The sequence below is a fragment of the Pseudescherichia sp. genome (assembly GCF_032052675.1).
Lineage (GTDB): Bacteria > Pseudomonadota > Gammaproteobacteria > Enterobacterales > Enterobacteriaceae > Pseudescherichia.
Genome location: NZ_DAMBWA010000013.1, coordinates 1 through 86,158, shown reverse-complemented (window position 1 = coordinate 86,158; position 86,158 = coordinate 1). Strand labels below are relative to the sequence as shown.

Annotated in this window: 78 protein-coding genes, 1 pseudogene and 1 riboswitch; of the genes and pseudogenes, 21 read left to right on the top strand and 58 right to left on the bottom strand. The window is 57.1% G+C overall.

What is annotated here, in order from left to right:
- Window positions 1-294 precede the first annotated feature (294 nt).
- Window positions 295-639, bottom strand: a complete 345-nt coding sequence (locus RTX96_RS16580) for a nitrous oxide-stimulated promoter family protein (RefSeq protein ID WP_312671588.1) — start codon at window positions 637-639, stop codon at window positions 295-297.
- 138 nt (window positions 640-777) lie between these two features.
- Here RTX96_RS16580 and RTX96_RS16575 point away from each other — a divergent pair, with 138 nt between their 5' ends.
- The gene (locus RTX96_RS16575; RefSeq protein ID WP_042387703.1) at window positions 778-1,014 is read left to right on the top strand and encodes a DUF2171 domain-containing protein; all 237 of its coding nucleotides are present in this window, start codon (window positions 778-780) and stop codon (window positions 1,012-1,014) included.
- 235 nt (window positions 1,015-1,249) lie between these two features.
- Window positions 1,250-2,521 carry an HDOD domain-containing protein gene (locus tag RTX96_RS16570; protein ID WP_312671587.1) on the top strand — a complete coding sequence of 424 codons (1,272 nt, stop codon included), beginning with the start codon at window positions 1,250-1,252 and terminating at the stop codon, window positions 2,519-2,521.
- Here the strand turns inward: RTX96_RS16570 and uca are convergent.
- From uca to RTX96_RS16530, 8 genes are all read right to left on the bottom strand, one after another.
- Window positions 2,518-6,129, bottom strand: a complete 3,612-nt coding sequence (gene uca / locus RTX96_RS16565) for an urea carboxylase (RefSeq protein WP_312671586.1) — start codon at window positions 6,127-6,129, stop codon at window positions 2,518-2,520. The genes RTX96_RS16570 and uca overlap by 4 nt on opposite strands.
- A 156-nt stretch (window positions 6,130-6,285) precedes the next feature.
- Window positions 6,286-6,921 (bottom strand): urea amidolyase associated protein UAAP2, encoded by a 636-nt coding sequence (locus RTX96_RS16560; protein WP_103818238.1) that lies wholly within the window; start codon window positions 6,919-6,921, stop codon window positions 6,286-6,288.
- 11 nt (window positions 6,922-6,932) lie between these two features.
- Window positions 6,933-7,661: an urea amidolyase associated protein UAAP1 gene (locus RTX96_RS16555; RefSeq protein ID WP_312671585.1), complete on the bottom strand. Its 729-nt coding sequence runs from the start codon at window positions 7,659-7,661 to the stop codon at window positions 6,933-6,935.
- A gap of 4 nt (window positions 7,662-7,665) precedes the next feature.
- Window positions 7,666-8,442 (bottom strand): ABC transporter ATP-binding protein, encoded by a 777-nt coding sequence (locus tag RTX96_RS16550; protein WP_103818240.1) that lies wholly within the window; start codon window positions 8,440-8,442, stop codon window positions 7,666-7,668.
- A complete protein-coding gene (locus RTX96_RS16545; RefSeq protein WP_312671584.1) occupies window positions 8,439-9,254 on the bottom strand; it encodes an ABC transporter permease subunit in 816 nt (271 codons plus the stop codon). Before RTX96_RS16545 ends, RTX96_RS16550 begins: the two co-directional genes overlap by 4 nt.
- Window positions 9,255-9,272: 18 nt before the next feature.
- On the bottom strand, window positions 9,273-10,331 hold the full coding sequence (locus RTX96_RS16540) for a putative urea ABC transporter substrate-binding protein (protein ID WP_312671583.1): 1,059 nt from the start codon (window positions 10,329-10,331) through the stop codon (window positions 9,273-9,275).
- Window positions 10,332-10,389: 58 nt separating this feature from the next.
- Window positions 10,390-10,488: riboswitch (guanidine-I (ykkC/yxkD leader) on the bottom strand.
- A gap of 148 nt (window positions 10,489-10,636) precedes the next feature.
- A complete protein-coding gene (locus tag RTX96_RS16535; protein WP_154058403.1) occupies window positions 10,637-11,092 on the bottom strand; it encodes a DMT family transporter in 456 nt (151 codons plus the stop codon).
- A 6-nt stretch (window positions 11,093-11,098) separates the two neighbouring features.
- The gene (locus RTX96_RS16530; RefSeq protein ID WP_103818244.1) at window positions 11,099-11,533 is read right to left on the bottom strand and encodes a DMT family transporter; all 435 of its coding nucleotides are present in this window, start codon (window positions 11,531-11,533) and stop codon (window positions 11,099-11,101) included.
- 100 nt (window positions 11,534-11,633) lie between these two features.
- Between RTX96_RS16530 and RTX96_RS16525 the strand changes: the two genes are divergently transcribed.
- Window positions 11,634-12,569, top strand: coding sequence for a LysR family transcriptional regulator (locus tag RTX96_RS16525; RefSeq protein ID WP_103818245.1), 936 nt, complete (start codon window positions 11,634-11,636; stop codon window positions 12,567-12,569).
- Window positions 12,570-12,682: 113 nt separating this feature from the next.
- A complete protein-coding gene (locus RTX96_RS16520; protein ID WP_103818246.1) occupies window positions 12,683-12,910 on the top strand; it encodes a YgdI/YgdR family lipoprotein in 228 nt (75 codons plus the stop codon).
- Between the two features lie 51 nt (window positions 12,911-12,961).
- Here the strand turns inward: RTX96_RS16520 and RTX96_RS16515 are convergent, their stop codons facing one another.
- Window positions 12,962-13,921 (bottom strand): sensor domain-containing diguanylate cyclase, encoded by a 960-nt coding sequence (locus RTX96_RS16515; protein WP_103818247.1) that lies wholly within the window; start codon window positions 13,919-13,921, stop codon window positions 12,962-12,964.
- 134 nt (window positions 13,922-14,055) lie between these two features.
- Here RTX96_RS16515 and RTX96_RS16510 point away from each other — a divergent pair, with 134 nt between their 5' ends.
- On the top strand, window positions 14,056-14,670 hold the full coding sequence (locus RTX96_RS16510) for a Fic family protein (RefSeq protein WP_312671582.1): 615 nt from the start codon (window positions 14,056-14,058) through the stop codon (window positions 14,668-14,670).
- On the opposite strand, the gene RTX96_RS16505 is transcribed toward RTX96_RS16510, so the two are convergent.
- The 5 genes from RTX96_RS16505 to pgaA all read right to left on the bottom strand — a co-directional run bounded on the left by RTX96_RS16505 (window position 14,667) and on the right by pgaA (window position 21,214).
- Window positions 14,667-14,837 carry a hypothetical protein gene (locus tag RTX96_RS16505; RefSeq protein ID WP_312671581.1) on the bottom strand — a complete coding sequence of 57 codons (171 nt, stop codon included), beginning with the start codon at window positions 14,835-14,837 and terminating at the stop codon, window positions 14,667-14,669. The two genes, RTX96_RS16510 and RTX96_RS16505, sit on opposite strands and share 4 nt — an antisense overlap.
- Before the next feature lie 127 nt (window positions 14,838-14,964).
- Window positions 14,965-15,399: a poly-beta-1,6-N-acetyl-D-glucosamine biosynthesis protein PgaD gene (gene pgaD / locus RTX96_RS16500; RefSeq protein ID WP_103818249.1), complete on the bottom strand. Its 435-nt coding sequence runs from the start codon at window positions 15,397-15,399 to the stop codon at window positions 14,965-14,967.
- Window positions 15,396-16,730 carry a poly-beta-1,6-N-acetyl-D-glucosamine synthase gene (gene pgaC / locus RTX96_RS16495; RefSeq protein ID WP_103818250.1) on the bottom strand — a complete coding sequence of 445 codons (1,335 nt, stop codon included), beginning with the start codon at window positions 16,728-16,730 and terminating at the stop codon, window positions 15,396-15,398. Before pgaC ends, pgaD begins: the two co-directional genes overlap by 4 nt.
- Window positions 16,727-18,742 (bottom strand): poly-beta-1,6-N-acetyl-D-glucosamine N-deacetylase PgaB, encoded by a 2,016-nt coding sequence (gene pgaB / locus RTX96_RS16490; protein WP_312269440.1) that lies wholly within the window; start codon window positions 18,740-18,742, stop codon window positions 16,727-16,729. Before pgaB ends, pgaC begins: the two co-directional genes overlap by 4 nt.
- 9 nt (window positions 18,743-18,751) lie before the next feature.
- A complete protein-coding gene (gene pgaA, locus RTX96_RS16485; protein ID WP_312671580.1) occupies window positions 18,752-21,214 on the bottom strand; it encodes a poly-beta-1,6 N-acetyl-D-glucosamine export porin PgaA in 2,463 nt (820 codons plus the stop codon).
- A 397-nt stretch (window positions 21,215-21,611) separates the two neighbouring features.
- Here pgaA and RTX96_RS16480 point away from each other — a divergent pair, with 397 nt between their 5' ends.
- On the top strand, window positions 21,612-22,592 hold the full coding sequence (locus RTX96_RS16480; protein ID WP_103818776.1) for a GlxA family transcriptional regulator: 981 nt from the start codon (window positions 21,612-21,614) through the stop codon (window positions 22,590-22,592).
- A 91-nt stretch (window positions 22,593-22,683) separates the two neighbouring features.
- Window positions 22,684-23,694, top strand: coding sequence for a type I glyceraldehyde-3-phosphate dehydrogenase (gene gap / locus RTX96_RS16475; RefSeq protein WP_103818253.1), 1,011 nt, complete (start codon window positions 22,684-22,686; stop codon window positions 23,692-23,694).
- A 22-nt stretch (window positions 23,695-23,716) separates the two neighbouring features.
- Here the strand turns inward: gap and RTX96_RS16470 are convergent, their stop codons facing one another.
- From RTX96_RS16470 to RTX96_RS16440, 7 genes and pseudogenes are all read right to left on the bottom strand, one after another.
- On the bottom strand, window positions 23,717-24,925 hold the full coding sequence (locus RTX96_RS16470; RefSeq protein ID WP_312671579.1) for an MFS transporter: 1,209 nt from the start codon (window positions 24,923-24,925) through the stop codon (window positions 23,717-23,719).
- The gene (locus RTX96_RS16465) at window positions 24,922-26,184 is read right to left on the bottom strand and encodes an ATP-grasp domain-containing protein (RefSeq protein ID WP_312671578.1); all 1,263 of its coding nucleotides are present in this window, start codon (window positions 26,182-26,184) and stop codon (window positions 24,922-24,924) included. The genes RTX96_RS16470 and RTX96_RS16465 overlap by 4 nt, the downstream gene beginning before the upstream one ends.
- A 1-nt stretch (window position 26,185) precedes the next feature.
- Window positions 26,186-26,725, bottom strand: coding sequence for a C39 family peptidase (locus tag RTX96_RS16460; protein ID WP_312671577.1), 540 nt, complete (start codon window positions 26,723-26,725; stop codon window positions 26,186-26,188).
- Window positions 26,722-27,789 (bottom strand): annotated as a pseudogene (locus RTX96_RS16455) (ATP-grasp domain-containing protein). The gene RTX96_RS16460 and the pseudogene RTX96_RS16455 overlap by 4 nt, the downstream one beginning before the upstream one ends.
- A gap of 34 nt (window positions 27,790-27,823) precedes the next feature.
- The gene (locus RTX96_RS16450; protein WP_312671576.1) at window positions 27,824-28,750 is read right to left on the bottom strand and encodes a cysteine synthase family protein; all 927 of its coding nucleotides are present in this window, start codon (window positions 28,748-28,750) and stop codon (window positions 27,824-27,826) included.
- A gap of 375 nt (window positions 28,751-29,125) precedes the next feature.
- Complete coding sequence (aroD, locus tag RTX96_RS16445; RefSeq protein ID WP_312671575.1) at window positions 29,126-29,947, bottom strand: type I 3-dehydroquinate dehydratase; 822 nt, start codon at window positions 29,945-29,947, stop codon at window positions 29,126-29,128.
- Window positions 29,948-30,045: 98 nt separating this feature from the next.
- Window positions 30,046-30,819, bottom strand: a complete 774-nt coding sequence (locus RTX96_RS16440; protein WP_312671574.1) for an ankyrin repeat domain-containing protein — start codon at window positions 30,817-30,819, stop codon at window positions 30,046-30,048.
- Window positions 30,820-31,028: 209 nt separating this feature from the next.
- Here RTX96_RS16440 and mutS point away from each other — a divergent pair, with 209 nt between their 5' ends.
- Both mutS and RTX96_RS16430 read left to right on the top strand, forming a co-directional pair.
- Window positions 31,029-33,590: a DNA mismatch repair protein MutS gene (mutS, locus tag RTX96_RS16435; RefSeq protein ID WP_312671573.1), complete on the top strand. Its 2,562-nt coding sequence runs from the start codon at window positions 31,029-31,031 to the stop codon at window positions 33,588-33,590.
- A 62-nt stretch (window positions 33,591-33,652) separates the two neighbouring features.
- Window positions 33,653-34,081, top strand: a complete 429-nt coding sequence (locus RTX96_RS16430) for an OsmC family protein (RefSeq protein WP_103818261.1) — start codon at window positions 33,653-33,655, stop codon at window positions 34,079-34,081.
- Between the two features lie 175 nt (window positions 34,082-34,256).
- Here the strand turns inward: RTX96_RS16430 and rpoS are convergent, their stop codons facing one another.
- The 12 genes from rpoS to cysD all read right to left on the bottom strand — a co-directional run bounded on the left by rpoS (window position 34,257) and on the right by cysD (window position 44,047).
- The gene (gene rpoS, locus RTX96_RS16425) at window positions 34,257-35,249 is read right to left on the bottom strand and encodes an RNA polymerase sigma factor RpoS (protein WP_103818262.1); all 993 of its coding nucleotides are present in this window, start codon (window positions 35,247-35,249) and stop codon (window positions 34,257-34,259) included.
- Between the two features lie 114 nt (window positions 35,250-35,363).
- The gene (gene nlpD / locus RTX96_RS16420) at window positions 35,364-36,518 is read right to left on the bottom strand and encodes a murein hydrolase activator NlpD (protein WP_312671572.1); all 1,155 of its coding nucleotides are present in this window, start codon (window positions 36,516-36,518) and stop codon (window positions 35,364-35,366) included.
- A gap of 110 nt (window positions 36,519-36,628) precedes the next feature.
- Window positions 36,629-37,255 carry a protein-L-isoaspartate(D-aspartate) O-methyltransferase gene (locus tag RTX96_RS16415; protein ID WP_103818264.1) on the bottom strand — a complete coding sequence of 209 codons (627 nt, stop codon included), beginning with the start codon at window positions 37,253-37,255 and terminating at the stop codon, window positions 36,629-36,631.
- Complete coding sequence (gene surE / locus RTX96_RS16410) at window positions 37,249-38,010, bottom strand: 5'/3'-nucleotidase SurE (RefSeq protein WP_312671571.1); 762 nt, start codon at window positions 38,008-38,010, stop codon at window positions 37,249-37,251. Before surE ends, RTX96_RS16415 begins: the two co-directional genes overlap by 7 nt.
- Window positions 37,991-39,040 (bottom strand): tRNA pseudouridine(13) synthase TruD, encoded by a 1,050-nt coding sequence (gene truD, locus RTX96_RS16405; RefSeq protein WP_103818266.1) that lies wholly within the window; start codon window positions 39,038-39,040, stop codon window positions 37,991-37,993. The genes surE and truD overlap by 20 nt, the downstream gene beginning before the upstream one ends.
- Entirely contained in the window at window positions 39,037-39,516 is a 480-nt protein-coding gene (gene ispF / locus RTX96_RS16400) for a 2-C-methyl-D-erythritol 2,4-cyclodiphosphate synthase (RefSeq protein WP_042387822.1), read from the bottom strand. The genes truD and ispF overlap by 4 nt, the downstream gene beginning before the upstream one ends.
- Window positions 39,516-40,226, bottom strand: a complete 711-nt coding sequence (gene ispD, locus RTX96_RS16395) for a 2-C-methyl-D-erythritol 4-phosphate cytidylyltransferase (protein ID WP_312671570.1) — start codon at window positions 40,224-40,226, stop codon at window positions 39,516-39,518. The genes ispF and ispD overlap by 1 nt, the downstream gene beginning before the upstream one ends.
- A 19-nt stretch (window positions 40,227-40,245) precedes the next feature.
- The gene (ftsB, locus tag RTX96_RS16390) at window positions 40,246-40,557 is read right to left on the bottom strand and encodes a cell division protein FtsB (protein WP_103818268.1); all 312 of its coding nucleotides are present in this window, start codon (window positions 40,555-40,557) and stop codon (window positions 40,246-40,248) included.
- Window positions 40,558-40,725: 168 nt separating this feature from the next.
- A complete protein-coding gene (locus RTX96_RS16385; protein ID WP_312671569.1) occupies window positions 40,726-41,049 on the bottom strand; it encodes a DUF3561 family protein in 324 nt (107 codons plus the stop codon).
- A 47-nt stretch (window positions 41,050-41,096) separates the two neighbouring features.
- Window positions 41,097-41,702 (bottom strand): adenylyl-sulfate kinase, encoded by a 606-nt coding sequence (gene cysC, locus RTX96_RS16380; protein ID WP_103818270.1) that lies wholly within the window; start codon window positions 41,700-41,702, stop codon window positions 41,097-41,099.
- Window positions 41,702-43,129, bottom strand: coding sequence for a sulfate adenylyltransferase subunit CysN (gene cysN / locus RTX96_RS16375; RefSeq protein WP_312671568.1), 1,428 nt, complete (start codon window positions 43,127-43,129; stop codon window positions 41,702-41,704). The genes cysC and cysN overlap by 1 nt, the downstream gene beginning before the upstream one ends.
- 9 nt (window positions 43,130-43,138) lie before the next feature.
- Complete coding sequence (cysD, locus tag RTX96_RS16370) at window positions 43,139-44,047, bottom strand: sulfate adenylyltransferase subunit CysD (RefSeq protein ID WP_042387833.1); 909 nt, start codon at window positions 44,045-44,047, stop codon at window positions 43,139-43,141.
- Window positions 44,048-44,345: 298 nt separating this feature from the next.
- On the opposite strand from cysD, the gene RTX96_RS16365 reads away from it, so the two are divergent.
- From RTX96_RS16365 to RTX96_RS16355, 3 genes are all read left to right on the top strand, one after another.
- Entirely contained in the window at window positions 44,346-45,392 is a 1,047-nt protein-coding gene (locus RTX96_RS16365; protein ID WP_312671567.1) for an aminopeptidase, read from the top strand.
- 261 nt (window positions 45,393-45,653) lie between these two features.
- A complete protein-coding gene (locus RTX96_RS16360; protein WP_312671566.1) occupies window positions 45,654-46,097 on the top strand; it encodes an antitoxin Xre/MbcA/ParS toxin-binding domain-containing protein in 444 nt (147 codons plus the stop codon).
- Window positions 46,094-46,564 carry an RES family NAD+ phosphorylase gene (locus tag RTX96_RS16355; RefSeq protein WP_312671565.1) on the top strand — a complete coding sequence of 157 codons (471 nt, stop codon included), beginning with the start codon at window positions 46,094-46,096 and terminating at the stop codon, window positions 46,562-46,564. Before RTX96_RS16360 ends, RTX96_RS16355 begins: the two co-directional genes overlap by 4 nt.
- Window positions 46,565-46,654: 90 nt before the next feature.
- On the opposite strand, the gene cysH is transcribed toward RTX96_RS16355, so the two are convergent.
- The 3 genes from cysH to cysJ all read right to left on the bottom strand — a co-directional run bounded on the left by cysH (window position 46,655) and on the right by cysJ (window position 51,003).
- On the bottom strand, window positions 46,655-47,389 hold the full coding sequence (gene cysH, locus RTX96_RS16350) for a phosphoadenosine phosphosulfate reductase (protein WP_103818303.1): 735 nt from the start codon (window positions 47,387-47,389) through the stop codon (window positions 46,655-46,657).
- 90 nt (window positions 47,390-47,479) lie between these two features.
- Complete coding sequence (gene cysI / locus RTX96_RS16345; RefSeq protein ID WP_312671564.1) at window positions 47,480-49,192, bottom strand: assimilatory sulfite reductase (NADPH) hemoprotein subunit; 1,713 nt, start codon at window positions 49,190-49,192, stop codon at window positions 47,480-47,482.
- Window positions 49,192-51,003: an NADPH-dependent assimilatory sulfite reductase flavoprotein subunit gene (cysJ, locus tag RTX96_RS16340; protein WP_312671563.1), complete on the bottom strand. Its 1,812-nt coding sequence runs from the start codon at window positions 51,001-51,003 to the stop codon at window positions 49,192-49,194. Before cysJ ends, cysI begins: the two co-directional genes overlap by 1 nt.
- 305 nt (window positions 51,004-51,308) lie before the next feature.
- Here cysJ and queD point away from each other — a divergent pair, with 305 nt between their 5' ends.
- The gene (gene queD, locus RTX96_RS16335) at window positions 51,309-51,671 is read left to right on the top strand and encodes a 6-carboxytetrahydropterin synthase QueD (protein WP_103818306.1); all 363 of its coding nucleotides are present in this window, start codon (window positions 51,309-51,311) and stop codon (window positions 51,669-51,671) included.
- Window positions 51,672-51,767: 96 nt separating this feature from the next.
- Here the strand turns inward: queD and queE are convergent, their stop codons facing one another.
- The 7 genes from queE to rlmD all read right to left on the bottom strand — a co-directional run bounded on the left by queE (window position 51,768) and on the right by rlmD (window position 61,168).
- Window positions 51,768-52,439, bottom strand: a complete 672-nt coding sequence (gene queE / locus RTX96_RS16330; protein ID WP_042387845.1) for a 7-carboxy-7-deazaguanine synthase QueE — start codon at window positions 52,437-52,439, stop codon at window positions 51,768-51,770.
- 150 nt (window positions 52,440-52,589) lie between these two features.
- Window positions 52,590-53,243, bottom strand: coding sequence for a hypothetical protein (locus tag RTX96_RS16325; protein WP_103818307.1), 654 nt, complete (start codon window positions 53,241-53,243; stop codon window positions 52,590-52,592).
- A 198-nt stretch (window positions 53,244-53,441) separates the two neighbouring features.
- Window positions 53,442-54,740, bottom strand: coding sequence for a phosphopyruvate hydratase (eno, locus tag RTX96_RS16320; RefSeq protein WP_103818308.1), 1,299 nt, complete (start codon window positions 54,738-54,740; stop codon window positions 53,442-53,444).
- Window positions 54,741-54,817: 77 nt separating this feature from the next.
- Entirely contained in the window at window positions 54,818-56,455 is a 1,638-nt protein-coding gene (gene pyrG, locus RTX96_RS16315; RefSeq protein ID WP_103818309.1) for a glutamine hydrolyzing CTP synthase, read from the bottom strand.
- A 226-nt stretch (window positions 56,456-56,681) separates the two neighbouring features.
- On the bottom strand, window positions 56,682-57,473 hold the full coding sequence (mazG, locus tag RTX96_RS16310) for a nucleoside triphosphate pyrophosphohydrolase (protein WP_312671562.1): 792 nt from the start codon (window positions 57,471-57,473) through the stop codon (window positions 56,682-56,684).
- A gap of 106 nt (window positions 57,474-57,579) precedes the next feature.
- Window positions 57,580-59,817: a GTP diphosphokinase gene (gene relA / locus RTX96_RS16305; RefSeq protein ID WP_312671561.1), complete on the bottom strand. Its 2,238-nt coding sequence runs from the start codon at window positions 59,815-59,817 to the stop codon at window positions 57,580-57,582.
- 52 nt (window positions 59,818-59,869) lie between these two features.
- Complete coding sequence (rlmD, locus tag RTX96_RS16300; protein ID WP_312671560.1) at window positions 59,870-61,168, bottom strand: 23S rRNA (uracil(1939)-C(5))-methyltransferase RlmD; 1,299 nt, start codon at window positions 61,166-61,168, stop codon at window positions 59,870-59,872.
- A gap of 57 nt (window positions 61,169-61,225) precedes the next feature.
- On the opposite strand from rlmD, the gene barA reads away from it, so the two are divergent.
- Window positions 61,226-63,988, top strand: coding sequence for a two-component sensor histidine kinase BarA (gene barA, locus RTX96_RS16295; protein WP_103818313.1), 2,763 nt, complete (start codon window positions 61,226-61,228; stop codon window positions 63,986-63,988).
- Window positions 63,989-64,095: 107 nt separating this feature from the next.
- Here barA and RTX96_RS16290 read toward each other — a convergent pair whose 3' ends face one another.
- The 8 genes from RTX96_RS16290 to syd form a co-directional block, all read right to left on the bottom strand.
- On the bottom strand, window positions 64,096-65,238 hold the full coding sequence (locus RTX96_RS16290; protein WP_103818314.1) for a glycerate kinase: 1,143 nt from the start codon (window positions 65,236-65,238) through the stop codon (window positions 64,096-64,098).
- A gap of 88 nt (window positions 65,239-65,326) precedes the next feature.
- Window positions 65,327-66,667, bottom strand: coding sequence for a glucarate dehydratase (gene gudD, locus RTX96_RS16285; protein WP_312671559.1), 1,341 nt, complete (start codon window positions 66,665-66,667; stop codon window positions 65,327-65,329).
- A gap of 24 nt (window positions 66,668-66,691) precedes the next feature.
- A complete protein-coding gene (locus RTX96_RS16280) occupies window positions 66,692-68,032 on the bottom strand; it encodes an enolase C-terminal domain-like protein (RefSeq protein ID WP_312671605.1) in 1,341 nt (446 codons plus the stop codon).
- A 2-nt stretch (window positions 68,033-68,034) separates the two neighbouring features.
- Window positions 68,035-69,387 (bottom strand): galactarate/glucarate/glycerate transporter GudP, encoded by a 1,353-nt coding sequence (gene gudP, locus RTX96_RS16275; RefSeq protein ID WP_103818317.1) that lies wholly within the window; start codon window positions 69,385-69,387, stop codon window positions 68,035-68,037.
- Window positions 69,388-69,720: 333 nt separating this feature from the next.
- On the bottom strand, window positions 69,721-70,170 hold the full coding sequence (locus RTX96_RS16270; protein ID WP_312671558.1) for a flavodoxin: 450 nt from the start codon (window positions 70,168-70,170) through the stop codon (window positions 69,721-69,723).
- Window positions 70,171-70,173: 3 nt separating this feature from the next.
- A complete protein-coding gene (gene truC, locus RTX96_RS16265) occupies window positions 70,174-70,968 on the bottom strand; it encodes a tRNA pseudouridine(65) synthase TruC (RefSeq protein ID WP_312671557.1) in 795 nt (264 codons plus the stop codon).
- Window positions 70,968-71,297 carry a YqcC family protein gene (locus RTX96_RS16260; RefSeq protein ID WP_312671556.1) on the bottom strand — a complete coding sequence of 110 codons (330 nt, stop codon included), beginning with the start codon at window positions 71,295-71,297 and terminating at the stop codon, window positions 70,968-70,970. The genes truC and RTX96_RS16260 overlap by 1 nt, the downstream gene beginning before the upstream one ends.
- Before the next feature lie 632 nt (window positions 71,298-71,929).
- Window positions 71,930-72,475: a SecY-interacting protein gene (gene syd, locus RTX96_RS16255; RefSeq protein WP_103818321.1), complete on the bottom strand. Its 546-nt coding sequence runs from the start codon at window positions 72,473-72,475 to the stop codon at window positions 71,930-71,932.
- 69 nt (window positions 72,476-72,544) lie between these two features.
- Here syd and queF point away from each other — a divergent pair, with 69 nt between their 5' ends.
- The 5 genes from queF to xni all read left to right on the top strand — a co-directional run bounded on the left by queF (window position 72,545) and on the right by xni (window position 78,945).
- Entirely contained in the window at window positions 72,545-73,393 is an 849-nt protein-coding gene (queF, locus tag RTX96_RS16250) for an NADPH-dependent 7-cyano-7-deazaguanine reductase QueF (protein ID WP_103818322.1), read from the top strand.
- A gap of 127 nt (window positions 73,394-73,520) precedes the next feature.
- Entirely contained in the window at window positions 73,521-74,885 is a 1,365-nt protein-coding gene (gene ppnN / locus RTX96_RS16245) for a nucleotide 5'-monophosphate nucleosidase PpnN (protein ID WP_103818323.1), read from the top strand.
- A 495-nt stretch (window positions 74,886-75,380) separates the two neighbouring features.
- Window positions 75,381-76,682: an HAAAP family serine/threonine permease gene (locus tag RTX96_RS16240; RefSeq protein ID WP_103818324.1), complete on the top strand. Its 1,302-nt coding sequence runs from the start codon at window positions 75,381-75,383 to the stop codon at window positions 76,680-76,682.
- A 63-nt stretch (window positions 76,683-76,745) separates the two neighbouring features.
- On the top strand, window positions 76,746-78,113 hold the full coding sequence (locus RTX96_RS16235; RefSeq protein WP_103818325.1) for an L-serine ammonia-lyase: 1,368 nt from the start codon (window positions 76,746-76,748) through the stop codon (window positions 78,111-78,113).
- A gap of 76 nt (window positions 78,114-78,189) precedes the next feature.
- On the top strand, window positions 78,190-78,945 hold the full coding sequence (gene xni / locus RTX96_RS16230) for a flap endonuclease Xni (RefSeq protein WP_103818326.1): 756 nt from the start codon (window positions 78,190-78,192) through the stop codon (window positions 78,943-78,945).
- A gap of 91 nt (window positions 78,946-79,036) precedes the next feature.
- Here the strand turns inward: xni and rlmM are convergent, their stop codons facing one another.
- From rlmM to RTX96_RS16210, 4 genes are all read right to left on the bottom strand, one after another.
- The gene (rlmM, locus tag RTX96_RS16225; RefSeq protein ID WP_103818327.1) at window positions 79,037-80,137 is read right to left on the bottom strand and encodes a 23S rRNA (cytidine(2498)-2'-O)-methyltransferase RlmM; all 1,101 of its coding nucleotides are present in this window, start codon (window positions 80,135-80,137) and stop codon (window positions 79,037-79,039) included.
- On the bottom strand, window positions 80,130-80,525 hold the full coding sequence (locus RTX96_RS16220; RefSeq protein ID WP_103818328.1) for a DUF423 domain-containing protein: 396 nt from the start codon (window positions 80,523-80,525) through the stop codon (window positions 80,130-80,132). Before RTX96_RS16220 ends, rlmM begins: the two co-directional genes overlap by 8 nt.
- A gap of 43 nt (window positions 80,526-80,568) precedes the next feature.
- The gene (gene gcvA, locus RTX96_RS16215; RefSeq protein WP_103818329.1) at window positions 80,569-81,483 is read right to left on the bottom strand and encodes a glycine cleavage system transcriptional regulator GcvA; all 915 of its coding nucleotides are present in this window, start codon (window positions 81,481-81,483) and stop codon (window positions 80,569-80,571) included.
- A 363-nt stretch (window positions 81,484-81,846) separates the two neighbouring features.
- A complete protein-coding gene (locus tag RTX96_RS16210; protein ID WP_042387893.1) occupies window positions 81,847-82,074 on the bottom strand; it encodes a YgdI/YgdR family lipoprotein in 228 nt (75 codons plus the stop codon).
- Between the two features lie 192 nt (window positions 82,075-82,266).
- Between RTX96_RS16210 and csdA the strand changes: the two genes are divergently transcribed.
- Together csdA and csdE are read left to right on the top strand one after the other, a co-directional pair.
- Entirely contained in the window at window positions 82,267-83,472 is a 1,206-nt protein-coding gene (gene csdA, locus RTX96_RS16205; RefSeq protein ID WP_312671555.1) for a cysteine desulfurase CsdA, read from the top strand.
- Complete coding sequence (csdE, locus tag RTX96_RS16200) at window positions 83,472-83,915, top strand: cysteine desulfurase sulfur acceptor subunit CsdE (protein WP_312671554.1); 444 nt, start codon at window positions 83,472-83,474, stop codon at window positions 83,913-83,915. Before csdA ends, csdE begins: the two co-directional genes overlap by 1 nt.
- Window positions 83,916-83,947: 32 nt before the next feature.
- Here the strand turns inward: csdE and tcdA are convergent, their stop codons facing one another.
- Both tcdA and mltA read right to left on the bottom strand, forming a co-directional pair.
- Window positions 83,948-84,754 carry a tRNA cyclic N6-threonylcarbamoyladenosine(37) synthase TcdA gene (tcdA, locus tag RTX96_RS16195; RefSeq protein WP_312270015.1) on the bottom strand — a complete coding sequence of 269 codons (807 nt, stop codon included), beginning with the start codon at window positions 84,752-84,754 and terminating at the stop codon, window positions 83,948-83,950.
- Between the two features lie 41 nt (window positions 84,755-84,795).
- Window positions 84,796-85,899 (bottom strand): murein transglycosylase A, encoded by a 1,104-nt coding sequence (gene mltA / locus RTX96_RS16190; protein ID WP_312671553.1) that lies wholly within the window; start codon window positions 85,897-85,899, stop codon window positions 84,796-84,798.
- Window positions 85,900-86,158: the final 259 nt, after the last annotated feature.

The window sequence follows — 86,158 nt, the reverse complement described above, 5'->3', positions numbered from 1 at the left end:
AGAGTATGATCGTGTAGGCCGGGTAAGGCGAAGCCGCCACCCGGCGTAACGATGCTGACATAACGCCCGGCGGCGCTGCGCTTGCCGGGCCTACAAATTACACCGTGCTTACTGTAGGTCGGGTAAGGCGAAGCCGCCACCCGACATGACGATGCCAACATAACGCCCTGGGAATTGATAAGAGTATGATCGTGTAGGCCGGGTAAGGCGAAGCCGCCACCCGGCGTAACGATGCCAACATAACGCCCGGCGGCGCTGCGCTTGCCGGGCCTACAAACGCGTGCACCGGCAATATTATTTTTTACGCTGATACTTCTCCGGCAGCGGCGGCACCGGGCGCTTATCGTCAATCAGATGGCGCACGGTGAGGATCGGGTAGTGCCACAACATACGCGGCCCGGCCCAGCGCATAATCTGCTTCATCTCTTCCCGCTTCGCCGGCTGGTAGCAGTGCACCGGGCACTGCTTACAGGCCGGTTTCTCTTCGCCAAATACGCATTTATCCAGCCGTTTTTCCGCATAGGCAAAGAGTGCCTCGTAGTGCCCCTCTTCCGCAGAGGCCGCGGGCGCACCGCGCTGATAGAGGGCGATCATCCTGCGGATAGTGAGTTTTTCACGGGCGATGCGAGGGCCAGCCATAGAAGACGCTCCGGGAGGAGAAAAGAGGTATCCATATTACATCTTCTTTATTAGGGGCTCAAAGAGTTCAGATTGTTCTGTCCTGCAGAGTTAAAAACGTCAACTATACTCAAACTTCATCACAACAAAGGAGGATGTATGGTTAATAAAAGTGAAATCCGTGAACACGCTCAGGTTATTGCTAGCTGTGGTACCCACGTTGGCACCGTTGACCATCTCGAAGGCGAAGACAAAATTAAACTGGCTAAAAGTGATTCGGCTTCCGGCGGTGTGCACCACTATATCCCTCTGAGCTGGGTAGAAAAAGTTGACGGTAACAACGTGGTTCTTAATAAGAACTCGGAAGAGGTAAAATCTTCCTGGCAGACCGCGTAATTGCAGTTTCTGCGCCGTTTGGGTCTCCGGCCTGAGCGGCGCGCTCTATTCCTGGCTCCCTTCTCTTTACCCTCGAAACAGTCCCTCCTGTCAACCATCTGTTTTTAAAAGATAAACAGTTCCGCTTTTTTTGTGACGAAACTTTACAAATAAAGGATAATTTGAGAAAAGTATTAGTCAGCCCGCGCATTACGCGGCATAGTGAAGAGCACAAAGCGCTGGGTGAGGATAGAGAATGTTTTCTTTTGTCGCCAGACAGGCGATTTTTGATGAAAATTTGCAGACGTTTGGCTACGAGCTCCTGTTTCGGGACAGTATGGCTAACCGTTTTCCCAACGTTTCACCTGAACATGCAACGGCCCAGCTCATTGAAGAGCAATTTTTTGGCGCGCCTGGCGATAGCCAGAAAGAGTCGGGCACGGTGTTCGTTAACTTTCCCTATGAACTGCTGCTGCAGGGGCTGGCAGAGACGCTCCCGAAAGATCGCGTCGTCATTGAAATCCTTGAAACCGCCGAGCCGACCAGCGCGCTGCTCGCCACCATTAAGCGGCTGCATCAGCAAGGATTTCGCGTGGCGCTGGATGATTTTTCCCTGAGCGCCGACTGGGATAGCTTTATTCCCTTTATCAGCATTATTAAATTCGATATTCGAGAAAATAGCTGGCCGCAAATTCAGGACTACCTGCTGTGCCGCGAGGAGCTGCTGAAAAATACCCTGCTGCTGGCGGAAAAGATCGAAACCTTCGACGAGTACGAGCTATTTAAAAATGCCGGCTTTACCCTTTTTCAGGGTTATTTCTTTAGCAAGCCGGTGGTCTACAAAAGTAATAAGCTCGTGCAGAACTATATCGTCTCTCTGAACCTGATTCAGGAGGTGAATTCCGACGCGCCCAATCTGCAGCGTATTGAAGATCTGCTTAAGCACGACGTCGCCCTCTCCTATAAAGTGATGCGCTATGCGCAGAATATTCTCTATAACACCCGCGGCATTAAGGGGACGCGCAGCCACTCGCTGAAGGATATTGTGGTTTACCTGGGTGCTAAAGAACTACGCCGCTTTGTGCTGGTGACCTGCCTCAGCTCGATGAAAAACGTTAAAACCAATGAAACCTACTATCAAAGCCTGATCCGCGCCAAGTTTTGCGAGCTGGCGGCGGCTCGCCTGCGCGGCAGGGTCTCGGCTAACGATGCCTTCATGGTAGGACTCTTCTCGCTGCTGGATGCCGTGTTTGAGATCCCGCTGGAGGAGCTGATTGGTCAGGTAGTGATCTCTCAGGACGTTCGTATGGCCCTGCAGCAGCACCGAGGCCTGCTGCACCAGTTTGTTGGCCTGGCGCAGCTATACGAACAGCGGAAGTGGGAAGAGGCCAGCCAGCAGGCTTACCGGCTGGGGCTCACCCGCGGGATGGTGGCTGAGATGATGTCCTCAGCCACCCAGTGGGCCGATGAGATGCCGGTCAACGCTCCGCTGAAGGCCAGCCCGCCAAAGCGCGTCCGCGTCCGCTAAGCCACGGCGCGCTCGGCGTTAACCACCGCCACGCACTGCCCGGCCCGCACCGACGATCCCGGCTGTACCCGGACCTGGTCTACGATGCCATCGCAGGTGGCCCGCAACGGGATCTCCATCTTCATCGACTCCAGGATCACCATCACGTCCCCCTCTTTCACCCTGTCGCCCGGCTTGACCAGTACCTGCCAGAGATTACCGGCAATGGGGCTGTCGATGCCACGCTGACCCGCCTGCAGCGGCGCATCGTCGCCAACGTCCGGCATAGCGTCGTTACTGTCAAAGTGCGCCTGACCGGAGGCCACCCAGCGCTCTCTTTCGGCATTAAACGCCGCCTGCTGATGGGTACGGAAAGCCTCAATGCTGGTCGCCTCCTCGGCCAGAAACTGCTGGTACTCCGCCAGCCGCAGCGTGCTCTGCTCAATGCGCAGCGGATAGCGCCCCAGCGGGAAGTCGCGACGAATGGTCAACAGCTCCTCGGCGGAGACCGGGTAGAAACGGATCTGGTCAAAGAAGCGCAGCAGCCACGGCTTGCCGCCGAAATCCTTGACCGCATGATAGCGATTCCACATCTGCAGCGTACGTCCGACGAACTGGTAGCCTCCCGGCCCCTCCATGCCGTAGACGCAGAGGTACGCCCCGCCGATACCCACCGAGTTCTCCGCCGTCCAGGTGCGCGCTGGATTATATTTGGTGGTCACCAGCCGATGGCGCGGATCGAGCGGTGTTGCCACCGGCGCGCCGAGATAGACATCCCCCAGCCCCATGACCAGATAGCTGGCGTCAAATACCGTGCGGTAGACCTCGTCGATATTACCGAGATCGTTAATGCGACGAATAAACTCGAGGTTGCTCGGACACCAGGGGGCATCCCGGCGCACGGTGGTCATGTACTTATCGATGGCTTTCTGGCACGCCGGATCGTCCCACGACAGCGGCAGCCAGACGACGCGCGACGGCACCTGCAGATCCTCCTGCTGGCATACCGACTGCCACACTTCACGCACGATTGCCAGCAGGTGCGACAGCGTCAGCGCCTCTGGCTGATAGTGCACCTGTAACGAGCGGATGCCCGGCGTCAGGTCGATTACTCCGTCGAGCGCCAGCGCCTCCAGGGCCTGCATCAGAGCGTGACCGCGAAAGCGCAGAACCAGATCCAGCTCGGCATCGCCAATCTCCAGCAGCAGATGGGTATCGCCGGAGAGGCGCGCCACCAGCCGCTTGTCCGCCGCGCCGGTCTCCATCACTACCGGAGAGCTGAGCGGCTGCATCTGCCAGTTGATTGCCACCGGCTGCAGGCTCGCCAGCTCCTGGCTGCGCCCCTGCGCCAGCAGGCGGGCGGTGGCGATATCCACCGGCACGAAGCGCACCCGATCCCCGGCGTTAAGCTGGCCAAGCTGCCAGAGATCCGCCTCGATGACCGTCACCGGGCAGACGAAGCCGCCGAGGCTCGGACCGTCCGGGCCCAGGATCACCGGCATGTCGCCGGTAAAGTCCACCGCGCCGATGGCGTAGGGGTTATCATGAATATTCGAAGGATGCAGACCCGCCTCGCCACCGCTGTCGCGCGCCCACTCCGGTTTCGGGCCAATCAGGCGTACGCCGGTGCGGCTGGAGTTGAAGTGCACCTCCCACTCGGTAGCAAAAAAGGTGGGGATCCACTCGGGCGTAAAGTACTCCGGCGCGCCGTGTGGGCCGTAGATCACCCGCAGCTCGCGCACCGCCCCAAGGGTCGTGTGCAGGGACGCAGGCAGAGCCGCACCACAACTGGCGTCGGTTAACGGCGTCAGGTGCAGCACGTCCCCGGTACGCAGAGCGCGCCCGGCGTGGCCGCCAAACTGACCGAGGGTAAAGGTGCTCTTGCTGCCAAGATAGTCCGGCACGTCGAGGCCGCCGCGCAGGCAGAGGTAGCTGCGCACGCCTGCTTCCAGGATATCCCCCAGCTTCATCGTCATACCGGCGCGAATGAGGAAGGTACGGTTCATTGCCTGCGGCTGGCCGTCCAGCTCAACCTGGATTGCTGCGCCGGTGACGACCGCCACCGCATCGGTATTAAACTTCAGGGTCGGGCCGCTGATGGTGATCTCCAGCCCCGCCGCGTCGTCGGCGTTGCCCAGCAGGCGGTTGCCAAGGCGCAGGGCGCGATCGTCCATCGGCCCTGATGGCGGCACGCCTACCGCCCAGTAGCCCTGCCGTCCCGGATAGTCCTGCACCGTAGTTTGCGTCCCGGCGCTTAACACCTCCAGCGTTGCCGCCTGGTAGCTCAGGCTCTCAAGGCAGCGGGTCCACGGCTGGCCGCTGGCAAAGGGCGCGTCGCGCAAAATCTGCCGCAGGTACTGGCGGTTGGTTTCGACGCCGTAGAGGCGCGTCTCATTCAGGGCGCGATCCAGCCGATCGATCGCCTCATCACGGGTATCGGCATAGGTAATGATCTTAGCCAGCAGCGGATCGAAGAACGGCGGCACCTCACAGCCGGACTCTACCCAGCTGTCGATGCGCAGCGTAATGCGATCCTGCTCCGGGAAGCTAACGTTAGTCAGCAGGCCCGGCGAGGGCTGAAACTGGCGGCCCGGATCCTCGGCATAAACGCGAGCCTGAATCGCATGGCCGCGCGGGCTTAACCCCGCAGCGATCTCTGCCAGCGGAGGCAGATCGCCAGCGGCCAGGGCGATCATCATCTGAACCAGATCCACGCCCCACACCTGCTCGGTGACGCCATGCTCCACCTGTAGCCGGGTGTTGACCTCCAGGAAGTAGAACTGCTGCGCGCTGCTGTCGTAGACAAACTCCACCGTCCCGGCGCTGCGGTAGCTCACCGCCTTGCCCAGCTCGATGGCCGCCTGGCAGAGCGCCTCGGCCATTCCCGCAGGCAGCGCGGTGGCAGGGGTCTCCTCCAGCACCTTCTGGTTACGCCGCTGCACCGAACAGTCGCGCACGCCGAGGGCAATCACCTCCCCTGCGCCATCGCCAAAGATCTGCACCTCGAGATGACGGGCGCGCTCAATGTATTTCTCGATAAAGACGCCTGCGTCGCTGAAGTTGTTTTTCCCCAGCCGCTGCACCGCGTCGAAAGCCTCCGCCAGCTCCGCCGGGCTATAGCAGACGCGCATCCCGATGCCGCCGCCGCCCGCCGTGCTCTTGAGCATCACCGGATAGCCGACGCTCTCTGCCGCAGCCAGCGCTTCCGCGACGTCGGCCAGCAGCTCGGTGCCCTCCAGCAGCGGCACGCCGTGGCTTTTCGCCAGCGCGCGAGCGGTATGCTTCAGACCAAAAATGCGCAGCTGCTCAGCAGTGGGGCCAACGAAGGCGATCCCGGCGGCCTCGCACGCCTCGGCGAAAGCGGCGTTTTCCGACAGGAAGCCGTAGCCGGGGTGGATGGCCTGCGCCCCGCTCTCCCGGGCGGCGGCGAGGATCTTATCCACCTGCAGGTAGGTTTGCGCCGCCGGGCCTTCGCCCAGGCTAATCGCCTCGTCGGCCTGGCGAATATGCAGGCTGCTGGCGTCGGACTCCGACCAGACCGCCACCCCTTTCACGTTCATTTCCCGCAGGGTGCGCAGAATACGGCAGGCGATAGCACCCCGGTTAGCGATAAGTAATTTTGTAAACATGATCCAGACCCGAACCGTGGCGGGTCGTCCCGCCGGGAATAATCTCGCCGCCTGGTCGTCCAGGGGGAAAAGGCTGTTACTGCTGTGGCTTATTGTCCAGCGTCAGGCGTCCGGCCCGTACCGCAAACAGGCGGTAGAGGACGAGGCGCAGGCGGCTCAGTTCCATACCAGCACCTCCGCCGGGGTCGGGTTCCAGCCGTTGCACGGGTTGTTGAGCTGCGGGCAGTTGGAGATCAGCACGATGACGTTGCACTCCGCCCGCAGCTCAACGTACTTACCCGCGGCGGAAATGCCATCTTCAAAGGTCAGCCCACCCTCTGGCGTCACCGGCACGTTCATAAAGAAGTTGATGTTGGCCCCAATGTCGCGCTTGTGCAGACGTCCATCGTGCAGGCAGGCGCAGAGAAAGTTATCCCGGCAGCTGTGCATGTAGCGCTTGTCGAGGGCGTAGCGCACGGTGTTGCTCTCCTGGGCGCAGGCTCCGCCGAGGGTGTCATGGCGGCCGCAGGTATCGGCCACGATGGTCAGCAGCGGATTGCCCAGCCCGGACCAGAGCACGCTGCCGGTGGTCAGGTAGGCATTGTTCTGGCGGCGCAGGGTGCGCTGGGGATCGTAGCGCTCGCGCGGGTTATCGGCGTTATAGAACAGGGTATCGATGGCCTGGTTGCCTTCGAGATCGTGCAGGCGCAGGGTCTGCCCCTTTTTCACTTCAAACAGGTAGTGCTCACCCGCTGGAATAGTGTGGCGGAACACCGCCTCTGCCGGATGTTTTTGGCTTTCAACAAGAGACATTTTTCGGCTCCTTACAGGGCAAACAGCTGAGTGTTGGTAAAAGCGCGACCGTTCTCAGGACGGGTCAGCAGCGCGTTAACGGCGGCCTCGTTATCGGTGGCCTCGAACCAGCTCAGCGCCACCGGACGCGGGGCGTACTCGGGCTGCGGATCCATCGGGTGTGGCAGCGCGGTCAGTACAATCAGGGTGTCCATCGGGGCATACAGCTCGACATAGCTGCCCGGTGTTGAGAAGCCGCTGTGGAAGGTAAAAGCCCCCTGCTCGTCAACGCTGACCTTGCTGAAGAAGTTCACTACCATCAGCAGATCCTCAAGATTGAGATCCCATTTGCCCATCTCTACCAGCAGGTTATCCATGCCGTTGCGGTAGAAGCCGTTGCGCAGCTCCTGATAGCGACCCTGACCATACTTCTCGGCGGTCTCATCGGCGTTCAGCACCCCACCAAAGGGATCGTGCCAGCCGCAGGTATCCGCCACGATGCCCGCCAGCACGCGGCCCATGTCGGAGTAGAAGCAGTGCCCGGCGGTGAGCCTGGCGGTGTGCTGGCCCTTGAGGGTATCCGGCAGGTTCAGGCGCTCGCTCTTTTCGTGAGCGTTGAGCATCATCATGCTGACGTTTGCCCCGCCCTCGCTGTCGGTGAGGCGCAGGATCTGCCCACGCTTGAGAATAAAAGAGGCGTGACCGCCGCCGGGGACGGTCTCCTCGCGAATGGCGGTGGAGTTATGCAGAGAGTGCGTCATCGAATTAGCTCCTTAAAGAAATGACGTTGGCGGGCGGCGGGGTCATCACCTCCGCCATGCGCGCCTCGTTTAGCGGGATGTCGTAGGTAATGCGCGCTCCGTAAGCGTTCGGCTCATGGGGGTCGATGCGCACCTTGTCAAACACCAGCAGGCGCGTGCCGAGGTTGAACCCCTCGGAGAGATCGTGGGTGACCATAAAGACGGTCATCCGGGTTTCGCTCCACAGCTGGAGCAGCAGGGCGTGCATGTCCTTGCGGATGCCCGGATCGAGCGCGCCGAACGGCTCATCCAGCAGCAGCACCCGCGGCTGCATAATGAAGGCCTGGGCGATGGCTAACCGCTGCTGCATCCCGCCCGAGAGCTGGGCCGGATACCTGGTCAGGGCATGGCCAAGGCCCACCTTCTCCAGCATCTGGGCCGCCTGCTCGCGGGCGGCTTTCTTACGCCTGCCGAACAGGCGCCCCAGCAGCGGACTGGTGGGGAGCTCGAGGCCGATGGCAACATTATCCAGCACGTTAAGGTGTGGAAAGACCGAGTAGCGCTGAAATACCACGCCGCGGCTGCGATCCGGCTCGGCCGCCAGCGGCTGGCCGTCGAGGGTAATGCTGCCCCGCGTGGGGCGCTCCTGGCCCAGCAGCAGACGCAGGAAGGTCGATTTGCCGCAGCCGGACGCGCCGACCATCGAGCAAAACTCCCCCTGCTGGATTTGCAGGTTAACGCGCTCCAGCACCACGTGGTTGCCATACTCTTGCCAGATGTTGTTGATATCGATAAAGCTCATGCCTTCCCTCCTTCCGCCCAGGGAAAACAGGTTCTATGCAGCGCCCGCAGCGCCAGATCCATCAGCCAGGCCAGCAGGGTGATCCAGACGACGTACGGAATGATGACGTCCATCGCCATGTAGCGGCGGACCAGAAAGATGCGGTAGCCCAGCCCGGCGGTGGAGGAGATCGCCTCGGCGGAGATCAGGAACAGCCACGCGGATCCGAGCAGCAGCCGCAGGGAGGTGAGTAGCCGCGAGAGCAGCTGCGGCAGCACGACGCGCAGGACCAGGGTCCAGCTGCTGGCACCCAGCGTCTGGGCCTTGATCAGGATCTCCGGCGGGATCTCCCGCGCCCGGTGCTCGAGATCGCGGGCCAGCATCGGCGTGATGCCGATAATGATCAGCACGATCTTTGACAGCTCGTCGAGGCCGAAGACGATAAACAGCACCGGCAGGATCGCCAGAGGGGGGATCATCGACAGCACGGTCATCAGCGGCGACAGCGACGCCCGCCACATTGGGAAGACCCCGGCGGTGATGCCGATGCACAGCCCAATCAGCGAGGCGATAACCAGCCCGGTGAGCAGGCGCGCCAGGCTCACCAGGGTATCCAGCCAGAAGAGGTAGTCGCCGCTGCGCCTGTCCGGGGTAAAGGCCATCCGGTCGATGGCGGCCAGCATGCCGTCGAGGCCCGGCAGCAGCTTGTCATGCGGATTGGCCTCAAGGCGCACCGCGGAGCCAAGAAAGTAGGCCGCCAGCAGCAGGACAAACGGCAGCAGCACCAGCATAAGGCGCATACCAGGCTGTGGGTGGCGGTTAATTTGTCGCATGCACAGGCTCCGTTAGTCTTAAAGTTTGCCGTCGGCGGCCAGCTTCACGAAGCTGTCATCAAAGCGCAGCTTGACGTTGCCCGTATCGCCCTGGGTCACGTTGCCCGGGAAGGCCATGCCGATAAAGTCCGCGCTCTGCGCCCCATCACCCAGCAACCCCTTATCAAAGGAGAACTGCGCCACGCGCTGCATGGTTTTTGCCAGATCGCCAGAGGTGATGAAAGCGAGGTTATCCGCCGGGGTATAGAAGAGGTGGGTAGTTTTCAGCTGCGCCTGGTAACCGGCCAGATCGGTGCCGGAGGCTGCCGCCATTGCGTTCAGCGCCTTCGCATCCTGGGCTTTCATCAGGCCCATCATCTCGTACCATGCCCCGGTCAGCGCTTTGCCCAGCGCCGGGTTATCCCTCAGCGTCTCGGTGTTGACTACCATCATGTCGATCAGCTCCCCCGGCACTTCGGTGGAGCTAAAGACCTCGGTAGTTTTCGGCGTCGCCTTGATAGTGGAGAGCTGCGGGTTCCACGCCACTGCCGCCTGGACGTCATCGGTGGCAAAGGCAGAGACGATATCGGCGTCGGAGGTGTTCACCACCGTCACGTCACGCTCCTGCAAGCCCGCTTTTTCGAGGCCGCGCACCAGCAGATAGTGGGAGACAGAGAGCTCCGGCAGGTAGATTTTCATCCCTTTCAGGTCAGCGAGCTTTTTGCCTTCGCCTTTCAGGACCACACCGTCGTTGCCTTCGGAGTAGCTGCCGAGGATCAGCGCCGTGGTATCGACCCCGCCCGCCGCCGGAATGGTCAGCGCATCCATGTTGGTCATGGTGCAGCCATCAAACTGGCCGGCGGTGTACTGGTTAATGGATTCGATATAGTCATTGAGCTGGACGACGTTGATTTTGATGCCGTACTTACTCGCCCATTTGTCGATGATCTTCTCGCTGCTGATGGTGCCCCACGGCATCCAGCCCGCGTAGATGGTCCAGCAGACGTTGAACTCTTTTTTAGCCGCCGCGAATGCGGGAACGCTGGTAAGCAGGGCCAGCGACAGAGCAAGCGTGCGGAGAAAGGAACGTTTTTTCATTATCTGACCTCGGGTTGGCACAAAAACAGGGAGCAGCGCGACACCCTTTGGTGCTGCTGTCTCCCGGGCTTTTGTCCCGCCGTGTAACCTCAGAGAGGTCGCCAGCTCTCGGACCAGCATTCATCAGCGATGAACCGGAACCCTAGCCAGCTATTTTTACAGATAAGTTGTGTTGCGCTGCCTTCTGAAGAGAACAGTGCAAAAGCTATGCCAGGCGCTAACGCCCGCAAACGGTGCCTGCTGCGAGCGCAGCAGGCGAAAAGTGCGCCCCAAAAGTGGGCAGTGCGATGTGATGGTGCAACGTCTTACTCTACTGCGCGGCTTTTGCTGCCGGAGTAGATAAACCAGAGCGCAATGCCGAGGCAGACCACTGCGCCCAGCCGCGTAGCGGAAAAGGGGATCGCCTCGTTATGCAGCCAGCCAAAGTTGTCGATCAGCATGCTCATCGCCAGCTGACCGAAGATCACCGCAACGGTGGCCACCGCCGTGCCGATACGCTGCACCGCCAGTACCATAATCACGATATAGGGCACCCCCAGCAGCGCGCCCAGCAGCTGCCACTTCGGCACCTCCAGCAGGGTGACCGCATGCTTTGTCTCGAAGAAGAAGATCAGCAGGGCGGTAATCAGCGCCCCTACTGAGAAGGTGAGAAACGCGCTGCGAAACACGCCTACCTTGCTGCCCAGCTGGCCGTTGATCGCGGCCTGCACGCTTAACAGCGCGCCGCCCACCACGGAGAGAATAATCATCAGTAGAATCATGGTTCGTTATCCTTTTGCTACCAGCGCCAGCGCGGCGATGATGAAAACCAGTGCCCACAGGCGCTTTGCATCAATTTGTCTGCGCCCGGTCCCAAAGAGTCCAAAGTGATCGATCACCAGACTTTTAAACACCTGCCCGGCGAGAATGCCGATCATGCACATCGCCACCCCAACGATTGGCGCGGCCAGAGTCAGGATCACCACGTAAGCAGGGCCAAGCACGCCGCCGAGCAGCTGCCAGCCGGGCTGGCTGAAAAATGACGGGCTGTTGCGCGGGCTAAAGAAGAGCATGAGCAAAAAGGTGAGCGCGGCCCCGACGCCAAAGATGCTGAAGGTGGCCCACAGGTGCCCTACTTCGCCCCCCAGCGGGCCGAGAATGCCGGCCTCTACCGACAGCCCCATGCCGCCGATGATAACCAGTAAAATCAGTAAGAATTGCATGACTACGTATCCCTTAAGAACAGAAGCGCAGCAGCGTATAGCAACCTGCAATATTAAAAAACGCTATAATGCAGGAAACACCTTTGCAGGTTTTGCATTAATGAACGACACAGGCTCGATTACCCTGCGCGCGCTGCGCTTTTTTATTGCCGTCTATGATAAACAGAGCTTTTCAGCGGTGGCCCGCCGGGAGGGGGTCTCCGCCTCGATGATCTCCCGCACCGTGATCCAGCTGGAGAATACGCTTGGGCAGCAGCTCTTCTATCGCAATACCCGGGCGGTGATCCCCACCGAGGCGGGTCATCTCTTTATGGTGCATGCTCGCGCCATGCTGGAAAACATGCACAGTGCGCAAACGGAGCTGCAGAGCCGTGCCGCCGTGCCCGCGGGACTGGTGCGTATTAATGCCCCGGTGTTTTTTGGTCACCACCATATCGCCCCCTGGCTGAGCGGCCTGGTGGAACGCTACCCGCAGCTACAGATTGAGCTGAACCAGACCGACGACTATATCGATCCTCATCGCGACGCCGCCGATCTGATTTTTCGCATCGGCACCCTAACCGACTCCTCTTTTCACGCGCGTATTTTAGGAACCCAGCGCTACTACCTGGCCGCATCGCCGGATTACGTGGCAAAACACGGCGTGCCACAGACACCAGCGGCGCTGAATCAGCATCGCTGCCTGGTTTACAGCGGCTCCTCCGGTCCTAACCGCTGGCTATTTAACGCCGAGGGCAGCGAGTGGGTGCACTACCCGGTGGCGGCTCACCTCAGCTCAAATAATGCCGAGACATTGCTTACCGCCGCGCTGGGCGGTATGGGGATTGTATTATTTCCAGACTGGATGGTAGGCAACTGCCTGCGCCAGGGAACATTAGTTGAGCTCCTGTCAGACTATCACCCAACAATAAATGCCGGGCCGCAGCATATTGCGGTGATTTATCCCAATACGCGTCATCCCCCTTTAACCGTTCGTGCGGTGATTGATTATTTTGTCGACGTTTACGGCACCCCCCTTTATTGGCAGGTCACCTGAAGTAACTCGAAAGTTGTAGAGTTAAAAAAATGTTCTACACTTATTCCAAGGCTTCGATTTTAATCACGTTTTGATGAGGTCTTTAATATTCAACCGACAATCAGGAGAGTCTAATGAAAAAAGCGATTATTTTACCTGTTGCAATTTTACTTGGTGCAGCGGCCCTGTCTGGTTGTACGCGTACCAGCTATGCTATTCATACTACCGATGGTCGTACTATTATCACCGATGGCAAACCTGAACAGACTGATGCAGGCCTGTTAGGCTACAAAGATGCCAACGGCGTTAAGCAGCAGATAAACCAGTCCGAAGTTCAGAAGGTCTCTGAAGTACCTCATTAATAAAATGGCCCCTGCGGGGGCTTTTTTACTGCCCCCTTAAACCCGTCCCCATTAACGCCCCTTGCGCTTCTCGGAATACATTACCGTATCGCCATCTTTTAGCATATCCACGAGATCGGCATATTTATCCGTGCTATTTTCCAGCATCCCGTATGAGTAATTAAGCGGGTATTTTTTACCTACATTACTATACCAGTCATCTATTTTTGTTTGCAGATTGAATAAAAACGCGTCGGCATCATTCTGGCCATTATGCGCTAGCAGCACGGCAAAAGCGCTGCTGTCTACACGCCCGCAGACGTCACCACTTTTCATGCAGCTATTAAGACATTTGGCAAAAGCACGCAGGGCGTTATCCCCCTCGGCATGGCCCCAAATATCATTAAGAGACTGCAGGTCCTCGACCACGAAATAGAGCAGCGTAAACGGCGTCGCGTCCCGGGTGAGTTCGGCAAAACGTTTATCGCCGATCTGGAAAAAGCCACGCCGGTTGGGCAGTTCGGTGAGCTTATCGGTCATCGCCATGCCAATAATCACCAGCTCATCTTCAACGATGGCACCTAAATCAAGCAGCAGGTTTATCTCCTCGGAGGAGAAGTCTCGGGGCTTATTGTCAATCAGGCAGATCGTTCCTGCGATCGATCCATCCGGCAGACGCACCGGGCAGCCCGCGTAAAAACGCACAAAGGGTTCATCGTGTACTAGCGGGTTATTGTCGAAGCGATCGTCCTTCAGGGTATCTTTGACGATCATAATGCCCTGCAGCAGGATCGCGTGGGCGCAAAAAGAGACGTTGCGTGAGGATTGGCGCATATTCAAGCCATCACAGGAGATCATCCACTGCCGATCCCGGTCCAGCAGCGTAATGAGCGCGATAGGCACATTGAAGGTCGCTTTCGCCAGCCTGGTCAGGCGTAGCAGCCGCTCATCATCTTTTTTATCAAGCAGATCCATCATATAGAGCGATTTTAAGCGCTCTTTTTCATTAACAGGTACACCGGGAAATTTCATAGACACCCTCTCTGGTTTATTAACAATATAACCGAGAAGTGTGGTTTTGGTAGGGTTGACGCCGATCATGCCGCCAGGCAGTAGAGAATGAAATGATGTACGGCACACAGCAAGCGTGACAAATGGAGGTTGCGATGAGCCGATACAGTGTTTCACATAGTGAAGGAAAGTATGCCAGTGGGTCCGACGATCTGGTATTGGAAAATAAGCTAGGTATTACTCGTGCTGAAGAGATGGATGGCGCAGAGTTAGTGCTATTAGAACAGCTCTATCACACTGTTTTTGAAGAAAGATTTCCATCCGGTAAAATATCTTTCTCCAGGATAAAGCACTGGCATCGCATTTGGTTAGGAAATATATATGAGTGGGCTGGGCAGATAAGAACGGTAAACATTAGCAAGCAAGGATTTATGTTTGCCCCCGCAGCTCAGCTACAAAAATTGATAAGCAGCTTCGAAAAAAATTACCTCGCGACATATACACCATGTCAGGGAATGGATATCGATCATCTTGCAAAAGCCATCGCTGTTGTACATGTAGAGTTAATACTTATCCATCCATTTCATGAAGGTAATGGCCGCCTGGCACGACTGCTTGCAGATGTAATGGCCGTTCAGGGTGGGCGTAGGCCTTTGAATTATCAAAGCTGGGAGCATAATAAAGCGCGCTATACTGCCGCTATTCATGCTGGTATGGTAATGAACTATAACCCAATGATGCAATGGGTTATGAAAGCGCTAGAGGATTAAAAGGCTAAACGTAGATGGGCAAACTTCTTACGCTGGATTTTTAAGGAAGCCTCAACAGACTGAGATGATTGCCCTGTTTCGATGGCCGTTGAGGTCACAACGGTTCGGGTGAGCTGTTCACGCGAAGGTTTCTTGTAGATTACATTCCCGTTTTTAACGCTATCCATACGGTATCTCCAGCGCAGCGCAATAAAATACTATTATAAGCAAATACCGCCACGATGTCTGCGAACTTATAGAGAAGTACCTTGCCCAGGTCGCTCTCCCGCGTTCTGGGCAAGGCGCTAAACGGCGTTAGGCAACGCTGGCGATAAGGCCTTTATCCACTTCCGCGCGGCTGATGGCACCGGTATCGTAATGAAACACGGTCAGCACTCGGCCGTTGCTCAGATCCTGCACCAGCGCCGGGGCGATGCGGAAGCTGGCTGCCAGCTCGTCGCGACCCAGTCCCGGACGGCGCTTGCGGCGCTCGACGCGGAAGCGGATCTGGTTGTATTTAGCCCAGCCAATCAGCACCGCAGCGTTGATCAGCGCCACCATCAGGTAGAACGTCACCGTGTTGACGGTGGAGAATAGCGGGCCGAAGCCGATAAATGGCGCGTTGGCCAGCATGTTCATCAGTCCTGCATAGACCAGGTAGGAGAACCCCAGCCAGGCTATCAGGGTCAGGGCCACGTCAAAAATACGCGGCATAATGCGCAGTTCAGTAAAAATCAGCGGTTGTTTCATGAGTCATTTCTTCCTATACCACGGTCAGGACTTACCCAGCGCGCTCTGCTGCGTTTACGCATCAGCATCACTTTGGGGAAGGCGACCAACGTTGTGAACAAACTCAACATCCAATAAACCACCGGGAACCAGATGATCCAGAAGAGCGACGCGCCGATACCTTTTTCATAGCGCCGTTCAATAAGAAGACTGACAAAAAATTGCAGCAAACAAACCACGCCGAGCATGAGCCCGGTAAAAGCCGGTGGGAACAGATGTTGTACATGGAGAGAACTGGGCATGGGGATAACCAGCCCAACGAGGAACAGCAGGATCGTTACCGCATAGGCAAAGGCCCAGGCGGTTGACAGGCAAAACTCGAGGAATAGCGGCCACATGCGGCGATACTCCCAGGCCCAGAGGCGGCGCATATTGACAATAAAGACTTCTGCCCCGCCCTGGGCCCAGCGCAGGCGCTGCTTCCATAGACCTTTCATGGTCTCTGGCATCAGGATCCAGCAGAGCGCACGCGGCTCGTAGAACACTGTCCAGTGGCGCAGCTGCAGCTTCCAGCTGATATCGATATCTTCCGTGATCATATCCGGGCTCCAGTAGCCCACTTCCGACAGCGCGCGGCGGCGGAAGGCGGCAATGACGCCGGAGACGGTAAACACCTGGCCGTAGACGCGCTGGGTACGCTTGATCAGGCCGATGATTGACGAGAACTCGCCAACCTGCACGCGCCCCACCAGCGTAGAGCGGGTGCGGATCCGCGGGTTGCCGGTTACCGCTCCCACGCGGGGATACTGCAGCAGCGGTGCCACCAGGTAGGCTGCCGCGTCGCGATCCAGCAGCGCATCACCATCGATACAGACCAGGAAATCGCTTCGCGCCGAGGCCGCACCGGTCTGCAACGCCACCGCTTTACCCTGATTCTCCGCCAGATGGATCACCCGCAGGCGCGGATACTCAATGGCCAGCTGATCCAGCACCTCGCCGGTGTTGTCTTTTGAGCCGTCGTTGATGGCGATAACTTCAATGTTTTCATAACGCTGGGCCAGCGCCGCCTCGATGGTCTCCCGTGCGTTTAGCCCCTCGTTATAGCAAGGTATCAGGATGGAAATGAGCGGATTCCCCTCCAGCTGCGGCGGCGGCGTGTTTGGCCCCCAGGGCCAGTGACGCTCCCGATGGAACCAGAAGTAGAGCCCGCCGCTGATCCATAACGCGGACATAAACAGCGGCCAGAAGAAGACGAAGTTCAGGATCATGTCGCCGGTGAAAATTGCTGCCACCCCCAGCGGGAAGCTGAACATCAGGCACAGTATGAGAAACGCTACAATGCGATCGGTCATTTTTGCGGATACCAGTATGATGAGAAGGCAGAGCGGATCTCAGACATCTCGGGTTGATCGTTAAGGAAATCGTCAGGGTAGTAGCCGTAGCTGTCCGCACCGCTCAGCTTGAGCTGGCGCATCCACTCGGTCAGCTGTTTCCCGCTGATATCTTTCTCTTTCGCGTCAGCACGCCAGTCCTGCGCCTGCAGTTCAAAGACGGTTTTATCCAGTGCGCCGGGGCGCTGACCCACGATTTTCACCATCCTGTCCAGCCAGGCATTCTCCTCGCCCGCCGGTACGCCCTCCATCCACGGCATCGCCATCGGCGCGGTCCAGTCGTAGGTGGACAGGAAGTCATCAAGGTTCTGCGCAAACCAGGCTTCGCTCTCCGGCTCCATGATTGGCGGAGCGTAGATGTTGCGGGCGGTTTGCACCTGCGGCCCACGAATGGCGCGTACCGACTCGGCCAGATCGCGGGTAAAGTCGATCAGCGTCTTGCTCTTGAAGCGCGTCCAGCGTTTAAAGGTCTCTGGATTGCTACGGATCTCCTCGATGCTGCCCGGGAAACCCGCCGCCTTGTAGGCGCGCAGCGCATCCGGCGAAGCGTCCTCGTAATCGCTCAGGAAGGCGTCATCGTGGAACAGCACGCCATTGAAGGCAGCCCCTTTGGCCAGATCTTCGTAGATCTCAGTGATACGCCTGCGGGCTTCCGGGCTCCACGGTGACAGACGCACATACTGCTTGCGCTCTACCGCGCTGCGCTTGGTATCCGGGTTCCAGGCCGTGACGCGCGGGAGCGGATCGTCCATCTGGAAAGCCAGTACCGGCATCCAGGCATAGACGTTCACCCCACCGCGGCTCTGTAACTGCCAGGCGATAAAGTTGAACAGATCGGCGCGCATCGGCAGCCAGCGGTTCGGGAAGTAGAGCTCATGGATGTTGCCATCGCCCTTGGGATCGGCGTACGCCTGCAGGAAGACGTGAGAGATCTTCATGTCGTACACGCGCTGGATCAGCGCATCGATGTTGCGCCGCTGCTGCGCCGGATCCTTGTCATAGACGTAGTCGAGGTCGATATGCATTACGCGCATGTTCTGCTTCTCACGCACCTGAGCAACCTGGCTGGCAAAGGTTTTCAGCGATGGGTTGTTGGTGATCAGGATGCGCGGAATATCTTCCAGGTTCGCCGCGTTAGCCAGACCCTGGTTGAGGGTAAAGGCCATCCGGTAGCCATGCTGATGGATCAGCTTCAACGACGTCCCGTTGGCAGCCCCGTAGGGCCAGACCCAGGCGCGAGGTGCTTTGCCGGTGACTTCGGCGATTTTATTGGTCACCAGATCCAGGTCCTTGTTGATGCGCGCCTCATACTCCTCGTCGGTTTCATACTTGCCGGTGGCCTTGATATAGGCACGGTTGGCAATGGCGGGCTCCTTGCTGCCCTGCGGGTTCGCCAGGATGCCGTAGTGAGACGCCCAGGTGTGCGCCCCCACCTCAACCAGCGGCGACTCGCCCATCTCCTTCACCATCTGCCAGGTCGCAAACTTATCACGCGCGGTTTTTAAGCCGCCGAAGTCGATCGGTTGGTTAGGCGGCGTATCCACCCAGCTGCCTACCGGGGCCCATACCGCAGGCCAGTTATAGGCTTTGAGGATCGGCCAGACGCGGGTGTAGAAGCTGCTGTAGCCATCATCAAAGGTCAGCATCACCGCCTTTTCCGGCAGCGTGATTTTACCGTCGTGGGCATCCAGCACCTGCTGTACGGAAACCGGTTGATAACCGTTGTCACGCAGCCAGGCGATCTGATCGTTCAGTGCGCTGGTGCGCACTGAGAGGTAGCGCTGGTCCGCAGCACCATCCTCAACGTCGTGGTACCCCAGTACCAGAAAACTGTTTTTTGGCCAGGCGCTGTCTGCGTTCAGCGGCGGTCTGGCAGAAGGTGGAAGATAGCCCGGCTTCTCCGCACTGCTACAGGCGGTGATGAGCATCCATCCGGCGATGAGTGTTGCGGCTCGCAGCCATTTCTTAAACATGACCTGTCCTCAGAACCTGACATTCAAATCAAATGCGAGGGAGATATTCCGCTCACGCTTACCGTCGTAGGGACGTTTATCCCAGGTCAGCATCAATCCGCCGTCCACGACGTTGTTCCACTGAACCCGTTGTCCATACCCAAACTGATTTATTGCCCCGACGCTGTGGCCTTTCTGCCAGTAGGCCCCTGCCCCAGCGGCAATCTCCTGCTTCCATATCGTGTCGTAGTGCTGATACATCACATGCTCAGCGGTCAGCGCCGGCACGACAGAGAGATCGCGTTTCGGGTTGTAGTAGTAGACGTCCTCCTTGGTGTTGGTACTGCCGCTAATGCCCGGCGTGAAGTCGAGGGTGAAGCGCGGGGTTGTCCACAGCCGCTCTTTACCGCTCAGGCCGTACTCGATGCGATCGTTATCATCAGAGAAGTGCGAGGCGGCGAAGGTAAGCTGGTACTCCCGGCGCTCGGTCTGGTGCCAGCGCAGAAAGAGATCGCCGCTGTTGGCATAGACGTTATTGCGCAGGGCGCGCAGCGGCGTGTTGCGTGACAGCCGCTCCACATTGCCGCCCAGCCGCCAGTTGTCGTTGAAGTCATGCCAGGCCGACAGGCGCCCGCCGGTCTTCTGCCCGTCACCGTAGTTACGCGTTGACACTTCCATTTCGGCCCAGTAGTCCCGCGCCGTCCATTCGGTACCGACGCCGAGATCGCGGTTGATCCCCTTGCCCTCTTCAAATTCGCCGCTGGCGAAGTTGTAGGCTGTGAAGAGCCGCCAGTTGTCGCCGATCGGCGGGCTATAGAGCGCCGAGTTGAAAGTAAAGTCGTGCTGACCGCTGACCGGGCTATCAGAGGAGATCCCCTGCGAACCGTTGATCCGCAGCTCGGTCTTATGGTGCACATCACGGGCGCGGGCGAGGCGCAGGGAGGATTCGTCATCCGGGCTGCGCTTTATCACGTCGTCGGTCAGCTCATCCGCCTGCCGCCATTCCTGAAGCTCAAGGGCGTTCCAGGCCTGCTGCTTCTCTAGCTCAAGGTTACTGGGTTCAATCACCTCAGCCAGCTTCAGCTCGCGTTCGGCCTGGCGCGGCAGGCCACGGGCGAGCAGCACCGAAGCGTAGGTGATGCGCAGCGCCTGGTTACCGGAGCCGGTACGCGCCAGCCACTCCGCATGCTTCTGGGCCTCCGGCAGGTCGTTGGTCTCAATCTCATACTGGGTAAGCAGGCTCTGCCCCAGCAGCCAGTTGTCGTTAGGCTGCGGCACGGGGGAACCCAAAACCCGGGTCAGATAGGGGCTCTGTTTAATCAGATCGTCGACCTGGCGCTTCGCCGCCGGGTAGTTGCCGCTATCGATATGGGCATAGAAGAGATCCTGGTGGTCGTCTGCGGTCAGCGGCGTCGCCGGGATCGGACCGTTGGGATAGTAGATCGCCATCAGCATCTTTTCGGCTGTCTGCGGATCTTTCTCCGCCAGGTAGGCAGAGGCCACCCAGCGCTTGGCGTAGTCCGGGATCGGCTGGCCGTCGGCAGAGAGCGACTCATACTCCTTCACCGTCTCTTTGGTGCGCTTGCGGATCACCAGCGCGCCCAGGCGGTCAATACGGGCGCGACGCACGTCGGCCTGCGCCGAAGGATCGTCCTTCCAGGCGGTAAGCAGCGCGTCGTAGCGGGCGATGGCTTTATCTGCAACGAGGAAACGCTCCTCTTCGTTACGGGTAGGGGTAAACGCCGAGCGCACGGTCTGGGCAACCGCGTCCAGCTCCAGCCGGCGCTCAAGGGGGCCTGAAGCAACAGAGGGCGGAGTGAGATCCAGCGCCGGACCGGCGATACGGTTGGCAGAGAGCACCGCCAGCTTGGTGGACTGGACACTTTTGTTCTGCGGATCCAGCGCCTCGGCCCGGCTGGTCGCCAGCAGTGCATCCCAGTTTTTACCCTGCGAGTGGTAGACGTAGGCCACCAGCGCATCACGCTCGGCGCCCGGCTCTTCCGCTGCCCATTTGTTGGCTTCGGTGATCGCCTGCTCGTTACGCCGGGCGTCGGCCAGAGTCATGATCCAGCCGGTGCGCGCATCAGCATTCTTTGGATCGTCTTTAAGAACGTTCTCCCAGACAGCCAGCGAGGCATTCCAGTTTTTCTGGTTACGCAGCGCGCGGGCGACAGCGATCCGCCCACGCGGTGGAACCTGAAGGCGATCCTGATAGCGCTGCCAGATACGGACCGTCTCGGCATTATCATCCGCCCAGGCGGTGACCTGCAGCCAGTCAGCGACCTGATCGGGGGTGAGCGGCGTCTGCTGTTCTTGAGCCTTTAAGTAATTCAGCAGTGGCGCCCGCTCCCCTTCACGCGCCTGTACGATCAGGGCATCGTATTCAGGAGAGGCTCCGTACGCGAACGTTGGCAGCATAATGCTTGCAGTAAATAAGCACGTGCCGGAACGAAAGCGTTTTACTAAATTGTTACGTCGGTGAATGCTGAACATAGCTGTGCTGTCCTTATTTCCTTATGCCGGAATAAATAAGCATTATCATTAATATGCTGCTGCAATATGCGAGGGGCATCCCCGCGCATCACGGTAATTTATTAGCTTTCACGAAAAATTAATTTCAATTACTACTTTCTTCGTATTTCAACGGTTTCCAGAGTGTATTAAGGCACGTTTTAATAATAAGATCTCGATGTGTGCAAACGTTAGCAGCGGAATATTTTTTTTGCCATCACTGTTAAACAAGTCACGTTAAAAAGAAAATTTTAACACCACTTTTTCTAATACTTTTGGCATTTAATATCGCTTTACATGAAAAAACAGCAGCGAAATGGCGCTTTTATCTGTGCAGGTAAAAGTTGACTTATTTTATAAAAAGGGTACTTTTCAGGACATGAAATCGTTTCTTATTATTGTCCCTGATGGCGGTATGTTATTTGAGGCCGCTGGCATTGCCGATATTCTGATGCACGCTAACCGCCTGCATCTGGAAGAGTTTTCCACTGTCCGCTATCGGATAGACATCGCCACGACCCAGCCGCACCATGTCATTCATGGTCAGTCGGGATTAAATCTGCTGGCGGATTTTAGGCTAGTGGATCTCGATTATACCGAGCCGCGGGATACCATTATGGTCACCGGTAAGGGCATGAATGAACAGGAGAACAGCGCGGTTGTGGACTGGCTACGCCTCGCCGCTCCCCATACACGCCGGGTCGTCTCTATCTGCGGCGGCGCGCTCCTGCTGGCCCAGGCGGGCCTGCTTGATGGTCGTCGGGCAACCACCCACTGGCGGCGGCTGGAGGAGATGCAGTCCCGCTATCCACTGGTGAAGGTAGAGGGCGGACCGCTCTATATTCAGGATGGCCATATCTGGACCTCTGCCGGGGTCAGCTCCGGCTTTGACCTTACCCTGGCGCTGGTGGAAGAGGACTATGGCTTTACGCTTGCTCGCGACGTGGCCCAGGATCTGGTGATGTACCTGCGCCGCCCCGGCGGGCAGATGCAGTTCAGCCGTTTTCAACTGCTGGATGCCGATGGCCCGGGCCCGATTGGCGACGTGCAGCGCTGGATCCAGGCCAACCTGACCGCCGATCTGTCAGTCGAGGCGCTAGCGGATCGGGCAGCGATGAGCCCGCGTAATTTTACCCGCGTCTTTACCCGCGAAACGGGAACAACGCCTGCACGCTATGTGGCAGAGGCGCGTCTGGCCGCCGCCAGAAACCGCCTTGAGCAGACAATGGATACGCTGGATCGCGTAGCGGTAGCCACCGGGTTTGGTAGCAGCATCAATCTACGCCGAATTTTCGAGAAGCAACTCAAGCTCACGCCCGGTGAGTATCGTCAACGCTTCCATAGCCGCAAGATGGCGTAAAGTGATCCTTTTTTGTCATTTACGCCATAACGGGTGCGGCCTACTCTGATTCCAGTTTCTGATCCCAGTTACAGCATAACAGGAGTACATCATGGTTAAGGTCGGTATTAATGGCTTCGGCAGGATCGGTCGCAACGTGCTTCGTGCCGCGTTAGGTAATGCAGATATTCAGATTGTGGCAATTAACGATCTGACGGACAGCAAAACCCTGGCGCATCTGTTAAAACATGACTCATTGCTGGGGACCCTCTCTGTGCCGGTAGAGGCGGCAGAAGGTGAACTGAAGGTTGATGGAAAATCCGTGAGGGTCTTTTCCGAGCGCGACCCGGCGGCTATTCCCTGGGCCAGCGTCGGCGTTGAGATTGTGATTGAGGCCACCGGCTTCTTTACCGATCGCGAAAAGGCCGCGGTGCATATCACCAGCGGCGGCGCGAAGCGGGTGATCATCTCTGCGCCAGGCAAAAATGACGATCTCACCATCGTGCTGGGGGTCAACCACGACAGCTACGATCCGCAGACGCATTTTGTGGTGAGCAACGGTAGCTGTACCACTAACGGCCTGGCCCCTGCCGCGCAGGTACTGCATCAGCGCTTCGGCATTGAGCATGGCCTGATGAACACCACCCATGCCTACACCAACAGCCAGGCGCTGCACGATCAGCCGGAGAAAGATCTGCGCGGGGCGCGTGCTGCGGCTCTCTCCATCGTCCCCTACTCCAGCGGCGCGGCGAAGGCGCTGGGGCGCGTGATCCCTGAACTGGAAGGCCGTCTTACCGGCTACTCGCTGCGTGTGCCGGTGCCGGTGGTGTCGATTGTCGACCTGACCGTAACCCTCAAGCGCGACGTGACGGTGGATGAGGTCAACAACGCCTTCCGTCAGGCCGCCGCCGAGGGGCCGCTGAAAGGCATTCTTGGCTACAGCGATGAGCCGCTGGTCTCCAGCGACTATCAGGGCGATCCGCGCTCCTCGATTATCGACGGCCTCTCTACGCTGGTTATTGGCGGGAACCTGGTCAAGATCCTCGCCTGGTATGACAACGAGTGGGGCTTCTCTAACCGTCTGGTCGACCTTGCTAAGCTGATGGCGCAGCGCGGCCTGTAGCGCTCACCCTCCGGCCCTGGTTTTAACCAGGGCCGCTTTGCCTGCGAACCAGCAGCAGCCCAAGCTGAAAGACGACACAGCAGACGAGGCTGGCTGCGATAAGCACGGCAAAAACGTCGCCACGAGGAAGAAGCGTAAGCAGTACGCCGGTGATGACCGGGTTGATGGCTCCGCCAAGGCTGCCCAAATTCTGAAATGAGAAGTAAAAAGCCCTCTCCTGAGCCGGCGCAATACGGTCAATAACCCGGTACTGTAACGGCATAAAGATAATCTCCCCGAACGAGAAGATAAACATGCCCACAATCCAGAGCGGGAGAGATCTCTCCGCCTGGCTAAACAGAAACAGCCCGACGATGAGGCCCAGCGTGCCCAGTAAAAAACCCTGTCTGTCGGTAACCCTCTCCAGCCAGCGTCCGATTGCATACTGAAACAGCACTACCGTTAACGCATTGGTGGTAATAAGCAGCGAAATAATGCGGCTAATTATTCCGGCATCGCTATCCACCATTAAAATCTGCGATATACAGCTGGCGAAACGATCGAATACAAAGGATCCAAGAAAGATGGCGGCGGTGAAAACCAGCAGCAGCATAAAGCGTTTTTTATCGCCGGGATGGCTGTTACCCGCTCTGCTATGCTGGTCCGACGCCGTTGCCCTCACCTTAAGCCGTGCGGTGAGTGCCATAGCCAGCAGCCCCGTCAGGGCGGATAGCGCAAAGGGGATAAAAGTGCCGCTGCGGGACAGGGCTGCGCCTATCGCTGGCCCCGCCATCCAGCCAATATTGATAAAGGTATAGTTCAGCGAAAATAGCTTTGTCTTCTCTCCCTCATGAAAATTGTCGGAAATAAAGCATTTGATAATGGTTGAATAGAGAGCATAAGCGCAGTTTATTAGCGTAAAGCTGATGACAAACACCACCACCGAATAGACGGAGCCAAGAATAATAAAGGCCAGGGCGAACACCAGCAGCGAGAGGGTCAGGAGCTTCTTGTGGCTAAAATGGTTTGCGAGTTTACCCGACGGGATACTCAATAGAATACCGGCCACCATCGACAGCGTTAGAACTGTCCCGGTATCAATAATGCTCATACCCAGCTGGTTATGTAAGAACAGCGGCAAGAAGGGGAGAGTGGCGCCTCTCCCGATGGTAGCAAGAAACGATCCCGCAACCAGCATAACGATATTTGCCCGGCCCAGGTGCGGAGAACGTAGCGCGCTTTCGTTAATCAATGCAGTAACTCCAAACCCAGCTGCTGCTCAACGCCTGAGAAAAAGGCGGCGAGATCGTGCTCTAACGCAGCGTGATCGGGATAAATAACCTGAATTCTGCCGATTGTCTCTCCCGGCTTCACATTAACCCTCCCCTGCTCCCCTGGCAGTTCGGCATACACAGGGGCGAAATAGGAGTGAACCAGCTTTCTGAATGCAGGTGGAGCGTATGCCCCGGCTTTTGCAACGTCGAAACGGATCGCGCTCCCTACCCTATCGGTTTTTAATATCGTGCTCTGGTCCAGAGCCGTGCCTGAGTGAATATCTACGAGCCAGCTAAAAATATTATTGCCCGTGACGTTATTAAACAGCAGGGGCATATAGCTGCCCATAATTCGCGGATTTACCTCAACCAGCACCGGACCGGATGCGGTAAGCATGACCTCAATATGAAAAATACCGTGGCTCAGTCCCAGCGCGGAGAGCACCGAAAGCGTATACTCGCTACAGCGCCGTTGCTCACTCTCTGTTAACCGGGCAGGCATATCAATTCGGTATTCCACCAGCTCATTCTGGCTGGAGCGCCCCCGCCCGGAGATCATAAATACGTTGGCCTGGGTACCGTCATGGAAAACTTCCACCGAAACCATTGTGCCGACCAGGTACTCCTCCACCATAAAACCGCGCAGAAACTGCTGCTGCATTTTTAGCGGCTCTCTGGCAACCGCTGCTATAATTTTTTCCCAGGCGTTATTCAACCCATCGGCATCACGAACAATGGCCGTGCCGAAACTGTTAAGCGAGGTTTTTGGTTTGATGACCAGCGGATAACCGATCTCTTTTGCTGCCCAGAGCAGATCGTTGTGGGATTTTACATAGCGAAATTTTGCATTTTTCATACCGTGCTGATTGAGACACTCCCGCGTGTCATCTTTATTTCTGCTTTTTAATACCGACAGCCAGGAGGGAAAAGGCAGAGCCAGCGCTTCTGCAACGGCGGCGGCAGACTCCATCGAGTTTTCAGCAATGCAGATTATGCCATCAATGGTTTTCCTGGCATTAATCTCTGTCGCCAGCGCCAGCAGTTTTTCAGCGTTATCGGTATCTTCAAAGTAGTAGATATCGGTGAGTGAATTCTTAATAAATTTGTTTTCCGACGTATCGGCATAGCAGATAAATGAAGAGGACTCGATATAGGAGATGTCGTGCCCTAAGGCGAGGATCTCTTTGATTGCTTTTAACCCGGTGAGGTTGGCGTTAATAAACAGGAAGTGGGCCATACTAATTTACCTTGTCAGATATAACGATGCCTTTCATGGAAAAACTGCTGGAGAAGCGCGCAATGGGCACGGCATGATGCTTTTCGCCCCAGCGGGTAGGATCCATAAAGCAGATGAAATGTGTCCCGCACAGGTTTCTGATCCTGTACAGCAGAACCAGATGGCCGCCGCGGCGTCCGTCACAGGGGAACTGATGGGTTACCGAGGCGATAACCAGCTGTCCGGCATCAAGTGTTTTGATAACCTCCTCAACGGTTAATGCCCTGGCGCTGGCGTCTACGCCATAAGCTGAAAGGGTTTGGGCGAGCTGTTGATGTCGCCAGCCCTTTTCCGCGTAACCGCCTATGCTGACGCAGCGATTAAACAGGCTCTGGACAGAGACCAACTGACCTGCCAACAGCATGAGCGCCGAACTGGCGCAGGCCAGGCCACAGGAGCGCACCGACCAAAAACGCACGATCTCTGCAAGGTGTTCAGGCAGCGCGGTATTCTCAGGCAGGTCCGCCATCCAGTACTGGCAGACGTAGGGAGGTCTTTTCACGCTGTTTTATCCGCCTGTGAGGTATGTTTAAGAAAAGCCGTATTCATGATGGCCAGGATCATTTCGTCATAGCTGAAACCAAACGAGGTAAACATCTGTGTAAAATTGCCGCCGTGTGAAATACCCGGCACGGTATTGATCTCCAGCACAAAAATATCCTCTCCCTGAATCATCATATCGACCCGGGAAATGCCTTGGCACCCGGTATGGGCAAAAGCCTGCTATGCTGCCTCTTTCAGTCGCTGCTGCTGCTGCGGAGAAAAATTACCGCCGAGGGAATAGTGGATCGCGTTTTTGCTTTTTCCGAGCTTAAGCTCGGCGTCATAAAACGGCGCCTCCGTCCTGGCAGTTAATACGGGCAGGACATAGTAGCCGGTTGATAGTTGGATAATGCCCACGGTGGCAAAGGTGCCCGCGATATACTTCTCCATAAAATAAGAGGAGGCTCCTTTTGGACACCCCTCTGTCAGCCAGCGGGTTAATTCACTGTCGTTTTTGATTAAGGTAATGCCAAGGCTGCTTCCCCCCTGGCGCTCCTTCATCATTACCGGATATTCCAGCAGACTGGCTTTGGTAAGGAGACTATCCAGCGTTTCGTCTTCACTCATCTCGTAGTAGGCTGCGGTGCTTACGCCAGCGCTTTTCATTACGTGTTTAAAGTAGAGTTTGTCGCAGCAGATTGCGCTGGCAGCAACGCCGGGTCCCGGATAGTCAACGCTTAGATAATCCAGCCACCCCTGAATGCGTCCATCTTCGCCATACTCGCCCTGGGCATAGATAAAAACGTAATCGGCTACCGCCAGATAGTCTTTGATTTTTGCATCCGTGCTGGCGACGCGCTTATAGTTAAAGTTCAGCGCGTTCAGCGCCCGGTCAATGGCCAGAATGCCTCTTATTTCGTCGGCGGCGTTATGGGTATAAATACGGTTCTCTTCCGAGTGATCGCCTTCAATTAAAACAATAAATTGAGTAGCGAGTTTATCTTTTACTTTGGCAAGCACCTGTTTTTCAGCAGCAACGTTAGCGTACAGCTCGCTGTCTGCCTTATAGATAGCAACGGTCATAATATAGAATCTCGTAAATAGACGGCGGCGTTGATTACATGGCGGAGAGCTTGGATATATAGCGCTCTCCGGAGTCAGGAGAGATACAGACGATATTTTTGTAATACCCCATCCGTGCGACTTTCTCTGCGACCGCCATGATTGCGCCGCTGGAAAGGCCAATATCAACGCCGTCGCTAACGTAGAGCTGATGGCAGGCTTCTATCGCTTCACTATCGGTGACCTGATAGATCTCATCGATATAATCTTTATTATAAATATCCGGAATAAAGTCCGATCCAACCCCCTCTATTCGCCACGGCGTCCGCTGATGCGTTTCAGAGTATTTATGCGGATGATAAAGAGAACCTGCGGGATCGATAGCAATAATTTTGACGCCGGGAGCATGTTCACGAAAATAGCGAGCCAGCCCCATTGCGGTGCCGCCAGAGCCTATCCCACAAATGATGGCATCGAGATTTCCCTGCATCTGCTGGTAAATTTCAGGCGCGGTCGAGAAGTAGTGCGCCTCGCTATTGTAGGGGGACGTGAATTGGTTCAGATAGTAGCGGCCTTCCACTGCAGCGTACGCTTTTGCCATTTCAATATAGTGAGTGCAGGAGCCTGCAGGTGCAGAGGAGGTAGTGACAATGACATTTGCATCCAGATGCTTGAGTAGGGCTAATTTTTCTTTACTGATTTTATCGTGCGTCACGATGGTGACTTTATAGCCTTTATGCTTGCCAATCCAGGCAACGCCTACGCCGGTATTTCCTGACGTGGCCTCCACCAGCTCCATTCCGGGTTTAATTTTATTATGTAACTCACACTGATTAATCATGCGTAGCGCAACGCGATCTTTTATTGAACCGCCGGGATTAAAGGATTCCAGTTTAATATAGAGATGCGTGCCAGCGTATTTTTCTTTGAGGATTTCAATAAGCGGCGTATTGCCAATAGAGTCCGTTATATCACATATCATAGGTATCTATTCCATCAAATTAACCCACAAATAATGTAATTCACCAGCGTCCGCTGGCGTGACAAAATTATGCCTTATTGTACTGACAGTCAAACAGAGTAATTAACGCTTTCATTACCCACCTTAAAAAATAACCCAATAAATTTCAATAGGTTATAAAAACCGTTTTTTCAGGCAATCGATAATCCTGGCCCAATGATATAAAATTTTTTGAAAAATAAGCATCAAAAGCTAAAAACTGAACTTAATTTAGCCATTCACGCTGGCAGATAAGCGAGTCTTATAGCTATATTTTTCATTAAAGTAACATTTCATATTTTTATTTAACATTACCAGCTGGGCTACCTGAGAAAAAAGGTAACCCAGCCCACTGATTTAGCTGCCCTTATTTGCCTTATGCAGCGCCGCTATCGTCTGTTGCAGCACCTTGACGTCAATCTGCCCCGGCGCGGAGGCGTTGCCCATGCTGCCAAAGGTCAGGTTGCTGCCATAAATTTCACCGGACAGACGGGTTACCGTTCCCTGTCCGCCCATCGCCATCGTCAACAGCGGTTTATCGCTGCGCTGGCGCATCTGCCAGGTGATGCTGGTCAGCCGATTGACATCCTCTGGGGATGTTGGCATCACCGCCAGCTTGAGCACGTCCGCGCCGTAGTATGCCTGCTGCGCCAGACGTTGCAGCATCGCTTCATTGGTCGGCGTACTGTTGAAGTCGTGGTAGGACACAATAGTGGCTACGTGATGCTGATGCGCTTTGGCAATCAATTCGCGTACTGCCGTTTCACCAATGCGCATCTCGATATCAATCAGATCGGCAAATCCGGCCGCCAGCCACTGCTGATAAAGTTCGCTATAGCGCGCATCACCCGGTGTTTTCTCGCCCCCTTCGGGCTTCGTGCGGAACGTCAGCAGCAGCGGTTTGCCGTTAAGCACCTTACGCACGGCCTGACCCAGGGCGGTGACTTTCGCTGCATCAGTAGCGAACGCCAGTTTATCCACGCGCAGCTCAAGAATGTCAGCCTCAGGCGTCTGCGCAACCTGCTCCGCCTCCTGCAACACTTTTGCTTCGTCCTCACCCGATGTCGAGACGATAATCGCTGGCTGTCCCTCTCCAATAGTCAATTTTCCTACCTGTAAAGCGTGAACGGACTGCTCTGCGTTTACGCTGCCAGCGTAGACAGATGCAGCCATTGCCATGATTAACGCCATCGGTGCTTTCAACATCAAACCCTCGCTACGGTGAAAAGAAGTGAGTTTTAAGATCTAGTTCACATTTTTGTATGAGGCAAAGAGAGTTACTCGGTTGGTCGAACAGGAGGCGAAGGTGGCCACTTTCCACCCTGCTGGATCAGCTTCTCTTTTATGTTGATCAAATTTTGATAGTGTTCATCACCCTCTTTCGCGCCATTTAAAAGGCGCTGGAGTTGATTACCCATCGTCCAGCCGACGTCGCTACGGATCTCAGGATTGGCTCCCCGATCCAGCAGGAGCAGGACATGGTCATGCTTGCCGTAATCCAAGGCATAGATGAGCAGCGTATTTCCTAGCGAATCGGTAACGTTAATATTGGCTCCGCGATCTAGCATCACTTTCAGCGTCTCGGTATTTTTAGCCTTGAGCGTTTCCAGTATGATGGGATCGTGATGCACTTTATCTCTCGCATCAGGCGATAAGCCTCCGTCAAGCAGCGCGCTGATCCACTCTCCACTGTCACCCTGCAGAACAAATTCAGCCGGGCTGCTTCCGCCGGCCGGGCGAGGCTGGAGCGGATCCGCCCCCGCCTTCACCAGGTCGGTAATGATGTCTAACTGGGGTGCTGTTTTTTTATCGTTTATCGCATGGCTAAGCGCCCAGAACAGCAGCGTCATATCCTGCTGTCCGGGTTTGTTAAGATCGGTTTCTGGCGCGAGTTTTTTTACCTGGTCAACTTCGCCGCGCTCGATTGCCTTTGCCATAACAAGCTGCTGGCCGCTGAAGTAATCTTGCGGATCCAAATCCGTACTTTGCTTACATCCCTGAATTATAAGCGTAAACAACAGCGCCAGGCTGAATGAAAAAAACGTCTTCACACACAACTCCTGATTTTCTCTTACTCCGGCTAAATTCCCAGCGCGTATAATGCGCCTCCCCTTTTTCAGAACTGGAAGGGGCCTCGTGAAGTTCTTTATCGTTGCTTTCCAGTGAATGCTCATCTCCGTTATCATATCTCCCTATCAGATATCTAAGACAACAAACCGACCCTCGCCTCATTTAAAATCAGGGAACTGGACATAACTTCATGAGTACACAAGAGAACTTTGACGCCCACACGCCCATGATGCAGCAGTACCTGAAGCTGAAAGCCCAGCATCCGGACATTCTGCTCTTCTACCGGATGGGCGATTTTTATGAGCTGTTTTATGACGATGCGAAACGCGCTTCACAGCTGATGGATATCTCCCTGACCAAACGCGGTGCCTCGGCAGGCGAGCCGATCCCGATGGCGGGCGTGCCGCACCACGCGGTAGAGAACTATCTGGCGAAGCTGGTCAGCCTCGGCGAGTCGGTGGCAATCTGCGAGCAGATTGGCGATCCGGCCACCAGCAAGGGGCCGGTTGAGCGCAAGGTGGTGCGCATCGTAACCCCCGGGACCATTAGCGACGAAGCGCTGCTGCACGAGCGTCAGGACAACCTGCTGGCGGCCATCTGGCAGGACGGCAAAGGCTTTGGCTACGCCACGCTGGACATCAGCTCCGGGCGCTTTCGCCTGAGCGAACCTGCTGATCGCGAGACGATGGCCGCCGAGCTACAGCGTACCAACCCGGCAGAGCTGCTTTATGCCGAAGACTTTGCCGAGACCGCGCTCATTGAGGGGCGTCGCGGGCTGCGTCGTCGTCCGCTGTGGGAGTTTGAGATCGACACCGCCCGCCAACAGCTGAACCTGCAGTTTGGCACCCGCGATCTGGTGGGCTTTGGCGTGGAAAACGCCACGCGCGGCCTCTGCGCCGCAGGCTGCCTGCTACAGTACGTAAAAGATACCCAGCGCACCTCCCTGCCCCACATCCGGGCGATCACTATGGAGCGCCAGCAGGACAGCATCATTATGGATGCCGCCACCCGCCGCAACCTGGAGATCACCCAGAACCTGGCCGGCGGCATTGAGAATACGTTGGCCTCGGTGCTCGACTGCACGGTCACGCCGATGGGCAGCCGGATGCTCAAACGCTGGCTGCATATGCCGGTGCGCGACACCAAAACCCTGACCGAACGCCAGCAGACCATCGCCGCGCTCCAGGACGCCACGACCGAGCTACAGCCGGTGCTGCGTCAGGTGGGCGATCTGGAGCGTATTCTGGCGCGGCTGGCCCTGCGCACCGCGCGCCCGCGCGATCTGGCCCGCATGCGCCACACCTTCCAGCAGCTGCCAGCGCTGCGGGAGATGCTGGCCGAGGTCGACAGCGCGCCGGTACAGCGGCTGCGGGAGACGATGGGCGAGTTTAGCGAACTGCGCGAGCTGCTGGAGCGGGCGATCATCGACGCCCCGCCGGTGCTGGTGCGCGATGGCGGCGTGATTGCCCCCGGCTATAACGCCGAGCTGGACGAGTGGCGCGCCCTGGCGGATGGCGCAACGGACTATCTCGATAAACTGGAGATCCGCGAGCGCGAGAAGCTGGGCCTGGACACGCTGAAGGTCGGCTATAACGCGGTGCACGGCTACTTTATTCAAATCAGCCGCGGTCAGAGCCACCACGCGCCTATTCACTACGTACGCCGCCAGACGCTGAAGAATGCCGAGCGCTACATTATTCCGGAACTGAAAGAGTATGAGGACAAGGTACTGACCTCGAAGGGCAAGGCGCTGGCGCTGGAGAAGCAGCTCTATGACGAACTCTTTGACCTGCTGATGCCGCACCTGGCCGATCTCCAGCAGAGCGCCAGCGCCCTGGCAGAGCTTGACGTGCTGGTTAACCTGGCCGAACGCGCCTATACCCTCAACTACTGCTGCCCAACCTTTAGCGATAAGCCGGGCATCCGCATCAGCGAAGGGCGTCATCCGGTGGTTGAGCAGGTGCTGAACGAGCCGTTTATCGCCAACCCGCTGAATCTCTCCCCGCAGCGGCGGATGCTGATCATCACCGGGCCAAACATGGGCGGTAAGAGTACCTATATGCGCCAGACCGCGCTGATTGCCCTGCTGGCCTATATTGGCAGCTACGTCCCGGCGCAAAAAGTAGATATCGGCCCTATCGACCGCATCTTCACCCGCGTTGGCGCGGCGGACGACCTGGCCAGCGGTCGTTCAACCTTTATGGTAGAGATGACCGAAACCGCTAACATTCTGCACAACGCCACGGAAAACAGCCTGGTGCTGATGGATGAGATTGGGCGCGGCACGTCCACCTATGACGGCCTGTCGCTGGCGTGGGCCTGCGCGGAGAACCTGGCGAACCGCATTAAGGCGCTGACCCTGTTTGCGACCCACTACTTCGAGCTGACGCAGCTGCCGGAGAAGATGGAGGGCGTGGCTAATGTACATCTCGATGCGCTGGAGCACGGGGATACCATCGCCTTTATGCACAGCGTGCAGGATGGCGCAGCAAGTAAAAGCTACGGTCTGGCAGTAGCGGCGCTGGCAGGCGTGCCGAAAGAGGTGATCAAGCGGGCACGGCAGAAGCTGCGCGAGCTGGAGAGCATTACGCCCAACGCGGCGGCAACCCAGGTGGATGGCACCCAGATGTCGCTGCTTGCCGCGCCCGAGGAGACCAGCCCGGCGGTTGAGGCGCTGGAGAATCTCGATCCGGATACGCTGACTCCGCGCCAGGCGCTGGAGTGGATCTATCGCCTTAAGAATATGGTGTAGTTTTCTGCGGGCCTGGCCTGAGCTTCTATACTTATGTTTTCATCCAAAAAAGGAGCGAATACATGACGATCCATAAGAAAGGTCAGGCACACTGGGAAGGCGACATCAAAGGCGGTAAAGGCACCATCTCTACCGAGAGCGGCGCGTTAAAGCAGCAGCCTTACGGTTTTAATACCCGCTTCGAAGGCGCAGCCGGGACTAACCCGGAAGAGCTGATCGGCGCTGCGCACGCGGGCTGCTTCTCTATGGCGCTGTCATTGATGCTGGGTGAAGAGGGCTATACGCCGGAAAGCATCGACACCACGGCAGATGTGTCGTTGGATAAGGTTGATGGCGGCTTCGCGATCACTAAAGTCGCGCTGACCAGCACGGTGAAAGTGCCGAATATCGAAAAAGAGGCTTTCGATAAGATCATTAACAAAGCCAAAGCGGGCTGCCCGGTTTCTCAGCTGCTTAAGGCTGAGATCACCCTGGACTATACCCTGAATTAATAGGGACACGCCGGGCGGCGGCTCTGCCTTGCCCGGCCTACACCGACTATGAGCCGCAGGCCTGATAAGTTGTAGGCCCGTGTAAGCGAAGCGCCACCGGGCGTTAATAGCTGTTTCAAATGCTGCAAAAGAAAAAGGCCAGTCAGTTGACTGGCCTTTTTTGGAATGGTGTCGCTTATTCGCGGAACAGCGCTTCGATATTCAGCCCCTGCGTCTGCAGAATTTCGCGCAGACGACGCAGACCTTCAACCTGAATCTGACGAACGCGTTCACGGGTCAGGCCAATTTCACGGCCTACATCCTCAAGCGTTGCAGCTTCATAGCCCAGCAGACCGAAACGACGTGCCAGCACCTCACGCTGTTTGGCGTTCAGTTCGAACAGCCATTTGACGATGCTCTGCTTCATGTCATCGTCCTGCGTGGTGTCTTCCGGACCGTTATCTTTCTCATCGGCCAGGATGTCCAGCAGCGCTTTTTCGGAGTCGCCACCCAGCGGGGTGTCTACCGAGGTGATGCGCTCGTTGAGACGCAGCATACGGCTTACGTCATCAACCGGTTTATCGAGCTGCTCAGCAATCTCTTCTGCACTTGGCTCGTGGTCCAGCTTATGGGACAGTTCACGTGCGGTACGCAGATAGACGTTCAGCTCTTTAACAATGTGAATTGGCAGACGGATCGTCCGGGTCTGGTTCATGATTGCCCGTTCGATGGTCTGACGAATCCACCAGGTTGCGTAAGTCGAGAAACGGAACCCACGTTCTGGGTCAAATTTCTCAACGGCGCGGATCAGCCCCAGGTTACCTTCTTCAATCAGATCCAGCAGAGCCAGACCACGATTGCTGTAACGACGGGCAATCTTCACAACCAGACGCAGGTTACTTTCAATCATGCGACGGCGTGATGCAACGTCCCCACGCAGTGCGCGACGCGCGAAGTAAACTTCTTCTTCAGCTGTTAACAGGGGAGAATAACCGATCTCACCTAAGTACAGCTGAGTAGCGTCAAGCACACGCTGTGTTGCTCCCTGAGATAACAGCTCCTCTTCAGCTAACTCGTTATCACTGGGTTCCTCTTCATTCAGGACTTTCTCATCGAAAGCCTCAACTCCGTTCTCATCAAATTCCGCGTCTTCATTTAGATCATGAACTTTCAGCGTATTCTGACTCATAAGGTGGCTCCTACCCGTGATCCCTGAACAAAATCTCCATACCCCTTTTCTTATTCGCGGCAGCTACGTACGCTGCCACGTCAAAGCAAAGGTGAGTATAACGACTTTGCCAAATTATCGCTGCGGTAAATAACGCAGCGGGTTGACGGATTTCCCCTTGTAACGAATTTCAAAATGCAAACGTGTAGAACTGGTTCCGGTGCTACCCATAGTAGCTATCTTCTGCCCCGCCTTGATGTCTTGTTGTTCCCGGACCAGCATTGTGTCGTTATGGGCGTAGGCACTCAGGTAATCATCATTGTGTTTGATGATAATAAGATTACCGTAACCGCGCAGAGCGTTACCGGCATATACCACGCGTCCATCTGCGGTCGCGACGATAGGCTGGCCTTTCGTCCCTGCGATATCGATCCCTTTATTGCCACCTTCGGTAGCAGAGAAGTTATCGATAACGTTGCCATCAGTAGGCCAGCGCCAGGATGAAATCGGCGCGCTGGTAGACGTACTGCTGGCCGTCGGTTCGGTGGTACTTACATCAGTTGTGCTAACCGGTGGTGCTGTAACAGGCGCTGTGACTACCGTCGCAGGCTTGTTGTTCGGCAACATTTTGTTAGCACTCTGTTCACCTGAGTCTTCAGAATACGTAATTGTCGGTTGCGGCGCAACTACTACGGTTGATTTTTGTGCAGGCGGAGTCACGATTCCTTGCGCGGAAGCATCGGCCTGAGTGATTGCGTTACCGCCAGTAATTGGCGTACCGGATGAATTTCCAACCTGCAGAACTTGCCCGACATTCAGGCTATACGGGGCGGCAACGCCATTTCGCTGGGCCAAATCGCGAAAATCGTTACCAGTTACCCAGGCAATGTAAAACAGTGTATCACCGCGTTTCACGGTGTAAGTGCTGCCCCCAGTATAGCTACCTTTCGGAATGTTCCCATACTGGCGATTGTAAACAATTCGGCCATTTTGCGTCTGAACGGGCTGCGAAGCCACCGGTTGGCTCGTTGCTGGCTGAACGGATGTTGGCGGGGTGATAACAGGCTGAACCGGCTGAATCTGCGGCGCCTGCTGTGGTGTGCTGCCCATCTTCGGTGGAGGGGTAATTAACATCCCAGAGTCGGTGCTGCTGCCGGAGGCGCTACCACCGTCGACGGAGCTTACCGGTGCGGGCGGATTACCAGAACTTGAGCATCCTGCCAGCCAGAGCGAAACCAGTGACAATGCCGCAATCCGGCTTAAGGTGAATGTTGGGCTTCCCGTGCTCATTTATCCCCCAAAAATGTATTTACTTGTGCGTGTTGAAAACCGTGGCGTCATATATAACGCCGCCCACCTTACGCTTAAACTCGCTGAAAACTTTAGGAAAAATCCGGGTCTCAGGCCAGCTCCCCTTTCACTAGCGGGACAAAACGTACGTCTTCTACGGTTTCGATGATAAATTCGCTTCCCCGTCGATGGATGCACTTCAACTGCTGGTGCTCATCGCCCACGGGTAAAACGAGAATGCCGCCGTTATCCAGCTGCGCCAAAAGCGCGGCGGGGATCTCCGGCGGCGCGGCGGTCACGATGATGGCATCAAACGGGGCGCGTGCCTGCCACCCCTGCCAGCCATCGCCATGACGCGTTGAAACATTATGCAGGTCGAGCTGCTTCAGGCGGCGACGCGCCTGCCACTGCAGACTCTTGATCCGCTCAACGGAGCAGACATGGCGCACCAGATGCGCCAGAATCGCGGTCTGGTAGCCGGAACCGGTGCCGATCTCCAGCACTCTGGAGTCCGGTGTCAGCGCCAGCAGTTCGGTCATCCGCGCCACCATATAGGGCTGCGAAATGGTCTGCCCCTGGCCGATAGGCAGCGCCACGTTCTCCCACGCTTTGTGTTCAAACGCTTCATCAATAAATTTCTCACGGGGAACCCGTGCGATGGCCTCCAGGACATGTTCATCTTTAATGCCCTGGCTGCGTAACTGATCGAGAAGGGCTTGTACGCGTCTGCTTACCATTGCGTGTTCACTCCGGCACGGCTTAACCAGTCCGAAACAACATCGTGCGCACTGTGTGCGGTGAGATCCACATGCAGCGGTGTCACCGAGACGTAGCCTTCATCCACGGCGGCAAAATCGGTATCCGGTCCGGCATCGTGCTTTTCACCCGGCGGACCAATCCAGTAGAGCGTATTGCCGCGCGGATCCTCCTGCGGGATCACCTTATCCGCCGGATGGCGGCTGCCGCAGCGGGTCACGCGGATGCCTTTGATCTCATCAAGGGGCAGATCGGGCACGTTAATATTCAGAATGCGGCCGGTGCGCAGCGGCTCCCGGCTCAGGGCGCGGAGAATCGCACAGGTCACGGCGGCGGCGGTGTCGTAGTGCGTGTAGCCGTTAAGCGAGACCGCCAGCGCCGGAAAACCAAGGTGACGCCCTTCCATTGCCGCGGCTACCGTCCCGGAGTAGATCACATCGTCGCCAAGGTTCGGCCCGGCGTTGATCCCGGCCACCACGACGTCCGGACGCGGGCGCATCAGCGCATTAACGCCCAGAAAGACGCAGTCGGTAGGCGTCCCCATCTGCACGGCGATATCGCCGTTCTCGAAGGTAAAGGTACGAAGTGACGATTCCAGCGTCAGGGAGTTAGAGGCTCCGCTGCGGTTACGATCGGGCGCGACAACCTGCACATAGGCAAATTCCCGTAAAGCATGGGCCAGAGTCTGAATACCCGGCGCATGGATCCCGTCATCGTTACTCAGCAATATTCGCATAATCACCCGATGTATTGATAAGTTCCCTTACAACGCTGGTGGCAAAGCTTCCGGCCGGTAGCCAGAAGCGCAGTTCGACAGTGACATCATCCCACCAGTTCCAGCTCAGCTGCTGCGGATAGAGCAGCGCGGCCCGGCGCGAGGCCTCAACCTTTTCACGCACCAGCAGAGACTGCAACAGCGGTGAATCGCTAATAGCCGCTTCTTCACGCGCCAGCGCCTCGCGCTGGGTTCCCCACTCGCCGGTACCCGGCAGCGCAGCGGTAATCAGCAGCGCTTTGTCATCGACGCGTGCCTGCAGCGCCGCCAGCTCTTCCGGCGTAGCCACGAACCAGCTTCCGCGCCCCGCTAATTGTAGCGCATCGCCGTCAACAACTTGATTAAAGTCCGCTTTTTTCAGGCGCTCGCTGACGATCTGATTAAACAACGCGCTGCGGGCTGCCGACAACCAAAAACTGCGTTTATTGCGATCGCGCACCGGCGCATCGCTCTGCGCCCAGCGCAGCGCGCCGTGCAGGTTGCTGCCGCCGATACCAAAGCGCTGCGCGCCGAAGTAGTTCGGTACGCCCTGCTCTGCGATTGCCGTAAGACGCGCGTCGACGTCGGCACGGTCGCTCACCTCGCGCAGCACCAGCGTAAACTGGTTGCCCTTCAGCGCCCCCAGCCGTAGCTTGCGTTTGTGCCGCGCGTACTCCAGCACCTTGCAGCCTTCCAGCTGAAACGCGCTGAGATCCGGCATCTCTTTGCCCGGCACGCGGGCGCAGAGCCACTGCTCGGTCACTGCATGCCTGTCTTTCTGCCCGGCGAAGCTGACCTCCCGGGCAGAGATCTTGAGGAATTTTGCCAGCGCGTCGGCGACAAAGCGGGTATTGCAGTTGGTCTTCAGCACCCGCACCAGAATATGCTCGCCCTCGCCGTCAGGGGCGAAGCCTAAATCTTCTACCACGACGAAATCTTCCGGGTTGGCCTTCAGCAGGCCGCTGCCCAGCGGTTTGCCGTGCAGGTACGTCAGTGCGTCAAACTCGGTCATTTAGCCGCCTTGACTAACAGCGCCACGGCTTCGCAGGCGATACCTTCCCCGCGCCCGGTAAAGCCCAGCTTCTCGGTCGTGGTGGCCTTAACGTTAACGTCGTCCATGTGGCAGCCGAGATCCTCTGCAATGAAGATACGCATCTGCGGGATATGCGGCAGCATTTTCGGTGCCTGGGCGATAATGGTCACGTCCACGTTGCCAAGGGTGTAGCCTTTCGCCTGAATACGACGCCAGGCCTCGCGCAGCAGCTCGCGGCTGTCAGCGCCTTTAAACGCCGGATCGGTATCCGGAAAGAGCTTGCCGATATCACCCAGCGCCGCCGCGCCCAACAGCGCGTCGGTTAAGGCATGCAGGGCTACGTCGCCATCGGAGTGCGCCAGCAGGCCCTTCTCATAGGGAATACGTACGCCGCCGATGATAATCGGGCCTTCGCCGCCAAAAGCGTGTACGTCAAAGCCGTGTCCAATACGCATTATTTGTTCTCCATAGAGGCGTTACGGGTAAGATAAAACTCTGCCAGCGCCAGGTCTTCAGGCCGCGTCACTTTAATATTATCAGCGCGGCCGGCAACCAGCTCGGGATGGTAGCCGCAGTGCTCCAGCGCCGAGGCTTCGTCGGTGATAGTCGCCCCGTCGTTAAGCGCCCGCGTCAGGCACATCTTAAGCAGCGGCAGTGGGAAAAACTGGGGGGTCAGCGCGTGCCAGAGATCGTTACGATCCACGGTATGGGCAATGGCGCCCTTGCCTGGCTCGGCGCGCTTCATCGTATCGCGCACCGGGGCGGCCAGAATGCCACCCGTACGGCTGGTTTCACAAAGAGAGAGCAGACGGGAGAGATCGTCCTGATGCAGGCAGGGACGAGCCGCATCGTGCACCAGCACCCACTCGGCATCCCCGGCAGCGTGCAGGCCGGCCAGCACCGAATCGGCGCGCTCTGCGCCGCCGTCAACCACGGTAATCTGGGGGTGATACGCCAGCGGCAGTCCGGCGAAGCGCTCATCGCCTGGGCTAACGGCAATAATCACCCGCTCAACACGCGGATTTGCCAGCAGCGCCGCAACCGCATGTTCAAGGATGGTTTTATTGCCAATCGAAAGATACTGTTTAGGGCATTCCGTTTGCATACGGCGGCCAAATCCGGCGGCCGGTACGACGGCGCAGATGGCCGGAACTATTGCTGCCATGTAAGAAAACCTGGGCCTGTTATCGACTGTTTTGTGGTGACCCTGGGCTGCGCTTGGACGCATCCGGAACCAGACGATAAAAGGTTTCGCCCGGCTTGGTCATACTGAGTTCGTTACGTGCACGCTCTTCAATCGCTTCCTGACCGCCATTAAGATCGTCAATCTCGGCAAAAAGCTGATCGTTGCGCGCTTTTAGCTTAGCGTTTGTTGCCTGCTGTACTGTGACATCATCGCTGACGCGGCTGAAGTCGTGGAGGCCATTCTTGCCAAACCACAATGAATACTGTAGCCAGACCAGCAAAGCCAGCAACAGCAGCGTTAATTTACCCATCCTGCCCCCTGTAAAACGGCATCATCATCCCATAACTTACGTCAGGACTCCACTCTAAGCCGATACCGTAACGACGCTGCCAAATGTACCATACCTCATCCGCTCCAGGCACTGTCCAGCCTGGAAACATCGTCTTAAAAAGCGTTACGGTTTGAATTATGGCGTGCTTTAACCCATCAGCCACATAAATAGCATGCTGAACATAGCGACGCTGGCCAGCGCCGTTACCAGGCTGCTATAGACTAGCCTGCCGTTGAGCAAGGAGTGGATGGCCACACCGACCACAACCGCAACGGGCATCAGTGCCAGAAAAAACGGCCATGTATAGAGAAAGAAAAAGAGGGTGTTAGAGCCGTACAGCAGGAACGGTAGGCTTAGCGCCAGCAGCCATGAGGCAAAGCCAACGACGGCGCCTGGCAGTGACCAGGTCGTCTCTTCGTTGGCAACGCCGGTTTCAGATGGGGTGATAGTAATATTCTGGCTATTGCGCATAGTGGATCCTGTGACCTGACTTGCCGGGTGCAAAACCCGGCGTTGTCTCAGGATCTGATAATATCGTCCCGTTTCAGTAGATCTAATAATTGAGCCACTAAATTTGTTACTAATTGTTCGCCGTCCAGACGTACCTCGGGTAACTCAGGCGCCTCATAAACGGAATCGATCCCGGTAAAATGACGCAGCTCACCGGCGCGCGCCTTTTTATAGAGCCCTTTCGGATCTCGCGCTTCGCAGGTAGCCAGGGAGGTATCGACAAAGACCTCGTAAAAACGCCCCTCGCCTACGCGCTCGCGCACCATCTGCCGTTCGGCCCGGTGCGGAGAGATGAAAGCTGTCAGCACAACCAGTCCTGCATCCACCATTAGCCGGGATACTTCACCCACGCGGCGAATGTTCTCCTTGCGATCGTCGTCGCTGAAGCCCAGATCGCTGCACAGGCCGTGGCGTACGTTGTCACCGTCGAGTAGATAGGTGCTGACGCCCAGGCGGTGCAGCGCCTCCTCCAGCGCCCCGGCCACCGTGGATTTACCCGAGCCGGATAGCCCGGTAAACCACAGCACAACCCCACGGTGACCGTGGAGTTGCTCCCGCTGCTGCGCGGTAACGGGATGGGCGTGCCAGACGACGTTCTCGTCATGATCCGCCATTATTTGCCTCCCAGCAGATCGCGTGCGCCCCAGTGTGGGAAGTGCTTACGCACCAGCGCGTTCAGCTCCAGCTCGAAAGCGCTGAACTCAGACGGCGCGGCCACCGCGTCAGTGTTCGGCTGATTGACCATGCCTGCACCAACGGTGACGTTGCTCAGGCGGTCGATAAAGATCATCCCCCCGGTAACCGGGTTATCCTGGTACTTATCCAGCACCAGCGGCTCGTCAAAGGTCAGGTCAACCAGGCCGATACCGTTAAGCGGCAGCGCATCGACGCTGCGCTGGGTCAGGTTGTTGATATCCACCTGGTACTGAATGCCGTCCACGCGCGCCCGGGTCTTCTTGCCCGCGATTTTGATGTCGTAGCTCTGGCCTGGGGTCAGCGGCTGCTCGGCCATCCATACCACATCTACCGCCGCGCTCTGTACGGCTGGCAGGCTCTCCTGCGCATCCAGCAGCAGATCGCCCCGGCTGATATCGATCTCATCCTTCAGCACCAGGGTCACCGCTTCGCCCGCGCCCGCTTCCGGCAGATCGCCATCGAACGTCACAATGCGTGCCACCGTAGACTCTACGCCCGACGGCAGTACTTTAACGCGCTGGCCTACCTTGACGCTGCCAGAAGCAACGGTACCGGAGAAGCCGCGGAAATCGAGGTTCGGACGGTTAACATACTGCACCGGGAAGCGCATCGGCTGGGTATCCACTACGCGGTGGATCTCCACGCTCTCCAGCACTTCCAGCAGCGTCGGGCCGCTGTACCACGGCATGCTTGCGCTCTGGCTGGCAACGTTATCGCCCTCCAGCGCCGACAGCGGCACAAAGCGGATATCGAGGTTGCCCGGCAACTGCTCGGCAAAGGTCAGGTATTGCTGGCGGATCGTTTCAAAGGTCTCTTCGCTGAACTCCACCAGGTCCATTTTGTTCACCGCCACCACCAGGTGCTTAATGCCCAGCAGGGTGGAGATAAAGCTGTGGCGACGGGTCTGATCCAGCACGCCTTTACGCGCGTCGATCAGCAGGATTGCCAGATCGCAGGTCGAGGCGCCGGTGGCCATGTTACGGGTGTACTGCTCATGCCCGGGGGTATCGGCGATAATGAACTTACGCTTTTCGGTAGAGAAGTAGCGGTAGGCCACGTCAATAGTGATGCCCTGCTCACGCTCGGCCTGCAGACCATCCACCAGCAGTGCGAGGTCGAGCTTTTCGCCCTGGGTACCGTGGCGCTTGCTGTCGTTGTGCAGCGTGGAGAGCTGATCTTCATAAATCTGGCGTGTGTCGTGCAGCAGACGGCCAATCAGGGTACTTTTACCGTCATCGACGCTGCCGCAGGTCAGAAAGCGCAGCAGACTCTTGTGCTGCTGGGCGTGCAGGTACGCTTCGACGCCGCCTTCATTAGCAATTTGTTGGGCAATAGTGGTATTCATGGCGGCTCCTTAGAAGTATCCCTGGCGTTTTTTCAGCTCCATCGAGCCGGCCTGGTCCCGGTCGATGACGCGCCCCTGGCGTTCACTGGTGGTGGAGACCAGCATCTCTTCGATGATCTCCGGCAGCGTCTGGGCATCAGACTCTACCGCGCCAGTCAGCGGCCAGCAGCCGAGGGTACGGAAGCGCACCATGCGCTGTTTGATCTCTTCGCCCGGCTGCAGGTCGATGCGATCGTCATCGATCATCATCAGCATGCCGTCACGTTCAAGCACCGGACGTTCAGCCGCCAGGTAGAGCGGAACGATTTCGATATTTTCCAGATAGATGTACTGCCAGATATCCAGTTCGGTCCAGTTGGACAGCGGGAAGACACGGATGCTCTCGCCTTTGTTGATCTGGCCGTTGTAGTTGTGCCACAGCTCCGGGCGCTGGTTTTTCGGATCCCAGCGGTGGAAGCGGTCGCGGAAGGAGTAGATACGCTCTTTCGCGCGGGATTTCTCCTCGTCGCGGCGCGCACCGCCGAAGGCCGCGTCAAAACCGTACTTATTCAGCGCCTGCTTCAGCCCTTCTGTCTTCATGATATCGGTATGCTTGGCGCTGCCGTGCACGAACGGGTTGATCCCCATCGCCACCCCTTCCGGGTTTTTATGCACCAGCAGTTCGCAGCCGTAGGCTTTGGCGGTACGGTCACGGAACTCATACATCTCACGGAATTTCCAGCCAGTGTCGACATGCAGCAGTGGAAAAGGCAGCGTACCTGGATAGAAGGCCTTGCGTGCCAGGTGCAGCATAACGCTGGAGTCTTTACCGATGGAGTACATCATCACCGGATTGGAGAATTCAGCCGCCACCTCGCGAATAATATGGATGCTTTCCGCCTCCAGTTGTCGCAGGTGGGTGAGTCGTTTTTGATCCATAACCGTTCCTTAAGGGGAAATTGACCGCACAAGACGATCTGTCCTGTGCGTCTGTTATCTGTCGCATGTGTCGCTTAAAACAAGGGATAGAGGGACTATAGGGGGCGTCTAAGAACGAATGAAATTACGAATTGGAATGAGTAGTTACTCAATGGAATAACGTTGAGCAAAAGCAAATATCAAAAAGTGCTTAACGCGAGAAAATACGGGCGTTTAAGCGTAATTGAAATTGTGTAACTGCGATCACAGTTTCATACTAAGGACGTCAAAAATTTTGCTTCATTTTTAAGGACTCACTATGTTTTCCGCATTGCGCCACCTCGCTATCGCTCTGGCGCTCGGTGTGTGCTTTACCGTGCCGGCGCAGGCAAAAGCCAGCCAGCCCGGCGAGATGGCCAGCGAGCAGGCCCGCCATATTGCTACCTATTTTCCGGGCCGCATGACCGGCACGCCTGCGGAGATGCTCTCAGCCGACTATCTGCGCCAGCAATTTGAACAGATGGGCTACCAGAGCGACATCCGCAAGTTCAACAGCCGCTACATCTATACCTCACGCAATAAGAACCAGAACTGGCACAACGTGACCGGCAGTACGGTTATCGCCGCCCATGAAGGCAAACTGGCCCAGCAGATCATCGTGATGGCGCACCTTGATACCTACGCGCCGCGCAGCGACGCCGATAGTGATAACAACCTTGGCGGCCTGACATTACAGGGGCTCGACGATAACGCCGCCGGACTGGGGGTGATGCTGGAGCTGGCGGACCAGATGAAGCATACCCAGACCCAGTACGGCATTCGCTTTATCGCCACCAGCGGCGAGGAAGAGGGGCGGCTGGGCGCGGAAAATCTGCTGCAGCGCATGAGCGACGCCGAGAAGAAAAATACTCTGCTGGTGATCAACCTCGATAACCTGATCGTCGGCGATAAGCTCTACTTCAACAGCGGCAAGAGCACGCCTGCCGCGGTGCGCAAGCTAACCCGGGATCGGGCCTTAGCTATCGCCCGCCAGCACGGCATTACCGCCACCACCAATCCGGGCCTGAATCCGGATTATCCGAAAGGCACCGACTGCTGCCACGACAGCGAAGTGTTCGATCGCGCGGGTATCCCGGTACTCTCCGTCGAGGCCACTAACTGGTCACTGGGGAAGAAAGATGGCTACCAGCAGCGGGCAAAAACCAAAGCGTTTCCCGACGGCACAAGCTGGCATAACGTGCGCCTGGATAACCAGCAGTTCATCGACAGCGCCCTGCCCGGCCGCATCGAGCGCCGTAGCCGCGACGTGATGCGTATAATGCTGCCGCTGCTTAAGGAGCTGGCGAAGGCGGAGAAGAGTACATAGCGCATAGGTTGAGTTTAGTAGGCCGGGCAAGCGCAGCGCCGCCCGGCGATGAGTGCTGTAGTTAGTCGGAGTAGATTAAGCTTGCTTTAGCTCTTCAAAAATTTCGGGGTGCTTATCGAGTCTCGCGATTAAAAGTGCCGATTGCCGCCATATACGTTTCGCCAGCGTCATCATCAAAAACGCTTTTTATCATTCCAACGGTTAATATTTGCCCAAAAGATACCATTTGGATATAATTAAATTACCAAATGGAGGTTAATCATGAAAACGTTTAGCGTATCCACGACTCAGACCAAGCCACCCCGTTTATGGCAGGTGGCCGGGTTAAACAATGCTGATGGGGTAGCGTTGCTGGGGCAGATTAACGAAGGCCTTGATGGCAAAGTTGCTAGCCTGATCGTTGACTGGGCAAAGATAACGCAAAACGACCTGCGCAAAATGTCAGGTATCCCATCAACCACATTCAGCCGCAGTCTGAAAGCGCGCTTCAGTGCCGACCAAAGTGAGCGGCTGGTGCGCATCATTCGTGTCCTTGATCGTGCAGTAGAGCTGTTCGAAGGTGATAAGGATGAGGCGCAAAAATGGTTAAATGAGCCTAACCGGGCTCTGGGCTGGAAAGTGCCAGCAGACCTGATGGCATCCGAAACCGGCGCTTATGAAGTGATGAAGCTAATCACTCGCCTGGAGCATGGGGTTTACTCTTGATCCTCTACAGGCTGACAAAGACAAAGTATCTTTCTACAGCCTGGACGGGATATGGAGCAAAAGAGGCCGGGGGCCGCTGGAATAGCGTCGGCACGTCGATGGTCTATGTCTCGGAAACTGCATCGTTAACCATGCTTGAAACGCTGGTGCATCTGCGAGCGGCACAGATTATGGATTATTTCACGCTGTTGAGTATTGATGTGCCTGATGACCAGATTCAAAAGGCCAATATACAAGAAATACCAGGTAACTGGGCTGATGAAGAGGCCCCACCGGAACTGGCCGAGTATGGTGACGCCTGGTGCTTTTCTAAGGCATCAATCGCCCTGCGCGTGCCCAGCGCTTTATCACCGGTGGAGTATAACTATCTGCTGAACCCTGAGCACCCCGGTTTCTTCGAAATCACTCGAAATTCAGAAGCCATTCCGTTTCAATTCGACAGCCGCTTAAGGCCCGATCGCAAGTAATGAAGCGTGCCGATTCTCGGGTAAAACTAACAGAAATAAACCAAAAAAATGCCGACTCAAAAGTCAGCATTTTTCGTCCGGAGCGTTATATCACCCCTCGTGCAGTCCGCATTCACGCTTGAGACCGAAGAAACGGGTCTCTTCTTCCGCCATGCCCGGCTCCCATTTGCGGGTAGTGTGCGTATCGCCCACCGAGAGGTAGCCCTGATCCCACAGCGGATGGTACTTCAGACCGTGCTTCTGCAGATACTGGTAAACGGTACGGTTGTCCCAGTCGATGATCGGCAGCACCTTAAACACGCCGCGCTGAACCGCCAGCACCGGCAGCGTAGCGCGGCTGCCTGACTGCTCACGACGCAGGCCAGCAAACCAGGTCTGCGCCTTCAGCTCTTTCAGGGCGCGGTTCATCGGCTCAACCTTATTGATCTCATTGTACTTCTCAATGCCTTCCACGCCCTGCTCCCACAGCTTGCCGTAGCGCGCTTCCTGCCACGCCGGGCTCTGCTCCGCACGGTAGATCTTCAGGTTCAGCTTGAGCTTATCTGCCAGCTCATCAATGAACTGGTAGGTCTCCGGGAACAGGTAGCCAGTATCGGTTAGGATCACCGGGATATCCGGGCTGATCTGGTTCACCAGATGCAGACTCACCGCCGCCTGGATGCCAAAGCTTGAGGAGAGCACATACTCACCGGGCAGGTTTTCTAACGCCCAGACGACGCGCTCTTCCGCGCTCAGTTTTTCCAGCTGACCGTTGGTCTCCGCTAGCGCCAGTATGCGTTCGACTTTTGGCAGTTCGTTTAAAACATTAAGATCGAGTCTGGACATATACCCCTCGCTTATGCCGGGCGGCACTGCGTTTGCCCGGCCTACGGTTTTGTAGGCCCGGTAAGCAAAGCGCCACCGGGCATGACGACGTTACTCCCAGAAATCCCGCGCCGGATCCAGCACCGGACGGATGATCCCCGTACGAATGGTGAAGTCGCCGAAGCCTTCGCCCGCTTCGCGCTCTTTCGACCAGCGGCCTACCAGAACGTCGATAGAGTCGAGGATCTCTGACTCGGTGATGTTCTCACGGTACATGCGCGGAATGCGTGTGCCCATACGGTTGCCGCCAAGGTGCAGGTTGTAACGCCCCGGCGCTTTACCTACGAGGCCTAGCTCCGCCAGCAGCGCACGGCCACAGCCGTTCGGACAGCCGGTCACGCGCATCACAATATGATCGTCGCCGACGCCGTGTTTCTCCATGATCGCTTCAACTTTATCAACAAAGCTCGGCAGGAAACGCTCCGCTTCCGCCATCGCCAGCGGACAGGTCGGGAAGGCAACGCAGGCCATAGAGTTCTCACGCTGCGGTTTCACCGCATCCATCAGGCCGTGGGAACGAGCCAGCTTCTCAATCTTCGCCTTCTGGCTCTCCGGCACGCCCGCAACGATCAGGTTCTGGTTAGCGGTCAGGCGGAAATCACCCTTGTGGATCTTTGCGATCTCCAGCAGGCCGGTCTTCAGCGGACGATCCGGATAATCAAGGATCCGACCGTTTTCGATAAACAGCGTCAGATGCCACTTGTTATCAATGCCTTTCACCCAGCCGATGCGATCTCCACGGCCAGTGAACTCGTACGGACGAACCGGCTCGAACTTCATGCCTGCCCGGCGTTCAACTTCCGCTTTAAAGGTCTCAACGCCTACGCGCTCCAGGGTGTATTTGGTCTTGGCGTTTTTACGATCGGTACGGTTGCCCCAGTCGCGCTGGGTCGTCACTACCGCTTCTGCTACCGCAAGGGTGTGCTCCAGCGGCAGGAAGCCAAACTCGCTCGCGGTGCGGGCGTAGGTTTTCTTGTTACCGTGCTCGATAGAGAGACCACCGCCCACCAGCAGGTTAAAGCCGATCAGCTTGCCGTTCTCGGCGATGGCGATAAAGTTCATGTCGTTGGCGTGCAGATCGACGTCGTTCTGCGGCGGGATCACTACCGTGGTTTTGAACTTACGCGGCAGATAGGTCTGCCCGAGGATCGGCTCTTCATCGGTAGTTGCCACCTTCTCGGCGTCATGCCAAATCTCAGCATAGGCGCGGGTACGCGGCAGCAGGTGCTCGGAGAGCTTCTTCGCCCACTCGTAGGCCTCCGCGTGCAGCTCCGACTCAATCGGGTTAGAGGTACAGAGCACGTTACGGTTCATGTCGTTGGCGGTCGCCAGCGCGTCCAGACCCACTTCATGCAGCATCTGGTGAGCGGGCTTGACGTTCTTCTTCAGAATACCGTGATACTGGAAGGTCTGACGGTTGGTCAGACGAATGCTGCCGTAAATAGTCTTCTCTTCGGCGAACTTGTCGATGGCCTGCCACTGCGTCGGGGTGATGATCCCACCCGGCAGACGGCAGCGCAGCATCATGGCATGACGCGGCTCCAGCTTCTGCTCGGCACGTTCGGCACGAATATCACGGTCATCCTGCTGATACATACCGTGGAAGCGGATCAGCAGAAAGTTGTCACCTTTAAAACCGCCGGTAAGCCCGTCATTCAGATCTTCAGCAATGGTACCGCGCAGGTAGTTGCTCTCACGTTTCATACGCTCGGCGTCGGTCAGTTTACCTTCGACCACCAGCGGACCTGGGTGTTTATCGCTCATTAGTAGACATCTCGCTGATAACGGCGCTCTACGCGCAGCTCACTTAAATATTCGTCAGCCGTTTCGGTATCCATGCCACCGAACTCGGCAATCACTTCCAGTAACGCCTGCTCAACGTCGCGCGCCATACGCGTCGCGTCGCCGCAGACATAAATGTGCGCGCCTTCGTTGATCCAGCGCCACAGCTCTGCGCCCTGTTCGCGCAGTTTATCTTGTACGTATACTTTCTCTTTCTGGTCACGGGACCAGGCCAGATCGATGCGGTTCAGCACGCCCTCTTTGACGTAGCGCTGCCACTCCACCTGGTACAGGAAATCGTCGGTAAAGTGCGGGTTACCAAAGAACAGCCAGTTTTTACCCGGCGCGTCGTCCGCCGCACGCTGCTGCATAAAGGCGCGGAACGGTGCGATGCCGGTGCCTGGGCCGATCATGATCACCGGCGTCTCCGGGTTAGCAGGCAGACGGAAGTTATCGTTGTGCTCAATAAACACGCGGATCTCACCGTCCTCTTCCACGCGATCGGCGAGGAAGCCAGATGCGCCGCCAGTACGGGCGCGACCTTCAACGTCATAGCGCACCACACCGACGGTGACGTGCACTTCGCTCTCCACTTCCGCCTGGGATGAGGCAATGGAGTAGAGGCGCGGCGTCAGCGGACGCAGCAGGCCAATCAGCGCCTCAGCATCCAGCTGGGCGGCAGAGAAGCGCACCATGTCAACGATCGGCGTCGTCGCAGCGTAGTGCTGGAGTCGGGCCTTATCGCCCACCATCGGCAGCAGGGTTTCACTGCGGCTCAGCCTGGCGTAGTTCTCAACGATGCTGGCAGTGTTGACCGTCAGCTCAAAGTGCCACTCCAGCGCCTCGGAGAGCGGAAGCGTTTTGCCATCCACGGTGACCGGCTCGTCGCCTTTCAGCCACAGCAGCTCAACCAGCTCGCGCACCAGCGCCGGATCGTTCTGGTACCAGACACCCAAGGCGTCACCCGGCTGATAGCGCAGGCCAGAGTCACCCAGATCGATCTCGATATGGCGCACGTCTTTCTCGGAATCGCGGCCAGTGATCTTCTGGTTCACGGCGAGCGTCGCTACCAGCGGCTCCTCTTTAGTATAGGGGCTGGAGAAGACCTCATTGACCGCACCGGTAGCGGTCACGGCCGCCTGAGCCGGGCTTTCGGTCGGCACGCGGGTCTTCAGAATATCAACGATGCGGGCCCGCCATTCGCTGGCCGCCGCCTGGTACTCAACGTCGGCATCCACGCGATCCAGCAGGCGCTCTGCACCCAGCTCCGCCAGCTTGCTGTCAAAGTCTTTACCGCACTGGCAGAAGAATTCGTAGGAAGTATCGCCCAGGCCGAACACGGCAAAGGCTGTACCATTAAGCTTCGGCGCTTTTTTCGAGAACAGGAACTTATGCAGGGCGACCGCCTCTTCCGGTGGCTCTCCTTCACCCTGGGTCGAAGCAACCACAACCAGCAGCTTTTCGTTGGCAATTTGTTTGAATTTATAGTCGCCAGCGTTGACCAGGTTGACGTTAAGCTTCGCCGCCAGCAGGTCGTCACGCAGCGCTTCCGCCACGCGACGGGCGTTACCGGTCTGCGACGCGCTAAGCAGCGTGATCGTCGGCGTCTCTACCGCCGGAGCTGGTGCTGCGGCCAGTGCTGCGGCGCCAGGCTGCTGGTTAAGCACGCCCCAAAAGTAGCCGGAAACCCAGGCAAGCTGGGTGGGTGTTAAATCGGTGGTGGCTGCCTGAAGGCGCGCCAGCTGCTCCGGGTTCAGCGGAAGCAAAGCGGAAGGTGGGGCCTGTGTCGTCATGCGTCGTTATGTTCCAGTAAGCAAAGCTATTAAAAAAGCGTAAAAACAGAACAGAGTGTAAGGTTAACGGCGTGAATAATAACAATTAAAGAAGGGTTGGAAATAACAAATAACTAAAAACGCTAACCGCTTTTAGTCATAGTTATTAACAGTAAAACAGGTTGATTAATTTGTTGATTTAAAAGAATAAGATTTAAAATTCCTTACACCATTTCATGCTTTACCGCTTTTGCCTGTTTTAGTTAATGCCAAAAAAGGTCAATTCCGGTAGTATGCGGCGGTTTTTGCCTGTCTGAGAATTCATCATGTCTACCACGTTATTTAAAGATTTCATCTTCGAAGCCGCTCACCGTCTGCCGCACGTGCCTGAAGGCCATAAATGCGGTCGCCTGCATGGACACTCGTTTATGGTGCGCCTGGAAATTACCGGTGAGGTCGATCCCCATACGGGTTGGATCATGGACTTCTCCGAGCTGAAGGCCGCGTTTAAGCCGACCTATGACCGGCTGGATCACTACTATCTGAACGATATTCCCGGCCTGGAGAACCCGACCAGCGAAGTGCTGGCGAAGTGGATCTGGGATGAGATGAAGCCGCTTGTGCCACTGCTGAGTGCGGTGACAATCAAAGAGACCTGCACGGCGGGCTGTGTGTATCGCGGGGAGTAAGTATATTGTCGGGTGGCGCTTCGCTTACCCGACCTACGAGGCTGCACGGTATGTAGGCCCGGTAAGCGTTAGCGCCACCGGGCGTATCGGTTTATATCAGGCAATATTCAGGTACTTATGCGTCTGCATCGACAGACGCCAGTTGCGAGCGATGCAGGTCTCAATGCACAGACGCGTCGCATCCTCTTTCTGGCTGATCGGCTGAAGGGCAATCACCCGCGGCTTATCGTCATGCAGCGTCGCCAGCAGTTCATCCAGCGCCTCAACGTCACGCATCCGGCCAACCGGGTGTTTGATCTCATCCGCGCGATCCAGCGCCTGCTGAAGAATGTCATACCCGCCGCGCATATTCACCTTCGGTGAAACCGTCACCCAAGTATTGGTCGAGGTGCGCACTTCGTGGGTGCCGCTGGTTTCGATCTGGCAGCTAAAGCCGTTTTTCTCCAGCAGCATCGTCAGCGGGATAAGATCGTGAATGCAGGGTTCGCCACCGGTGATCACCACATGACGAGCGGTATAACCCTGGCGCTCAATAATAGCCAGCAGATCCTCGCTGCTTGCCGGGCCCCACTTGTCGCTCTCTTTGGTTTTCGCCAGCACGCTGTAGAGGGACACTTCTCGATCGGCGAGCTTATCCCAGGTGTGCTTGGTATCACACCAGGCACAGCCTACCGGGCATCCCTGCAGACGAATAAAAATAGCGGGAACGCCGGTAAAGTAACCCTCGCCTTGCAGGGTCTGGAACATCTCATTAATCGGGTACTGCATACTCATCTCTGTTTGGCTATAAAAGGTAAGTATCGCAGATCCCTGCTCTCAGGTCATGTGCAGCAGCTGCGCTATTGCCGCAATAAAAAAACCCGCCGCAGCGGGTTTTTACTACTACATAAAAATCAAACAGTTAAAATTGACCTGCACTTAGTTTACCTTAACAGCTTTGACGTCAAGCATTGGGCTGAGGAGGCAGCTGTATTTTGTCTCTTTTAGATCGGGCCCATTGCTCTGGAAAAATGCACTTCCTTCAGTAGCGATGTCGTATTCCTGACTTTTCTGGCCTGCGATGACTTTCCCTGGATGATAGAGCGGTGAACCACTCACTATTTCAACAACGCGGGAAGTTACTGCATTTTTGAAACCTTGCGAATCTATCTTCGTCATTGCAGCATCAAGACAGGCTTTGCCGGCTAATGTCCTACCCTGTGCTGAACCAATACTTGGACTGAATTTCTGTGGTTTATTTGCAAACTGCCAGAGCTTATTTTCCGGCTCATATGAGAAAGGACCAAATTTTCCAGTCCCACTATTCTGTTGACATACTACCAGCGTCGGCGCTGACCCCTTAATGGCTATAAACGTAGCTTCAGGATTATAGGAACGTGCGCTTTTTACATAATCCGCTTCGATTTCGAAAGGAACAGATTTTCCGCTAATAGTCGTTAGCCTGGATTTGCATAACTTCACGAGAGCAGGATCATTACCTATCTCACTGCTCGGGATCATCTCCGCATGGACCATAGAAGATGCGATCAGAAAAAAAACTGAGCCGATCGAACAGAGTAACGTGCGTATCATTATCACTTCCTTGGAGAAAATAGAGGGTTGTAACCTAATATTTCAAAGATATGCCAGGTTAGTCAAAAACTTTAGCGATTTGCTATGAAAGGATTATTGCGGAAGCGCACTTTTACGACGGATTGTGACGATAAGGCATAATAAAAATAAAAAAACCCGCCGCAGCGGGTTTTCTATTAAGAGTGAAAAGTCAGGGGATTATGCCTGGCCTTTAATCTCTTTACGGCCGTTGAACGGTGCACGTTCACCCAGCGCTTCTTCGATACGGATCAGCTGGTTGTACTTAGCAACACGGTCAGAACGGCTCATAGAACCGGTTTTGATCTGGCCAGCAGCGGTACCCACAGCCAGATCGGCAATGGTAGCATCTTCAGTTTCGCCAGAGCGGTGAGAGATAACCGCAGTGTAGCCAGCGTCTTTCGCCATTTTGATCGCAGCCAGGGTTTCGGTCAGGGAACCGATCTGGTTGAATTTGATCAGGATGGAGTTAGCGATGCCTTTCTCGATACCTTCTTTCAGGATCTTGGTGTTGGTTACGAACAGGTCGTCACCTACCAGCTGGATTTTGTCGCCCAGCACTTTGGTCTGGTAAGCGAAGCCGGTCCAGTCAGATTCGTCCAGGCCATCTTCGATGGAGACGATCGGATACTGTTTGGTCAGATCTTCCAGGAAGTGGGTGAACTCTTCAGAAGTGAATGCTTTGTTGCCTTCGCCAGCCAGAACGTATTTGCCATCTTTGTAGAACTCAGAGGCTGCACAGTCCATCGCCAGAGTGATGTCGGTGCCCAGCTCGTAACCCGCTGCTTTTACTGCTTCAGCGATAACGGCCAGTGCTTCGGCGTTAGAGCCCAGGTTCGGCGCGTAGCCGCCTTCGTCACCGACAGCGGTGTTCAGGCCTTTGCCTTTCAGTACTTTTGCCAGGTGATGGAAAACTTCAGAACCCATGCGGATGGCTTCTTTAACAGTTTTCGCGCCAACCGGCTGGATCATGAATTCCTGGATATCAACGTTGTTATCCGCGTGCTCACCGCCGTTGATGATGTTCATCATCGGAACCGGCATAGAGTATTTGCCCGGGGTGCCGTTCAGTTCAGCGATGTGTTCGTACAGCGGCTGACCTTTAGAAGCAGCGGCAGCTTTAGCGTTCGCCAGGGAAACGGCCAGGATTGCGTTCGCACCGAAGTTAGATTTGTTCTCAGTACCGTCCAGGTCGATCATGATCTGGTCGATGTTAGCCTGATCTTTGGCGTCTTTGCCAAGGATAGCCTGAGCGATCGGGCCGTTAACTGCGCCAACGGCTTTGGTCACGCCTTTACCCAGGAAACGGGATTTGTCGCCATCGCGCAGTTCCAGCGCTTCGCGGGAACCAGTAGAAGCACCTGACGGGGCAGCAGCCATACCGACGAAACCACCTTCCAGGTGTACTTCGGCTTCAACAGTCGGGTTACCACGGGAGTCGATGATTTCACGACCGATGACTTTAACGATTTTGGACATTAGGATTTCCTCAGTACAAGTTAATTAAAACTCCAGACAAACAGTGCATCCCTAAGGATGCACTGTCGCTCTAACTCTTACTTCGCCTGACGTTTCTGGTAGTCGCTGGCAGCTTTCACAAAGCCTGAGAACAGCGGATGCCCATCGCGCGGCGTTGAAGTAAATTCCGGGTGGAACTGACAGGCAACAAACCACGGATGGTTTGGCACCTCGATGATCTCGACCAACTGATCATCGCCGGAACGGCCTGCAACACGCAGACCCGCAGCTTCAATTTGTTTCAACAGCATGTTGTTAACTTCATAGCGGTGACGATGACGTTCAACGATAGTCGACGAACCGTACATCTGACGCACCAGGCTATCGTCATCAAGCTGGCACTGCTGTGCACCAAGGCGCATCGTGCCGCCCAGGTCGCTCTTCTCAGAGCGTACTTCGACGTTGCCCTCTTCGTCACGCCATTCGGTAATGAGAGCCACAACCGGGAACTTACAGTCTGGCACAAATTCCGTTGAGTTAGCGTTGTCCATCCCCGCCACGTTGCGCGCAAACTCGATCAGCGCAACCTGCATACCCAGGCAGATACCCAGATAAGGAATATTGTGTTCACGCGCATAGCGCGCGGTGGCGATTTTGCCTTCTACGCCACGGTAGCCGAAGCCACCAGGGATCAGGATAGCATCCAGATCTTTCAGAATTTCTACACCGCGTGTTTCAACATCTTGCGAATCGATCAATTTGATGTTGACGGTAACACGGTTTTTCAGCCCGCCATGCTTCAGCGCTTCAATCACCGACTTGTAGGCATCCGGCAGCTCAATGTACTTGCCGACCATACCGATGGTGACTTCACCTGACGGATTCGCCTCTTCGTAGATAACCTGTTCCCATTCGCTCAGGTTAGCTTCCGGACAGTTCAAGCTGAATCGTTTACAAATATAATCGTCCAGCCCCTGTGATTTCAACAGGCCCGGAATTTTATAAATCGAATCGACGTCTTTCATTGAAATAACGGCCTTTTCCGGCACGTTACAGAACAAAGCAATTTTCGCACGTTCGTTGGCCGGTACGGCACGATCGGAACGGCAAACCAGGATATCTGGCTGAATACCGATAGAGAGCAGCTCTTTTACAGAGTGCTGGGTAGGTTTGGTTTTCACTTCACCCGCAGCAGCCATGTACGGCACCAGGGTGAGGTGCATAAACAGCGCGTGTTCACGGCCGATATCTACCGCCAGCTGGCGGATCGCTTCGAGGAACGGCAGGGATTCGATATCACCCACGGTACCGCCGATCTCAACCAGCACCACGTCGTGGCCCTCGCCACCGGCAATGATGCGCTCTTTAATGGCGTTGGTAATGTGCGGAATAACCTGAACGGTTGCGCCCAGGTAGTCGCCACGGCGCTCTTTGCGCAGTACGTCAGAGTAGATACGGCCCGTGGTGAAGTTGTTGCGGCGCGTCATCTTAGTGCGAATGAAACGCTCGTAGTGGCCCAGATCCAGGTCGGTTTCGGCGCCGTCTTCCGTAACGAACACTTCCCCGTGTTGAATAGGACTCATGGTACCCGGATCGACGTTGATATACGGATCCAGTTTCATCATGGTCACGTTAAGGCCACGGGCTTCAAGAATGGCTGCGAGGGAGGCGGCTGCAATGCCTTTACCCAGAGAGGATACAACCCCGCCGGTCACAAAAATATAGTTCGTTGTCATGCTGAACCTGAGAAGTTAGGTTTAAAAGACGATGGAATAACCAGGACGGGAAAGTAGTATACCGGAACTACGCAGTCGCCACAAACTTTCATTATCCCTCCTCTTCTCATCTTCAGCTAACCACGGGGAGTGAGAAAATAGCTCGTTTACAGCAAATGTTTTTGACATAAATCAAGCGCTTGTTATTTAAAAAATCACCCAAACCGCGCTTGATTCACAAAATTCGTTAGAGATCAGATTCCTGGCGCTTTACCTCCTGCCAGACCTCTTCCATTGTTTCGAGATCGACACCGGTCATCGTCAGGCCGCGAGAGGCGACAATTCGCTCAACTTCACGGAAGCGGCGTTCAAACTTCAGGTTTGCTTTTTGCAGCGCGGTTTCGGCTTTTACTCCTAAATGACGGGACAGATTGACGGTAGCGAACAGCAGATCGCCCATTTCCTCCTCCAGTTTGGCCTGATCCACAACGGCCTGCTGCGCCTCATGCATCACCTCGTCGATCTCTTCATGCACCTTATCGAGCACCGGGCCGAGAGAGTCCCAGTCAAAACCCACCGCCGAGCAGCGTTTCTGGATCTTATGGGCACGCATCAGCGCGGGAAAAGCGTGAGGGATATCGTCCAGCGCCGAGTGCTGCGCTTTTTCCGCCCGCTCGCTGGTTTTGATCTCCTCCCAGCGCGCCAACACCTCGCTGCTGTTGCTGGCGGTAGCATCGGCAAAAATGTGCGGATGGCGGCGTTCAAGCTTGTCGCTGATGGCCGCGCAGATGTCGTTAAAGTCAAAACGCCCCTGCTCCTGCGCCATCTGGGCGTAGAACACCACCTGGAACAGCAGATCCCCCAGCTCACCGCGCAGATCGTCCAGATCGTTGCGGGCGATGGCGTCGAGCACCTCGTAGGTCTCTTCCAGCGTATAGGGGGCGATGGTCGCGAAGGTCTGCTCTTTATCCCACGGGCAGCCGGTTTCCGGGTCGCGCAGGCGCTGCATGATGCCCAGCAGGCGGGTGATTTGGGTCATAATGATTTCCTGAAAAAACGTCGGGTGGCGCTAGCGCTTACCCGACCTACATGAGAGCGTAGCCCCGGCAGGCAACGCGCCGCCGGGGAAAATAGCAGAGTATGGGTTAACCGCCGTGCAGACGACGGGCGTCAATCACGTCCGGAACCTGGTTGAGCTTGCCCAGCACGCGTCCCAGCACCTGCAGGTTATAGATCTCGATATTCATATCGATAGTGGCCAGCTGCTGGCGGGTATCGCTCCGGCTGGCCACGCCGAGGACGTTAACCTTCTCGTTAGCGAGAATAGTGGTGATATCGCGCAGCAGGCCGCTGCGATCGTTGGCGGTAACGCGCACCACCAGCGCATAACCCGCCGAGTAGCTCTCGCCCCACACCGCATCGACGATGCGCTCCGGCGCGTGGGATTGCAGCTCCGTCAGCTGGTCACAGTCGGCGCGATGAATGGAGATCCCGCGCCCCTGGGTAATAAAGCCAACGATCTCATCTCCTGGGATCGGCTGGCAGCAGCGGGCAATGTGGTGCATCAGGTTGCCGACGCCCTCGACCACTACCCGGCCATCGTCTTTGCTGTTGCGCCCCTGTGGCGCGTAGGTCTTCTGCTGCAGCTGCTTCAGCGCGGCGGCATCCTGCTCCTCGGCGCTGGGCTTGTTAAAGTGCGACTGCAGGAAATTCACCATCTGGTTAAGGCGAATGTCGCCTCCGCCGATGGCCGCCAGCAGCTCCTCCATTTCATTGAAGTTGTAGCGCGGCAGCAGATGCTTCTCCGCCTCTTTCAGGCTGATGCCTAAATGCGCCAGCTCGTCGTCAAGGATCTGGCGGCCAGCAAGAATGTTCTTGTCGCGATCCTGCTTGCGGAACCAGGCGTGGATCTTTGAGCGTCCGCGGCTGGTGGTCACATAGCCAAGGTTCGGGTTCAGCCAGTCACGGCTTGGGTTCGGCTGCTTCTGAGTGATGATCTCAATCTGATCGCCCATCTGCAACTGATAGGTAAAGGGCACGATACGCCCGCTAATCTTGGCTCCGATGCAGCGGTGACCGACGTCGCTGTGGATATGGTAGGCAAAATCGAGCGGCGTGGAGCCAGCGGGCAGATCCACAACGTCGCCTTTCGGGGTAAAGACGTAGACACGATCGTCGAAGACCTGGCTGCGCACCTCGTCGAGCATCTCCCCGGAGTCCGCCATCTCCTCCTGCCAGGCAATCAGCTTCCGCAGCCAGGCGATGCGGTCCTCGTGGCTGTGGTGCGCGCTCGCCGACGTCGTCCCCTCTTTATATTTCCAGTGCGCGGCCACGCCCAGCTCGGCATCCTCATGCATCTGTTTGGTACGGATCTGGATCTCAACGGTTTTGCCCCCCGGTCCCAGCACGACGGTGTGGATCGACTGGTAGCCGTTCGGCTTCGGGTTGGCCACGTAGTCGTCGAACTCATCCGGCAGATGACGATGGTGGGTATGGACAATCCCCAGCGCGGCGTAGCAGTCTTGCAGGCGCTCGGCGACGATACGCACCGCCCGCACGTCAAACAGCTCGTCAAAGGCGAGATGCTTTTTCTGCATTTTGCGCCAGATGCTGTAGATGTGCTTTGGTCGGCCATAGACTTCGGCCTTCACCCCCTCGCGCTTCATTTCAGCACGCAGGTGGCCGACAAATTCATCAATGTAACGTTCACGATCGATCCGCCGCTCGTGCAGCAGCTTGGCGATGCGCTTGTACTCTGCCGGATGCAGATAGCGGAAGCAGTAGTCTTCCAGCTCCCACTTCAGCTGACCGATACCCAGCCGGTTCGCCAGCGGAGCGTAGATATTGGTGCACTCTTTGGCCGCCAGTACGCGTTCGTCTTCCGGGGCGTCTTTCACCTCACGCAGGTGAGCAACGCGCTCGGCGAGCTTGATGACCACGCAGCGGAAATCATCCACCATCGCCAGCAGCATGCGGCGGACGTTATCAACCTGTTCAGAGGAGACGGCGTCGGTATGCGTGGCCTTGAGCTGGCGGATAGCGGCCATATCGCGCACGCCATAGATCAGCGCAACAACGGACTTACTCACGCTTTCGCGCAGCACCGCCTCGCTCACCACTTCGGCATCCGCCAGCGGGAAGAGCAGCGCGGCCTGCAGCGTATCGATGTCCATACTGAGCATGGAGAGGATTTCCACCATCTCGACGCCGCGCCACAGCAGCAGCTCGGCGTCAGGGTGGCCCTGAGTATGTTGCAGGCAGTATGCCCAGGTTTCGGCTAAGCGCTCACACGAGGGCTGACTGGAGATGCCCAGACTTGCGATCCATTTTTTCGAATCGAATTCACCCGCTCGATTAAGATGTGCACTTCTTACCGCAACCATTGTCCTCTCCTTTCAGGGACGAAGCCTGCCGAATTCGGCAAGCCAGAATTAATCACTCGTGCTCAAACAGCACCATCGATTCCAGATGCCCGGTGTGTGGGAACATATCCAGCATCGCAAGGTGCGACATAGTGTAGCCCGCATTTAATAATGCTTCGCTGTCACGGGCAAGCGTCGCAGGGTTGCATGACACGTAGACCACCTTTTTTGGGGATAGTTTTAGCACATGCTGCATGACGCCTGCCGCACCGGCGCGGGCCGGATCGAGCAGTACCTTGTTAAAACCGTGCTGTGCCCAGGGCTGTTTAGTGACATCCTCTTCCAGGTTTTCATGAAAGAATGTCACATTCTGCAAGCCGTTCTGCCGTGCGTTCTCCTGCGCCTTCTCGACAAGCGCGGCAACCCCCTCCACGCCGACCACGCTGGCGGCGCGTTTTGCCAGCGGCAGGGTAAAATTGCCCATGCCGCAGAAGAGATCCAGCACCCGGTCATCCGGCTGAACGTCCAGCCATGCCAGCGCCCGCTCTACCATCTGCTGGTTCACTTTATCATTAACCTGAATGAAATCACGCGGGCTAAAGGTCAGGCGTAGCCCGTCAGAGGTATACCAGGGCAACGCGCCGGATACCTGCTCCAGTATGGCGCTTTCTGGGGCAAGAAACAGCGCAACGCCCTGAGAATGCGAAAAGCGTTCCAGTTTTTCGCGATCGGCAGCGGACAGAGGCGCCGTATGGCGCAGCACCATCAGCGGGCCGTTATCCGCCAGCACCAGCTCAACGTGGCCAAGGTGGCGTACCGTCGCCAGGCTCTGTAAGCATTCACGCAGTGAAGGGATTAATGCCTCAAGACGGGGCGTCAGCACCGGGCAACGCACCACGTTCACAATGTCGTTGGCGCTGGCTTTACGAAAGCCCATCTCCAGCTTTTGCGTCTTCGGCTGGTAGTTCAGGCTCAGCCGCGCCCGCCGCCGGTAGCCCCACGGCTCGGCGGCAATGATGTCGTCTACTTCGCGCTTCATCAGGCGAGCCAGCGCACTGCTTTTGCTGCGCTGCTGCAGCGCCACGCTGGCATGCTGCTGCTGGCAGCCGCCGCAGACGCCAAAATGCGGGCACGGCGGCGTTTCGCGTTCCGGGCTGTCGTTCAGCCGACGCTTCACCGCACCACGAGCGAACTGGCGTTTATCTTCGGTTAGCGTCACTTCGCCACGTTCGTCGGGCAGCAGTCCTGTCACGAACAGCGCTTTGCCGTTGTGGCGTGCAACGCCCTGGCCAAAGGGATCCAGGTCGTTTACTGTTACGGTTATGATTTCACGCGTCGTCACGCGCCGTTTTGCAGAGTAGAATTGCGCCATTGCCGGGATTTTTCTCAATCAAACATAATGACTCTAATTGTCCCATAACGGAACTCCATGACCAACTACAGCCTGCGGGCGCGCATGATGATTTTGATCTTAGCGCCAACCGTCCTGATCGGTTTATTGCTCAGCATTTTCTTTGTTGTCCATCGCTACAATGACTTACAGCAGCAGCTTGAGGATGCAGGCGCGAGCATTATCGAGCCGCTGGCGGTGGCGAGCGAATACGGTATGAATCTGCAAAACCGGGACTCTATCGGGCAGCTGATCAGCGTTCTGCACCGCCGCCACTCTGACATCGTACGTGCCATCTCCGTCTACGATGACAACAACCGACTGTTTGTGACCTCTAACTTTCATCTCGATCCCAAAGAGTTAAGGCTGCCGGATGGTGCCGCCTTCCCCCGCCTGCTAAGCGTCACGCGCCGGGGCGATCTGATGATCCTGCGTACGCCCATTGTCTCTGAGGGCTACTCCCCTGACGAGCCCGCCATGCCGGATGTCAAAGCGGCCAATAACATGCTGGGCTATGTCGCCCTGGAGTTAGACCTCCGCTCGGTGCGCTTACAGCAGTATAAAGAGATCTTTATCGCCACGCTGATGATGTTCTTCTGCACCGGGATCGCGCTGATCTTTGGCTGGCGGCTGATGCGCGACGTCACCGGGCCTATTCGCAACATGGTCAATACGGTCGATCGCATCCGGCGAGGCCAGCTGGATAGCCGCGTCGAGGGTTTCATGCTGGGCGAGCTGGATATGCTAAAAAACGGCATCAACTCAATGGCGATGTCGCTGGCGGCCTACCACGAGGAGATGCAGCACAATATCGACCAGTCGACGTCGGACCTACGCGAAACCCTTGAGCAGATGGAGATCCAGAACGTTGAGCTGGATCTGGCGAAGAAGCGCGCCCAGGAGGCGGCACGCATCAAATCGGAGTTTTTGGCCAATATGTCCCACGAGCTGCGTACCCCGCTGAACGGCGTGATTGGCTTTACCCGGCTGACGCTGAAATCCGAGCTAACGCCTACCCAGCGCGATCATCTGCACACCATTGAGCGCTCGGCCGATAACCTGCTGACCATCATCAATGACGTACTGGACTTCTCCAAGCTGGAGGCTGGCAAGCTGATCCTTGAGAGCATCCCCTTCCCGCTGCGTAACGCCCTCGACGAGGTGGTCACCCTGCTGGCCCACTCGGCTCATGACAAGGGGCTGGAGCTGACGCTCAACGTTAAAAATGACGTGCCGGATAATGTGATTGGCGATCCGCTGCGCCTGCAGCAGGTAATAACTAACCTGGTGGGCAATGCCATCAAGTTTACCGAAAACGGCAATATCGATGTGCTGGTGGAGAAGCGCGCCCTGAGCAACAACAAGGTGCAGATTGAGATGCAGATCCGCGATACCGGGATCGGCATTCCCGAACGCGACCAGTCCCGGCTCTTCCAGGCGTTTCGCCAGGCGGATGCCAGCATCTCCCGGCGGCACGGCGGTACCGGGCTGGGGCTGGTGATCACCCAGAAGCTGGTGAATGAGATGGGGGGCGATATCTCCTTCCACAGCCAGCCCGGCCGCGGCTCGACCTTTTGGTTCCATATCAATCTCGATCTTAACCCTAACGTCAGCAGCGAGGGGCTGCCCACCGACTGCCTCGCCGGCAAGCGACTGGCCTACGTTGAGCCGAACGCCGCCGCCGCGCAGAGCACGCTGGATCTGCTCCAGGGAACGCCGCTGGAGATCATCTACAGCCCGACCTTCTCTGCCCTGCCGGAGGATCGTTACGATATCCTGCTGCTGGCCGTACCGGTGACCCTGCGCGAGCCGCTCTCCATGCAGCACGAGCGGCTGGCAAAGGCCGCCTCCATGACCGATTTCCTGCTGCTGGCGCTGCCGTGTCACGTGCAGATCAACGCCGAGCAGCTCAAGCAGGAGGGCGCCGCCGCGTGCCTGTTAAAACCGCTTACCGCCACGCGCCTGCTGCCCGCGCTGACCGAGTACTGCCGCCTGAATCGCCCTCGCGAGCAGGCGCTTAACGATGACCGCAAGCTGCCGATGAGCGTAATGGCGGTGGATGACAACCCGGCCAACCTGAAGCTTATTGGCGCACTGCTTGAGGATCAGGTCCAGTACGTCCAGCTGTGCGACAGCGGACATAACGCAATCGACTGTGCGAAGCAGATGCAGTTCGATCTGATCCTGATGGATATTCAAATGCCCGATATCGACGGCATTCGCGCCTGCGAAACCATTCGTCAGCTGCCGCACCAGCAGCAGACGCCGGTGATCGCGGTAACAGCCCATGCGATGGCCGGACAAAAAGAGAAGCTGCTGCGGGCAGGCATGAGCGGCTATCTGGCGAAGCCCATTGAAGAGGATAAGCTCCATAGCCTGCTGCTGCGCTACCTCCCCGGCCCAGGAGTCAGCCAGTGGCTGACCCCACCGGAGCCAGAGCCGGTAGAAGCGCCGGAAAAGCCTGAGGTTTCCCTGGACTGGCAGCTGGCGCTGCGCCAGGCAGCAAATAAACCCGATCTGGCGCGGGAGATGTTACAGATGCTGATCGCCTTCCTGCCGGAGATCCGCAATAAGGTTGAGGAGCAGCTGGTAGGGGAAGCGCCTGAAGATTTAGTCGAGGCCATTCACAAGCTGCACGGCAGCTGCGGCTACAGCGGCGTGCCGCGCCTCAAGCGGCTATGTCATCTGATCGAGCACCATCTGCGCAGCGGCATGCCCGCAGAGGATCTGGAGCCGGAGTTTCTGGAGCTGCTGGATGAGATGGATAACGTGGCGCGGGAAGCGCGCAGGTGGATTGGGTGAGGCATCGTTGTCGCCGGGCGGCACTCCGTTTGCCCGGCCTACGGCGGCCGCGGTGTCATGTGTAGGCCCGGTAAGCGTAGCGCCACCGGGCATTACTGTGCTTTCGGTTAACGCAAGCCCTGGCCCGCTTTCAACACCGCTGCCACGTTGCGCGCCGTCATCCGTACGTTTTCCGCCGCGTTTTTCAGGGCGTCGTCGAGGGTACAGATGCCGTAGATCACGCTGAATACCGCGTCGATGCCGTGCTCGTGCACCACGCCAACGTCCGCCGTCAGGCTACCGGCAATGCCGATCACCGGCTTGCTGTAGCGCTTCGCCACCTTCGCTACGCCCACCGGAACTTTACCGTGTACCGTCTGGCTGTCGATCCGCCCCTCGCCGGTGATCACCAGATCCGCTTCTGCCACATAGCGATCGAGATGCAGCGCGTCGGTGACAATCTCAATGCCCTGGCGCAGCTCGGCTCCGCAGAATGCGTACAGCGCCGCGCCCATGCCGCCAGCTGCCCCGCCCCCGGCCAGATCCAGCACGTCGAGATCCAGATCGCGCTTGATCAGCTGGGCATAGTGCCCAAGCGCCTTATCGAGCCTTGAGATCATCTCCGGCGTCGCCCCTTTCTGCGGCCCGAAGATCGCCGATGCGCCCTCTTTGCCGGTCAGGGGATTGGTCACGTCGCAGGCAACCTCGATGCGGCAATCCTGAAGCCGTCTGTCGAGTTCACTGACGTCGATTCGCGCCAGCGTCTCCAGCGCGCCGCCGCCCTGTCCGATGGCGTGGCCTTCGCTATCCAGCAGCTTTGCGCCCAGCGCCTGCACCATGCCCGCGCCACCGTCGTTAGTGGCGCTGCCACCAATGCCAATAATGATATGCTTAACGCCCACGTCCAGCGCATGGCGGATCAGCTCTCCCGTTCCCCACGAGGTGGTGATCAGGGGATTACGCTGCTCGGGTAAAACCAGCTCAAGGCCGCTGGCCGCTGCCATCTCAATAAAGGCGCTCTGCTCGTCGCCGGAGAGGCCATAGAAGCCCTCAACCTGAGTACCAAGCGGGCCGGTCACGGCAACCTCTACGATCCGCCCCTGGGTGGCGGCGACCATCGCTTCAACCGTACCTTCACCGCCATCCGCCACCGGCAGTTTGATATACTCCGCTGCCGGAAAGATCTCGCGAAAACCCGCTTCTATAGCGGTCGCGACATCAAGGGCGCTCAAACTCTCCTTGTAGGAGTCCGGTGCGATAACAATTTTCATAAGCCGTCCTTACGCAGAGTGTGATTGCCTAAACCCTACAGCCGGAAAAACAGGGAACAGGCCGATCCCACCGGGACCGGCCTCTGCATTAACGCACCATGCATGGGCGTTTGTTATCAAACGTCCAGCCAGGGATCAGGTACTGCATACCCATAGCATCGTCGCGTGCGCCGAGACCGTGCTTCTGGTACAGCTCGTGCGCCTTCATTACCTGGTCCATGTCCAGCTCAACGCCAAGGCCCGGCGTGCTCGGTACCTGCACCATCCCGCCTTTGATCTCAAACGGCGCTTTGGTCAGGTGCTGGTTGCCCTCCTGCCAGATCCAGTGGGTATCGATAGCGGTGATTCTGCCCGGCGCGGCGGCGGCCACGTGGGTAAACATCGCCAGCGAAATATCGAAGTGGTTGTTGGAGTGTGAGCCCCAGGTCAGGCCGAACTCGTGGCACATCTGCGCCACGCGCACGGAGCCTTGCATGGTCCAGAAGTGCGGATCCGCCAGCGGGATATCGACAGACTGCAGAGAGAGCGTATGGCCCATCTGCCGCCAGTCGGTGGCGATCATGTTGGTGGCGGTCGGCAGACCGGTGGCGCGACGGAACTCGGCCATCACCTCGCGGCCGGAGAAACCCTGCTCAGCGCCGCACGGATCTTCCGCATAGGCCAGCACGCCCTTCAGGTACTTACCGATGTTAATGGCTTCATTCAGCGACCATGCGCCGTTCGGGTCGAGGGTCACGCGCGCCTGCGGGAAGCGTTTTGCCAGCGCAACGATAGACTCGGCCTCCTCCTCGCCCGCCAGCACGCCGCCTTTGAGTTTGAAATCGTTAAAGCCATACTTTTCATAGGCGGCTTCAGCCAGGCGCACCACGCGATCCGGGGTCATCGCCTCTTCATGGCGCACGCGGTACCAGTCGCACTTGTCATCCGGCTGGCTCTGGTACGGCAGCGGCGTCGCTTTGGCGTTGCCAACGTAGAACAGGTAGCCGAGCATCTCCACTTCGCTGCGCTGCTGGCCGTCGCCAAGCAGGGTCGCCACGTTAACGCCCAGGTGCTGACCCAGCAGGTCCAGCATCGCGGCTTCGATCCCGGTCACCACGTGGATGGTGGTGCGCAGGTCAAAGGTTTGCAGGCCACGGCCCGCTGAGTCACGATCCGCAAACTGGTTGCGTACGGCGGTCAGGATGTTTTTGTATTCACCAACGGTTTTGCCCACCACCAACGCGGCAGCATCTTCCAGCGTCTGGCGGATCTTCTCGCCGCCTGGGATCTCGCCCACGCCGGTGTGACCCGAGTTGTCTTTAATGATAACGATGTTACGGGTGAAGAACGGCGCGTGCGCCCCGCTCAGGTTCATTAGCATGCTGTCGTGGCCCGCAACCGGGATTACCTGCATGGACGTGACAACCGGGGTAGAAAATGAGTTACTCATCGTTTAATCCTTTTTCTGACAAATTTAGTGTCGACCAAAGACGGGACGTTTGCGATCGAACGTCCAGCCGGGGATCAGGTACTGCATCGGGCCTGCGTCATTCCGCGCCCCACCCGGGAGCGTTTTATACAGCTCGTGGGCTTTCTGTACCTGGTCCCAGTCCAGCTCCACGCCAAGGCCTGGCGCGTCCGGCACGGCAATCTGGCCGTGCTTAATCTCCAGCGGCTGTTTGGTCAGGCGCGCGTCGCCCTCCTGCCAAATCCAGTGGGTGTCGATGGCGGTCGGATTACCCGGCGCGGCGGCACCAACGTGGGTAAACATCGCCAGTGAGATATCAAAGTGGTTATTGGAGTGGCAGCCCCAGGTCAGGCCCCAGTCGTCGCACAGCTGCGCCACACGTACCGCGCCGGAGAGCGTCCAGAAGTGCGGATCCGCCAGCGGGATATCCACCGCGTTGAGCATCACCGCATGGCCCATCTCACGCCAGTTGGTGGCGATCATGTTAGTCGCGACCGGCAAGCCGGTTGCCCGACGGAATTCCGCCATCACTTCCCGGCCGGAGAAGCCCTGCTCTGCGCCGCACGGATCCTCCGCGTAGGTCAGCACATCGTTCAGCCCTTTGCAGAGCTCAATGGCCTCATCCAGCAGCCACGCGCCGTTGGGATCGACGGTAATGCGAGCGTCAGGGAAGCGTTTTTTCAGCGCACGGGCGGTGTCGATCTCCTGCTCGCCGGGCAGCACGCCGCCTTTCAGCTTGAAATCTTTAAAGCCGTAGCGATCCTGCGACGCTTCGGCCAGGCGTACCACTGCCTCGCTGTTCATCGCCTCCTGATGCCGCAGATGATACCAGTCGTGGTTGCCCTCTGTTTTGACGCGATACGGCAAATCGGTCTTCTGCCGGTCACCAACGTAGAACAGGTAGCCGAGCACCGTCACGGCGTCGCGCTGTTTGCCTGGCCCCAGCAGCTCACAGACCGGCACGCCAAGGGTTTTACCCAGCAGGTCGAGCAGCGCGGCCTCCAGCGCCGCGACCGCATTCACCCGCAGCTCAAAGGTCCAGGCGCCTTTGCCGAAGGTATCAAAGTCAGCCGCCTGGTTGCCTTTGTGCACCCGCTGTACCACCTGGTTTAAGCGGGCAACCTGCTGGCCGATAACCATCGGGATCGCATCGGTCAGCGTCTTGAGGATCACCTCCCCGCCGGGGGCCTCCCCAACGCCGGTATTCCCGGCGTTGTCGGTCAGCACCACAATATTGCGGGTAAAGTAAGCGTTATGTGCCCCGCCGATATTCATCAGCATGCTGTCGTAGCCAGCGACGGGGATCACTTTCATATCGGTAATAACGGGGCTGGATTGCGTATTCATCATTAGCGTCCTGTCACAGGTTTCAGTTCGACACGTTTGATATCACCCACCAGCACCAGATAGCTCAGCACCGCGACCAGGGCATGGACACCGACGTAGATCAGGGCACCGTTAAAGGAGCCGGTGGTGCCCACGATGTAGCCGATGGCGATTGGGGTGACGATCCCGGAGATGTTACCGAACATGTTGAACAGACCGCCGGAGAGGCCGCTGATCTCTTTCGGTGCGGTGTCGGCCATCACGGCCCAGCCCAGCGCGCCGATGCCTTTGCCGAAGAAGGCCATCGCCATAAAGCCGATGATCATCCACTCTGCGTCGACGTAGTTACAGAACACCATCACCATCGACAGCAGCATACCTAATACGATTGGCGTTTTACGGGCGATGTTCAGCGAGCCGGTACGACGCATCAGCCAGTCGGAGATGATGCCGCCCAGCACGCCGCCAGCAAAGCCACAGATAGCCGGAATAGAGGCGACAAAGCCTGCCTTCAGGATCGACATGCCGCGCGCCTGTACCAGGTAGACCGGGAACCAGGTGATAAAGAAGTAGGTCAGGGCGTTAATGCAGTACTGGCCGATGTAGACGCCGATCATCATGCGCGAGCCGAGCAGCTGTTTGATCTGGCCCCATTTGACGCTGAACGGCACTTTTACCTTAGCACCCTGCTGATCCATATTGATCAGTGCTCCGCCTTCGGCAATGTACTCCAGCTCTTTCTTATTCACGCCAGGGTGCTGGTTTGGCTCGTGGATCACCTTCAGCCAGACAAAGCTGATGACAATCCCCAGACCGCCCATGAAGAAGAAGACGTGTGACCAGCCCACCTCGTGGGTCAGCCAGCCCATGATCGGGGCGAAGATAACGGTGGCAAAGTACTGGGCAGAGTTAAAGATCGCCACCGCCGTGCCCCTCTCCTGCGCCGGGAACCAGGCCGCCACGATACGACTGTTGCCGGGGAAGGATGGCGCTTCCGCTAAGCCCACCAGGAAACGCAGGGTAAAGAGCGCAACGATGATGCCGAAGCCGCTGAAGATATCCACGAAGCCCTGCAGCAGGGTAAAGAGTGACCAGATGAAGATTGACCAGAAGTAAACGCGTTTTGAACCAAAGCGGTCAAGCAGCCAGCCGCCCGGGATTTGGCCGATAACATAGGCCCATGAAAATGCAGAGAAAACATACCCCATGCCGACAGCATCAAGACCGATATCTTTTGCCATTTCAGAGCCGGCAATGGACAGCGTCGCGCGGTCACCGTAGTTGAAGGATGTGACGATAAACAGCATCACCACTATCCAGTAGCGGGCGTTAGTGCGCTTTTCGGCGCTGCTCGCTGCGTGGCTTAATGAACTCATTATTGCACTCCTGAATTATAGCGTTGAGCTACATTCATTCTGAAAAGCACAACCTGTAGGGATATCAGAATGACGTACTGGTGTTTATTGCAGTCTCTGTGCAGCGTCTCGTTATCACCCTGCGGACTGCGTTTTAATAACTGGCGAGAAAAGTATATGAAGCGGCCAGAATCTGCTCACCGTGCAAGCACACAACATTCAGGATACTTATAGTTCTGCTTTGGGGCATAGGCACAAATCGATGGGGGGTACTTCACGGAAATGAAAAACGGTGGCGATAAATGAGAGTAAAAAGGACGATGGCCCTCCACAGGCGGGAGGGCGGAAAGGCGTTTATTTTAGCAGGGTTCCCCACTGCTCAACCCACGGGTTCGACTCCGTCTCCGGCTCGGGATGCTCGCTGGCATCAATCAGCAGCACCTCACCAACGCGCTGCGCCTGCTGCTCTGCAAGCAGCTCGGCAAACCGCTTCCCGCCGCCGCAGAAGTGGGAGTAGGTGCTGTCCCCCAGCGCAATCACGCCGTAGCGCAGGTTGGGTTGAAAGCCGAGCGAGTCGCGGATCCCCTGGTAAAGCGGCGCGATGTTATCCGGCAAATCGCCCTGCCCCGTCGTAGAGGTGACCACCAGCACGATTTTGTCCTGGTAATAGGCCCAGTCCGCCAGCGTCCCATCCTCAAAGACCTTAACCTGATGCCCCTGTCCGGTCAGCAGCGTCTCCGCCTCTTCGGCCACCAGCAATGAGTTGCCATACATGGTGCCAACAAAAATACCAATTTCTGCCATTTTTCACTCCCTGGTTGCTACCTGATACGTTTCATCCTGGTCGCTGTGCGGCACAAACTCAACCCTTTCATTCATCGGGAGAAGGCCGCGCCAGCCAAACTGGGTTAGCGCCTGCATCCAGACGTCGTCCAGCCCGGCGCGCAGGGTTAACGGCTCACCGGTAAAGGGATGGGTTAGCGACAGCTCACTGGCGTGCAGCATCAGCCGGTTCAGGCCAAAGTGCGTGGCCGCGCTGCGGTTCTGGCGCAAATCGCCATGCTTGCTGTCGCCGATAATCGGGTGGCGCAGGTGGGCAAGATGGCGACGCAGCTGGTGCTTGCGCCCGGTTTGCGGATCCAGCTCCACCAGCCCGTAGCGGGTTGTGGGAAACTTGCTGATGGCCACCGGCAGCTCAACGGTGGCCAGGCCGCGATAGCGCGTAACTGCCGGCTGCGGCTCTTTGTCAGCCCGGGCGAACTTATCAGCAATCTTATCCAGCTCCTCCACCAGCGGGTAGTCCAGCGTTGCGGCATCCATCAGCCAGCCGCGGACAATCGCATGGTAGCGTTTCTTGATCCGGTGTTGCTCAAACTGCTGGGAGAGCAGCCGCCCCGCCTCGCTGGATAGCCCCATCAGCAGTACGCCGGAGGTGGGTCGGTCAAGGCGATGCGCAGTAAAGACATGCTGACCAATCTGATCCCGCACGGTCTGCATCACCACCACTTTTTCATCGCGATCGAGCCAGCTCCGGTGCACCAGCCAGCCGGAGGGTTTGTTCACCGCCACCAGCCACTCATCCTGATAGATAATCTCCAGCATCAGGCGTCGCTACCGGCAAAGAGCGCGTCGAGACGCTGCAGATGCACAAGGATGAGATCACGCAGCGGATCGCTGGCGTCGAGCGCCATCTCATAGTAGGGGGTAACGGCAAACGCCTGCGGCAGCGGCTGACCGCTGTCCAGCAGGGCGTGCATACGCGGGATCAGCACCCACTGCAGCCACTCCAGCGGCGCCAGCGTATCCAGGCAGAAGGGCTGGGTACTGGCAAACGCGCTGCTCTCTGGGGCAACGCCCTGCCAGGCATTTTTCTCACGCAGCAGCGCCTCAATGGCGTGCAGCTGCTCGCGTACGCTGATATGAAGGGACATAGAAACCTCGAATGACGATCGAACTGGCGCGCAGAATAGCATTGCGGAGGGAGAAATAAAAAAGGGAGCACTGTATACACAGTGCTCCCGGTTCGTTTAGCAGCAGTCCGGCTACCTTGGTGCTCCCTGCTCATCCATGAAAACTTTTCCTGCGGTCTCCTGACCTGTTCATCCCTAAACCGTGCTGCCTGCTCGCATCGCCCGATACGACACGCTTAATCCGTAAAGCGCCGTCCTAATCATCCTGATCCACCGGATATCCTGCCCGGCTCACATTCTCCTTCCTGGAGGTGTCCCTTAACGCGCTCCTGCGTTATCCTCTCTGCTTCGTCCTGAAGCCTTTCCCTGAATACCATCCCGGTATGTCCTGAGTCGGAAGCGACATCATCCTGATATTCACTTCGTGCGCAACATCCTGTCGACACAAATAGAATCGACCTTTCCGCTTCGTCTTGCAAGCATGCCATAAGACTTTAGTAGGGATTAATTTGCGTTAAATGTTGCGCAATTTTTAGTAAATGCCTGATTTAGAGCTGCTTTATCGATTTTACATATTAAAAATATTATTTAACAAAATGGCAATATCTTACAAGCTTGTAAGAGATCTCTCACAAGCGTAATAGAGGATTGGATTACACGACGGGCTGAAGCCGCTGAAGGAAATGCGCTACCGAAGGGGCAAGCACGGAGCGATGACGCGTACCGAGCGTCTCTTTCACCACCTCGCCGCTTAAGTTACAGATCGAGATGACATCAAGTTCGCTCTCAAGCGTGGCAATAAATAGCGTAGGTGGCAGCTTTAATCGCTTTTGCGTCACCAGATGTCCGATGAGATTCTCCTGTACACGCAGGAAATCGTCCGCACTCCAGGTTTGCAGGAGCGTCAGCGTCTCATTCTCGAATCGTGCCAGCATATCACCGGCAAACTGTGTGGAGTAGAAGCTGTGAACTGCAGGTTGTATCACAATTTCTAATGCACGTTCAACAGCGTTTACATTCTGCTCTGTATCAAAAGGCTGGGGCTGCCAGATCACCCGCTCCTCAAGCGAGGAGATCACGCAGGGGGATGGCACGCCATACAGCGCCTCGCTCTGCGGCCAGCTATTATGGATCTCATGCCAGGCGTCGCAGTAGCGCGCGGTAAAATCCTTCAGGGCAAGGGATGTCTCTTGGTCCACCGGTTCCTCTCTTCACTCAGCCAGGATAAACTTAAGGCAGAGAGTTTACCTGCAAAACGGCGATGAAACATGTCTTCTTCTTATGATAACCACCAGGCGCTGGCTGGCCTGACCCTGGGTAAAACTACCCGTTACCAGGATATTTATGATGCGACTCTGCTGCAGGGCGTTCCCCGTAGCCTGAATCGCGATCCCCTCGGCCTGCATGCCGACAGCCTGCCTTTCCACGGCGGCGACATCTGGACGCTGTATGAGCTGTCATGGCTCAACGCCAACGGCCTGCCGCAGGTGGCGGTAGGCCACGTCGAGCTGGACTACGCCAGCGTCAACCTGGTGGAGTCAAAAAGCTTTAAGCTCTATCTGAACAGCTTTAACCAGACGCGTTTTAGCAGCTGGGAGGAGGTTCGCGCCACGCTGGAGCGGGATCTCAGCGCCTGCGCCCAGGGTGAGGTGAGCGTGATGCTCTATGCGCTGGATGAGATCGAAGGCCAGCCGATTGCTCACTTCAGCGGCAAGTGCATCGATAATCAGGATATCGTGATCGATGACTACCAGTTCAACGCTGACTACCTGCAACATGCCGCTGGCGGCAGCGTGGTGGAAGAGACGCTGGTCAGCCACCTGCTGAAGTCTAACTGCCTGATCACCCATCAGCCGGACTGGGGCTCCGTTCAGATCCAGTACCGCGGGCCGCAGATCGATCGCGAGAAGCTTCTGCGCTATCTGGTCTCCTTCCGTCACCATAACGAATTTCACGAGCAGTGCGTGGAGCGCATCTTTAACGATCTGCTGCGCTTCTGCCAGCCGGAAACGCTGAGCGTCTATGCCCGCTACACCCGTCGCGGCGGCCTGGATATCAATCCGTGGCGGAGCAACACTGACTTCCAGCCTGCTACGGGCCGTCTGGTACGTCAGTAACGGCGGCAAAAAGTACGATTTTTTACTGATTTGCGCGGTGGATTCCGCGCCTGAGGTTGTTAAACGTCATATGCCAGGGCTATTGTAATCACAGGGAGCGGCGATCTTCGCCCCATAAGGAGTTCACTTGATTACACATATTAGCCCGCTAGGCTCAATGGATCTGTTGTCGCAGCTGGAAGTCGATATGCTTAAAAGCTCGGCCAGCAGCGACCTTTATCAACTGTTTCGTAACTGTTCACTTGCCGTTCTAAACTCAGGAAGCCAGACCGACAGCAGTAAAGAGCTCCTGTCCCGCTTCGAGAATTTTGATATCAACGTGTTACGTCGTGAACGCGGCGTAAAGCTGGAGCTGATCAATCCGCCGGAAGAGGCGTTCGTTGACGGGCGTATTATCCGTGCGCTCCAGGCTAACCTCTTTGCCGTACTGCGCGATATCCTCTTCGTCAACGGCCAGATCCACAACGCCGGACGCTTCCAGCATCTTAACCTGGAGAGCTCCACCCATATTACTAACCTGGTCTTCTCGATCCTGCGCAACGCCCGGGCGCTGCACGTGGGTGAAGCACCCAATATGGTAGTGTGCTGGGGCGGCCACTCGATCAACGAAACCGAGTACCTCTATGCCCGCCGCGTCGGGACCCAGCTGGGTCTGCGCGAGCTGAATATCTGCACCGGCTGTGGCCCAGGCGCGATGGAAGCGCCGATGAAAGGGGCAGCGGTGGGGCATGCCCAGCAGCGCTATAAAGAGGGACGCTTTATCGGCATGACCGAACCCTCGATTATTGCCGCCGAGCCGCCCAACCCGCTGGTCAACGAGCTGGTGATCATGCCGGATATCGAAAAGCGTCTGGAGGCTTTCGTACGCATTGCGCACGGGATCATCATCTTCCCCGGCGGCGTAGGGACGGCAGAGGAGCTGCTCTACCTGCTCGGCATTCTGATGAATCCGGCCAACCAGCATCAGGTGCTGCCGCTGATCCTTACCGGGCCTAAACAGAGCGCCGACTACTTCCGCGTACTGGACGAGTTTATCACCCATACGCTTGGCGAATCGGCCCGCCGCTACTACCGCATTATCATTGACGATGCGCCGGAAGTGGCCCGCCAGATGAAAAAAGCGATGCCGCTGGTGAAAGAGCACCGACGCAATACCGGGGATGCTTACAGCTTCAACTGGTCTATCCGCATCGCGCCGGATCTGCAGATGCCCTTCGAGCCGACTCACGAGAATATGGCTAACCTTCAGCTCTATCCGGATCGGCCGGTCGAGGTGCTGGCGGCGGATCTGCGTCGCGCCTTCTCGGGGATCGTGGCGGGCAACGTCAAAGAGGTGGGTATTCGCGCCATTGAGGCCGCCGGGCCGTACAAGATCCACGGCGACCGGGCAATGATGCGCCGGATGGACGATCTGCTTCAGGGCTTTGTGGCCCAGCACCGTATGAAGCTGCCAGGTTCGGCCTATATCCCCTGCTACGAAATTTCTGCCTGATTTTCTCTCCCATGCCGGGTGGCGCTCTGCTTACCCGGCCTACTTAATATATACACCACACTTATGCTTTAACGCTCCCCTTCAAAAGCAATCGATTGCTTAGAAAGTATACCCCGTTATTTATTCAGAAAAGTTTTGCTTAAATCTGATAAAACGCTGCCATCTACGCCTTTTACCGGGTGATTATCGTATTTCATGCTCGCCGCTTTGATCGCAAATCCTGGCGATGGTAGCCTTCGCCACCATAAATCTCACTATGCGCTTTTTTAGCAGCGTGTTGGTCTAAACATATCCACATAGAAAGTGGATTATTGCAATTGAGATCGCGATCACTGTCAGGGTCATAACTAAAATGTATCGTTCCGCCGCAAAATGTAACGGAGAAAAATAATACCAACACGTTACTTAACCCAATTTCATATTACCATCGGGCCCTTTTTCATCAGATTTGACTAAGCGCCTGATATTTAGCTTTTAAAGTAAATGGAGATAGAGATGGAAACCACGCAAACCAGCACCATTGTTTCGCAGGACACGCGAAGCACATGGCGTAAGAGCGATACCATGTGGATGCTGGGCCTGTACGGCACGGCGATTGGCGCAGGCGTTCTGTTCCTGCCAATTAACGCCGGCGTCGGCGGTATGATCCCCCTGATTATCATGGCGATTATCGCCTTCCCGATGACCTTTTTTGCCCACCGCGGCCTGACACGTTTCGTGCTGTCAGGGAAAAACCCCGGCGAAGACATTACCGAAGTGGTGGAAGAGCACTTTGGCGTGGGGGCCGGTAAGGTCATCACCCTGCTCTACTTCTTTGCTATCTACCCGATCCTGCTGGTCTACAGCGTGGCGATCACCAACACCGTCGACAGCTTCCTGACTCACCAGCTGGGCATGGTTTCACCGCCGCGCGTCGTGCTGTCACTGATCCTGATCGTCGGCATGATGACCATCGTGCGCTTCGGCGAGAAGATGATCGTCAAGGCGATGAGTATTCTGGTTTTCCCGTTTGTGATTGCCCTGATGCTGCTGGCGCTCTACCTCATCCCGCAGTGGAACGGCGCGGCGCTGGAGACTCTCTCCTTTAGTTCTGCCGCTAACACTGGACAGGGCCTGTGGATGACCCTGTGGCTGGCGATCCCGGTGATGGTCTTCTCCTTCAACCACTCACCGATCATCTCCTCCTTTGCCGTTGCCAAACGCGAAGAGTATGGCGATGGCGCAGAGAAAAAATGCTCCCGCATCCTCTCCTATGCTCACATCATGATGGTGCTGACGGTGATGTTCTTTGTCTTCAGCTGCGTGCTGAGCCTGGCCCCGGCCGATCTGGTTGCGGCGAAAGAGCAGAACATCTCCATCCTCTCCTACCTGGCTAACCACTTCCATGCCCCGGTCATTGAGTGGATGGCGCCGATTATCGCTATGGTCGCGATCACCAAATCCTTCCTTGGCCACTACCTGGGCGCACGCGAAGGCTTTAACGGCATGGTCATTAAGTCCCTGCGCGGCAAAGGCAAAACCATTGAGATCGGCAAGCTGAACCGCATTACGGCGATCTTCATGCTGCTGACCACCTGGCTGGTCGCTACGCTGAACCCGAGCATCCTCGGCCTGATCGAGACCCTGGGCGGCCCGGTCATCGCGATGATCCTGTTCCTGATGCCGATGTACGCCATTCAAAAAGTACCGGCGATGCGTAAATACAGCGGTCATATCAGCAACGCGTTTGTGGTGGTGATGGGCCTGATCGCGATCTCCGCTATCTTCTACTCCCTGTATCACCTCGTTGCCGCTTAATGAGTTCCCCCCTCGCCGCCCACCCGGGCGGCGAACCCAGACCAACGCCACGGACAATGCATTATGATCAGCGTATTCGATATCTTTAAAATTGGTATTGGCCCCTCCAGCTCGCACACCGTCGGGCCAATGAAAGCCGGAAAGCAGTTCACCGATGACCTCATTACGCGTGGGATCCTTGTCGATACCACCCGCGTCGTGGTCGACGTCTATGGCTCGCTGTCGCTGACCGGCAAAGGCCACCATACCGATATTGCTATTATTATGGGCCTCGCAGGCAACCTGCCGGACAGTGTCGATATCGATGCTATTCCGACATTTATTGCGGACGTTAGCGCCCGAGGCCGCCTGCTGCTGGCGAACGGCCAGCATGAGGTGGCGTTTCCCCTCGAACAGAGCATGAACTTCCATGCTGACAACCTCTCCCTGCATGAAAACGGGATGCGTATCAGCGCGCTGGCAGGCGACAGGCTGCTCTACAGCCAGACCTACTACTCGATCGGCGGTGGGTTTATCGTCGATGAGGCGCACTTCGGCCAGACCAGCGACTCGCCGGTTGCTGTGCCTTACCCCTATAAAAACGCTGCCGATCTGCAGCGTCACTGCCAGCAGACCGGCCTGTCGCTCTCCGGGCTGATGATGGAGAACGAGCTGGCCCTGCACAGCAAAGCGGCGCTGGAGCAGCACTTCGCCAGCGTCTGGGCGGTGATGCGCGGCGGCATCGAGCGTGGCATTACCACGGAAGGCGCGCTGCCGGGCAAGCTGCGCGTTCCGCGTCGGGCGGCTGCGCTGCGCCGGATGCTGGTGAGCAGCGATAAAACCACTACCGATCCGATGGCGGTGGTCGACTGGATCAACATGTTTGCGCTGGCGGTAAACGAAGAGAACGCCGCCGGAGGGCGCGTGGTTACGGCACCCACTAACGGCGCATGCGGTATCGTGCCCGCCGTGCTGGCCTACTATGACAAGTTTATCCGCGAAGTGAATGCGAACTCGCTGGCGCGCTACCTGCTGGTGTGCAGCGCCATCGGCTCGCTCTATAAGATGAACGCGTCGATCTCCGGGGCGGAGGTGGGCTGTCAGGGCGAAGTGGGCGTGGCCTGCTCAATGGCGGCAGCCGGACTGACAGAGCTGCTGGGCGGCAGCCCGGCACAGGTCTGCATCGCAGCGGAAATCGGCATGGAACATAATCTGGGCCTCACCTGCGATCCGGTTGCCGGTCAGGTACAGGTACCCTGCATCGAGCGTAACGCCATCGCCTCTGTCAAAGCGGTCAATGCCGCACGGATGGCGCTGCGTCGCACCAGCGAGCCGCGCGTCTGCCTCGATAAGGTGATCGAAACCATGTATGAAACCGGCAAAGACATGAACGCCAAATACCGCGAGACCTCCCGCGGCGGCCTGGCCATGAAAATCGTCGCCTGCGATTGATCCCCCCGAGCGATGAATGGTCTCCGCCTCCCGTCAATGATACCCTTAGCCGGTCTGTCATTGCCGGGAGGATCGCGTGGCCGTTCATCTGCTTATCGTTGATGCGCTTAACCTTATTCGCCGTATTCATGCCGTGCAGGGCTCACCCTGCGTGGATGCCTGTTCGCACGCGCTGGGGCAGCTGATTGTCCACAGCCAGCCGACCCACGCAGTGGCGGTGTTTGACGACGAGGCCCGCAGCAGCGGCTGGCGGCACCAAAAGCTGCCGGACTATAAGGCGGGTCGCCCGCCGATGCCAGATACCCTGCACGATGAGATGCCTGCCCTCCGCGCCGCGTTTGAACAGCGCGGCGTGCGCTGCTGGATCTCCGAGGGCAACGAGGCGGACGATCTCGCCGCCACGCTGGCGGTAAAGGTGGCCCAGGCGGGACATCAGGCGACCATCGTATCAACTGACAAAGGCTACTGCCAGCTTCTCTCTCCCACCCTGCGCATTCGTGACTACTTCCAGAAACGCTGGTTGGATGCGCCCTTTATTGAGAGCGAGTTTGGCGTCCTGCCGGAGCAGCTTACGGATTTCTGGGGACTGGCGGGCATCAGCAGCTCGAAAATACCTGGCGTGGCGGGGATTGGCCAGAAGAGCGCCGCCCAGCTGCTGGCGCAGTTTGCAACGCTGGAGGGGATCTATGCCCACCTGAACGAGGTGCCGGAGAAGTGGCGCAGCAAGCTAGAGGCGCACCGGGAGATGGCGTTTATCTGCCGCGAGGTGGCAAAGCTGCAGACGGATCTGCAGCTCGATGGCAATCTACAACAGTTAAGATTGAGCGCGTAATAACGTAGGTCGGGTAAGGCGAAGCCGCCACCCGACATAGCGGTGTAACCGCCCGGTGGCGCTGCGCTTACCGGGCCTACAAAACAATAACTTAGCGCTCGTCGCGACGGCCGCCGACGGCCGCCCACCAGCGACGGACATGCACCGTCACCTCTTCGCGGTCATGGTAGAGCTGGCGAGCCTGGATCTGGGCGTTAATGCCGTTCTCTTCCAGCTGCTGCTGAATGTACGCGAGGTTGTTCGAGACCTCTTCATACCGCTTCTTCATCGGCAGCTTGAGGTTAAAGATGGTTTCCCGGCACCAGCCGTTGACCAGCCACTGCGCCATCAGGGCTGCGACTTTCGCAGGCTTCTCCACCATATCGCACACCATCCAGGTAATGTTGCTGCGCGTCGGGCGATACTTAAAGCCATCTTCCCGCAGCCAGGTCACCTGCCCGGTATCCATCAGGCTTTGGGCCATCGGGCCGTTATCCACCGACGCGACCCACATGTTGCGCTTCACCAGCTGATAGGTCCAGCCGCCGGGGCAGGCCCCGAGATCGACGGCGTGCATGCCGTTCGCCAGACGCTCATCCCACTCGTCCGCCGGGATAAAGACATGGAACGCCTCTTCCAGCTTCAGCGTGGAGCGGCTCGGCGCGTCGGCCGGGAACTTCAGGCGCGGAATGCCCATGTAGAACGGCGAGTTGTTATCGGAGTAGGAGTAGCCGGTGTAGCAGCAGCCAGGGGCGATAAAGAAGACGTGCACCACTGGACGCTTAGCGGTTTCGTAGCTGGTGAGGATCTTCGCCTCGCGCAGCGCGGCGCGCAGCGGCACGGTGAACTTGCGGCAGAACTTCATCAGCTCTTTGCTTTCGTTGGTGTCCGCCACCTCAACGCGCAGCTCGCCGCCCTTCTCGACCACGCCCTGCAGCATGCCAACGATCGGCGTGATGCGATCCTCCGGCGGCAGATCCTGCAGCAGTTCACCGACCACGAACATCTGGCGGACAAAAATCAGCGAGCTAAACGGCAGCTCACGCGCCAGCTTGTCGGCCTCTTCAGCCTGATAGCACTCAAAAATCACATAGCCGGCGTTATCTTTAACGCGGGCAAAACCAAACACGTTCAGCCGCCCGGCCTTATCGGTAATCTCTGCGGCGCACTCTTTTTCAAATCCGGGGCGACACAGCAGTACAAGCTTATTCATGACCAGGGCCTTTACGTTTCAGACGAATTGCGCCAATTAACATTAATACCCAGCCGGTAAGGAAGCTGACGCCGCCGACTGGGGTGACAAACGCCCACAGGCGCAGATGCGACAGCGCGAGGCAATAGAGGCTCCCGCTGAACAGTACCGTACCCAGCGCCAGAAAGACGCTGCTCCAGTAGAACCAGATGCTGATCCGACGCTGCATTGCCACCGCCAGGCCGAACACTGCCAGGGTATGAAACGCCTGGTACTCAAGACCGGTCTGGATCCAGCCCATCTCGGCAGCACCTAACGATTTGCTTAATACGTGTGCGCCAAACGCGCCCAGGGCTACAAAAATAAAACCGCTGACAGCGGCAAAAATCAGCATAAATCGGCTGGTCATAGTCTTACCCTAAAGTCATGCGCTAACCGCGCGTCTATATACGTTATTGCTCATAGCGAAAGCGAAACTTCTCTTGCTCGGCTGCCGCTTTGGCCAGGATCCATTGGCGGAAGGCGGCTATTTTACCCAGTTCTGCCTGACTGTCATGACAAACCAGATAAAAGGCGTTTTTACTGACCAGCACGTCGTTAAACGGACAGGCCAGTCGGCCCGCTTCGATCTCCGACTGGGCCATCACGTTATTGGCCAGCGCCACGCCCTGGCCGTGGATCGCCGCCTGCAGCACCATCGCGCTGTGGCTGAAGATAGGCCCCTGCTGCACGTTAAGATTCAGGCCCAGCTGACGGGTATAGGTCTGCCAGTCGCGACGGGACGCATCATGCAGCAGCGTATGCTTAGCCAGATCCTCAGGAGTTTTTAGCGGCTTGTCGCCGGTCAGCAGCAGCGGCGAGCAGACCGGCAGCAGATATTCTGCGTATAATTTTTCTACACGCAAGCCCGGCCAGTTGCCCCGGCCATAAAAAATGGCTACGTCGACATCGTCCGCCAACTTGTCGACCTCACGGTCCACGGCCTGGATACGAACGTCGATTCCCGGATAAGCTGAGTTAAAGCTAGAGAGTCGCGGCACCAGCCACTGAATGGCAAAGCTGGGCAATAAACTGACGGTTAACGCCCCTTTTGCACTGCGCGACTGAAGCTTGCGCGTGGCTTCGGTGAGCTGAGAAAAAATCTCTTTGATATCCTGAAAATAGCTCTGCCCCTCCTCCGTTAACAGCAGGGAACGGTTGCGGCGGCGGAACAGCTTGAGTCCAAGAAAATCCTCAAGAGACTTGATCTGGTGGCTTACTGCGGCCTGCGTCACAAAAAGCTCATCGGCGGCGCGAGTAAAACTTAAATGGCGGGCGGCAGCATCAAAAACACGTAATGCATTTAAGGGCGGTAATCGCTTAGACATGGGTTATTTGGCTTAGGTGTTAAATCATTTTAACAAACAGGAAACAATAGGTTACCTATTAGTTTTTTTTATCTGAGCCATTATAAATTGTCCGTTGAGGAACTACCAGCAAATACCTATAGTGGCGGCACTTCCTGAGCCGGAACGAAAAGCTTTTTTTGGAATGCGTGTTCTGATGGGCTTTTGGCTTACGGTTGTGATGTTGTGTTGTTGTGTTTGCATTTGGTCTGCGCTTCAGACCACGGTAGCAACGCTACCCTATTTCACTTCCTGTACATTTACCCTGTCTGTCCATAGTGATTAATGTAGCACCGCGAATTGCGGTGCTTTTTTTTAGGCTATTTTCAGTAGCTTAAGCAGCGATTATTTCTCCAGCGCGACCATCTCTTTCACGTCGCTGCGGTTAATCTGCTGTTTGTTACCGTTCGCATCTTTATATGAAATCATCCCGGTCTGATCGTCAGTCTTCGGCTTACCGTCGGAGACGATAGTACGACCGTCGTTAGTGTGCATGACATAGTTCGGACCGGAACAGGCGCTCAGGGCAAAAGCCAGGGTACAAGCAGAGATAATTGCGGCAGTCTTTTTCATCTTCTTCTCCTTTTAGCAATAAATGCTATTTAAACCGTTATTCTTAACAGGCTTCAATCGACACCTAACACTTATCAGCATAATCGGCTTACATAAATTCGCCAGGATAAACAGATAATTCCGATGGTTAGTACTTTGCTTGTACATTGGTGAAAATTGCGCGACGATCCTTATATTGATATGAGGAATTCTATGAACGCTTTTAACCCTGCGCAGTTTCGTGCCCAGTTCCCGGCGCTTGCCGATGCCGGTATCTACCTGGACTCTGCCGCCACGGCGCTGAAGCCCCAGGCGGTTATCGACGCCACGCAGCAGTTCTACAGCCTGAGCGCGGGCAACGTCCACCGCAGCCAGTTTGCCGAAGCCCAGCGGCTAACGGCACGCTACGAAGCGGCGCGGGATCGCGTTGCCGCCCTGCTTAACGCCCCCTCCGGCAAGAATATCGTCTGGGCCCGGGGCACCACCGAAGCCATTAATATGGTCGCCCAGTGTTACGCCCGTCCGCGTCTGAAGGCGGGAGATGAGATCATCGTCAGCGTAGCCGAACATCACGCCAACCTGGTGCCGTGGCTGATGGTGGCGGAGCAGACCGGGGCGCGCATCGTTCAGCTGCCGCTGGCGGCCAACGGCGTGCCGGACGTTGAGCAGCTTGATGAGCTGATCACCCCGCGCAGCCGCATTCTCGCCCTCGGTCAGATGTCTAACGTGACCGGCGGCTGTCCGGATCTGGCTCGCGCCATTGCTTACGCCCATAGCGCAGGCATGGTGGTTGTGGTCGACGGCGCCCAGGGGGCGGTGCACTTCCCCGCCGACGTGCAGAAACTGGGGATCGACTTCTACGCCTTCTCCGGCCATAAGCTATATGGCCCGACCGGTATCGGCGTGCTCTACGGCAAAGCCAGCCTGCTGGATGAGATGTCGCCCTGGCTGGGCGGCGGCAAGATGATTGCCGAGGTGACCTTCAACGGCTTTACGACCCAGCCGGTGCCCTATCGTCTGGAAGCAGGTACGCCAAACGTTGCCGGGGTGATTGGCCTCTGCGCCGCGCTGGAGTGGCTGGAGGGAGTCGATATCGTGCAGGCCGAGAGCTACAGCCGCGGCCTGGCGACGCTGGCCGAAGAGGCGCTGGCCCAGCGTCCGGGTTTCCGCTCGTTCCGCTGCCAGGACTCCAGCCTGCTGGCGTTTGATTTTGCCGGGGTCCATCACAGCGATATGGTCACCCTGCTGGCGGAGTACGGCATCGCCCTGCGCGCCGGACAGCACTGCGCCCAGCCGCTGCTGGCAGCCCTTGGCGTGAGCGGGACGCTGCGCGCCTCGTTTGCGCCTTACAACACAAAAGCCGACGTCGACGCGCTGGTTAACGCCGTCGATCGCGCCCTTGAGATACTGGTGGATTAATGACTAGCCCTGCTTTTGCCGGACACCCGTTTGGCACCGCCGTCACCGAAGAGACGCTAAAAAAGACCTTTGGCCCGCTGACCCAGTGGGAGGACAAGTATCGCCAGCTGATTATGCTCGGCAAACAGCTGCCGCCCCTGTCGGAGGAGCTGAAAGCGCAGGCTCGAGAGATCCCCGGCTGTGAAAACCGCGTCTGGCTCGGCCATACCCGATCGGCGACGGGAAAAATGCACTTCTTTGGCGACAGCGAGGGGCGCATCGTGCGCGGCCTGCTGGCGGTGCTGTTGACCGCCGTCGAGGGGAAAAGCGCCGAGTCGTTGCTGGGGAGCGATCCGCTGGCGCTGTTTGATGAGCTGGGGCTGCGTGCCCAGCTCAGCGCCTCGCGGACACAGGGCCTGGCGGCGCTGAGCGAGGCGGTGGTTGAGGCGGCACGTCAAGTGTGACAACGCCGGGTGGCGGCTTCGCCTTACCCGGCCTACGAAACCCGGGCTGCTTTTGCCATCATCTTCTTCAGCGCATGGGAGACCGCCACGAAGCCAAAGGTGGCGGTAACCATCGTAGCCGCGCCGAAGCCGGAGGCGCAGTCCATCCGCTTCGGCCCTTCTGCCGTGCTCTTCATGGCACAGACCGAGCCGTCTGCCTGCGGGTAGACCAGCGCCTCGGTAGAGAAGACGCAGTCCACGCCCAGCTTGCCCTTGCTGTTTTTCACTACGCCAAAGTCGCTTTTCAACCGCTCGCGCAGCTTGGCCGCCAGCGGATCCTGAATCGTCTTCGCCAGATCGCTGACCTGAATCTGCGTCGGATCGATCTGCCCACCCGCGCCGCCGGTGGTCACCAGCGGAATTTTATACCGGCGGCAGTAGGCGATCAGCGCCGCCTTGGGACGCACGCTGTCGATCGCGTCGATGACGTAGGTGAAGTCTTTGTTCAGCAGCGTCGCCACGTTGTCGGCGGTCACAAAGTCGTCCACCACCGTCACCAGACACTCGGGGTTGATCTGGCGAATACGATCCGCCATCACCTCAGCCTTGGCCAGCCCAACGCTGTCGCGCAGGGCGTGGATCTGCCGGTTAGTATTGGTCACGCAGACGTCATCCATGTCGATCAGCGTGATGGCGCCAATGCCGGTGCGGGCCAACGCCTCCGCCGCCCAGGAGCCGACGCCGCCAATGCCGACTACGCAGATATGCGCGCGGGCAAACAGCGCCAGCGCCTCTTCACCATATAACCGCGCCGTGCCGCCAAAACGCTGACGCCAGGCATCGCTGATTACCACAGACATAAGACCTCAAAGAGTAAAATTGGGCGCGCAGATTAGCACACTCAGCCGCTAAAGACGTTACCGGTTCCTGCCCCCGGCGCGTTTTTCAGTACCCATACGCGGCCGTAGTGGTTATACCAGCCTGCACGGTGTCCGGCGTCAGGACCAATCCCCTGATAGATATCAAAGTGCTGGCCCTTAATTGCGCCACCCACGTCGAGGGCGACCATCAGGCGCAGCTCATATTGACCGTTAAACTTGCCGTTGTTATCCAGCAGCGGGACCTCTGCCAGCAGCGTGGTACCTGCCGGGATAATGCTGCGATCGGAAGCTACCGAGGCGCGGCCAATCAGCGGCACGGCGCTCGCGCCTTTCACTGGCGCATAGGACTGCGGTTTGAAGAAGACAAATGAAGGATTCTGCTCCAGCAGCTCCTGCACCTCCGCCGGACTGTGGGTTTCGCCCCAGTGGCGGATCGCCTGCATCGACATATCCTCGCGCTTCACTTCACCACGATCGATCAGCACTTTACCGATGCTGCGGTAGGCGTGGCCGTTTTTACCGCCGTAGCTGAAGAAGTTAAGCGGGCTGCCGTCGCCAAAATCGATATAGCCGCTGCCCTGCACGTCCATAATAAAGTTGTCCATCAGCGAGTTGCTGTAGGCCAGGACATAGCTGTCGCTGAGTGCGCCGGCGTAGATCTCTGCCCGGGACGGCAGGCGACCGCGCTTGGGCGGCATGCGGTAGATAGGATACTGGAACTCGCCCTGCCGGGTATGGCGGGCCTGCACGACCGGCGTGTAGTAGCCGGTAAACTGAACGTTGCCATAGTTATCGGTGCCGTTCATCTGCCAGGCATCAATACCGTACTGGCGCAGAGTGCGGGTGTCACCCCCGGCACGCAACCACTCCTGAACCGCACTGTAGATGCCGCTCTGATTGCCATAGAGGCGCGGCGAGGCGCTGCGGATCTCGCTAACCTGCAGGGCAAAGTCACCGCCATTAATAGGGGCACCCACCGCATCAGGCTGGTTTACCAGGGTGAAAGGCTGGGTTAATTTTCCGTCATCATACTGCTGACCGCGATCGGTCGGTTTCGAGGAGCAGGCGGCAAGCAAGGCCAGCGCTGCGCCTGTAAGGAGGTATTTCGACCAACGTCCTTTCATTGTCTCTCATCTTTTTGGTTAACCAGGGGGCGTGATGAAGATAACAAACCAGTTTCGCTAATGAAATGCGATCGGAAGACTTAAGTCCAACTCCGCTCAAAAAACATGCAGATTGTGCCATTTTTATGCAGATACTTTCATTATTTAACAATTTTCTCGAAAAAGGGTTGCGCCAAAGAGCGAGCGGAGTATAGTGCGCATCCACGGACGCGGGGTGGAGCAGCCTGGTAGCTCGTCGGGCTCATAACCCGAAGGTCGT

Excerpts from the sequence above, each read along its gene's own strand:
- RTX96_RS16580 (WP_312671588.1), bottom strand. The coding sequence starts at position 639 with ATGGCTGGCCCTCGCATCGCCCGTGAAAAACTCACTATCCGCAGGATG.
- RTX96_RS16575 (WP_042387703.1), top strand. The coding sequence starts at position 778 with ATGGTTAATAAAAGTGAAATCCGTGAACACGCTCAGGTTATTGCTAGC.
- RTX96_RS16570 (WP_312671587.1), top strand. The coding sequence starts at position 1,250 with ATGTTTTCTTTTGTCGCCAGACAGGCGATTTTTGATGAAAATTTGCAG.
- uca (WP_312671586.1), bottom strand. The coding sequence starts at position 6,129 with ATGTTTACAAAATTACTTATCGCTAACCGGGGTGCTATCGCCTGCCGT.
- RTX96_RS16560 (WP_103818238.1), bottom strand. The coding sequence starts at position 6,921 with ATGTCTCTTGTTGAAAGCCAAAAACATCCGGCAGAGGCGGTGTTCCGC.
- RTX96_RS16555 (WP_312671585.1), bottom strand. The coding sequence starts at position 7,661 with ATGACGCACTCTCTGCATAACTCCACCGCCATTCGCGAGGAGACCGTC.
- RTX96_RS16550 (WP_103818240.1), bottom strand. The coding sequence starts at position 8,442 with ATGAGCTTTATCGATATCAACAACATCTGGCAAGAGTATGGCAACCAC.
- RTX96_RS16545 (WP_312671584.1), bottom strand. The coding sequence starts at position 9,254 with ATGCGACAAATTAACCGCCACCCACAGCCTGGTATGCGCCTTATGCTG.
- RTX96_RS16540 (WP_312671583.1), bottom strand. The coding sequence starts at position 10,331 with ATGAAAAAACGTTCCTTTCTCCGCACGCTTGCTCTGTCGCTGGCCCTG.
- RTX96_RS16535 (WP_154058403.1), bottom strand. The coding sequence starts at position 11,092 with ATGATTCTACTGATGATTATTCTCTCCGTGGTGGGCGGCGCGCTGTTA.
- RTX96_RS16530 (WP_103818244.1), bottom strand. The coding sequence starts at position 11,533 with ATGCAATTCTTACTGATTTTACTGGTTATCATCGGCGGCATGGGGCTG.
- RTX96_RS16525 (WP_103818245.1), top strand. The coding sequence starts at position 11,634 with ATGAACGACACAGGCTCGATTACCCTGCGCGCGCTGCGCTTTTTTATT.
- RTX96_RS16520 (WP_103818246.1), top strand. The coding sequence starts at position 12,683 with ATGAAAAAAGCGATTATTTTACCTGTTGCAATTTTACTTGGTGCAGCG.
- RTX96_RS16515 (WP_103818247.1), bottom strand. The coding sequence starts at position 13,921 with ATGAAATTTCCCGGTGTACCTGTTAATGAAAAAGAGCGCTTAAAATCG.
- RTX96_RS16510 (WP_312671582.1), top strand. The coding sequence starts at position 14,056 with ATGAGCCGATACAGTGTTTCACATAGTGAAGGAAAGTATGCCAGTGGG.
- RTX96_RS16505 (WP_312671581.1), bottom strand. The coding sequence starts at position 14,837 with ATGGATAGCGTTAAAAACGGGAATGTAATCTACAAGAAACCTTCGCGT.
- pgaD (WP_103818249.1), bottom strand. The coding sequence starts at position 15,399 with ATGAAACAACCGCTGATTTTTACTGAACTGCGCATTATGCCGCGTATT.
- pgaC (WP_103818250.1), bottom strand. The coding sequence starts at position 16,730 with ATGACCGATCGCATTGTAGCGTTTCTCATACTGTGCCTGATGTTCAGC.
- pgaB (WP_312269440.1), bottom strand. The coding sequence starts at position 18,742 with ATGTTTAAGAAATGGCTGCGAGCCGCAACACTCATCGCCGGATGGATG.
- pgaA (WP_312671580.1), bottom strand. The coding sequence starts at position 21,214 with ATGTTCAGCATTCACCGACGTAACAATTTAGTAAAACGCTTTCGTTCC.
- RTX96_RS16480 (WP_103818776.1), top strand. The coding sequence starts at position 21,612 with ATGAAATCGTTTCTTATTATTGTCCCTGATGGCGGTATGTTATTTGAG.
- gap (WP_103818253.1), top strand. The coding sequence starts at position 22,684 with ATGGTTAAGGTCGGTATTAATGGCTTCGGCAGGATCGGTCGCAACGTG.
- RTX96_RS16465 (WP_312671578.1), bottom strand. The coding sequence starts at position 26,184 with ATGGCCCACTTCCTGTTTATTAACGCCAACCTCACCGGGTTAAAAGCA.
- RTX96_RS16450 (WP_312671576.1), bottom strand. The coding sequence starts at position 28,750 with ATGATATGTGATATAACGGACTCTATTGGCAATACGCCGCTTATTGAA.
- aroD (WP_312671575.1), bottom strand. The coding sequence starts at position 29,947 with ATGGCAATGGCTGCATCTGTCTACGCTGGCAGCGTAAACGCAGAGCAG.
- mutS (WP_312671573.1), top strand. The coding sequence starts at position 31,029 with ATGAGTACACAAGAGAACTTTGACGCCCACACGCCCATGATGCAGCAG.
- RTX96_RS16430 (WP_103818261.1), top strand. The coding sequence starts at position 33,653 with ATGACGATCCATAAGAAAGGTCAGGCACACTGGGAAGGCGACATCAAA.
- rpoS (WP_103818262.1), bottom strand. The coding sequence starts at position 35,249 with ATGAGTCAGAATACGCTGAAAGTTCATGATCTAAATGAAGACGCGGAA.
- nlpD (WP_312671572.1), bottom strand. The coding sequence starts at position 36,518 with ATGAGCACGGGAAGCCCAACATTCACCTTAAGCCGGATTGCGGCATTG.
- RTX96_RS16415 (WP_103818264.1), bottom strand. The coding sequence starts at position 37,255 with ATGGTAAGCAGACGCGTACAAGCCCTTCTCGATCAGTTACGCAGCCAG.
- surE (WP_312671571.1), bottom strand. The coding sequence starts at position 38,010 with ATGCGAATATTGCTGAGTAACGATGACGGGATCCATGCGCCGGGTATT.
- truD (WP_103818266.1), bottom strand. The coding sequence starts at position 39,040 with ATGACCGAGTTTGACGCACTGACGTACCTGCACGGCAAACCGCTGGGC.
- ispF (WP_042387822.1), bottom strand. The coding sequence starts at position 39,516 with ATGCGTATTGGACACGGCTTTGACGTACACGCTTTTGGCGGCGAAGGC.
- ispD (WP_312671570.1), bottom strand. The coding sequence starts at position 40,226 with ATGGCAGCAATAGTTCCGGCCATCTGCGCCGTCGTACCGGCCGCCGGA.
- ftsB (WP_103818268.1), bottom strand. The coding sequence starts at position 40,557 with ATGGGTAAATTAACGCTGCTGTTGCTGGCTTTGCTGGTCTGGCTACAG.
- RTX96_RS16385 (WP_312671569.1), bottom strand. The coding sequence starts at position 41,049 with ATGCGCAATAGCCAGAATATTACTATCACCCCATCTGAAACCGGCGTT.
- cysC (WP_103818270.1), bottom strand. The coding sequence starts at position 41,702 with ATGGCGGATCATGACGAGAACGTCGTCTGGCACGCCCATCCCGTTACC.
- cysN (WP_312671568.1), bottom strand. The coding sequence starts at position 43,129 with ATGAATACCACTATTGCCCAACAAATTGCTAATGAAGGCGGCGTCGAA.
- cysD (WP_042387833.1), bottom strand. The coding sequence starts at position 44,047 with ATGGATCAAAAACGACTCACCCACCTGCGACAACTGGAGGCGGAAAGC.
- RTX96_RS16365 (WP_312671567.1), top strand. The coding sequence starts at position 44,346 with ATGTTTTCCGCATTGCGCCACCTCGCTATCGCTCTGGCGCTCGGTGTG.
- RTX96_RS16360 (WP_312671566.1), top strand. The coding sequence starts at position 45,654 with ATGAAAACGTTTAGCGTATCCACGACTCAGACCAAGCCACCCCGTTTA.
- cysH (WP_103818303.1), bottom strand. The coding sequence starts at position 47,389 with ATGTCCAGACTCGATCTTAATGTTTTAAACGAACTGCCAAAAGTCGAA.
- cysI (WP_312671564.1), bottom strand. The coding sequence starts at position 49,192 with ATGAGCGATAAACACCCAGGTCCGCTGGTGGTCGAAGGTAAACTGACC.
- cysJ (WP_312671563.1), bottom strand. The coding sequence starts at position 51,003 with ATGACGACACAGGCCCCACCTTCCGCTTTGCTTCCGCTGAACCCGGAG.
- queD (WP_103818306.1), top strand. The coding sequence starts at position 51,309 with ATGTCTACCACGTTATTTAAAGATTTCATCTTCGAAGCCGCTCACCGT.
- queE (WP_042387845.1), bottom strand. The coding sequence starts at position 52,439 with ATGCAGTACCCGATTAATGAGATGTTCCAGACCCTGCAAGGCGAGGGT.
- RTX96_RS16325 (WP_103818307.1), bottom strand. The coding sequence starts at position 53,243 with ATGATACGCACGTTACTCTGTTCGATCGGCTCAGTTTTTTTTCTGATC.
- eno (WP_103818308.1), bottom strand. The coding sequence starts at position 54,740 with ATGTCCAAAATCGTTAAAGTCATCGGTCGTGAAATCATCGACTCCCGT.
- pyrG (WP_103818309.1), bottom strand. The coding sequence starts at position 56,455 with ATGACAACGAACTATATTTTTGTGACCGGCGGGGTTGTATCCTCTCTG.
- mazG (WP_312671562.1), bottom strand. The coding sequence starts at position 57,473 with ATGACCCAAATCACCCGCCTGCTGGGCATCATGCAGCGCCTGCGCGAC.
- relA (WP_312671561.1), bottom strand. The coding sequence starts at position 59,817 with ATGGTTGCGGTAAGAAGTGCACATCTTAATCGAGCGGGTGAATTCGAT.
- rlmD (WP_312671560.1), bottom strand. The coding sequence starts at position 61,168 with ATGGCGCAATTCTACTCTGCAAAACGGCGCGTGACGACGCGTGAAATC.
- barA (WP_103818313.1), top strand. The coding sequence starts at position 61,226 with ATGACCAACTACAGCCTGCGGGCGCGCATGATGATTTTGATCTTAGCG.
- RTX96_RS16290 (WP_103818314.1), bottom strand. The coding sequence starts at position 65,238 with ATGAAAATTGTTATCGCACCGGACTCCTACAAGGAGAGTTTGAGCGCC.
- gudD (WP_312671559.1), bottom strand. The coding sequence starts at position 66,667 with ATGAGTAACTCATTTTCTACCCCGGTTGTCACGTCCATGCAGGTAATC.
- RTX96_RS16280 (WP_312671605.1), bottom strand. The coding sequence starts at position 68,032 with ATGAATACGCAATCCAGCCCCGTTATTACCGATATGAAAGTGATCCCC.
- gudP (WP_103818317.1), bottom strand. The coding sequence starts at position 69,387 with ATGAGTTCATTAAGCCACGCAGCGAGCAGCGCCGAAAAGCGCACTAAC.
- RTX96_RS16270 (WP_312671558.1), bottom strand. The coding sequence starts at position 70,170 with ATGGCAGAAATTGGTATTTTTGTTGGCACCATGTATGGCAACTCATTG.
- truC (WP_312671557.1), bottom strand. The coding sequence starts at position 70,968 with ATGCTGGAGATTATCTATCAGGATGAGTGGCTGGTGGCGGTGAACAAA.
- RTX96_RS16260 (WP_312671556.1), bottom strand. The coding sequence starts at position 71,297 with ATGTCCCTTCATATCAGCGTACGCGAGCAGCTGCACGCCATTGAGGCG.
- queF (WP_103818322.1), top strand. The coding sequence starts at position 72,545 with ATGTCTTCTTCTTATGATAACCACCAGGCGCTGGCTGGCCTGACCCTG.
- RTX96_RS16240 (WP_103818324.1), top strand. The coding sequence starts at position 75,381 with ATGGAAACCACGCAAACCAGCACCATTGTTTCGCAGGACACGCGAAGC.
- RTX96_RS16235 (WP_103818325.1), top strand. The coding sequence starts at position 76,746 with ATGATCAGCGTATTCGATATCTTTAAAATTGGTATTGGCCCCTCCAGC.
- rlmM (WP_103818327.1), bottom strand. The coding sequence starts at position 80,137 with ATGAATAAGCTTGTACTGCTGTGTCGCCCCGGATTTGAAAAAGAGTGC.
- RTX96_RS16220 (WP_103818328.1), bottom strand. The coding sequence starts at position 80,525 with ATGACCAGCCGATTTATGCTGATTTTTGCCGCTGTCAGCGGTTTTATT.
- gcvA (WP_103818329.1), bottom strand. The coding sequence starts at position 81,483 with ATGTCTAAGCGATTACCGCCCTTAAATGCATTACGTGTTTTTGATGCT.
- RTX96_RS16210 (WP_042387893.1), bottom strand. The coding sequence starts at position 82,074 with ATGAAAAAGACTGCCGCAATTATCTCTGCTTGTACCCTGGCTTTTGCC.
- csdA (WP_312671555.1), top strand. The coding sequence starts at position 82,267 with ATGAACGCTTTTAACCCTGCGCAGTTTCGTGCCCAGTTCCCGGCGCTT.
- csdE (WP_312671554.1), top strand. The coding sequence starts at position 83,472 with ATGACTAGCCCTGCTTTTGCCGGACACCCGTTTGGCACCGCCGTCACC.
- tcdA (WP_312270015.1), bottom strand. The coding sequence starts at position 84,754 with ATGTCTGTGGTAATCAGCGATGCCTGGCGTCAGCGTTTTGGCGGCACG.
- mltA (WP_312671553.1), bottom strand. The coding sequence starts at position 85,899 with ATGAAAGGACGTTGGTCGAAATACCTCCTTACAGGCGCAGCGCTGGCC.